Origin of the sequence: Blautia obeum ATCC 29174 (genome assembly GCF_025147765.1) — a bacterium.
Taxonomy (GTDB): domain Bacteria; phylum Bacillota; class Clostridia; order Lachnospirales; family Lachnospiraceae; genus Blautia_A; species Blautia_A obeum.
In genome coordinates this window covers 2512672-2628014 of sequence record NZ_CP102265.1, presented here as the reverse complement: position 1 = coordinate 2628014, position 115343 = coordinate 2512672, and the positions used below count along the sequence as shown (strand labels likewise).

Here is a 115343-nt window from a genome sequence, read left to right as displayed (position 1 = left end):
GTGACCGTGTAGAAGATGGAACCGGAAACCTTTATGTACTGGTCAACTACACCGCATTGTTCAGTACCAGAAATATTCTGAAGAAACTGGAGGGAGAACACAAATGAAACTTACAATAGGTCATTTATATCCGGATCTTCTGAATCTGTATGGCGACAGAGGAAATATCCAATGTTTAATGAAACGTTGTCAATGGCGTGGTATTGAGGCGGAAACTATTGCCTATGAAATCGATGATACAATCGATTTTTCCAAGCTGGATATCGTACTTCTCGGAGGCGGATCTGACCGGGAACAAATGTTGGTCTGTGAAAAACTGAAGACTATTCAAAAAGACTTTAAGGCATATGTTGAGGATAATGGTGTCGTGATCGCAATCTGCGGTGGATACCAGCTTTTGGGAAAATATTACAAGACCGAGCAGGGAATGATCACAGGACTTGACCTGGTTGATATGTATACGGAACAGGAAGAAGGACGTCTTATCAGTAATATTGTACTGCAAAGTGATCTTTTTGATATGCCGGTCGTAGGATTTGAGAATCATGGCGGCAGGACCTGTATCAATAACAACAAACCATTGGGTAAGGTACTTTATGGTTCAGGAAATGATGGCAAATCCGGATATGAGGGTGTTGTTTACAAGAATGTGATCGGAACATATCTTCATGGTCCCCTCCTTCCGAAGAACCCGCAGCTTGCCGACTGGCTCATTGAGCATGCACTTAAGAAAAAATATGGCGAAGAGACCGTGCTGACACCATTGGATGACAGTCAGGAAAAGGAAGCCAATGATTATATCGTGCATCGCTTTGTGCACGAAAATAAATAAAAGTAAAGCAGGTACCTGAAGTAACAAAAGCATAAATAACTGATCAGGAAACAGAGAATGAGGGAATGAATATGGCAAAATCACGTAATCAGAAAGGGAAGATCCTGGTGATTGAACATCTTCTCCAGGGAACAGGAGAAAGCCGGATAGTGACGATGCAGGAAATCCTTGATAAACTTCTGGAATATGGAATCACTGCAGAGAGAAAGAGTATCTATGATGATATAGAAGCCCTTCGAGAATTTGGACTGGATGTTCAGTACAAAAGAGGCAGACCAGGTGGATATTATCTGGCCGGGGGACAGGAAATTGCTGCGGCACCGGAGTCAGTTCACACAAAAGAGGAAGCAGGGATTTCAAAAAATGCAGAGACAGAAAAAAAATCAGAACCAGTGATCATTTACAAAGAGAATACACTTGATAAAGAAGAAATTCAGAACACAGAGAAGGCAATGAAACTGCAGTGTGATGCTTCCAGAGAAAAAGAGATCCGGGAGTACTTTGGCAGTTATGGAGAGTACAAATTAAAAGAATCCGGCTATTTACATGTAACGGTGCCGCATATTGCAGGACCAAAATTTTACGGATGGCTGGCAATGATGGGAAAAGATGTTCATATTCTGAAACCAAAGAAAACGGCAGCATCTTACCGTGATTATCTGAAAACTCTTGCAAAAGAGTATAAGGGTGTATAGAAAGGAAAACAGCATGAAAAAAAAAGCAGTATGTATGTTACTGGGAGTGCTTCTGACGGGAACATTGCTTACCGGATGTGGTAAAAACAAGGCAACAGAGGCTGCCAGCGAAAGCGCACAGACCGAAAAGGAAGGAACCGGAGAGAGAACAGCTGATTCTGCAGAGGATGACCAGAAGAAGACTGATGAAACAGCGGATACGAAAACAGATAAAAAAGCAGAGAAGGGTACAGACGCTGAGGAAACAGGAGAGGATGCTTCTGAAACAGAAGAAAACAGAGAAAAGATTGCAGTACTTCTTCCAGATGAACAGAACTGGACGAGAGATGCAAAAGAACTGGAAGTACAGTTTGAAGAAGACGGATATGATCCGATTCTTCTTTATGCAGATAATGACAGCTCCAAACAGGTGTCTCAGATCCAGCAGATGGCAGCCGAAGAGGTATCTGCCATGGTGATCGCCCCGGTAGATCCTTATGGTCTGGCAGATGTACTTGCAGATGTAAAGGATGCAGAGATAGAGATACCGGTGATTTCCTATGATGATCTGATCATGAATACGGATGGAATAAAATATTATGTTACATTTGGCGGTCGTCAGGTGGGCCAGATGATAGCAAAACAGATTATAGACAGTGAGGAACTTGACAAAGTACAGGAGGCGAAAGAATCAAAAACAATAGAATTCTTTATGGGATCTCTGGATGATACACAGGCATTGTTCCTCTATAATGGAGTAATGGAAACATTGCAACCGTATATCGATGATGGAACACTGATATGTAAATCCGGCAAAACCTCTTTCGATGATACAGGAATTCTTCGTTGGAGTTCTGAGATCGCCAAAACGAGAATGACAGATATTCTTACAGAATATTATCCAGATGGTGCAGTTCCGGATATTATCTGCACCGGATTTGATGATGCTGCGATGGGAACGGAAGAAGCTCTGGAAGAAGCTGGATTTGTTCCGGGAACCGAAAACTGGCCGTTGATCAGTGGTGCCGGATGCAATGAGGAAGGTGTTCGCAGAATTGCAGAGGGAAAACAGACGTTCAGCATTTTTATGGATCGAAGAGAGCTTGCCGATCAGTGTGAAGAGATGGTAAACATTTATCTGCATGGGGAAGATGATCCGGAAGTCAATGATTATGAACAGTATGATAATGGAATTAAGATCATAGCCAGCTATCTTTGTGAGCCACAGCTGATCGATGGTGAGAATTATGAAATCCTGATTGATAATGGATACTATACAGAAGATGAAGTGAAACCGTTGGCAACGCCGACACCGACAGAAGAACCGGTAACGCCGACACCCACAGATGCAGCAGGACCAACAGAGACAGTAACACCGTCTCCGACAGAAACTGCAGAATCAACAGAGACTGTGACACCAACCCCGGAGCAGAAAGATGAAAAAAAGGCAACACCAACTCCGAAACCAAAGGTGACATTAAAAAAATCTGAAAAAAGTAAAAACTGAAATCATAACCAGTAAAATTACATAAAAAAAACTCCGAAGCAAAATTCGGAGTTTTTTATGTCTGGGGATTATTCACGGAAAGTCAAAGAATCATCAGTCATGGAATCCACAATTGCAAGAGATTCCAGTCTTACACCCATATCACGGATCTTCTGACCACCATTCTGAAAGCCTTTTTCGATAACGATTCCGGCACCTTCAAGGGTTGCACCGGATTTTTTGACGATATCGATCAGACCGAGCAGTGCACATCCGTTTGCAAGGAAATCATCAATCAGAAGTACATGATCTTCCGGTCCAAGGAATTTCTTGGATAAGATAACATCATAGACTTTTTTGTGAGTGAAGGATTCAACCTTTGAACAGTACATTTCTCCATCAAGGTTCAGGCTCTGCGCTTTTTTTGCAAAAACGACAGGAACATCAAAATACTGTGCGGCAATGCAGGCAATTCCAATGCCGGAAGCTTCAATTGTGAGAATTTTTGTAATCGGGCAATCGGCAAAACGTCTCTTAAATTCTTTGCCAATTTCATTGATGAGAGTAATATCCATCTGATGATTTAAAAAACTGTCAACCTTTAAAATATTACCCGGTTTTACGATTCCATCTTTCAGTATACGCTCCTTTAAAAGCTGCATGATTTCTCTCCTTTGATCTGTAAACGTTTTTTCTAAAATTATATCTATGATACTCTATTCTTCGAAGAAGTTCAATTCTTTTCGACAAAAATTTATGTAAAGTTACAAAAATATTGGAGGCGAAAATGTCCTTTATACTGGACAATTTTGGTCGGACATTGCAAAAGAGAAAAGAGTCTGCTACAATGATATTAATTTCAGAAAATTATAAAACAGGAGGAAGTAAGATGAGCGGACAGCGATATATGGTCAATGCTATGGGAGAGCAGTGCCCGATTCCTGTAGTAAAGACAAAAAAAGTTCTGGACAGCATTCAGGGAGATGCCGAGATCGAAGTATTGGTCGATAATGAAACAGCGGTACAGAATCTCACCAGAATGGGTAAAAATACAGGTGCAGAAGTGTTCTCCGAGAAAAAAAGTGACAAAGAATTTCATGTGTTCATTCGTGTGAAGGACCGTCAGCCGGTGACAGACACAAAGGCCGAAGAAGTATCCTGCATTCCGGATGTGAAAGGAGATTTCGTGGTCGCAGTGGATACAGCGACAATGGGAAGAGGAAATGATGAACTGGGCAAAGTTCTGATGAAAGGATTCCTTTTTGCAGTGACACAGCTGGATGAACTTCCAAAGACCATGCTTTTTTATAATGGAGGCGCAACACTGACAACAGAAGGTTCTGATTCACTGGAGGATCTGAAGAGTCTGGAAGCACAGGGAGTGACGATCAAGACCTGTGGAACCTGCCTTAATTACTATGGCCTGACAGAGAAACTCTGCGTGGGAGAAGTTACCAATATGTATGATATTGTAGAGACAATGGCAAAAGCTTCCAAAGTTATAAAACCATGATTCAGAAGATACCAAGGTATTTGCTGACATTTCACAGCACAAGCGGGGCAATAGCTGTAGAGAGATTTTGCAAAAAACATAAGATTCCGGGAAGACTGATCCCTGTGCCGAGAGAAATTTCTGCAAGCTGTGGCTTATCCTGGGCGGTAGAGGCAGAGCAGGAGAAATGTCTGACTCAGGTTGAACTTGAATTTGAAGATGAGATCGAAGGCAAATGGCTGCTGGATATTTAGATCAGCAACAATGGATAACCGTGATGCGTTTGGAGAGAGTATGAAAGAGTATGAAGTAATTTGGGAGATTTTTAACAAATGTCCCAGAAACCAGATGAGGGATGTATTTGTAGAAGAAGTGGAAATTGAGGATCCTGAGGAATATATAAAAAAGAAATTCCAGGGAAAAGAGGTTTCTTATGACAAAACAGTTCTTAACGATGGAACGATCATCTTTGACATTGTTACGTCGCAGATAAAACAGAGATGTTCCTTTACAGAAATTTAGAAAGTGTGGTATAATACAAGTTCAGGACTGCAGATACTATATTGCAATCATGCAGTCTGTAAATCCGTATCGAGATGAAACCTGAGAGGAGCAGACATGAGTGAAACAAAAGAAACCCATGTACACGTACTGGAAGATGGGACGATCCTGGAACATTCCCATGGAGAACATGGACATCATCACAGCCATGCGCAGACGAAAGCAGTTTTGAACCGTCTGTCGAGAGCCATTGGACACCTGGAATCAATAAAACGTATGGTAGAAGACGGCAGAGACTGTTCAGAGGTACTGATTCAGCTTTCAGCAGTGAAATCTGCTATTAATAATACAGGTAAGATCATTCTTCAGGATCATATTGAGCACTGTATCGTAGATGCGGTAGAGCATGGCGATAAGGATGCGATCAAAGAACTGGAACGTGCAATCGACAGATTTATGAAATAAGAATACAGGTTATACAGTCTGGACAGACAAGGCGTGTATGACCGGAAATCAAAGGAGTATATAGAAATGGCAGAATGCAGTAACAGCGGTTCCTGCGGCAAATCAAGCTGCGAGGGATGCGCAAGCAAAGAAAAGAGTAATCCGCAGAATTTTATGGCAGAACAGAATGTTTTTTCAGATGTAAAACATGTGATCGGCGTTGTCAGCGGTAAGGGCGGCGTAGGAAAATCCTTTGTTACAGGTTCCCTTGCAAATGCAATGGCAGCCAAAGGATACAAAGTTGGTATTCTGGATGCTGACATCACCGGACCTTCCATTCCAAAGATGTACGGCCTCACAGGCGCTGCCCAGGCAGATGACAACGGCATCTATCCGATGGAGACAGCAAACGGAATCAAGGTTATGTCCATCAACCTTCTTCTTCCAACGGAAGATACTCCGGTTATCTGGAGAGGACCGGTTCTTGCAAACATGGTAAAACAGTTCTGGACAGATGTTGTCTGGGACAAGATCGACTATCTCTTTGTAGATATGCCTCCGGGAACAGGTGATGTGCCGCTTACTGTATTCCAGTCCCTTCCGGTTGACGGAATCGTGATCGTAAGCTCCCCGCAGGATTTGGTGAAGATGATTGTAAAGAAAGCTTATAATATGGCTGAAATGATGAAGATCCCGGTACTTGGAATCGTAGAAAACTACAGTTATGTGAAATGTCCAGACTGCGGCAAGGAACTCAAGATCTTTGGTGAAAGTCATATTGAGGAAATTGCAGCAGAACTGAATGTACCGGTCGTAGGCAAGATGCCGATCGATATGGAGTATGCATCCAAAGCAGACAGCGGAGCATTTGATCAGATCGATAACGAATACATCACAAAAGCAGTAGAAGTAATGCCAGAATAAAACCGCAGACAAGAAAATCCCGACAGTTATGGAATCATAAATTTCCTGATTGTCGGGACTTTTTACGTTATGAGAACATATCCAGAAATCGTTCAGCAGCCTGGGAAAGTGGAAGACTGTCATGCTGAACGAGGACAAGCTGTCTGGGGGGGAGTGGATCTGCAAGAGGAATGGGTTTCAGTGAATCGTCGGGGTTTAGCATATAATCCGGAATACAGGCAATGCCAAGACCAATGCGGGCAAGATCCATCAACAGATCATTGCTGTTCAGTTCGACTTCCGGCAGCAGATTCAGCCCATGTGTTGCAAACATCTGATGCAGGTATTCACTGGTGGTACTTTTGGAAGAAAGCATCAGAATAGGTTGTTTTAATAGTGTTTTGAGTTCACATGGTATCTCTTCGGGAGAAAAACAGTCGGGATTTCCGACAAAAATATCCCGAAAATCACGAAGGACTTTTACATTCATATGATTGCCAAGACGGGAATTCGGAGAGTTGCAGACGATCAGGTCAACCTGTCCTTTTTCCAGCAGTTCTGCACAGCCGATCGAAGTACTGTTGGTGACTTTGATCCGGACATCCGGGAATTCCTGATGGAATTTTTGGAGGTAATGAATTAGATAATAGCGGCAGATCGTATCACTGGCACCGATGCGGAGCTGGCCTTTGAGCATATTGTCGCCGGAAAGAAGGGATTCTCCCTCATCCAGCATCTGTATTGCGGGTTTTACATGTTGCAACAGAAGTTCTCCTTCCGGGGTAAGGAGGACTTTTTTTGTGCTGCGGATAAAAAGTGTGTGATTCAGCTTTTTTTCCAGTGTTTTGATGGACTGGCTGACTGCAGACTGTGAGATAAAAAGTTCACGGGATGCTTCAGAGAAACTGAGAGTAGTAGCAACATAATAAAAAACTTTATATAATTCAAGATTGATATCCATAAGATCCGACTTCCTTTTCAAAGAGAGTTGCAAATATAAATTAGTATAACTTATAAAAGATATAAGATATATTAATTTTACTAATGATGATTCTTATGATACTATAAACTCAGTAATTCGACAAGTACATAATAACATAATGCACAAAGGAAAGGAGTTTCTAATGAGCAACGTAAGACGCGTTTATGTAGAAAAGAAACCAGCCTACGCCGTACAGGCAAAAGAATTAAAGCATGAGATCAGCAGCTATCTCGGAATTAAATCCGCAACAAATGTAAGAGTGCTGATCCGTTATGATGTAGAAAATATTTCAGATGAAGTTTTTGAAAAAGCATGCAGAACTGTATTTGCAGAGCCACCGGTAGATGATCTGTATCTTGAGAAATTTGAAGCTGCAGAAGGTGCAAAGATTTTTTCTGTAGAATATCTTCCGGGACAGTTTGACCAGAGAGCAGATTCCGCTGTACAGTGTGTACAGTTTCTCGATGGAGATTCACAGCCGATCATCCGTTCTGCAACAACTTATGTAATAGAAGGAAATGTAACAGACGAAGAATTTGATGCGATCAAACATCACTGCATCAACCCGGTAGACTCCCGTGAGACAGGACTTGAAAAACCGGAAACACTGGTTACCGTATTCCCGGAACCAGAGGATGTCAAAATTTTTGACGGCTTTAAAGATATGCCGGAAGCAGATCTCAAAGCACTGTATGATTCACTGAATCTTGCGATGACCTTCAAGGATTTCCAGCACATCCAGAACTACTTCAAAAACGAAGAAAAACGTGATCCTTCCATGACAGAGATCCGAGTACTTGATACCTACTGGTCTGATCACTGCCGTCATACCACATTCTCCACAGAACTTACAGACGTGAAGTTCGATGAAGGTGACTACAAAGAACCAATCGTAAAAACATACGAAAAATACCTTGCTGACAGAGAAGTTCTCTACAAAGGCCGTGATGATAAATTTGTCTGCCTGATGGATCTTGCTCTGATGGCAATGAAAAAACTCAAATCCGAAGGAAAACTGGCTGATCAGGAAGAATCCGATGAGATCAATGCCTGCAGTATTGTTGTACCGGTAGATGTAGATGGCAAAGAGGAAGAGTGGCTTATCAACTTTAAGAATGAGACACACAACCATCCGACAGAGATCGAGCCATTTGGTGGTGCTGCTACCTGCCTTGGCGGTGCAATCCGCGACCCGCTTTCCGGACGTACTTATGTATATCAGGCAATGCGTGTGACAGGTGCTGCTGATCCGACTGTATCTGTAAAAGAAACGCTCAAAGGTAAACTTCCGCAGAAGAAACTGGTCAGAAGTGCTGCTCATGGATACAGCTCATATGGTAACCAGATCGGTCTGGCTACCGGCTATGTCAAAGAAATCTATCATCCGGACTACGTTGCGAAACGTATGGAGATTGGTGCCGTTATGGGTGCAGCTCCGAGACGTGCCGTTATCCGTGAAAACTCCGATCCGGGAGATATCATCATCCTTCTGGGAGGACGTACCGGCCGTGACGGTATCGGTGGTGCAACAGGTTCCTCCAAGGTACACACAGAGGCTTCCATCGAAGTCTGCGGTGCAGAAGTACAGAAAGGTAACGCACCTACAGAGCGTAAGATCCAGCGTATGTTCAGACGTGAAGAAGTCAGCTACATCATCAAAAAATGTAACGACTTTGGTGCAGGCGGTGTATCCGTTGCCATCGGTGAGCTTGCAGATGGACTTCGCGTAGATCTTGACAAAGTTCCGAAAAAATATGCCGGCCTTGACGGAACAGAGATCGCAATCTCTGAATCCCAGGAGCGTATGGCAGTTGTTGTAGATCCAAAAGATGTTGACAAATTCCTTGGCTTTGCAAACGAAGAAAACCTCGAAGCAATCCCGGTTGCAGTCGTTACCGAAGAGCCACGCCTTGTTCTTACATGGAGAGGCAAAGAGATCGTTAACATTTCCCGTGCATTCCTTGATACCAACGGTGCACATCAGGAAACAACTGTAGAGGTTGAGATCCCGAACAAAGACGGAAACCTTTTCGAAGAAAGACCAGACGTTGTCGATGTTAAGGCAAAATGGCTGGAGACACTTGCTGACCTCAACGTATGCTCCCAGAAAGGCCTCGTTGAAATGTTCGACGGTTCTATCGGTGCAGGCAGCGTATTTATGCCATACGGTGGTCAGTATCAGCTTACAGAAACACAGAGCATGGTTGCAAAAGTTCCGGTACAGAACGGAAAAACTGATACAGTTACCATGATGAGTTACGGCTTTGATCCATATCTTTCTTCCTGGAGTCCATATCACGGAGCTGCTTACGCAGTAACAGAATCTGTAGCAAGAATCGTAGCTACAGGTGGTGATTACAAGAAGATCCGCTTCACATTCCAGGAATACTTCCGTCGTATGACCGAAGATCCAAAGAGATGGAGCCAGCCATTCTCCGCACTCCTTGGTGCCTATGCAGCACAGATGGGATTCGGACTTCCGTCCATCGGTGGTAAAGACAGTATGTCCGGTACCTTCAATGAGATCGACGTACCTCCGACACTTGTTTCCTTTGCAGTAGACGTAGCCAAGATCCAGGACGTGATCACACCTGAACTCAAAAAAGCAGGAAACAAACTTGTATGGCTCCGCGCACCGCGTGATCAGTACGATTTGCCGGATTACGCAGGAATCATGGATCAGTACGAAAAACTCCACAATGATATCCAGGCTGGAAAAGTTGTTTCCGCTTACGCACTGGATCGTCATGGTATTGCAGCAGCTGTTTCCAAGATGGCCTTCGGTAATGCACTCGGTGTGAAAATCGAACACAACCTGGATCCAAGAGACTTCTTCGCACCAGGATTTGGTGATATCATCATGGAAGTTCCGGCAGACAAAGTCGGACAGCTTTCCATCACATACACACTGATCGGTGAAGTTACAGATGACGGTAAATTCTCTTACGGAAATACTGTTATTACTGAAAAAGAAGCTGAAGAAGCATGGAAGGGAACTCTGGAAAGAGTATTCAAGACAACTTCCGGCGAAGACAACGAAAAACAGGCAAAAGATGACCTGTACCATGCAGAAAACATTTATGTATGCAAACACAAAGTTGCAAAACCGCGTGTATTTATCCCGGTATTCCCTGGAACAAACTGCGAATACGACAGCACACGTGCTTTTGAACGCGCTGGTGCAGAGGTTGACGTTAAAGTATTCAAGAACCTGACAGCAGAAGATATCCATGATTCCGTGGAACTTTTCACAAAAGCAATCGACCAGGCTCAGATCATTATGTTCCCAGGTGGATTCTCCGCTGGTGATGAACCAGATGGCTCTGCGAAATTCTTTGCAACTGCATTCCAGAACGCAAAGATCAAAGAAGCAGTTATGAAGCTTGTCAACGAGAGAGACGGTCTTGCACTTGGTATTTGTAATGGATTCCAGGCTCTGATCAAACTCGGTCTGGTACCATACGGTGAGATCTGCGGACAGAAAGCAGATTCCCCGACACTGACCTTCAACACCATCGGACGTCATATCTCTAAGATGGTTTACACCAAGGTTGTAAGCAACAAGTCTCCATGGCTCCAGAAAGCACAGCTTGGCGGAGTATACTGTAACCCTGCATCCCACGGTGAAGGACGTTTTGTTGCCAACGATGAATGGCTTGCAAAACTCTTCGCAAACGGACAGGTTGCAACTCAGTATGTAACTCCAACCGGTGAACTCAGTGCAGACGAAGAATGGAACGTAAATGGTTCCTACATGAACATCGAAGGTATCACAAGTCCGGACGGACGTATCCTTGGTAAGATGGCTCACAGCGAACGCCGTGGCGACGGAGTGGCTGTAAACATCTACGGCGAGCAGGATATCAAGATCTTCGAATCTGGTGTAGAGTACTTTAAATAAACAGGTTTAAACGGATACACCAAATTGGTCTGACCAAAATGAAAAATAGGCATTGACAAACCGAAATCATGTGGATATAATGGGTAACAGAATAAAGAAACACGTTGAAGAGAAGAGTAAACTGTGGAAGGCTCCAGAGAGAAATACATTTGCTGAGAGTATTTCAGCGGGAAGCAGTTGAAGACCATCTCCGAGTGGCCCTAATCCGGTCCGGTGATTCCGTTACCATCTTATAAGAGTGGCTGAGCTGCCATATGGCAGATGTAGCAAGCAGGGTGGAACCGCGAGTAGATTATTCGTCCCTTACAATACGAGATGTATTGTAAGGGACTTTTGTGTATAGAAAAGAAAAACTTACTCGTCCCTGTGGAAAACTTTAAAATTTTATTCAAAAAAGGAGTTCAAAATTATGATCATCACATTGAAAGACGGATCCAAAAAAGAGTATTCCGAAGCAAAATCAGTTATCGACATCGCTTATGATATCAGCGAAGGACTGGCACGTGCAGCATGCGCAGGCGAAGTAAACGGAGAAGTTGTAGACCTTCGTACTGTTCTTGACAGCGACTGCGAACTGAACATTCTCACAGCAAAAGACGAAAAAGGACTTGCTGTTCTTCGTCACACAGCTTCCCATGTACTTGCACAGGCAGTACAGACCTTATATCCGGAAGCTAAAGTTGCTATCGGACCTTCTATTGATACAGGATTTTATTATGACTTCGCTCACGAACCATTCTCCCGTGAGGATCTCGATGAAATCGAGAAAGAAATGAAAAAGATCATCAAAAAAGGTGCAAAGATCGAGCGCTTCACAAAATCAAGAGAAGACGCGATCGCATTCTTCAAAGAGAAAAATGAACCATACAAAGTTGAGCTGATCGAAGACCTTCCGGAAGGCGAAGAAATCTCCTTCTATTCACAGGGTGACTGGACGGACCTCTGCGCAGGACCACACCTTATGAGCGTAAAAGGCGTAAAAGCATTCAAACTTCTTTCTTCTTCCAGTGCTTACTGGAGAGGAAGCGAAAAGAACGCAATGCTGACACGTATCTACGGAACAGCATATGCTACAAAAGATGAACTCAAAGAACATCTGGAGCAGATGGAAGAAGCAAAGAAACGTGACCACAATAAACTTGGCCGTGAGATGAAAATTTTTACAACTGTAGATGTAATCGGACAGGGACTTCCGCTGATCATGCCAAACGGTGTTATCATGATGCAGGAACTGCAGAGATGGATCGAAGATGAGGAGACAAAACGTGGCTACGTAAGAACAAAAACTCCTCTGATGGCCAAGAGCGATCTTTACAAGATTTCCGGTCACTGGGATCATTACAAAGACGGAATGTTCGTACTTGGTGATGAAGAGACAGACAAAGAAGTATTTGCACTTCGTCCGATGACATGTCCATTCCAGTACTATGTATACAAAGCAGAACAGCACAGCTACCGTGATCTGCCGCTTCGTTACGGCGAAACATCCACACTGTTCCGTAATGAGGACTCCGGTGAGATGCATGGTCTGACACGAGTTCGTCAGTTTACAATCTCTGAGGGACATCTGATCGTAAGACCAGACCAGATGGTCAAAGAATTCAAAGACTGTATCGCACTTGCTCAGTATTGCCTGCAGGTTCTTGGCGTTGAGGAAGATGTAACCTATCATCTGTCCAAATGGGATCCGAATAATAGAGAAAAATACATCGGTGAGCCGGAAGTATGGAATGAGACAGAAGAAGATATCCGTCAGATGCTCGAAGAACTGAACATCCCATTCACAGAGGATGTCGGAGAAGCAGCATTCTACGGACCGAAGGTTGACATCAATGCTAAGAACGTATATGGCAAAGAAGATACAATGATCACAATCCAGTGGGATGCACTTCTTGCTGAACAGTTCGATATGTACTATATCGACGAAAATGGCGACAAGAAACGTCCATGCATCATCCATCGTACATCCATGGGATGCTATGAAAGAACACTTGCATGGCTGATCGAAAAATACGCAGGAATGTTCCCGACATGGCTGTGTCCGGAGCAGGTTCGTGTGATCCCGATCTCCGAAAAATTCAATGCTTATGCTGACAAAGTAGAAGCACAGATGAAAGAAGCAGGCATCCGCTGCTCCGTTGACAGACGTTCCGAAAAGATGGGCTACAAGATCCGTGAAGCACGTCTGGAAAGAGTACCGTACATGCTTGTAGTTGGTGCAAAAGAAGAGGAAGAGGGCAAGGTTTCCGTAAGAAGCCGTTACCTTGGTGATGAAGGAATGAAAGACCTCGGAGAATTCATTGCAGCAATCAAAGAAGAAATCAAAAATAAAACAATCCGCAAGATCGAAGTAGAGGAAGAGAAAAAATAATCGGTCTGTGTAAGATCCTATCAGAGGGAGGCGAAATGCCTTCCTCTTTTTGTGTCGATAAGTTCCTGGGATACGACACGCTGTTTTGACAAAATCTGCGCCCTCTGTCACCTATAATGAGTTCACTTACCAAAGTGAAGGATCTATAGGCGGCAGGGGGCTTTTTGTATGCATCAGGAAGTGTACATAGATATTGTGTTTGCTGCGAATCTTCTGATGGATTATATTCTTCTGAGACTTACAGGAATTGTTCTGAGGAGAAAGAACAGCAGACGAAGATGTCTGGCGGCGGCAGCGGTCGGAGCTCTTTTTGCGTGTCTGAATCTTTATGTACGACCAGGAAAAACAGGGGTACTGACCATAGTTCTTCGAGTAGTCTGTGCTGTGTTCATGATATGGATCGCATATGAGATCCAGGATGTGAAGCACATGACCGGAGCCGCACTGTTTTTCTTTGGAATGACATTTCTGACCGGTGGTTTCTGGATGGCGGTATCAGAAAACAGAAGAGTGACGGCTGTGTTTTTTTTATCGTGTGCGGCTGTGACTTATGGAGGGTTAAGTCTGATGATCTGCCTGATGGAACAAATAAAAGAATCCAGAGAACATATCTATCCGGTTGCCCTGAAATATCACGGACAGCTGCAGGAGACGTATGGTCTGTATGATACAGGAAACCGTCTGTGTGATACAGTGACTGGAGCACCGGTTTCGGTGGCAGATCCGGAAATACTTCGAAGTCTTCTGAGTGAGGAGCTGACAGACAGGCTGCTGCATCTTAAAGAAAGACCGGAGGAGATTGAAAGTACAGAGATCGCTGACCTGAAACCACACTATCTGTCCTTCCAGACCGTAGGACGGGAAGTGCAGCTGATTCTGGCAGTGACATTGGAGGATCTTTGTATTCAGATTCCGGGAGAGCGGATCCATGTATCCGAACCGGTGTTTGCATTGTCTTCAGAACCTTTTGCTTTGGGAAAGGAATACAAAGTGATATTGAATTCCAGATTATTGCATTAGGAGGGGCAGGATATGAGCAGATCGGCAGCAGGAGTGGATTATCGTCCGTTTCAGGTTTTTCAGAAATTAGTTCTTTCAAGATCGAGAGAGCTTTATTATATTGGAGGAAGTGATGTGCTTCCGGCACCACTGGAGCCAAAAAGAGAAGCATATGTGATCAGCAGACTCAAAACAGATCAGGAGCAGGAAGCCAGATCCCTGCTGATTGAGCATAATCTCAGACTCGTCGTTTATATTGCAAGAAAATTCGATAACACAGGAGTTGGAGTGGAAGACCTGATCTCGATCGGGACGATCGGTCTGATCAAGGCTATCAATACATTCAACCCGGTAAAGAATATCAAACTGGCGACATATGCATCACGTTGTATTGAAAATGAGATTCTGATGTATCTGCGGCGAAACAGTAAGACGAGAATGGAAGTATCTATTGATGAACCATTGAATGTGGACTGGGATGGCAATGAACTGCTTCTTTCGGATATTCTTGGAACTGATGATGATGTGATATCCAGGAAACTGGAGGATGAAGTGGAAATCACACTTCTGGGAAAAGCAATCAACAAACTGTCACCAAGAGAACAGACGATCATACGGCTGCGTTTTGGACTGAACAATGCCGACGGAAAAGAGAAGACGCAGAAAGAAGTCGCAGATCTTCTTGGAATCTCTCAGTCCTATATTTCCAGACTGGAGAAACGGATTATGAAACGTCTGAAAAAAGAAATCGTAAAGTATGAGTAAGGTAGTAAGAAGCCATACCGCTGCATATACATAGAAGGAATATGCAGCGAGGTGTGCATGCATGAAAAAATTCAGAAAATACAGAATGGAAATGGTCATGGCCTGTCTGCTGCTGGTAAGTTTTTACCTGCTGTCCAGACAGGCTGCTGTTGTTTCAGTACAGATGAATTTTCCGAAACTGATTCTTATAGATCCCGGACATGGGGGTTGTAGATAACGCAAGTAATGAAAACAACGAAAATACAAGGAGAAAGGCAACTGTTGTACCTATTAAAATAGAATATGTGTGAGAGGACAAGCCTTTCAATAATGTAGACGTTCAGAAATGAGCGTCTATTTTTATACCCAAAATGAAAGGAGCATTAGATTTATGAAAAAGACATGGAAACGATTGTGTACGGGCTTCTTAGCTCTTGCAACTGTCGTTACTGCTTTACCGACTACACCCGTTCATGCAGAAAGCAAGCAATACTGGACAGAAAGTGCCGAGCGTGTCGGTATCATTGAAAAAGTAATGAATGACGGTTCTATCGGTTCGACATTCAATGAGGGCTATATGAAAGTCGAGGGCGAAACTGCCTATTGTATTGACATCAATACAGATTTTAAGAATGGCTACAAGACCAGAGCTGACGCAAGCTCACGCATGAGTGCCGACCAGATTTCAGATGTGGCGTTATCCTTAGAGTATGTCAAACAGTATGGCGAAGCTCACAAGGAATTGAACTACAAACAAGTCTATCTGTTGGAACAATGTGTAGTCTGGCAGAGATTGAGCGTACATCTTGGCTGGCAATGTGATAACGTGCGAGCTTCTTATAATGAAATTCCAAAGGCTACGCAGGACGAAGTTTTCTCTGGTGCAAAAGCCTTTGTCAAAGAGAATAAAGGACGCTATGAATGTGGCGGTTATATCTACTCTGGCGAGGGGCAGGAATTAGGGCAATTCTGGGCGAAACTGAATGTTGGAAATGCGAAACTGCAAAAGACTTCCAGTAATACCAGCATTACAGACGGTAACGGGAATTACTCTGTTGCTGGTGCAACATACGGTGTCTTTTCTGATAAGGACTGCACGAAACAGCTTGCCACCCTTACGACTGATGAAAACGGAAATACAGATGTTGCAGAGGTAACGGCTGGCACAGTCTATATCAAGGAATTATCCGCACCAGCAGGATATAAAGTGGATAAAACAATCTATTCATTGACAATCAAAGCTGGCGAAACAGCAACCTTGAAAGTATCAGATACACCAAAAGTAACAGACACTTTGATTGAGCTTTTCAAAATAGATATGGAAACACAGAAAGACAATCCGCAGGGGAACGCTTCTTTAGCAGGTGCGGAATTTACATGGAAGTATTATGCTGGCTTCTATAATAAAGACAATCTCCCTGCCGAAGCTAATCGTACATGGGTTACAAAGACAATCGCTGAAACAGACAGCGACGGGACAACTCACTACATCACAAAATTAGCGGACGCATACAAGGTGTCTGGCGACAGCTTCTATATGCAGGAGGGCAAAGCCGTTCTTCCACTTGGGACACTAACCGTTGAGGAAACAAAAGCTCCAAACGGCTACTTGTTAGACGGTGCATATATGCAGGCTGGCGATAAGTCCGAACAGATAAAAGGCTTATATGTAACACAGATTACCGAGGACGGCGACCTTGCCGTACTATCTGGAAGTAACCAGTTTTCCGTATCTGACAAGGTTATCCGTGGCGGTGTGAAAATTCAGAAACGAGATTTAGAAACGGGCAATACAAAGCCACAAGGAAGTGCTACCTTGAAAGATACTGCTTTTGACATCATTTCCTTAAATGATAATGCGGTATTGGTTGAGGGCAAGTTATACAAGAAAAATGAAGTGGTAAAGACAATTCGTACCGATATTGAGGGTGTCGCTTCTACTTCTTCCGACCTTTTACCTTACGGAAATTTCCGTATCGTTGAAAGTGAAGCTCCCGACGGTTACTTAACTGACGGTGCAAAACCGATTGATTTTACAATCACAGAAAATGGAAAAATCGTGGACTTAACCGACGAAGCCCATTCTATCTACAATCAGATTAAGCGTGGGGATATTGAGGGTGTAAAAATCGGTGCAGGCACACACAAGCGTCTTGCTGATATTCCCTTTAGGATCACAAGCAAGACAACGGGCGAAAATCATGTAGTGGTAACTGATGATAACGGGCAATTCTCCACTTCTGCTGACTGGGCTTCTCATAAGCACAATACCAACGCAGGAAAGACCAGCGAGGACGGTGTGTGGTTTGGAACTTCTGAACCAGACGACAGCAAGGGTGCATTACCTTATGATACCTATATCATTGAAGAATTACGCTCTGATAGTAACAAAGGCTTTGAACTTATCCCACCTTTTGAAATCGTGGTATCAAGAAATAATCTTGTGATTGATTTAGGAACGCTGACTGATGAATACGAAAAAAAAATCTCTATTTATACCACAGCGGCCAGTAAGGACGGCAAAAAGACTATCCTTGCAGGAAAAGAGGTAACAATCGTTGATACTGTCAAATTAGACGGACTTACAAAAGGCACAAAGTATCAGCTCAAAGGCTGGCAGATGTTAAAAGAAGAAAATGCCGAGCTTATCATTGACGGAAAACGTGTGGAAAATGACTATACTTTTGTCGCTGATGATAAAGAAATGAAAGTAGAAATTTCTTATACATTCAATGCGTCTGCTTTAGGTGGCAAAAACCTTGTTACTTTTGAAGAATTGTATGATTTCAGCAATCCAGACGAACCCGTGAAAGTTGCAGAACACAAGGACATTGAGGACGACGGGCAAACCGTACTTATCACAGAGCGTATCATCAAAATTCATACGACTGCTACCGACAAGGACGGCAACAAAGAGATTGAAGCTGGAAAAGAGGTAACAATCATTGATACCGTAACTTTAGAGGGCTTAGAAGTCGGTACACAGTACAAACTTGTGGGCTGGCAGATGTTGAAAGAAGAAAACGCCGAGCTTCTTATCAATGGAAAACGTGTGGAAAGTGATTATACCTTTACTGCTGACAGCGAAACTATGAAAGTGGAAGTTGCTTTTACCTTTGACGCTACTTCCCTTGACGGCAAACAGCTTGTAACTTTTGAAGAATTGTACGATTTAAGCAATCCAGACGAGCCGAAGAAAGTTACCGAGCATAAGGACATTGAGGACAAGGGACAGACGATTACCTTTAAGGAAAAACCAGAAGTCCCAGAAGAACCCGAAACACCACAGACACCAGAAAAGCCTAGCAGACCGAGCGACAGTCCCAAAACGGGCGATAACACAAACCTTTACGGACTGCTTGCACTTCTTATGACTTCTGGTGCTGGACTGGCAGGTATCTTCTTCTACAAACGCCGTAAAATGAAGAAATCATAAGGCGGTAACGGTATGAGGAAAGAAAAATCATGCTCTCCGCCGAAGCTGTCAAACGGCAGACTTTTGCTTATTCTGGCTTGTCTGCTTACGACCTGCAAGAACACGGATAGTCAAGGGTGCGAAGCATTGATTTTACCCTTTACTATCTGTGGGATTGCTGGTACTTCCCAAACTGCCAGAATAAGAAATCACAATCAATTTATCAAAAATAGAAAGAAACGAGGTAAAACAATATGGAAATGAAATATGTCGTGCCAGATATGGCACAGTCTTTTGGAACTCTTGAATTTGCAGGCGAAAGCGACCATGTTTTTGACAGAGATAAAGATAACCGTAGAGTTTTCGCAAGAAGAAGCTACAACCTTTATTCAGATGTGCAGAGAGGGGAAAATGTTGTCGTGGAAATTCCCGTGCAGGCTGGCGAAAAGAAGTTCAAGTATGAGCAGAAAGTAAAACTTGTCAATCCGAAGTTATATGGCAGAGGTTACGCAATCGGGGATATGGGACATACCGATTATGTGTTGCTTGCTGATGATATTGTAGCAGTTGAAGAAAAGTAAAGGAGTGAAGAATTTATGAGATTATCAAACGGGTTTGTTATTGACAAAGAGAAAACATTTGGAGAATTAAAATTTACAGCGGTGCGTGATGTGTTCTTGCAGAATGAGGACGGGACACCGAGTACCCAGCTTAAAAAGCGTATCTATGATTTGAAGTGCAGTCTGCATGGTGGAATTATCCCCGTGTCTGTACCGCCAGAAGTACCGTTAAGGGAATTTCCGTACAATGCAGTTGTGGAGCTTGTCAATCCAGTAGCCGATACGGTATCACGAAAGACTTATACGGGTGCAGATGTGGACTGGTATGTAAAGGCAGAGAATATTGTGTTGAAAAATAAAGGCAATCAGAACGCAGGCAGTCCACAGAACCATACACCGCAGGGACAGCCGAAAAAATAGGCTTACTGAATAGATTTTCATTGTAGCGGATATATGGAACTGTTATAATATGGGTATGAAGAAACGGACAAATAATAAGGTGTAAAGGAGACCAGCTATGAAAGATAAAAACATTTTAATTTGTGTGGGAATAATTATTTATATTGCTATGTCTGGAATTGATAGATTTGTTTATCATATACCTAATATTATTTATATACCAGTTGCAATTCTTGGTATTGCTTTAATTTTAATTGGCTTTTTCAAAGATAAATTTAAACAAGAAAATTTCGATTTATAGAACTGAAAATTAAAGATTTAGAAAAGGTGGTAAATATGATAGGGCTAATACTAGGTAATATAATGGTGGTTTTAGGGGTATTCAGTATTATCAAAGGTAAATTGCCCCTTATCAAAAGATATAATGGGGTAAAAAACATAAAGCTACATTCAAGAATTGAGGGAACAGCTATATTATTAGTAGGAATTATGCTGATTTTTCAATGTTTTATATCACTAGGAAATGTTGAAATAGTTATCATTATTTTATCAATTTGTATTTTTTCGTTGATACTAGAAATTGCATTAAAAGTAATATAAAATTCCCATTTGCAAAACTTCATATCCATACACACAAAGCAGTTAGTCTTAGGATTGACTGCTTTTTTTGTACCCAGAAAGGAGTGATTGATTTATGCGTAAGATTTGGAATAAAGGACACCGTATCAGAGCCAGCGACAAGCACCTTGTCTACCACTTTTCCATAGGGATGCTTCTGGTGGTATTCGTGGCGGTTCTTTTGCTACTCAATATCAAACAGCTTATGCGTACTGATTGGGAGCATTTCAGCTTGTTAGAAAACGGCTTGACGCTCTCCCCTTACAACTTCATAACCATATTGATAGCGACGGGTGTTTGTGCATTGGTCGCTTTTCTATATTACCGCTTCTGTTACGACAGTTTCAAGAAGCTCCTGCACCGTCAAAAGCTGGCAAGAATGGTACTGGAAAATAAGTGGTATGAAGCCGATACCGTACAAGACAGCGGTTTTTTTACTGACCGGCAAAGCAGATCAAGGGAAAAAATCGTCTGGTTTCCAAAGATTTATTATCAAATGGAAAAGGGACTTCTTCATATCCGCTGTGAAATTACGCTGGGGAAATATCAAGACCAGCTTTTACGGTTAGAGGATAAATTGGAAAGTGGCTTGTATTGTGAACTGACCGACAAGACCCTGCACGACGGCTATATCGAATATACCCTGCTTTATGATATGATAGCGAACCGTATTACCATTGATGAAGTACGGGCAGAAAACGGCAGTCTTAGGCTGATGAAAAATCTTGTCTGGGAATATGACGCACTCCCTCACGCTCTTATCGCTGGTGGGACGGGTGGCGGTAAAACTTATTTTCTGCTGACGCTCATTGAAGCCCTACTGCATACCAACGCTGTCCTTTACGTCTTAGACCCGAAAAATGCGGACTTAGCAGACTTGGGGACAGTTATGGGAAATGTGTATCACACCAAAGAAGAAATGATTGATTGCGTCAATGCCTTTTATGAGGGCATGGTACAGCGAAGCGAGGAAATGAAGCGACACCCGAACTATAAGACGGGCGAAAACTACGCCTATTTGGGACTGCCACCCTGCTTTCTTATCTTTGATGAATATGTGGCATTTTTTGAAATGCTGGGGACAAAAGAAAGCGTGAGCCTACTTAGCCAGTTAAAGAAAATCGTCATGTTAGGACGACAAGCAGGTTATTTCCTTATCGTTGCCTGTCAGCGTCCAGACGCAAAATATTTCTCGGACGGTATCAGAGATAACTTCAATTTCCGTGTGGGATTGGGGCGTATCAGCGAATTAGGTTACGGTATGCTGTTCGGTTCAGATGTGAAAAAGCAGTTTTTTCAGAAGCGTATCAAGGGGCGTGGCTATTGTGATGTGGGAACAAGTGTTATAAGTGAATTTTACACGCCTTTAGTCCCGAAAGGACATGATTTTCTACAAGAAATCGGCAGGCTGGAAGAAAAAAGGACTGCAAGCAACGAAAGCTGACAGTCCTACTTCAATTTCAATATGTCGTTTGGGGAACATTCCAGAAAATCACAGAGCTTTGCAAGGATTGTAAGGTCAATTCTGGAAACTTTGTTCTTGCAATAGTTATTAAGCTGTGTCCGCTGTAATTTACACGCTTCACAGACTTTGTTTTTGCTGATATTCTTCTCTTTCAAAAGATTTTCTAAATCAATATATACCTGCATACGCTGTACCTCGTCTTTTCTTTGAATTATAAGATACAACTGTATTGATAAATAAGATGTATTACCGTAGACTGTATTATAATACACCCTACAAGAAAGGACAGTAACAGTATGTGCAAAAAGAGAAAAATAATAACAATCACGGTACTTTTTGTGCTGGGAGTGGCGGTTTCCTATCTGCAATGGGGACGTGAGATTGATGTAGTAGGAAGTATGGGGACTTCATCAGAAAATTTCCATGAAGAACACGTTACCTTTACGCTCAACCGTCTTATCATTACAGATAAAGAAAAGTGTGCAGAGGAAATCATCAAAAAATGCAGGGAGAATGATTTTGCTTCTACTCTGTTCAGCTATGATGTGGCAAAGCCCAACGCTTTATATGGTACGGTGTACCGTTCCCGTTTTTCCATGAAAGGACAAAAGCCTTTGTTTCATTTCCGATATACACAGACAGCGGACACGCTCGGTTCATACAACATTGTTGATGATCCAGAAGCGTTCACGCTGGTAATCGAATAACGCAAGGCAGGACGGGACGGCGACGTGCGAAGCGAAAGGCGACGGCACGGACTAGCCGTTGCTGGTGTGGCGTAAGCCACGCCAGCAGGTAAAACCCCTCGGTATCTAACAGAGGGGTACGTTTGCAAATAGACAATAGACAAAAAACATAGGAAACATAAGGCTTCTGGCATGGTTTCCTAACAAAAATCGACTGTGAAGTCGCCTTAAAAAACTTCACACTTTACAGATTGGGGGTATGGTTCTGAATGAAGAACAATGGATAAAAGAATTACGGGAGAAACGGATTGCTTACGGTATCTCACAAGGCAGGCTGGCGGTGGCTTCTGGTATCACAAGAGAATATCTCAACAAGATAGAAAGCGGAAAAATGAAGCCGTCAAAGGAACTTCTGGAAACTCTGCATAAAGAACTGGCAAGGTTCAATCCAGAAGCACCGCTTACCATGCTGTTTGATTATGTAAAAATTCGTTTTCCCACGCTGGATATACAGCACATCATCAAAGATATATTAAAACTGAATATCAATTATATGCTCCATGAAGATTACGGACATTACAGTTATACGGAGCATTACTCTTTAGGGGACATCTTTATCTATACGTCGGCTGACGAAGAAAAAGGTGTCCTTTTAGAGTTAAAGGGGCGTGGTTGCAGACAGTTTGAAAGTTACCTGCTGGCACAGCAAAGAAGCTGGTATGACTTTCTTATGGACGCACTTATAGACGGTGGCGTGATGAAGCGTATCGACCTTGCTATCAACGACCATACGGGCATTTTGGATATTCCAGAGCTTGCGGAAAAATGCAGGAAACGGGAATATATCGGAAAGTCCAGAAGCTATAAGTTTTACCAGTCGGGCGAGCTTATCAAACACAGAGAGGACGACAGAGAATATATGGGACGCACCCTTTATCTTGGTTCGCTGAAATCTGATGTGTATTTCTGTATCTATGAAAAGGACTATGAGCAGTACGTCAAGTTAGGGACACCTCTGGAAGAAGCCGACATTATCAACCGTTTTGAGATACGGCTTCGCAATGAACGTGCCTATTATGCAGTACGAGATTTGCTGACCTATTATGACGCAGAACAGACCGCCTTTTCTATCATCAACCAGTATGTGCGGTTTGTTGATGAAGAACCAGACAAGCGAAAAAATGACTGGAAACTCAATGACCGCTGGGCTTGGTTTATCGGCGATAATCGGCAAAGTTTGAAACTGACGACAAAGCCAGAGCCGTACACCTTAGACCGCACATTGCGGTGGGTACAAAGGCAGGTAGCACCGACCTTGAAAATGCTGAAAAAGATTGATAAGGGAAACGGTACAGACTACATGGAAACAATCGAACAGCAGGCAAAGCTCACAGAAAAGCATGAAATGATAATCAAACAGCAGACGACCCCTGCAAAAGATTTGGTGGAAAGTTAGGAGTGATAAAAAATGTGGGTATTATTAAAAGACTTCCTGCTGGTATCTATGGGAATGGGTATCGGCGTAGTCTTGATGTGTATGTTAAGTGTCGGCAAAGAAGCCGACTATAAAATACAACAATTAAATGAAAGTGAGGACAATTAAATGAATTTCGGACAAAATTTATATCAATGGTTTTTATCAAACGCACAGAGCTTAGTGCTTATGGCGATTGTGGTTATCGGTATCTACTTAGGGTTCAAGCGTGAGTTTTCCAAACTTATCGGCTTCTTAGTAGTTGCCTTGATTGCTGTCGGCTTAGTATTCAATGCTGGCGGTGTGAAAGATGTACTGTTAGAGCTGTTCAATAAGATTATCGGTGCATAAAATTTTATTGTAGTGCTGATATAGGAATGGTATAATTTTCAAGAAAGGTAATCAATCAAATAATGATTATCTAAAATGACAAAGATAAAAACGCAAAGCATTTTATTATGCGAGAGCTGGTAGGTAGCCCAGCCGTCCTATGTTTATAGGGTAAGTAACCTGCCCCTCCGGGTTGTCCGTTCTTTGTTTGGAAATAAACAAGGAGGGATTGATATGAAGACAATAAAATGTAAATTGACTGTGTATTTTGCAGAACCTTTTTGGGTTGGAGTTTTTGAAAGAATTTGTGATGGAAAACTTTCCGTAGCAAAGGTAACATTTGGTGCAGAGCCAAAAGATTACGATATTCAAGAATTTGTGTTGAAACATTATTATGATTTACAATTTAGTCCAGCAGTTGAAACGATTGTAAAAAAGGATAAGAAAAATCCTAAAAGAGTTCTTAGAGATGTAAAGAAACAATTACAGAACAATGGAATTGGGACAAAATCGCAACAAGCTCTAAAATTACAACATGAATTAAAAAAAGAAGAATATAAATCTAATTCCAAACATAAAAAGCAAATGGACGCAGAACAAAAGTTTAAGTTGAAGCAACAAAAGAAAAAAGCAAAACACAGAGGACATTAAATGATGTTGCTATATCATAAACTAAAAATTTTATAAGTTCATATCTACACACAAAGCAGTTAGTCTTAGGATTGACTGCTTTTTTCTTACCTAAATTTCAGATTGGAGTGATGAAATGAACGATATTTTTAAGGATATGCAGGTAAAAGTCGGCTGTGAATACATTTCAGACCTGCCCTCTTACAAACGTAAAGTATGGCATGAAATGAAACGACTGAACCCTACTGACTATGAAGAAAGACAGTTAGAAGATTTTTCAAAGTATGTGTTTGGTATGTCGTACCAGACCATAAAAGATGTGATGAAACAACAGAAAGGACGTGAGGAACAATGCAGGAAACAAGGGTGCTGGTGGAAACGAGAGGAACAACTGGCGAAGAAACAACATCATACTGGTTCGACTTGCCGATAGATGTTGCCGAGCTTGAAGAAAAGTTAGGTATCGGTGCAGAAAGTGGGGATTACCGCATTATCGAAAAGGTGTTGCCTTATGCTGATGAAGTTCACGAACATACAAGCGTGTACCAGCTCAACGAATTAGATTTTATGTACCGCCAGCTTTCAAGTGATATGCAGGAAGAATATGTATCACTGCTTACGGTGTTTGAGAATTTAGAAGCACTTTATATTTGCAGGAACGTGATTACCGTTTATCCCGACTGCAAAAGCATGATAGATGTTGCAAGGCAAAAGCTGATGAATGACCCGACGTTCAAACATTTATCCGAGGACTGTCAAGAATACTACTTTGACTTTGAAGCCTATGCTTCTCACTTGCAGGAACACGGGAAATTTTTAGTAACAGAACACGGTATTTTTGAACTGCCAGAGTAGGAAATGAGGTGGTGCTTATGATTGATGATATGGCGGTTTACATTGCTAATCTTGGCAAATACAATGAGGGCTATTTAGTTGGTGCTTGGTTCACGTTCCCCATTGACGAGGAAGATGTAAAAGAAAAAATCGGCTTAAATGAACAGTATGAAGAGTACGCTATCCATGATACCGACAACTTCCCCATTGCGATTGGCGAGTATGTTTCCATTGAAGAACTCAATGAGATGTATGAAATGATAGAGGAACTTCCCGACTATATCGTAGAATGTCTGGACGAATTTATCAGCCACTACGGGACGCTGGAAGAAGTCGTGGAACATAAGGACGATATTTATTATTATCCCGACTGTGAAACCATGACAGACGTTGCCTACTACTACATAGACGAATTGCAGGCACTTGGGGATATTCCACCCAGCTTACAGAACTACATTGACTATGAAGCCTACGGGCGAGATTTGGATATGGGCGGTTGCTTCATTGAAACAAGCCGAGGTATGTGCGAGATACCATATTAACGCTGGAAGATCAGCGACAAGCATTGTTGCTACTGACAGCGTATTTCTCTTTTAAGGGACAGTCTGAAACATGGCTGTCCTTTTCTATTTTGAAAGGAGCTGAAAGAACTTGAAAAAGATTAAAAGCTACACGGGTATCTGGAACGTGGAAAAAGTCTTGTATGCAATCAATGACTTTAACTTGCCCTTTCCCGTTACCTTTACACAGATTACATGGTTTGTGATTACAGAATTTATCATCATTCTGTTTGGGGATATTCCCCCACTTTCCATGATTGAGGGAGCATTTCTCAAATACTTTGGTATTCCCGTTGCTCTCACTTGGTTCATGTCGCAGAAAACCTTTGACGGAAAGAAGCCGTACAGCTTTTTGAAATCACAGATAACCTATGCCCTGCGACCTAAAATCACTTATGCAGGAAAAGCCGTAAAACTGCATAAACAGATACTCAATGAAACAATCACGGCAGTAAGGAGTGTGAACTATGTTCCCGATAAAATATATTGACAATAACCTTGTCTGGAACAAGGACAATGAGGTGTTCGCTTACTATGAGCTGATACCGTACAACTATTCTTTCTTATCCGCAGAGCAGAAATTTATCGTGCACGACAGCTTTCGACAGCTAATCGCACAGTCCCGTGAGGGTAAAATTCATGCGTTGCAGATTGCCACAGAAAGCTCAATCCGAAGTCAGCAGGAGCAGTCAAAGAAGCTGGTAACTGGAAAATTAAAGGAAGTTGCTTACCAGAAAATAGACGAACAGACCGAAGCGTTAGTATCTATGATTGGGGACAATCAAGTGGACTACCGATTTTTTCTTGGCTTTAAGCTCATGGTTACGGAAGAAAAACTCAATCTGAAGAATATTAAAAAATCGGCATGGCTGACGTTCACAGAACTTCTCCATGAAGTGAACCACACGCTGATGAATGATTTTGTTTCCATGCCGAATGATGAAATCAACCGTTACATGAAAATGGAAAAGTTACTGGAAAATAAAATCTCAAGGCGTTTTAAAGTGCGTCGCTTGGAAATCAATGATTTTGGGTATCTCATGGAACATCTTTACGGCAGGGACGGTATCGCCTATGAAGATTATGAGTACCAGCTACCAAAGAAAAAATTGAACAAAGAAACGCTGATAAAATACTACGACCTTATCCGTCCGACAAGGTGTGTGATTGAGGAAAGCCAGCGGTATTTACGATTGGAACATGAGGACAAGGAAAGTTATGTGTCCTACTTTACTGTCAATGCGATTGTAGGCGAGCTTGATTTTCCGTCGTCTGAAATCTTCTATTTCCAGCAACAGCAATTCACATTCCCTGTTGATACTTCTATGAATGTAGAAATCGTGGAAAATCGAAAAGCATTAACAACCGTCCGCAATAAGAAAAAGGAATTGAAAGACCTTGACAATCACGCTTATCAAGCAGGAAGTGAAACCAGCTCAAATGTGGTGGACGCATTAGACAGCGTGGACGAGCTGGAAACGGACTTAGACCAGAGCAAAGAAAGTATGTATAAGTTAAGCTACGTCATACGGGTGTCTGCACCCGATCTTGACGAGCTGAAACGCCGTTGTGATGAAGTCAAGGACTTTTACGACGACCTCAATGTAAAGCTGGTGCGTCCTGCTGGGGATATGCTGGGGCTTCATTCTGAATTTTTACCTGCCAGCAAGCGATATATCAATGATTATGTGCAGTATGTAAAATCAGACTTCTTGGCAGGGCTTGGCTTTGGAGCGACACAGCAGTTAGGGGAAACTACGGGTATCTATATGGGCTATTCCGTTGATACGGGAAGAAATGTGTACCTGCAACCGTCTTTAGCTTCGCAGGGTGTAAAAGGCACAGTAACAAACGCCCTTGCTTCTGCTTTTGTCGGTTCGCTTGGCGGTGGAAAGTCATTCTGCAACAATCTTCTGGTATATTATGCGGTGCTGTTTGGCGGTCAAGCAGTCATTTTAGACCCCAAAGCTGAGAGGGGCAACTGGAAAGAAACGCTCCCAGAAATCGCCCATGAAATCAATATCGTAAATCTTACCAGCGACAAGGACAATGCAGGACTTCTTGACCCGTTCGTGATTATGAAGAATGTAAAAGACGCTGAAAGTCTGGCAATCGACATCTTGACATTTTTAACGGGTATTTCCTCTAGGGACGGCGAAAAATTCCCTGTACTTCGTAAGGCGGTACGCTCCGTTACCCAGAGCGACAGTCGGGGCTTGCTCCATGTGATAGACGAGCTACGCCGTGAAGATACACCCATATCAAGAAATATCGCAGACCATATCGACAGCTTCACGGACTACGACTTTGCACATCTGCTGTTTTCAGACGGTACGGTGGAAAATGCAATCAGCCTTGATAACCAGCTCAATATCATTCAAGTAGCGGACTTAGTATTACCAGATAAGGACACGACCTTTGAGGAATACACGACCATTGAATTATTGTCGGTATCTATGCTGATTGTGATTAGTACCTTTGCCCTTGATTTTATCCATTCGGACAGAAGCATTTTTAAGATTGTTGATTTGGACGAAGCGTGGGCGTTCTTAAATGTGGCACAAGGCGAAACTTTATCAAATAAGCTGGTTCGTGCTGGACGAGCTATGCAGGCAGGCGTTTATTTCGTTACCCAGTCTGCCTATGATGTGTCAAAGGAAAGTCTGAAAAACAACATCGGCTTGAAATTTGCCTTTCGTAGCACCGACATCAACGAGATAAAACAGACCTTAGAATTTTTTGGTATCGACAAGGACGACGAGAACAACCAGAAACGCTTGCGTGATTTGGAGAACGGACAATGCTTATTGCAGGACTTATACGGACGTGTCGGTGTGGTGCAGATACACCCAGTCTTTGAAGAACTGCTACACGCCTTTGATACCAGACCGCCCGTGCAGAGAAATGAGGTGGAGTGATGAAAGAAAGGATAAAAGGTGCGTTCACAAAAAAGAAGATTTTCCACTTTCTCAAAATGGCTCTGTTCGTGGTGGCACTCTCCCTTATCCTGCTTTCACTTCTGGGGACGGTGGCTCATGCGACGGGGCTTGTGGACGATACCATAAACGCAGAAAATCTTTACTCAAAATATCCCCTTTCCAACTACCAGCTTGATTTTTATGTGGATAATAGCTGGTCGTGGCTTCCGTGGAACTGGCTGGACGGTATCGGAAAATCGGTGCAGTACGGGCTTTACTGTATTACCAACTTTGTCTGGACGATAAGCCTTTATTTAAGCAATGCCACGGGCTATGTGGTGCAGGAAGCCTATAAACTTGATTTTATTAACGATATGGCAGACAGTATCGGAAAGAGCATACAGACCCTTGCAGGTGTTACCGAGAATGGCTTCGGGAGTACGGGATTTTATGTAGGTTCTCTATTACTGATAATTTTAATCATTGGTATTTATGTTGCCTATACGGGACTGATAAAAAGAGAAACCAGCAAAGCGGTTCAAGCGGTTATCAATTTTCTTGTGGTGTTCGTGCTGTCCGCTTCATTTATTGCTTACGCTCCCGACTACATCAAGAAGATAAATGAATTTTCATCAGACATCAGTACCGCTTCACTTGACTTGGGAACAAAAATCATGCTCCCCAACTCTGACAGCGAGGGCAAGGACAGCGTGGACTTGATACGGGATAGCTTATTTTCTATTCAAGTGGAACAGCCGTGGTTACTCTTACAATTCGGGAACAGCAACGCAGAAGAAATCGGGGCAGACCGTGTGGTCGCTCTTGTATCAGCAAGTCCAGAGGACGAAGACGGGAAAACACGAGAAGAAGTCGTGAAAACAGAAATTGAGGACAACGACAACAACAATCTGACGATACCGCAGGTCGTGAACCGTTTAGGCATGGTGTTCTTCCTATTCATTTTTAATATAGGTATCACAATCTTTGTATTCCTACTGACAGGGATAATGATGTTAAGCCAGATACTTTTTATTATCTTCGCTATGTTCCTGCCTATTAGTTTCTTGCTCTCTATGATACCGAGCTATGAAAGCATGGCAAAGCAGGCAATCGTAAGGGTATTTAATACCATAATGACACGGGCAGGAATTACACTCATTGTAACGGTGGCGTTCAGTATTTCCAGTATGTTTTATAACATCTCCAAAGATTACCCGTTTTTTATGGTGGCGTTCTTACAGATAGTGTGTTTTGCAGGTATCTTTATCAAGTTAGGCGACTTAATGAATATGTTCTCTTTGAACGCTGGCGACAGTCAAAACATGGGACGCAGGATATTCCGCAGACCGTATCTGTTTATGCGACATAGAGCTAGGCGTATGGAACACCGTATTGCAAGGGCGGTAAGTGCTGGCGGTATTTCGGGCGGTGTCGCTGGTGCGGTGGCTGGAAGTGCCGTTGCTGGCAAGAGGGCTGAAAGAAAAAATACAGCTTCTAAAGAAAATCGGGGGAATACCACTTCTAGCATGGGACAACGTGCAGGCTCAAAGGTGGGGGCTGTCTTAGATACGAAAAATAAAGTGAAAGACAAGGCAAATGCTGTCAAAGAAAACATCAAGGATATACCGACACAGACCGCTTATGCGGTGTATTCCGCAAAGGAAAAGGCAAAGTCCAGCGTATCCGACTTCAAGCGTGGCATGGTGCAGGAACAGCAGTCCAGACAGACGGGACGCTTGGAAAAGCAGGAACAACATAGACAAAATATCGCTGACAAGCGTATGGAGCTTCAAAAGGCACAAGAAGCAAGGCAGGTACAGCGAAAGGCTGACGGATCAGCGACAATGGGAGCTACCCGTCCCCATGAGCGACCAGCCACAGCTTCAACCATTCCAAAGCCGAGTGCGGAAAAAATGCAGGAAGTCAAACGCCCTGCCACAGCGACCACTTCAAAAGCAAGTGAACCAGTCAAGACAAATGTTATCAAAGAGCGTCCGTTATCTTCGGGTGGTTCTGATAGGAAAGCGACCCAGCTTACACAGACAGTACATAGGCAGAATGTAGAAAAAGTGGTATCGCAGGAAACACGCCAGAATTACACCAAAGACCGCAGGACAAAGGTTCAGCAGACCCAGAGCGTCCAGAAGAACCAGCAGACCATAGAGAAAACTCGTAACCTTGTAACGAAGAAAGGACAGAAGAAAAAATGAAACTGAAACATATCGCTCTTATCGGCAGTCTGTTTCCTATCCTCTTCTCTCTGGTGCTTTTCTTTGGTGTCTTGATTAGTGCGGACAGCGACGACGAGAACAGCAACTTTTCTTCTGGCATTACGGGTATGAACTTATCCGCAGAAGTCTTGAAACATCAGCCTATGGTAGAAAAGTACGCCAGAGAATACGGTATTTCCGAGTATGTTAATGTGTTACTGGCTATCATTCAAGTAGAAAGTGGCGGTACGGCAGAAGATGTTATGCAGAGTTCGGAAAGTCTGGGACTACCACCCAACTCTTTAGATACGGAAAGCTCAATCAAGCAGGGGTGTAAGTATTTTGCGTCCCTGCTTTCTTCCTGCAAAAATCAAGGTATCGACGATTTGAATGTAGCGATACAGTCTTATAACTATGGCGGTGGCTATGTGGGATATGTGGCAGGAAAAGGGAAAAAACACACCTTTAACTTTGCAGAGAGCTTCGCCCGTGAGAAATCGGGTGGAAAGAAAGTAACCTACACCAACCCGATAGCTGTTGCGAAGAATGGGGGCTGGCGATATGGCTATGGAAATATGTTCTATGTGGAATTAGTCAATCAATATCTGACCGTAGCACACTTTGATAATGCGACGGCACAAGCGATAATGAATGAAGCGTTGAAATATCAAGGCTGGAAGTATGTGTATGGTGGCAGTAACCCGAACACTTCCTTTGATTGTAGCGGACTTGTGCAATGGTGTTATGGAAAAGCTGGTATCTCCTTACCGAGAACGGCACAAGCACAGTATGACGCTATCCAACATCTTCCACTCTCGCAGGCAAAGGCTGGGGACTTGGTATTTTTCCATTCTACCTATAACTCTGGTTCGTATGTAACCCACGTCGGCATTTATGTAGGAAATAACCAGATGTACCATGCAGGCGACCCGATAGGATATGCAGACCTAAGTAGTAGTTACTGGCAACAACATTTAATCGGTGCAGGACGAGTAAAACAATAGAAAGGACTTGAAAAATATGTTTAAGAAGAATAAGAAACAGACAGAAAATATCAAAGAAAAAAAGGTGCGTACTGTCAAGGTAGGCACACATAAGAAAACCGTGATTGCGTTGTGGGTGGTGCTTATCGCAAGCGTGAGCTTTGGGGTGTATAAGAATTTTACTGCTATCGACCAGCACACGACCCATGAAAAAGAAATCATTGAGCTTCGCTTGCAGGACACCAACGGGATAGAAAATTTTGTGAAGAACTTCGCAAAGTCCTATTACTCATGGAATAACAATAAAGAAGCGATTGAAGCAAGGACGCAGGCAATCAGCGGTTATCTGACAAAGGAATTGCAGGACTTGAATATAGATACCATTAGAACCGACATACCGACCAGCTCCACAGTTACAGATGTGATTGTATGGCATATCGAGCAATCGGGAACGGACACTTTTTCTGCTACCTACGAAGTAGATCAGCAGATAAAAGAGGGAGAACAGACAAACAATGTGAAAGCAACCTATACCGTAAAAGTTCATGTAGACGCTGACGGGGATATGGTAATCGTTCAGAACCCTACCCTTGCACCAGCAGTTAAAAAATCAGACTATGAGCCTAAGACACCAGAAGCAGACGCAAGTGTAGACGCTGATACTGTCAATGACGCTACCGCATTTCTGGAAACATTCTTTAAGCTCTATCCAACAGCCACAGAAAAAGAGCTTGCCTACTATGTAGCTGGAAATGTGATTGAGCCTATCGGCAGGGACTACCTTTATTCTGAACTGGTAAACACTATCTTTACAAAGGACGGGGAGAATGTGAAAGTCAAGGTTGCCGTGAAATTCCTTGATAATCAGACAAAGGCAACGCAGGTATCGCAGTACGAGCTTGTGCTACATAAGGATAGTAACTGGAAGATTATAAAATAATAGCTCTATTATACCCCCCTCCTCAATATGTGTCATGCTAGCTTGACATTTGAAGCCAATATGATATAATGACAATGTAAGGCTAACTTGACACTGAAAAGGAGGGGTGATTTTGAAAAACCGTGTAAAAGAGTTGCGTGAAAAGGAGGGACTAACGCAAAAGAAATTAGGCGAAAAAGTAAATGTTTCAAGACAAGCAATCAACGCTATTGAAACGGGAAAATATGACCCATCACTTTGGTTGGCTTATGATATTGCACAACTATTTAATATGAGCATTGAAGAAGTATTCAATTTTAAGGAGAGTGAGAGAAAATGAAATCATTAAAAAATCCTATGACTAATGCGATTTATATAGCTTCAATTACTGCTATTTACGCTATGATATTTATAGTTTCGTCTGAATTTGTATCAAAGTATGCTTATTGGCTTTCTGATAGTCGGTGGTCTTTGTTCATTCAAAACAAAAACATGAAATTTATAGGACTTGGGATGATTGGCATAGCAATTATCATTGACATATTCTCTGCTTTAAGAAGAAAGAAATATGATGAGTATCAAATAATTGCATTAGAAAAAATCATGCTATTTAATGGACTTTTTATAACGATTATCTTTCCATTTTCTTTATTTATACTTATTTTTGCACCGATATATTTTGTGGAAACGATTTTTGCTTTTATTCTATTTCAATGGTTGTGTATGGTAATTACAGAAGTGCTTTATTTATTTAAGAATTATAAAATTTAAGTGGAAGGAGTTGTTACTATGTGGTTTGTTTGGGTTATGTGGGGAATAGTTACCATTTCTATTATTGCAACAATTATTTTGATGACAGGAAAGGGAAGTAAATTTGTTACTGGTTTTAATACTAAAAGTACAGAAGAAAGAGCACAATATGACTCAAAAAAAGTGAGTAAACAAGCAGGAATTTTTATGATTTTAATAGATGTAGGATTGATTGCACTTGTTTCGTATATTCAGTTTAGAGCCGTTCCAGCTATTCAAAATAACACAATTTCAAATTATGGAACAGAAATAACTATTGTTTCATTAGGAATTTGTGCTTATACAATTCTTGTTGCAATGATAGCGGTTATTCGTGGCTTTAAGTATAGTAAGAAATAATGAGGTTAGAATGATAACCTCAAGTTCCTATGTAATTATTAAAGAAATTTACTACAAATAATTTGTTTGAGGTATTGGTATGATAAGACTTAAAAAACGAGATATAAAAAAGGCATTAAAAGCTGGTGCAAAAGCTGGCGGTGTATCATTAGCTGATGTTCGAGCTGATATTGAAGCAACGATTGATGAAGCAATGAACAGTACCGACCCTGATGTGCAGGCAAATTTCAAAAAGTATTTTGGAAATAAACGCCCTACGCCAGAAAAATATATTTATAAGATTACGAAAAAGACAGTAAAATAAGTGCTTTAAAGGGGGCTTGTATTATGGAACGCTTTAAGTACAATCTTATACGGTCATACACTACCTAACTGCATTTTATCAACAACTGAATATTTTATAGCTATAATAGCTCGTATAAAACTATATGTTTTGTGCGGGCTTTTTTCATACCCGAAAAAATTAAATTTTTTTCAAAATAGGTCATTAAATCACACCTTTCATTCCCTATATGGTGCGGAAAGAGGGATAAACACTTTTCAAATCATAGAGGAAAGGGGGTGAGATTGATGAAACCGTCTGACTTCCAGAAAACAGTTCAATGTCGCTTTGAAAGTTGTTTGAAGAAAGTTGTCCGTCATGTTGTAAAGGACTACCAGCAAGGATTGAAACGACGAAAAGATAAAGAAATTCCATTCTGTGAACTTCCAGAAATTTTCGTTGAAAATTTTGCTGTGTGGGACGACTACGAAACAGATTATACAATCTTTTCAGTATGTGGCATTGATATTCGTGTCCTTGATGATGGGCTGGCAGAAGCCTTGAAGAAACTTCCAGAAAGAAAGAGAAATACTCTGTTGATGTATTACTTCTTGGAAATGACAGAAAGTGAAATTGCCAACTTGCAAAAGATTACGCAAAGCGGTGTATTTAAAAACCGACATCATGCTTTAGAAACTATGAAAAAAATACTAAAGGAGAAGCAGTAAAATGAAGCAAACATTTAAGAAGCCGTCCTACTATTTGCTTTCGCAGGCAATGGACGGGGACGAAAAAGCGATTGAAAAAATACTGGCATTTTATGACCCGTACATATCAAAGTGCTGTCTGCGTCCACTCTATGATGAATACGGCAATGTTTATATTGTTGTAGATATGGAGTTAAAGGGACTTATCAGAGAAGCACTTATTAAAATGATTTTAGGGTTTGATATTGCCTTAGAAATCGAAGAAGAATAACAAGCAGTAACCGCAGAGCATGATTTGTTCAATCCCCTCTTTCCTGCTCTGCCCCTGCTTTTACATGAAAGCAACACGCTTTCGCCACAGCTCTTTGACAACTGAATAAAGCAGACAGATACGTTTGTGAGATAGCGAGCCACGGGGACTGTACGCCACGACCTTTTCAAAAGAAAGCGAGCGACCCACGCAGTGATCCGAGAGCGACTGTTGGAAAAGTCGTTTTGCCACGACCTATCCTCACAGAATAATGATACGTCCGCATGGTGCGGTTCTGCCCACAAGAATGGGAATAGTTGAGATACTAACGGAGCTTTCCAAAGCCGTCTGTCTGCTTCTGTAACATTGTGAAAAATACGCATATTGGATAAGCCTATATGCGTATGTTGAGAATAGATAGCTGACTAAGGGGGCTGATAACTTGGCTAAAAAAGAACCTGCACAATATATCGTAGAACGGGAATTTTTAGGTAAATTTTCCGTAGAGGAATTGCTTGTCCGTATCGTGAAATCTCATGTAAAAAAAGGACTATCAAGAGGGTAAAACCCTTGAAAACAATGGAAAGAAGCCGTACTTTATGGTATAATATTATCATAGGTACGGCAGTTGAATAGGTGGAAAAATGATTTATCAAAAAGGTTCAAACTTATTTAACGTGGCTATTTATATCAGATTATCACGAGAGGACGGAGATAAGGAAGAAAGCGATAGTGTAGGAAATCAGAGAAAACTTTTAACAGAATATGTGAACAAGCATGATGACTTTATCCTATATGATGTTTATATTGATGACGGTTTTACGGGAACGAATTTTAATAGACCAGACTTTCATAGAATGATTGCTGACATTGAAGATAACAAGGTAAATTGTGTTGTTGTAAAAGACCTTTCCCGTTTCGGACGAGATTACATTGATACGGGGCGATATTTGGAAAGAATATTTCCAGAGCTTAATGTTCGTTTTATTTCTGTAACAGATAATATTGATAGTATGAAGCAGGCATACGATATGTTACTTCCTATTAAAAATATATTCAACGAACAGTATGCCAGAGATATTTCTAATAAAATTCAAGCGACTGTAAAATCAAAGCAGAAAGCAGGGGAATTTATCGGAGCTTTTACAAGTTATGGTTATAAGAAATCTCCTGCAAATAAAAATAAACTTGTGATTGATGAATATGCGTCCGAAGTTGTAAAAAGAGTATTTACTATGTATGCACAAGGAATAGGAAAACAAAGCATTGCCAAAATACTAAATGCAGAGGGTATTCTTTGTCCGTCGGAATATAAAAAGCTCAACGGCGAAAATTACAAAAATTGCAACCGTTTAGAGAAAACTTCTTATTGGACGTATTCCACGATTAAAGTGATGTTACAAAATGAGCTTTATATTGGAAATATGGTACAAGGAAAGAAACATCAACGTATGAGAAGCAAACAGCGTCCAGTTGAAAAAGAAAACTGGATAAGGGTTGAAAATACACATGAACCGATTATAGACCGTCAACTGTGGGATAAGGTACAAAAACTGCTGACGAAAAAACATAGGGATATTGATTTAGAAACAAATAAAAATATCTTTGCAGGTTTTATCAAGTGTGGCGATTGTGGTCGGGCAATGATGAAAAATTTCTGGCGACGTGCTGACGGAAGTAAGTCCTATTCATTCTATTGTGGAACTTACAAAAGAAGTGGAAAAGATTATTGCACTCCGCACACGCTCCCGTTTCAAGTATTGAATGATATTGTGCTGGGAGATTTAAAGCAGATTATCCGCAATGTAGAGAACTTGCAGGAACTTGTAAAATCACAATCTTTCACAGCAACAAAAATCAGAAAATCAACAGACATAGAACTGACAAAGTTAAAAGCAGAGCTTGAAAGAGTGAAGAAGTTGAAAAAGTCAATTTATGAAGATTACAAAGACGAACTGATTTCTAAAGAAGAATTTCTTTCTTATCGAGAGGACTATCAACAAAAAGAAACACTTTACTCCAAACAGATTGAAACGCTGGAAGAAAAGAAAAAGGAAAGTGTAACAGAAGATGTTTTTGAAACACCGTGGTTAAGGCGGTTGTTGGAACTGAAAGACATTGAAGAATTAGACAGAGATATTATTGTGGAAATGATAGACCAGATAACAGTTTATGAAAACCGCAAACTTAAAATCTCATACAACTTCGGAAATGAACTGGAACATTTATTTTCAAGCGTTTACTGTGAGGACTTGGAGAAAAAGGCTATCTAATCTCAATACATTTCTAACTCCCCATATATACTGGGGAATACATATCACAATTTGCGTAAACTACAACCAGCACATGGGGAGGATGATCCTGGGATGATCGGTGCAGATGGACTGGAAGAGAAAGGAATCAATCTGGCGATATCACTTCTGCTGAAAAGTGAGCTTGAAACAAGGGGCTATTCTGTGGCAATGACAAGAGAAACAGATAAAGGACTTTATGATGCATCAGCAAATAATAAAAAAGCACAGGATATGCAGCGTCGCATAGCAATGATCGGCGAAAAGTCACCGGTGCTGTCGGTAAGTATTCACCAGAACAGCTATCAGCAGGATGCATCTGTGCATGGACCGCAGGTTTTTTATTATGAAAGTTCTGTAGAAGGAAAGAAGCTTGCAGAGGCAGTACAAAGCAGCCTGAATGAAAAGCTGGAAATAGACCGACCAAGAGAAATCAAGGGAAATACCAGTTATTATCTGCTCAAAAGAAGTCCCGGAACGCTTGTGATCGTAGAATGTGGTTTCCTGACCAATCCCGAAGAGGCCAGAAAATTGCAGACAGAATTGTATCAGCAAAGAGTAGCGGCTGCAGTGGCAGATGGAATTGATACATATCTGCATGTGGATAACCGGAAAAGTTACAGCTAAAAAGTGTAAATATTGTGAAAATCAGGAAGTTTGTTTGCTATATGAAAGTTCCTTTGTTATACTAAATCCGTATGAGCAGAGAAAAACGATTTTACAGGCTCTGGCAGGTATAAAGTGTAATATATTCTGTACGAGATTTAATGACGAGGTGGATAATGTTTGGTATCATATATATAGTACTGAGCCTGCTGGCTGGTAAAGAACTGGCAGAAATTCTTCTGTTTACAGGAAAAAACGCTCAGGAAGCAGGCAGCAGGCACGGACAGCACAAAGCTTTCTGCAATCAGATATGGGTTCTGGCGGCAGCCGCTTTTGGAATGGGAACACTGGTATTTGGATGGACAACGTACATGATCTCCTGGGCGGCCAGCGAAGCAGGTGCTAAGAAACCACTGATCTATGGAAATACAGCTGTTCTGATCATAACGGCAGTTGTTCTGGTTTTGCTTTATTGGAAACGATATCGAAAAACAGGAACTGTATGGACCGTGGCAGACAGGAAGCTGATCAGTGACAGCAGGGCATTTCGAAAAGAGTGTATTTTATTTGGATCCCTGTTGGTATTTCTGACGTGGATCATGTTTTATGTTTTTTATATAAGAAATGGCGAACTGTACAGTGGGTTTTCCGTATACGGGGATTATGCACCACATACAGCGATGATGCGCTCTTTCTCAAAGGGCAATAACTTCCCGACAGAGTACCCGCATTTCGGAGGACAGGATGTCAAATATCATTTTATGTTTCAGTTTCTTGTCGGAAATCTGGAATTTCTCGGGATCAGACTGGATTTTGCATATAATATAGAAAGTGTTCTGGCGCTGCTGGGATTTCTGATGCTGCTTTACAGCATTGCAAAACGACTGACAGCAAGCCTGGCAGCCGGAATTCTGACATTGGTACTTTTTTTCTTCCGCAGTTCACTTTCATTTTTTCATTTTGTGACAGAACATCTGCAGGCAAAAGACCTGTGGGCAACGCTGAGGGACAATACAACATTTATCGGATATACAACCAATGAAAACTGGGGATTATGGAATTTTAATGTATATCTGAATCAGAGGCATCTGGCATTTGGACTTCTGATCGTTTCTCTTGTCATCTGGTTATTTATGGACTGGCTGGATATCGGCTGTGCCGAGGAAGAAAAAGGCATTGTCTGGCTTCGTAACCGATTTTTTACAAAAAAGGCGTGGAAATGTATCTGCCCGGAAAATGCACTGATGGCAGGGATGTTCCTGGGATTGACATCGTTCTGGAATGGAGCAGCGGTGATCGGTGGCCTGCTGATCCTGCTGGGCTTTGCTGTTTTTTCAGACGGGAAGCTGGATTATCTGATCCTTGCAGCCACATCCGTGATCTTTTCGGTGCTTCAGACCAGGATCTTTATCTGGGGGGAAGCAGTAAGCCCTTCTCTTTACTGGGGATTTCTTTCCGATGATAAAACCCTGTGGGGAGTACTGTGGTACCTGATCCAGATGAGTGGGATTTTCTTTGTCGGCACAGTTGTGCTGGTGTTCTTGTTGAAAAAACGACAGCAGAGAGCGGCTCTTATAAGTTTCCTGTTTCCGGCTGCATTTGCATTTTTTGTATCGCTCACTCCAGATATTGCAGTGAATCATAAATATATTATGATCTCCTATGCATTTATCGCAATTTTCTGGGCATGGGCGCTTATGCAACTGTTTCAGAAAAAGATACTTCACAGAATCGTAGCGGTACTACTTGCTGTTTGTCTGACCATTACCGGTATTTATGATTTTGTTGTGATCATACGAAATAATGGCCCAGGGCACAGAGTCAGCGTGAATATGAGCAGTGATCTGACAGACTGGCTGGAAGAACATCTGACGCATGAAGATCTGATCCTGACTCCGGAATACAGCATCAATGAGGTAACGATGTCGGGAGTCATGATGTATATGGGATGGCCATATTATGCGTGGTCGGCGGGATATGATACTTATTATCGCGCAGCACAGGCAAAGACTATTTACAGTACAATAAACAAAGAAGAACTGAAGAAACTTGTAAAGCAGGAAAAAATCACCTACATTCTGTATGAAGAAGGAATGGAATACGAACAGCAGTACTGCAGAGAAGAAACAATTGCCAGTGTATACAAGCTGGTATATGAAACAGAGGACGGGAGAATAAGAATTTATGAAACCTGATAAAATAAAAAAATTAATCATGATGATCATACCAGCAGCAGTATTAGTTGCATTGTCGGCATATCTGCTGCAGGGCGATGTATGGACTTTTTGGACCTGGTATCTTCTGGCACTGGTGCTGGGAGTGGCAGTTATGCCATTGACAGGAAGACTGTTTCGACGTTTTGATGATAAGGGATGGATTTTTTCAAAAGTAACCGCAATCGCGATCACCGGTTTTCTGACATGGTTTCTGGTAACTGTGAAGATATTGAAATTTACAGCAGTTACCTGCGTGGCGGTGACTGTTATCTGCACTGTTCTTTCTATATTATTATACCGAAAAGAACAGAAAGACGGATTCGAGTGTATTCCTTTTGCACATCTTAATCTGGTATATGCGGAAGAGCTTCTTTTCTTTGCATTCTTTCTTATGTGGACATATTTTGCAGGATTCCATCCGGCAGCTTATGGAACAGAGAAATTTATGGATTATGGTTTCATGGAAGCAATGATGCGAAGCAAAACACTTCCGGCAACAGATCTCTGGTATTCTGAGGGCAAGATCAATTACTATTATGGCGGACAGTATTTTGCAGTATTTCTGACAAAGCTGTCAGGCACGAAAGTAGAACTGACCTACAACCTGATGCGTACTTTTGTGGCAGGGCTTGCCTTTATTATGCCATTCTCACTCGTGCATCAGATGGTGAAAGACCGACTGGACAGAAACATCAGCGGATGGAAGAAAAAGTTGCCGTCTGTAACAGGATTTCTGGCCGGAATCGCAGTTTCCGTGGCCGGAAATATGCACTATGTTGTTTATGCATGCGTGATTCCATGGATCCAGAAATTGAAAGGAGAGGAAGTCAGCAGTTACTGGTTCCCAGATGCGACCAGATATATCGGATTCAACCCGGATGTAGCTGACAAAACGATTCATGAATTTCCATGTTATTCCTTCGTACTTGGAGATCTGCATGCACATGTTGTGGATATCATGTTTGTTCTTTTGATCCTTGCATTGCTTTATGCCTGGATGAAAAAGGTAAGAACAACAAAGATCACACTCGAGAATACAGAGAAAAAAGAATTCTGGCGCAGACAGCTTCTGATGCCACAGCTCCTGGCAGCTGCAGCCCTTCTGGGAATGTTCCACTGGACAAACTACTGGGATTTTGTCATTTATTATACAGTGACCTGTGGAGTGATCCTGATCATGAATATTATCGGACAGGAAGGAAAGGTAAAATGGATCCTTGCCGTGACAGCGGCACAGGCAGCGGAGATCTTGATACTGGCAACACTGATCATCCTTCCGTTTACGATGCAATTTGACAGCAGTAATATGGTACAGGGAATCGCACTTGCCCAGCATCATTCCCTTCCGCATCAGCTTCTGGTGCTCTGGGGCCTGCCGACGATACTGACTGTATTGTTTATCATTTCTCTGCTTGTTGAGAAATTAAAAGTGGCAGAAAACAGATCTCTGTATCAGCTTTTGAAATCAGTTACACTTCCGGATCTTTTTGCTGTGGTCATGGGACTCTGTGCGATCGGTCTGGTACTGATTCCGGAACTCGTCTATGTACGTGATATTTATGAAAACGGAAATGCCCGTGCCAATACGATGTTTAAGCTGACCTATCAGGCATATATTATGTTTGGGATGACTATGATCTACGCAATCTTCCGTCTGCTGATCATAGGAAAGAATAAGATACTCAAAGCCCTGGCAGTGATCGGACTGATTCTCTTTGTATGGACCTGTGGTTATTTCGGAAACAGTGTACATGCCTGGTTCGGTGAAGTATGGAAACCGTCTGAATATAAAGGACTGAATGCAACTGCCTTTCTTGAGACCGATTTCTCGGAAGATGTCGGCGGAATCAAGTGGCTCAAAGAAAATGTCAAAGATGTAGAAGTGGTGCTTGAAGCAAACGGTGACAGTTATTCCGAATATGAACGTGTATCTGCCATGACCGGTCTCCCGACAATCATGGGATGGTATGTGCATGAGTGGCTGTGGCGAGGAGACCTTGCTGACATTAATGCCAAGATCGCAGATGTCGAGAACATTTATACTTCGACAGATGAAGCACATGTGAAGTCTCTGTTGGAAGAGTATAATGTATCGTATATTTTTGTGGGATCGTGTGAGCGAAAGAAGTACGGTGCCCAGTTGAATAACGATATGCTGAAGAGTATGGGAGAAGTCGTTTATCAGGATGATGAGTGGCAGACCTATATCGTAAAAGTGAAATAAATGAGATGAAAAAAATATCGCAGAGTAGCATACTCTGCGAAAGAAAGACCTGTGGCACGCATTAGATGCATGTTTGCAGGTCTTTTGACGTTCTATTTGACGGCTATTAATTTGTTCATTTTGTTCATGTTCTGCTTCTTAAGATTAAAAGACGGATGTACATATCGGTTCAGGGTAATGTTGATATTTGAATGTCCGAGGATTTCACTGAGTGTTTTAACATCAAATCCCAGCTCTACACATCTGGTGGCGAACGTATGACGTAAGGTATGAAAATTTGTTTGGGGAATTTTACACTGCTGAAGAATTTTTTTGAAGTGATATTGATAATTACGTGGCTCTATATATCTTTCATAAGAACCTGTCAGCAGATAACCCTGCATGGGAAGTTTGCTGGATTTGATAAGCTGGATCAACTGTCGTGGAAGTGGAATTGTTCGGATAGAGGATTGCGTTTTGGGTTCTGCTATAATGATCATTGTCTTTTTTCCGTTATGTTCTTTTTGAATCCGCTGCATAGTTTTGTGTATATAGATATATCCTTCTGTCAGTGAAATGTCCTCCCAGGTTAATGCGCAGGCTTCACCGAGCCGGATTCCGGTATACATACAGATAAGAAGTCCGAGATTTCGATAAGTGAGGTTCAGGCAGAGATAAGTTGAAAGGATTTTCTGATTTCTTCCGCTCAAAACAACCAGTTTCTTTGGAACTGCTCTGTATTCAAAACGAAGAACCGGAAGTATGTTCATATATTTTTTTGTAGTTGCATAAAACAAAATTGCTTTCATTACCGAAAGAATATCAAGCGTTGTTTTCGGTGCAAGTGCAGTTCCTTTTGCAGTTTTCGTCATGAGCAGAGCATTATAAAAAGCTTCCATTTGCTCAAGTGTAATATTATGTATGTCCTGTTCTCTGAAAAATGGAAGCAGATGAATATTAATGATATTGTTGTATTTAGAAATGGAGGTTTCTTTCAATATACGCTTTTTATAAAGCAGCCATTCACCGGCTACATCTGCAAATGTATGAATACTGAAATTTCCTGTACTTTTTTCTGGTAAAGATAGGCATTCTTTTTTTACCAGTTCTAATTTGCTTTTCGTATCGGTATATGTTCTGGCATAGACATATCCGTATTTGATTTTTCCGCTTTCATCTCTTGTCTTGCAGTAACGACCTTCCCAACGCCCATCTTTTCTCTTGTAGATATTTTCTCCTTTTCGTGACATATGTGATTTCTCCTTTCATTCGACCATTATTTTGACGGCTAATAATATTGTCGCAGAAAATCACAAAAAAATAAGAAACAACAATTATAAAATATTGATAAACTTACTTTATTTCCATTGAAGAACTAAATGTTCTATGATAATATATAGAAAAGCATATTTACTATTCTGTATGATTTGTTTTTTTATATTCAATAAACAGAGAGCATCTGTCCTTTCAAAAAAATCATGCTTTATTATCCACAAGACAAACAGGAATTTCCGGCGGGGCGGAGATTTCCTGAATCACAAAAAAGGAGGATTCGTGGAAGAGGACAGAAAAGATGTACTTCAATGGCACCCGGCGTTTTATGCGGATTTGCAGATTGAATTTCAGGAGGAAACTTATAAACTGATGTTCCAAAATGAATATCCTCTCGGTACGAAACCCATGCTGGTAGATATCCTTGTCATTAAGAAAAAAAAAGGCGAAAAGATTCACAAAAATATAGGCAGGATTTTCCGTACATATAATCTCATAGAGTACAAAAGCCCAAGCGATTATCTTTCTGTAGACGATTTTTATAAAGTCTATGGATATGCCTGCTTTTATAAAGCAGACACTGGAAGGGAAAATGAGATACCAGCAGAAGAAATCACGATAACGTTTGTTGCCAAGAACTATCCACGAAAGATGATCCGACATCTGCTTGATGTCAGAAAATATACAATAGAGAAAATAGAACCAGGAATTTATTATGTATATGGTGATGTATTTGCTATACAGATTATTGTAACAGGACAACTTTCTCCAGAACATAATCTCTGGTTATATAGCCTTACAGACACATTAACAGATTCAAGAATTACAAAAGAACTATTGAACGAATATCGCGGAAAAGAAAATAATAATCTCTATTCCGCCGCCATGCAGGTAATTGTTGCAGCTAATGAACAACAGTTTAAGGAGGACAAGAATATGTGTGATGCATTGATGAAAATTATAAATGAAAAAGTTGATGAAAAAGCTGAAGCACTGGCAAATGAAAGAGCCGAAGTACTGGCAAATGAAAGAGCCGAAGTACTGGCAAAGCAAAAAACTGAAAAGCTGATAAAAAGAGCTGTACGTGAAGGCAGATTAGAGGGCAGATTAGAGGGCAAATTAGAGGGTAAATTAGAAGGAAAACTAGATTCTGTCAAAAATCTTATAGAAAGCCTGAAAATAACAGCCGATCAGGCAATGGATCTGCTCAAAATTCCTTCTAGCGAAAGAAGTATATATAGAGATGCTGTAAATAAATAAAAGGCCAGAATTCCCTTATATTTTGAATTGATAATTTACATTTCATGATATAAGGGAATTTTTTGACGGCTAATATCATGTCTTTACGTCTTTACATAACATTTTTTATGTGCTAGAATGTATGCGATTAAAAAAATGTCGCAGAGTATGCTACTCTGCGAAAAAATTGAGGTGTTCCCGTGGAGAAACCACAGTATTACTCCATCACAGTTAAAAAGATGAACATCCTGACCAGACATTCCGACTGGTTAGTAAAAACACAGGAACTGTATAACCAGATACTGGAATTTTATTACAACCTATACCTTGACACTTTTCAGGATGGAAGACCAGGTTCCATGGAAGCACTCCGCACACTGGAAAAGCTGACAATCCCAGGCAGAGACCGACAGCCCGTGCAGTACCCACTGCCATGGCAAAAGGTTCCCCTGTATTTCAGGCGAGCTGCGATCAACAGCGCAATTGCCGTAGCCAGCAGTTACCTTTCCAGAGAAAAACAGAAGATCCGTTCCACTTCTTTCACAGAATCCGTTACCTGTTATAAAGGCATGTATCGTGATTTTGAAGGAAATGCGATCACACTGAAAATCTGGACTGGAGAAAAATGGCTCTGGCATCGCATCAAGCTCCGTGGCAATACCATACCGGAAGAAGGACAGATGATGTCACCTTCCATTGTCCTGAAAAAGACAGGCCCTGAGCTGCACATCCCGTGGAAGACTTTTGTAAAAGACGGCAGAACTGCCAAAGAACGAATGGCAGCAGGTGAAAAAATCTGTGCCGTAACGTTTACCAATCAGGATGCACTCACAGTCTGCTGCGTGCTGAATTCTGACGGCGCAAAAGAAAAAGTCTTTTTTGTAAGAGGAGGAGCTGAGTATGCCCACCGATGCAGGCAGGTTACTGACAAGATCAAAAAATCCGAAGCATCAGGAAGCAGTGGCAGCAGCGCAATCCCCAATTCACGCTACTGGATGAAATTAAAAAATCTCAATGATTTTTATTCTCATAGCATAAGTAGACAAGTTATAAATTACACAATAAAGCAAGGCGCAAAGATGATCGTTCTTCCAGAATATGAGAAAGAATACAGTAGAATCCTGATGTCAAAAGCCGGAAACTTCTCACCGATACATCTAAGCACCGCCATTCGTGAAAAGATAAAGTACAAAGCCTGGCAGGAGGGACTCGTTGTAGTGGAACTACAGCAGCATAACATCAGTTCCACATGTGCAGCCTGTGGAGCCTCCTTACATAAAAAAGGACAGAACTTTGTCTGCAAGAATGGGCATCAGGGAAATTACTACCTGAATGCATCCTGGAATCTCGGATTAAAATGCATCCGCGGATTTCAGCCAAAAGAGCCGAGAACAAGCGATTAAAACGCTGTTTTCATAGATACAGGAAACTGTAAACAGGATTTTATCTACAGGATAAAGTCTTTGGGTGGAGCACCGCCCACCGGAGTCCACCGTGGAGCCCGGAAAGACAGTGATCATCCGATCACGAACGTGCTCGAAGTTATTGAACAAATAAATTGTGGTTGTAAACATGGTTTTTAGTAAATAACAGGGAATGAAGATGAAGAAGAAAAATAGAAACTAAAAATGAATAAGTGTATTCAGCCTGCTGAACTCGAGGAGTGAAGCGGGCTATTAGTGTATTCATAAATTAGTGAAGGAGTTTTATGGTTCAAGGATTAGATCATATTGCATTAATTGTTTCGTCAGAAGATAGTCTTAGATTCTATGAAAAGTTAGGATTCAGAGAAACCGAAAGATTTGAAAGAAGTTATGACATAGTTGTATTTATGACTTGTGGAAACATAACTCTTGAAATTTTTGTGGATCCGAATCATCCAGAAAGAGTGAATAGTCCAGAGGCTAAAGGCTTACGTCATGTGGCAGTCACTGTAGATAAGATAGAAGATTTGAATATGGAAATCGAAGAAATCAGAACTGACTGGTTTGGCAGAAGATTTACTTTTGTAAAGGATCCAGATGGTTTACCAATAGAAATTAAAGAATGTGGGAGTACTTTGAAATGAAAAAAGGTAACTGGAAAAAGATAATGAGCATTCTTGCAGCAACGATGGGAACAACTTTTGTAATAACATCTCTTGTTGCAAAAAAAGAAATAGGTAAAAGTCAATATAAAGATGAGTCAAATCAGATGAATCCTTTAGAAGGCAAAAAAGTCGTTTTTATTGAAAACGATGATGAAATAGAAAATGCAGATGGTGTTAGAGGTCATTTGGAAGCGATTGGAGATTCTGATTATAAAGTTGGTTTCTATGAGAAATATATTAAACGAGGATTTGATATTGTCCTTTCATTTGGTGGTCTTGTTGTGCTTAGTCCTATTCTGGGCGCTATTGCATTAGCAATAAAGATTGATGATCCAGGTCCGGTTCTTTTTACCCAGAAGAGAATGGGACAGAATAAAAGATATTTTAAGTTGCATAAATTTAGATCAATGAAAATGTGTACGCCACATGATGTGCCTACACATCAGTTAGAAAATCCAGAACAGTATATTACTCGTGTAGGTAAATTCCTTCGCAGTCATTCATTGGATGAACTGCCTCAGATTTGGGATATTTTTATTGGAGATAGCGGTATAATAGGAACAACCAAGAAAAACCTTGATTTTACAGGGGTTTCGCTGGCTTAGTCGAATCTGGTTATGATAATTTTTCTGCATGGTTGTGTCGGTTAAGCAAGGGGAACGGAATAAATGAATGGTTTCTTGGATGCTTATTTTGACCCACACTATAAGCTGAAAAATTATGATAAGGAGGTTTGACCTAGCCTGCGAATGATCTTTAAATAGAACATTCACAGGCTAGTTGTCGTGTTAAGGACTCCAAAATTGTTGGGGGGGTAATGGACTATATGAAAAGGAAAGATTGTAAGAATGAATATGAGAAACAAGTAAGAACAATGATCTTCATTGAACGATGAAAATTTAAGTTTTTAACAAAAAAAGAAAATGCAGGAAAAGTAAGATTAAAACCTGCGGATGGAGAAATACAAATGAAATATAAGAAGCGTAATGTTCGATGGATGTTGGTTGTATACGATTTGCTTGTGTATGAATTATCAGCGGTGTTACTTTTAGGACTTTATGGTGGAAATGATAAACTTTCCATTTCAGGCATGATGCAGCAGATGGTTCTTGCACTGTTATGTGTATTTTCAATTAGATTGATTGGAAATGTATATGGACAGATTTGGAGATATGGCGGTATCCAGTGTTATATTCGATTGCTATATACAGATGCAATAGCATTTTTTGTCTATTTGATCTTAGAACTGATTCTTCCAGTTGAAAAAATTACATTTGCGAGAATGCTGTGTTTGAGCAGTATAAATCTCTTAGGCGCATTGGCATTAAGGATGATGTACAGATATGCATATAAATGTAGTAATAAGGAAACTAATCAGGGAAGATTTTTAGCTTCCTTATTATATATATATTCGGCAGAGTAAAGAAAGGAAATGATAAAGAAGTCCAGAAAATCAAAATAGCAATAATTGGAGCTGGACGTGTAGGAGTAAGCTTTGCGGAAGATCTTCTGAATAGTGATGAAGCGGCATACATTCCGAGATGTTTTATTGATATTAATGAAAATAAAGTAGGTCGTGAAATTCAAGGATTACCGGTATGGTCAGAAGATGAAGCAACATTTAGAAAATTGAATGAGTACGAAGTACAGGAAATTGTATTTGCCATACCGTCAATGGACGCAGAAAAGAAGAAAACATTATATGAATACTATAAAAATGCTGGATATAAATTAAAAGTTTATGATTATCCGACTGTTTATGCGGCAGGAGGAAAGCGACATTTAAGAGAATTTGATATTGAGGAATTACTGTTCAGAAAGCCATTGGTGGTATCTGATGAGCATACAAATGAATATTACAAAGGAAAAGTTGTTTTGATTACTGGTGGTGGCGGTTCCATTGGATCGGAGCTGTGTCGTCAGTTGGCAAAGATGCAACCGAAACAGATTGTTATTTTGGATATTTATGAAAATGGTGCATACGATGTTCAGCAGGAATTAAAAATTGCATATGGAAATACTTTAAATCTTCAGATTGAAATTTGTTCTATTACACACAAGAAAGCACTGGAACATGTATTTGCTAAGTATCATCCACAGATTGTAATTAATGCAGCAGCACATAAGCATGTGCCTTTAATGGAACATAACTGTATCGAAGCCATCTATAACAATGTATTTGGAACACAGAATCTGGTAGAACTTTGTGAAAAATATGAAGCCGAACGTTTCATGATGGTATCAACGGACAAAGCGGTTAATCCTACGAATGTTATGGGTGCTACCAAGAGAATGTGCGAAATGATTGTACAGAGTGCAAGTACGCATGGAAAAGTGAAGTACAGTGCGACACGTTTTGGAAATGTATTAGGTAGTGCGGGGTCAGTTATTCCGTTATTTAAACGTCAGATAGCTAATGGAGGACCGGTTACAGTTACAGATAAGCGAATTATCCGATATTTTATGACTATCCCAGAAGCATCACAGCTTGTACTTCAAAGTGGAGCTATGGCAAATAATGGAGAGCTTTTTGTATTGGATATGGGACAGCCTGTAAAAATAATGGATTTGGCAGAGAATATGATTCGATTGTCTGGTGTACAGGGAATTGAAATTGTGGAAACAGGATTAAGACCGGGAGAAAAGTTATATGAAGAATTGTTGGTTAAAACAGAAGAATTAGATAAAACAAGTAACAGCATGATATTTATTGAGCGTGATTCAGCATTAAGTCCGGAAGAAATTAATACTCGTCTGAATATGCTTAGAGAAGTTTGTGAAACAGGAGATGACTCACAGGCAAGAGAAGTATTAAGAAAAGCTGTACCAACATTTAAAAAGCCGGAAGAAGTTAATCGAGCTGCTGAATTTGTTGTACATCAAAAAAAGAGTGAGCCTGAAAGGGAAGAAGCAGTAGCTATATAAAATATAACAAGATTGTATTTTTATAAAAATACGGGAAGGACGCATATGCATTACGAAACAAAATCAATATTAGACAAAATCAAAGGTTCTATTATTTTGGCAACAGAAGAGGGCGAACAGGAATATGTAAATATTGATGCAATTCCAGAGAATCTATTGGATGCTGAAATGATTGTTAGTGCTATTGAGGCAAGGGATAGCAAAATTGTTCTTTATTTAAAAAAGAATGAAATAGTCAAAAATGATCTGAATTCAGATTGGGTAAAAGAAGAGGTAGGAAGAACGGGTGTTGAGCCAGGCTTTTTCTAAAATAATCAGTCAGATAAAAGGAGGAAACGATATTATGAGGATTCCATTTTCACCGCCAGATATAACAGAAAAAGAAATTGAACAGGTTTCAGAAGCATTAAGATCCGGATGGATTACAACTGGGCCTAAGACAAAAGAATTAGAGCGAGAGGTTGCAGATTTATGTGGAGTAAATCGTGCTGTTTGTCTTAATTCACAGACAGCATGTGCAGAAATGACCTTGCGTTTATTAGGAATCAAAGAGGGCGATGAAGTCATTACATGTGCGTATACATATACTGCAAGTGCGTCTGTAGTATGCCATGTAGGGGCAAAACTTATTTTAATTGATACTCAGAGAGATTGTCTTGAAATGGATTATGAGCAGTTGGAAAATGCGATTACTGAAAAAACAAAAGTAATTATTCCAGTAGATCTCGGTGGAGTGCCATGTGATTATGATAGGATTTTATCTATTGTAGAACGTAAGAAAGACTTATTCCATCCGGCAAATAAAATACAGAAAAGCATCGGCAGAGTGATTGTTATGGCAGATGCAGCACATGCTTTTGGTGCAACCTGGAAAGAGAAACCAGTTGGTAGCATTGCAGATTTTTCTAATTTCAGCTTCCATGCAGTTAAGAATTTTACAACTGCAGAAGGGGGTGCTGCTGTTTGGAAAGATATTGATGGAATTGATAACGAAGAAATTTATCATCAGTACCAGTTGTTATCACTTCATGGTCAGTCAAAAGATGCACTTGCGAAAACGCAGCTTGGGGCATGGGAGTATGACATCATTGGACCTTGGTTTAAATGTAATATGACGGATGTTGTAGCTGGAATCGGACTGGCACAGATGAAGAGATATAAAGGCTTGCTTGAACGTCGAAAAGAAATCATAGGAAAATATGATGCAGCATTTAAGCCAATCGGAATAGAGGTATTAAATCACTATACGGAAAACCACCAGTCATCTGGGCATTTGTATATAACAAGAGTTCCGGGAATTACGTTGGAGCAGAGGCATGAGATTATCGTGAAGATGGCAGAAGCAGGTGTTGCCTGCAATGTGCATTATAAGCCGTTGCCAATGATGACTGCATACAAAAATATGGGATTTGATATTAAAGATTATCCTAATGCATATAAAAGATTTGAAAATGAGATTACTTTACCGCTTCATACAAAACTTACAGATGAAGAAGTGGATTATGTGATCAAGCAGTTTAGTAGAATCGTGAAAGAATATATTTAAATGTGATAGAAGAAATAGGAGATACAGATGTTACGAGAATGGGAGAAATTACCAAAATTTATGCAGACGGAGGAAGTTCGTCCATATTATGACAGTTTAAAAAAGAAAAAAATTAGTTTGGCTTTAAAAAGAGGATTTGATGTATTTGCTGCATCTGTTATGCTCGTAACATTTTCTCCTGTATTAATTGCTATCTCAATTATGATTGTAAGAGATTCTAATGGAGGAGTGTTTTATCGTCAGGAGCGTGTTACACAATACGGAAGAAAATTCAAGATATTTAAATTCCGAACAATGGTTGCTAATGCAGATAAAATCGGCACCCAAGTTACCGTATCCAATGACAGTAGAGTTACGAGGGTAGGCGAAAAACTTCGTAAATATCGTTTGGATGAATTGCCGCAGTTAATAAATATTATTTTAGGCGATATGACGCTTGTAGGAACCAGACCGGAAAGTACGCATTATGTAAAGAAGTATACACCGGAAATGTATGCTACGTTGTTATTACCGGCGGGAGTTACATCTGAGGCAAGTATAAAATATAAAGATGAAGCAGAGTTATTGGATAAAGCTGATGATGTGGACAAAGTATATGTAGAAAAGGTTCTTCCGGAGAAGATGAAATACAATCTTGAAAGTATTAGGAAATTTAGTTTTATACATGATATAGGAACAATGATAAAAACAGTTTTTGCAGTGATTAGGTAGGGAGTGTATATGGAAAAAGGATTAGTATCAGTTATTACGCCAACATACAATTGTGCGAAGTTTATAGGGGAAACAATTGAATCTGTTCAGGCACAAACTTATCAGCAATGGGAAATGATCATTGTTGATGATTGCTCGACAGACAATACAAAAGAAATTGTCGATAAATATATAAAAGAAGATAGTAGAATAAAATATTTTTGCTTAGAAAATAACTCTGGAGCTGCCGTTGCAAGAACAAAAGCAATGGAGTTGGCAAATGGGGAATATATGGCTTTTTTGGATTCGGATGATATTTGGCCAGAAGAAAAATTGAAAAAGCAATTAGCATTTATGAAAAAGCATGATGTCGCATTTTCTTGTACAGCGTATGAACAAATTGATGAAAATGGGAAAGTGTTAAATAAAATTATAAAGACAGTACCAAAGGCTGATTATAATCGAGTGCTTTTAGATTGCCCGGTAGGAAATTCTACGGTTATGTACAACGTAGAAAAGATGGGGAAATTTGAAGTCCCTAATATTAGAAAACGAAACGATGATGCTTTGTGGCTTCAAATGTTAAAAAAAGAAAAATATATTTATGGTATGAGATCGGTACTTATGAAATACCGCATAAGACAAAATTCTATTTCAAGTAATAAATTTAAGGTAATTAAATATCATTGGATTTTATATAGAGATATAGAACATCTAAGCATAGCCAGAAGTGTTTTTCATATAGCATATTGGTGTGTGATTAAATTGCTAAAAATTAAGTAAGGAAATAAATATGAAAATATCAGTATTAGTTCCTACGTTAGGAACAAGAGAAAAGGAAATTAGACGATTATTAGAAACACTGGAAAAACAGTCATATAAAGACTTTGAAATTATATTTGTAACGCAGGATAATCATGAAATTGTAAAAGATATAATTTATAAATATAGTAATTTGGATATAAAGCAAATTGAAATGAGTGTAAAAGGATTATCACGAGCTAGAAATAGAGGATTAGAGCAGGCATCAGGCGAGATAGTAGTATTATCTGATGATGATTGTTGGTATCCTGCAAATGCATTTGAAATTGTTGTAAATGCATTTAAAAAAAGACAATGTGCTAAAATTGTATTATCACAGATTTTTGATCCGGAAAAAAATATTCCATATAAAAATTATACTTCCGACGAAGAGTATGTAAGAAACAAATTACAGCTCATGTCAAAATCGTCTATTGAAGTTGCATTTAAGAAAGATTTAGTGATGAATAAAAAATTTGATGAACGTTTAGGTTTGGGAAGCGAATTTGTATGTGGAGAAGAAGTGGATTTCCTTTTAAGTAATTATGAAAAAAATGCAATCTTTTATATACCAGAGGTAACGGTTTATCATAAAAAGAAAGAAAATGGTAGTAGCAACAAACAAATTATTGCTAAAGGGGCAATTTATGGAAAGAATTTTAATATATTTATTTGTGTATTAGTTTTACTTAGAGATTTGATGTTAAAAAAAGAAAATAATTTTAAATACTTTTTTGAGGGATATAATGAATATTTTAAAAGAACAAATTAAACTGTCAGTAGCTTATCCTGGATGGCGTTCGGCAATAAAAAAATTAAAATCAAATAAAAATAAAAAGATTTTTTTGTTTGGAACACCTATGCATGGTAATTTGGGGGATCATGCAATCGCAATCCAAGAACAATATTTTTTTGAAGATTTTTTCCCGGATTATGAATATTTTGAAATATTGATGCCTATGTATCATACACAAAAAAAAATAATAAAAAATACAGTAACACCTGAAGATTTAGTTGTAATTTCGGGTGGTGGATGGATGGGAAATTTATGGATACATAATGAATGTGTTATACGTGAGATTGTGCAGAACTACCCAAATAATAAGATTATTATTCTTCCACAAACAATATATTATACTTCAGACGAACTGGGAGAGAAGGAATACAGAATAACAAATGAAATATTAAAAAAACATAGTAATTTACATATATTTGTAAGAGAAAGGAAGTCTTACAATTTTATAAAACAAAAATTTGAATTTACAGGAAACTCAGATGTATATTTAGTGCCAGATATGGTTTTGTATGGGAAAAATATAATAACAAAGGGAAAATGTACTGGACATGAGAAAGTGATAAATGTATGCATTCGAGAGGATTGCGAATCTGAGCAAGAAAATATTGATGATTTTTATGAAAAAATAAAACAAAACTATAATATTAGAAAGGTTAGTACTGTTATAAAATCGCCAGTTGTTTTAAGAAAGCGAATAGGCGAGTTGCAAAAGTCGTGGGAAACTTTTGCAAATGCGGAAATTACTATAACAGACCGTTTACATGCAATGCTGTTTTCTGTATTAAATGGGACTCCATGCATTGTTTTAAATAATAAAACTGGTAAAGTTTTTGGAGTGGCAGATTGGCTTGATGATACAAATATGATTGTAAGAGCTAATTCGCTAAGTGAAGTGCTTGAAAAATTAAAGAGAACAACTATATGGGAACATAAAAAATATGATAGAGAAAAATTGCTAAACTATTTTGAAAAAATGGCAGAGGTAATACGAAAGGATTAAATATGGAAATTAAAAGATTGTTAGTTATCAATGTACCAATTAAGAATTGTAATCTTAAATGTGAATATTGTTATATTTCAGCATTGAAAGAAAATGAAAAAGGAGCAGCTAAATTTTTATATACTCCAGAGCATGTTGGCAAATGTCTTTCAAAAGAGAGGTTAGGAGGCCCTTGTATTATAAATCTAACGGGAGGAGGAGAAACTCTTATTCCGAAAGAAATGCCGCAATATATTTACCAATTATTATTACAAGGACATTTTTTAGAGGTTGTAACAAATGGAACATTGACAAGTCGATTTGATGAAATTGCTGAGTTCCCAAGAAATTTGTTAGAGCATTTGGAGTTCAAATTCTCTTTCCACTATGCAGAGTTAAAGAAAAAAGGATGGATAGATAGATACTTTTCAAATGTGAAAAAGATGTGGGAAAAGGGATGTTCGTTTACTGTTGAGTTAATGCCTTATGATGGATTGATTGATGATATTGATGAAATTATAAATCTTTGTAAATCAGAACTAGGAGCAGCATGTCAAATTACAGTAGGACGAAATGATTTGACTGAGAAAAAAGATCTTTTGACATCTATGTCAAGAAAAGAGTATGAGTCTGTTTGGAGAAAATTTGATTCTACAATGTTTGATTTCAAATTGGATATTTTTCAGAAAAAAATAGATGATTTTTGTTATGCGGGAGCTTGGACTTTGTACGTTGATTTGGGAACTGGGGCTGCTAAGCCATGTTATGGACAGCTTAGTAATCAAAATATATTTAAAAATCCTGAACAACCAATAATCTTTAATCCAGTGGGAAAACATTGCAGACAGCCATATTGTTATAATGGTCATGCATTTTTAACCTTGGGAGTAGTTCCAGAATTAGAAACACCAACATACGCTGATATTCGTAACAGAGTATGTGAAGATGGTAGAGAATGGTTATCGAAAGAAGTTAAAGATGCATTTTCACAAAAATTAGCTGATAACAATGAAGTATGGGATGAAAAGAAAAAGAATAGTTATGAAAGAAAGTATCCGTTTATATTTTTCAAAACGGCATTATATGACTGGAAAGAAATATATAATAAAGTTATAAGAAAACGCAAGAAATAAGGTGCGATATGAGTAATGGACAAAGAAATATAAAACAGAAAAGTACAATACTTGCAATTATATTGGTGATATATATTTATGTTCCATACTTTGCGAATATTTTAGAAAACACTTTTAAAATTTCATCGTTATATGAATATATAATTTATATGATGCTTGCGATAATAGCAATAGGAACGACAATGAGCATGAATAAACGTGTGCTTACATTTTTGTTTGTTTTTTGTTCTGCGATAATCATTAATTATATAGTAGTGCCTTATCGGTATTATGTATTTATAGAAGGTATACAAGCGTTGGTTGGCATAGCAGTTCCATGTTTGTGTGTTTCAAATAATATATTTGATTTAAGAATACTTGTTGAAAAATGGTGGAAATTTTCTAAATTAAATTTACCGTTGGTATTAGTTGCAGTTGTCTTACTTAAACAAGGGCTAGTGCATTATTCAATATTTACAAGTATATGTGTACCAAATGTATTTATTGGTTCTTACATGGTACTTCAGGGAATTGAAAAAAGAAAATGGTTATATATTAATGTTGCCATTAATATTCTTGTGACTGCTGTTTTGGGTGGACGTATGTCTGCAGTAATATCAGCGTGCATGATTTTATTTGCATATGTATATTCAGGTAAAATAAAGTTATGGAAGAAACTAATAATTATTGTAGGACTGGTAGTATCGGCATATATTTTGCTAAACAATTTAATAGATATTTTATATTGGGTAAGCCAAAAACTAGCACAATATGGAATGCAATCTCGAAGTGTTACTTTGTTGATAAATCAAATAAAAAGCAATGAGATATACTTGACCAACAGAGATTATATTTATACGGCATGTGTAGAGTATATAAGAGGTAGAGTCGGTTTGCCAGGAGGATTTGGAATTCCGCTATATATTACTTCGGGTGAATATTATTATGCACATAATGTCGTTTTGCAATTCTTGACATTTTTCGGAATATGGGGAACTATCATTATTCTTGGAATTACATTGATTCGTGCAAGAACGATAAAGTATATTGCACCTTTAAAGTGTAAAAAATTTATGTATTTTATGTTGCTATGTTATATAGGCATCGGAATGACAGGATCGAGTATATGGATTCATTATTTATCAACTATTTTTATTGCTATTTTCTTTTTTGGAAATAGTAAGATTTATCAGTCAATAGAAGTGAGTTAGATATGAAACTTTTTCTTAAAAAAATCATAAAAAAATATAGAGATATGTCAGTAGAAATGAAAGCTGCGTCTTGGTATGCAGTGGGAAATATAATACAAAAAATTGCGCCTTGGTTGGTAATGATTATACTGACGCATTACTTAGCTACTGAGGAATATGGAATATATAGTATATTTATGTCCTGGCTAGAAATATTTGAGATTATTATAACATTGAGAATATACAGCAATGGTTATGTTGCAGGATTGGTAAGGGACGATGAAAACAGGACAATATATACAGCAACTATGCAATCATTGAGTATTGTATTGATTGTGATTTGGACATTAATGTATTTAATGTTTCACAAGGGTATTAATTATATTACTGGAATAAGTACTCCGTTAAGTATACTGATGATATGTTCTTTTATAGGAACTATCAGTTTCGGATTGTGGTCATCAAGACAAAGAGTTGATAACCAATATAAGAAAATGTTATTTGCAATAATTGTATATGGTCTTATCGGACCTATCGTTGGTGCATTAACTGTTTTTCTTAATTTAGATAATCCTATATTTTATGTTATAGCTACAAGGACAGTAATCCAGTTAGGGGTTGCAATTCCGTTTTTTATATCAAATTATAAAGGTACATCCACACTATGGAAAAAAGACTATGCAATAGATGCATTGAAATATAATTTGCCATTGATGCCATATTACTTATCGATGATATTATTAAATCATTCGGATCGTTTAATGATACAAAAAATTGATGGTTATGAAGATGCTGCTTTATATAGTGTATCATATAGTGCAGCTATGGTCATCTTTGTTATAAGTGGTGCGTTGAATTTATCTTTACAGGCATGGCTGTTTAAGGAATTAAAGTTAAAGGATTCGTCGAAAGATAAAAGTAAATTGATAACAGTCGGGACAATTATAGTTGCTTTTTGCGCTATTGCGGAAATTGTGATGGCTCCAGAAATAATTTTGATTTTAGGAGGGAAAAAATATTTAAAGGCAATATGGGTTATGCCACCATTAGCAATTAGTGTTATTGTTATGTATATATATCAACAATATGTAAATATCTTGTTCTACTATAAAAAGACGAAATTTATTTTGTTTGCGTCAGTATTTGCAGCAGTGTGTAATATAATTTTAAATGCTATTTTTATTCCGATTTTTGGATATGTTGCTGGTGGATATACGTCATTAGTAAGCTATTTAATAGTCATGATTTTATATTTTGTATTAGCAAGAAAAGAATGTATTGATAATGAGATACAAATGAAAAATTATTTTAATACAAAATTGCAAATGACAATACTTATAGGTACGAGTATTGTGGCATTGTCTATGGTTGCTGTATATAAAAATGCAGTTGCTAGATATTTGTTGGCTTTAATGATGTTTGTATTGTTGGTTGCAACAAGGAAAAAATGGATACCAGAACTGAGAAAAGGAAAGAAAGTATGAAGAAGAAAAAACGATTAATTTTTATGTTATTTTTTCTCATAATATTTTTTACAGTAGGATATATAATTTTACCACGCATTAGAGTAAAAATTGAACAAGAGAAATGTGACAAAATATATGCAAATAAAATATTAAAGTTGCCGGACAAAGAAAAAGCTAATGTAGGATTTACGTGTACAGGGCTTTATTGGGATAAAGAAGAAGAGTGTTTTTTTATAGGGAATGCAGGTAAATATAAGCCTAATGATAAAACTTTCCAGGCTTCTATCGAAATAGTTGAAAAGGATTTTTCGGCTATTAAAGGAGATATACCTTGTTATTTAAAATTTGAGAATATGAGAGATATACAAGGAGTTACTAAGTCAACAGATGGAACTATCTGGTTATGTTCTTATGGAGAAAACAAAGTTCGCCATATAGACGAAAAAGGAAATGAATTAGGAAATTTTGATATAAAAGAACCATCTGGCATTGCAAATGATAGTAAGAGTAACACGCTTTGGACTTTGACGAATAATTATTTATATAATTGTTCATATGATGGCGTAGTACAAAAATCAATTAAAATACATATAAAAGGACAAGATCAATTGTTTTTAGACGAAAAAAATGATTTGATATATTTTTCAGCAGGTGCAGACTATCATGGAGATAGCTATATTTATACAGTTGACTTAAAAACAAGTAAAGTTAAACCATTATATGTATTGAAAGATTCATATGCAATTGAAGGGATTACGATTGTTGATGATGTATTGTATGTGCTAAATGATGGTTATTATCATGACGCTGAAACGCCAATCAATCAAGTTAATATGTATTTTTTAAATAAGATGCAAACCAAAGAAAATTATCAGTAAATGGGGGAAATATAATGAAAATAGCAGTAGCAGGAACAGGATATGTAGGACTTTCTATTGCCACATTATTATCTCAAAATCATGAGGTAATGGCAGTAGATATTGTTCCGGAAAAGGTAGAGAAGATTAATAAAAGGATTAGCCCGATTCAGGATGAGTATATTGAAAAATATTTAAAGGAAAAAGAGTTAAATCTGACGGCTACATTAGATGCTGAATCTGCATATAAAGATGCGGATTTTGTAGTTATTGCTGCACCTACAAACTATGACAGCAAGAAAAATTTCTTTGATACGTCAGCAGTAGAAGCTGTGATTAAACTGGTTATTGAATATAATCCAGATGCAATTATGGTAATTAAGTCTACAATTCCGGTAGGGTATACTGCAAGCATTAGAGAGAAATTTCACTGTGATAATATTATCTTCAGTCCGGAATTTTTACGAGAGTCAAAAGCATTATATGATAATCTGTACCCATCCAGAATTATTGTGGGAACAGATGTTGAAAATGCTAGACTTGTAAAAGCTGCGAATACGTTTGCTGGATTGTTACAGGAGGGTGCAATTAAAGAAAATATTGATACCTTGATAATGGGATTTACAGAAGCAGAAGCAGTGAAATTATTTGCTAATACATATTTGGCTCTCAGAGTTTCATATTTTAATGAGCTTGATACTTATGCAGAAATGAAAGGATTGAACACACAACAGATTATTAATGGTGTGTGCCTTGATCCTAGAATCGGCTCTCATTATAACAATCCGTCATTTGGATATGGTGGATATTGCTTACCGAAAGACACAAAACAGCTTCTGGCAAATTATGCAGATGTTCCTCAGAATATGATGTCTGCAATCGTTGAGTCTAATAGAACAAGGAAAGATTTCATAGCAGATCGTGTTTTACAGAAAGCAGGATATTACGCTTATGGAGATGAGAATACATACGATGCCTCTATGGAAAAAGAGGTTGTAATTGGTGTATATCGCCTTACTATGAAATCAAATTCAGATAATTTCCGCCAGTCCTCTATACAGGGAGTTATGAAGAGAATCAAAGCTAAAGGGGCATCTGTGATTATTTATGAACCAACATTGGAAGATGGAAGCACTTTCTTTGGAAGCAAGGTTGTGAATGATCTGGACAAATTTAAAGAACAGAGCCAGGCAATTATCGCAAATAGATATGATAGTTGTTTGGATGATGTACAGGATAAAGTATATACAAGGGATATTTTTAAAAGAGATTAAAAATGTAATAAGGGGAGAATATTAATAAAGATATTCTCAAATAAAGGAGAATACAGTTTTTATGTGTGGAATAGTTGGTTTTACTGGAACACAGCAGGCAGCACCTATTTTATTAAGCGGTCTGTCTAAATTAGAGTACCGAGGATATGACTCAGCAGGAATCGCTGTTCGTGATGGTGATAAGCTGGCGGAGGTTGTAAAGGCAAAGGGACGTCTTGGAAATCTGGCTGAAAAAACGGATGAGGGTAGAGCTCTGCGTGGTACCTGTGGAATTGGGCATACACGCTGGGCAACGCATGGTGAGCCAAGTCAGATCAATGCACATCCGCATGTTTCAGGTAATTGTACGCGTTCTGGTTCTGGTGAGGTAGAATCCGAAGTGGTTGGAGTACATAATGGAATCATTGAGAATTATGCGGAGCTGAAAGATAAGCTGTTAAAGCATGGCTATACTTTTTATAGTGAGACAGATACGGAAGTTGTGATTAAGCTGGTGGATTATTATTACAGAAAGTATAATCTTGGTCCGGTGGATGCAATCGCAAAGACAATGGTGCGTGTCCGTGGTTCTTATGCGCTGGAGCTGATGTTCAGGGATTATCCGGGTGAGATCTGGGTGGCTCGAAAAGACAGTCCAATGATCATTGGTATTGCAGACGGTGAGACTTATGTGGCTTCGGATGTGCCGGCAATCCTCAAATACACCAGACAGGTTTATTATATTGGAAATCTGGAGTTTGCCAGACTGACACCAGGCGAGGCGCATTTCTACAATCTTAATGGTGAAGAGATCGAGAAACAGACGACTCAGATCAAATGGGATGCGGAAGCTGCCGAAAAGGCAGGCTTTGAGCATTTTATGATGAAAGAGATCCATGAGCAGCCTAAGGCTATTCAGGATACTCTGAATTCTGTTATTAAAGATGGAGCCATTGACTTTTCAGGGCTGGAATTAACGAAGGAAGAAATCCTGAGTTTTGAGCAGATCTATATTGTGGCCTGTGGATCAGCATGGCATGTAGGTATGGCTGCACAATATGTCCTGGAGGATATGGCGCGGATTCCGGTGAGAGTGGAACTGGCGTCGGAATTCCGTTACAGACCGATGGCATTGAATAAGAACGCGCTTGTTATTGTGATCAGCCAGTCCGGCGAGACGGCAGATACGCTGGCAGCGCTTCGTCTTGCGAAGGAAAAGGGTCTGACAACCCTTGCAATCGTCAATGTGGTCGGAAGTAGTATTGCACGTGAAGCAGACAAGGTGTTCTACACGCTTGCAGGTCCGGAGATTTCTGTTGCAACAACAAAAGCCTACAGTGCACAGCTTGCTGCAATGTACTGTATTGCGGTGGAGTTTGCTTTGGTAAGAGGCAAGATCACAGAAGAGCAGTATGCATATTATATTTCAGAGCTGCTCACGATCGCTCCGAAGATCAATAAGATACTGGAAGACAAAGAGAGACTGCAGTGGTTTGCGGCTAAATATGCCGGTGCGCATGATGTGTTCTTTGTCGGAAGGGGAATTGATTATGCGGTTTCCCTGGAGGGCAGTCTTAAATTAAAGGAGATCTCCTATATCCATTCAGAGGCATATGCTGCGGGAGAACTGAAGCATGGAACGATCAGTCTGATCGAGCCGGGAACATTGGTGATCGGTGTGCTGACACAGAGTAAGCTGTATGAGAAGACAATGAGCAATATGGTTGAGTGCCGTAGCCGTGGAGCATATCTGCTGGGCCTGACAACTTATGGAAAATATGAGATTGAAGAGACCGTGGATTTTGCCGTGTATGTGCCGCGAATCGATGAGTACTTTGCCGGAAGCCTGGCAGTGGTTCCGCTGCAACTGCTCGGATATTACGTGAGCGTGGCAAAAGGACTGGATGTAGATAAGCCGCGAAATCTCGCCAAGAGCGTGACAGTGGAATAAACAAACAAAAAATGCCTCAAGTTCACATATTAGTGTTTCATCTGGGAGAAAAAATAGTTATTCTGCGCTGGGGTATCAACTTGCTATTTGGGATGTTAGATGTTAAAATCAAAGCACAACAGGCATGACTCATCATGCCGCCAAAGAAAGGAGCGTGCTGCATAATGGGAATGTTTGTTAATCCAGACAATTCTGCGTTCCAGGTTGCTTTGAATTCCGAAATATATATAGATAAAAGTGGTCTCATTAATTATACAAATAAGGTGTTAAATACGCTGCAAGGCTATATTTGCAATAGTCGTCCAAGAAGATTTGGGAAGTCTGTTACAGCCAATATGCTGACAGCTTATTACAGCAGAGGTTGCGATTCAGAAGGATTGTTTGCTGATCTTGAAATTAGCAAGAGCGCAGATTTCAAGAAGTATCTAAACCAGTTTGATGTAATTCATCTTGATATTCAATGGTGCATGGAACCAGCGGGGGGAGCAGATCAGGTAGTTCCGTATATTTCTGAGAAAACGATCGCAGAGCTTAAGGAGTACTATCCAGATGCTCTTTCAGAAGATGCTAAATCCCTGCCAGAAGCTTTATCACAGATCAACGCTTTGACAGGGAAAAAGTTTATTGTCATTATTGATGAATGGGATGTTCTTATTCGTGATAAAGCCACTAATACAAAGGCGCAGGAAGACTATATCAACTTCCTTAGAGGAATGTTCAAAGGAACAGAACCAACAAAGTATATCCAGCTTGCATATCTGACTGGCATCCTTCCAATCAAAAAGGAAAAAACGCAGTCTGCACTGAATAATTTTGACGAATTTACAATGCTGAGTGCAAGCAGACTTGCTCCATATATTGGCTTTACTGAAAATGAGGTACAGAAACTGGCGAAGGAGTATCAGCAAGATTTTGATGAGGTGAAGCGGTGGTATGACGGCTATCTCCTGAATGAATATCAAGTTTATAATCCCAGAGCAGTTGTCAGTGTGATGCTCCGAGGAGAATTCAAAAGTTATTGGTCAGAAACTGCTTCTTATGATGCAATCGTGCCACTGATTAATATGGATTTTGATGGACTTAAAACAGCCATCATCGAGATGCTGTCGGGTGCAGAAGTCAAGGTGAACACAGCGACATTCAAGAATGATACACTTAATATAAAAAGCAGGGACGATGTGTTGACTTATATGATTCATCTGGGTTATTTTGGGTACAATCAAAAATTGAAGACTGCTTTTGTTCCCAATGAAGAGATTCGCCAGGAACTCACTGCTGCAGTTGAAAGTAGAGGATGGAATGAGATGCTGGCCTTCCAGCAAGATTCAGAACATCTGCTTGATGCAACACTGGACATGGATGGAATGGCAGTCGCTGCACAAATTGGAAAAATCCATAATGAGTATGTGTCGGTAATCCAGTATCATAATGAAAATTTGCTGAGCAGTGTATTGACGTTTGCATACTTGAGTGCAATGCAGTATTATTTTAAGCCGATTCGGGAATTGCCAACAGGTCGAGGATTTGCTGATTTTGTATTCATACCTAAGCCAGAATATAGCGCATCTTATCCGGCAATGGTTGTTGAATTGAAGTGGAATAAGGATTCTGCAACCGCTTTGCAGCAAATAAAAGATAAGCAGTATCCTGAGTCAATCCTGAATTATACGGGTGACATTTTGCTTGTGGGTATCAACTATGATAAGGGTACCAAAGAACACCAATGTATGATTGAGAAATACGAGAAGGACTGACTTTTATTATTAATTGTGAATATTCACATGGATGTAGATAAGCCACGAAATCTCGCCAAGAGCGTGACGGTGGAATAAACAATTGCTTTACGGAAAAATGGTTTCATGATATCATTAATTTTACATATTAGTGGTTTCATGGAACCTTTTTCTATTAGGCTTTGGGGAGGTGCTAGCATGACAGATCGTAAGAAGCTGCCAATCGGAATAGACATTTTTGAAAAACTGGATCGATCGGAATTCTACTATATTGATAAGACCGGGATGATTGAAGAACTGCTACAGAATCGAAGTGAAGTAAATCTGTTTACTCGCCCAAGGCGTTTCGGCAAATCCCTGAATATGAGCATGTTGAAGACCTTCTTTGAAATAGGAAGTAATCCTGCCCTGTTTGATGGTCTGAAGATTTCTGAGAACAAAGAAATCTGTACAAAGTATATGGGGCAGTTTCCGGTGATTTCTATCAGTCTGAAAAGTGTGGAGGGATTATCCTTTCAGGCGGCCTGTGGTGCACTGAAGACAGTTATAGGAACAGAGGCGTTGAGGTTTTCGTTTTTGGAAGAAAGCTCTGCTTTATCTGATGCGGATAAGAAACTCTACAGACAGCTTATCGAAATTGGAACATCGGAAAATGGTCTGTTTGTTATGACTACGGAAGCGCTTGTTTCGAGCCTTAAGATTTTATCATCATTGTTGGGCAGGCATTATGGCAGGCAGGTTATTCTTTTGATCGATGAATATGATGTGCCTTTGGACAAAGCTTTTCAGTATGGATATTATGATGAGATGGTGTCTTTGATCAGAAGTATCTTCGGCAATGCATTGAAGACAAATCCGGATCTTTATTTCGCTGTTTTGACAGGGTGCCTGAGAATTTCTAAAGAAAGTATTTTTACAGGCTTAAATAATTTGAAGGTTCTGACCCTCACAGATGTCAGGTTCGATGAATATTTTGGCTTCACAGATGCAGAAGTAAGAGACATGCTTGCGTATTATGATCTGTCTGGACGATATGAAGAAGTTAAAGAGTGGTATGATGGCTACCGGTTTGGAAATGTAGAAGTATATTGTCCGTGGGATGTGATCAATTACTGTGATCTGTTAAAAGCAGATTCCGAGGCGCATCCACAGGATTACTGGTCAAATACGAGCGGAAATGCCATGGTGCGCAGGTTTATTGACAAAGCGGATACGCGAACAAGAAATGAGATCGAGAAGCTGATTTCCGGTGAAGAAATCGTGAAAGAAATTCGACAGGAACTGACATACAGTGAGCTGGACAGCAGTATTGAGAATCTATGGAGTGTGCTTTTTACGACTGGTTATCTGACGCAGAGAGGACAGGTTGGCACAGATACATTTAAACTGGCTATTCCGAATCTGGAAATCCGCAGGCTGTTTATCAAACAGATTCGGGAGTGGTTTAGAGAAACTTCCCAAAGTGACGGAGAGACTCTGAATGAGTTTTGTAATGCTTTTCCAAGGCAGAATCCTAAGAAGATTGAAGAACTGTTTGGTGATTATCTCTGGAATACGATCAGTATCCGAGATACAGCTCCCGCAAAAAAAGAGAATTTTTATCATGGAATTCTTCTGGGGCTTCTTGGTTATAAGTCTAATTGGCTGATCAAATCCAATGCGGAGTCCGGAATTGGATACAGTGACATTCTGGTGGAGGTGCCGGATAACCGTACCGGAATAGTGATTGAGCTGAAATATGCCGAGAACGGAAATATGGATGCCGCCTGCGAGGAAGCACTGAAGCAGATCGAGGACAGGGATTACACTGCCAGACTCCGGGACGATGGCATGCGTAATATTATTAAATATGGAATTGCCTGTTACAAAAAGAATTGCAAGGTGGTATTGGGATAATCATTTGAAGACATCACAGTCGGACAGGAGGAATTTTCATGAGTAGATTAAACAATCTTTGCAGCATGATGATTGAGTTTTACAGAGATGACCCGGCGAGAATCCAGCACTTTATAAAGGTGCACAGCTTTGCTAAGCTGATCGGGGAGGAAGAGCATCTGGATGAGAAGCTGCTCTATATTCTGGAAGCGGCAGCTTATGTACATGATATTGGAATCCGCCCGGCGGAGGCTAAATTTGGCAGATGTGACGGCAAACTGCAGGAGCAGGAAGGTCCGGCAGAGGCAGAGAAAATGCTGAAGAACCTTGGGTTTGATCAGGATGTGATCGACAGGGTATCCTATCTTGTTGGACACCATCATACATACACGGGTATTGAAGGAATGGATTATCAGATTCTTGTGGAGACTGATTTTCTGGTGAATTATTTTGAAGATCACCTGGAGACAGAATCAATCAAAAAGAGTGTGAAGAAAATCTTTAAAACCGAGACTGGAATCCGGATTGCAACGGAAATGTTCTTCCCGGAAGAATTCCAGATGTCAGATACCTGGGCGCAGGATGGTCTCCAGGAACTGGATGATTTTATTGAATCTCAGGGAATTTATATTCGTCAGTGAACAGTGACATTGTAGTTGGAACTCTCCGGTATCCGGGGAGTTTTCCTATTGTATAATTCAGGGAATTATTCTATAATATATTAGCATTAGTGGGAGATTGTACTCAATAGAATTCAAGGAGAGGACTTATTATTATGAGAGCTGAAGTTGTGGCTATGACGGGTGAGAACCTGGATATGGATGCCATAAAAAAGGCAGGAGATATTTTGAAGGCGGGTGGACTGGTCGCGTTTCCTACCGAGACTGTATATGGACTTGGCGGAAATGCACTGGATCCGCAGGCTTCCATGAAAATATACGCAGCGAAAGGAAGACCGTCAGATAATCCGCTGATCGTACACATCGCAGAGCTGGAGCAGTTAGAGAAGATTACGACAGAGATACCTGAGGGAGCAAAGATCCTTGCTGAGAAATACTGGCCGGGGCCGCTTACCATGATCCTCCCGAAAGCGGATATCGTGCCGCGAGAGACTACCGGTGGTCTGGACAGTGTTGCGGTTCGTTTTCCGAGTGACAGGATCGCACAGGAACTGATAAAGGCCGGTGGTGGTTTTGTGGCAGCACCGAGTGCCAATACGTCAGGCAGACCAAGTCCGACGATGGCAGAACATGTGGAAGAAGATCTTGGCGATGCCATTGATATGATCATTGATGGTGGACAGGTGGGAATCGGGTTGGAATCCACAATCGTTGACTTCACGGAGAAGGTTCCAGTCGTTCTGCGTCCGGGCTATATTTCACTGGAAATGCTTCAGGAGACACTCGGAGATGTACGGATGGATAAGGGACTTCTGATCACAGACAGCAGTGTACATCCGAAAGCACCGGGAATGAAATATCGTCATTATGCGCCTAAAGCAGATCTTTCTATTATAGAAGGAAATGAAGAGGACGTTGTTGCATGCATCAATCACCTGACGGACGAAGCAGTTGCAAAAGGCCTTAAGGTCGGTGTCATTGCAACAGATGAAACGAAGGCGCGTTATGCGCATGCGGATGTTCTTAGCATCGGCAGCAGAGAAGAAGAGGAAACGATCGCTCATCATCTGTACGAGGTTTTACGAGACTTCGATGATGACAGAGTGGATGTTATTTATTCAGAAGCGTTTTACACGCCAAAGATGGGGCAGGCTATTATGAACCGTCTTCTAAAGGCGGCAGGACATAAAATCATAAATGCACAGGAGGAAAATAAATGATAGCATTAGGATGTGACCATGGCGGTTATGAACTGAAACAGGAGATTATTAAATATTTAGAGGAAAACAATATCGAATATAAAGATTTCGGATGTGACAGTACAGATTCTACGGATTATCCGATCTATGCCAAAAGAGTAGCCATTGCGATTCAGAATGGTGACTGTGAAAAAGGTATTCTGATCTGTGGAACAGGCATCGGTATTTCTATCACAGCAAATAAATTCAAAGGTATTCGTGCAGCTCTTTGTTCCGACTGCTTCAGTGCAGAGGCAACAAGACTTCATAACAATGCCAATATTCTTGCAATGGGCGGCAGAGTAGTCGGACCTGGACTGGCAGTCAAGATCGTGGATACATTCCTGAATACACCGTTCTCAGAGGAAGAACGTCATATCCGCAGAATCAAACAGATCGAAGAGGATACAGATATCACAGACGCTTATCCGGAAATCTAAAAACAGGGGAGGTTCTTACGGTGGCTGTACATATCAAAAAACGTGAGGATTATATTTCCTGGGACGAGTATTTTATGGGAGTGGCAATGCTCTCCGGAATGCGTTCCAAGGATCCGAATTCACAGGTGGGTGCCTGTATTGTCAGCAATGATAACAAGATTCTTTCCATGGGTTATAATGGATTTCCAAAGGGCTGCTCAGATGATGAATTTCCGTGGGCACGTGAAGGAGATCCGCTTGACACCAAGTATCTGTATGTGACTCACAGTGAGCTGAATGCAATCCTGAATTACCGGGGTGGAAGTCTGGAAGGTGCAAAGCTCTATGTTTCGCTTTTTCCGTGCAATGAATGTGCCAAGGCAATCATTCAGGCGGGGATCAAAACGGTTGTATATGACTGTGACAAATACGAACACACACCGTCTGTCATTGCATCCAAAAGGATGCTGGATGCAGCGGGGGTAAGATATTACAAATATAATCGGACAGGAAGGGAAATCAAACTTTCTGTGTAAAAATGGTGAAAAAATGATTCCAGGGCGTTTACTTTGGGGTTGACACTCGGATTATTTTTATTTAAAATAAGATAAGTTCGGATGAATTAAGAGTTATCCGGCTTATTTTAATAAGTTTATGAGCGATGAAGAGAATAGTACATGAGGAGCAATCTCAGAGAGGGATCCATATGGTGTGAGGATTCTGTGCGTGAATCATGGAACCGGCCTCTGAGCTCCATGTGATTGAAGCATGGCGTGTTTCCTGCGTTAAAGGATCTAGAGAGAACGATTCCATATGGGATTGTTAATTAGGGTGGTACCGCCGAAGTCCTTCGGTCCCTTTACCGGGATCAGGAGGGCTTTTTTATTTTCTTTTGGCCCGGCGCAAGATCATTTCAAAAACAGATCATATTAAAAAAGGAGAAAAGAACGATGGCAAAGAAATTAGTTGAAGCGATCACTTCCATGGAAGACGATTTTGCACAGTGGTATACAGACGTTGTCAAAAAAGCGGAACTGTGCGGCTACACAAGTGTAAAAGGATGCATGGCAATCAAACCGGCAGGTTATGCGATCTGGGAAAATATCCAGCATGAACTGGACCGCAGATTCAAAGAAACAGGTGTACAGAATGTGTACATGCCGATGTTTATTCCGGAATCTCTTCTGCAGAAAGAAAAAGATCACGTAGAAGGATTTGCACCGGAAGTAGCGTGGGTAACACATGGTGGACTGAATGAACTGCAGGAGCGTCTCTGCGTTCGTCCGACTTCTGAGACTCTGTTCTGCGATTTTTATCAGAAAGACATCCAGTCCCACAGAGATCTGCCGAAGGTCTATAATCAGTGGTGTTCTGTAGTACGTTGGGAAAAGACAACCCGTCCGTTCCTTCGTTCCAGAGAATTTCTGTGGCAGGAGGGACATACTGCTCACGCAACAGCAGAAGAAGCAGAAGAAAGAACGATCCAGATGCTGAATCTGTATGCTGATTTCTGTGAAGAAGTTCTGGCAATTCCGGTAATCAAAGGTCAGAAAACAGACAAAGAAAAATTTGCAGGTGCAGTAGCAACTTACACAATTGAATCTCTGATGCACGATGGAAAAGCACTTCAGTCCGGTACCAGCCATAACTTTGGTGACGGATTTGCAAAAGCATTCGGCATCCAGTACACAGACAAAGATAACACACTGAAATATGTGCATCAGACATCCTGGGGTATGACAACACGTATGATCGGTGCGATCATCATGGTTCATGGTGATAACAGCGGACTTGTTCTGCCTCCGAGAATTGCTCCGACACAGGCTGTTATCATTCCGATTCAGCAGCGTAAAGAGGGTGTTCTGGAAAAGGCAGATGAACTGTTTGCAGCACTCAAGGCAGCTGGCATCCGTGTTAAAGTTGATGACACAGACAGAAGCCCGGGATTCAAATTTGCTGAGCAGGAAATGAGAGGAATTCCGGTTCGTATCGAATGTGGCCCGAAAGATATCGAGAACGGACAGGCTGTTATCTGTCGTCGTGATACAAGAGAAAAATATGTGGTTTCTTTCGAAGAGCTTGCAGCCAAAGTACAGGAAGTTCTGGATACCATGCAGAAAGATATGCTGGAGCGCGCACGTGCACATCGTGATGCACACACATATGTTGCAACGAATTATGAAGAATTCAAAGATACCATCAACAACAAACCTGGCTTTGTAAAAGCTATGTGGTGCGGAAACCGTGAATGCGAAGACAAGATCAAAGAAGATGTTCAGGCAACATCCAGATGTATGCCGTTTGAACAGGAACACTTGAGCGATGTCTGCGTATGCTGCGGAAAACCGGCTAAGAAGATGGTTTACTGGGGAAGAGCATACTAATATGAAATTAACGATTCCTTCCAATGCGGAAAAAATACTGCACATTTTAGAGGAAAACGGTTATGAGGCTTATGTTGTCGGTGGATGCGTCAGAGATTCTATTCTGGGACGCAACCCCAACGACTGGGATATCACCACATCTGCTTCTCCGCAGCAGGTGAAGGAACTGTTCCAGCGCACGGTGGATACCGGATTGCAGCATGGAACAGTGACCGTATTAATGGATAAAGAAGGCTATGAAGTAACGACGTATCGTGTGGATGGAGATTACGAAGATGGACGCCATCCAAAGCAGGTCATGTTTACTTCGAGTCTGGAAGAAGATCTGAAACGAAGAGATTTTACGATCAATGCAATGGCATATCATCCGGAAAGAGGTCTTGTAGATCTTTTTCATGGAATGGAAGATATGGAGCATAAAATCGTACGCTGTGTCGGTGATCCGATGGAGCGTTTTCATGAAGATGCACTTCGGATTCTGCGTGCAGTGCGCTTTTCCGCACAGTTGGGATTTACAATTGAAGAAAAAACGAAGGCTGGTATTCAGGCACTGGCACCGAATCTGAAATGTGTCAGTGCAGAGCGAATCCAGACAGAGCTGGTGAAGCTTCTGGTGTCACCACATCCGGATTATCTCCGAGTGGCTTATGAAACCGGAATTACCAGAGAATTTCTACCGGAGTTTGATGCATGTATGGAGACTGAACAGAATACGCCGCATCATTGTTATACAGTAGGAGAACATATTCTTCACGGTCTGCTTCTGGTGCGGCCGGACAAAGTCCTTCGGCTGACGATGCTACTTCATGATATTGCGAAGCCAGTGATGCGAAAGACCGATGAAAATGGGCGTGATCATTTCAAGATGCATGCACCGGAAGGTGAAAAAATGGCAAAAAGCATTCTTCGCCGGCTGAAATTTGACAACGATACGATCAGTAAAGTCTCCAGACTGATCAAATATCATGACGACCGCCCGATGCCGGAAATGCGTTCGGTAAGACGTGCGGTGAACCGGATCGGAGAAGATCTGTTTCCGATGTATCTCGAAGTACAGGAGGCGGATATGCTTGCCCAGAGTGAGTATCGCCGAGAGGAAAAATCTGCCCGACTGAAAGGGGTGGCAGAGTGTTATCATAAGGTGGTAGAGGAGAAACAATGCGTTTCGTTAAAGACACTTGCCGTGACAGGAAGAGATTTGATCCAGGCCGGATATAAGCCAGGACCGGAACTCGGAGAGGTGTTGAAGGAGATGCTGGAACATGTGCTCGAAGAACCTTCCGATAATACAAAAGAGAAGTTAATGGAATTTATAAATAAAGAAAAATATTAAAAATTTAGACAGTACATTTGTATGTCGAAATTCCTGCAAGGAAAGAGAATATTAATTAATGGACCATACATTTTCTGGATTCCCCCTACATAAGATAGAAGGTACAAAATCAAGAGGGGGATTTTTATTTGTATGATTATGGACTCAGCACACTGGAGCAGTATGGCCTCACCGCCGAATCTACAGCCCGGACACGTGGCGGACTTCTGTGCCATACAGAAAAAGGACTTGTCATCGTAAAAGAATTCAAAGGAACAGAAAAAAAACTACAGAAACAACAGGAATTGCTTCTGCAGATCCAGAGTCAGGGCGGCAAGGTGGACTGCTATATTCCAAATCAGGAAGAAAACCTGGTCAGCCGCGACCGTGACGGCATTCCATATACAATGCAGCACTGGTATGAGGGCAGAGAATGCGATACACGTTCCAAAGAAGACATTTTCAAAAGTATTCGCACCATGGCAGAACTGCATCAGCGCATGCATATACCGACTGTAGAATATTATATAGAACCGTCATTGGAAAATGGATATCTGCGGCATAATCAGGAATTAAAAAAAATCCGCAGTTTTATCAGAAAACGGGGAGCATCCAGTCCTTTTGAAAAAATATATCTGGCAACAGTAGAAGATTTCCTGAGAGACGGAGAAGAGGCGTATGCGGCATTAAGAGAGTCCGGTTATCAGGAGCTGCGCCAGAAAGCAGAAACGGAGGGTGAAGTCTGCCACGGAGAATATAACCAGCATAATGTTTTGATCTTAAAAAGTGGAACTGCAGTTACAAACTTTGAACATTGGGGATTTGATACGCAGATGGCTGATCTGTATCGCTTTATGAGAAAAATTCTCGAGAAATATAACTGGGATGTCCGCTTTGGAAAAGAAATGCTGAAAGCATATCATGAGATAAAACCCGTGAGCAAAGAAGAATGGAAAAATCTTAAGATTCGATTCAGTTATCCTGAAAAATACTGGAAACTTGCAAATTATTATTATACGCATCGCAAAACCTGGATTTCTGTGAAAAATACAGAAAAACTACAAAATCTGATACGACAGCGGGAGGCGTGGAAACGATATTGTGCTTCCTTTTTCTTCTGAAGAGGTGTATAATATAGAACTATCAAAGACAGTAGTGAAACTGTCGGAAATACATTGTACAGGGAGGTATTTTAGTATGGATTACAAAGAGGTTTATGAGCAGTGGATTGCAAACCCATACTTCGACGAAGCAACAAAAGAGGAATTGAAAAGTATTGCAGAGGATGAAAATGAGATAAAAGAACGTTTTTATATGGATCTGGAGTTTGGTACAGCTGGTCTTCGTGGAATCATTGGAGCCGGAACCAATCGTATGAACATCTATGTTGTTAGAAGAGCAACACAGGGGCTTGCAAATTATATCGCAAAAGTAGACAAGAAATCCCAGGGTGTTGCAATCGCATATGATTCCCGCCATATGTCACCGGAATTTGCACAGGAAGCAGCTCTTTGTCTTGCAGCAAACGGAATTAAAGCGTATATCTTTGAGACATTAAGACCTACACCGGAGCTTTCTTTCGCGGTACGTCATCTGGGATGTGTTGCCGGTATCAATGTAACTGCAAGCCATAACCCACCGGAATACAATGGATACAAAGTATACTGGGAGGACGGTGCACAGATCACACCGCCACATGACAGCGGAATCATGGGAGAAGTTAAGGCAATTTCCGATTGGAATACTGTTAAGACTATGGACAAGGCTGAAGCCGAAAAAGCAGGCCTTTTCGAGGTGATCGGCAAAGAAGTGGACGATGCATACATGGCAGAACTGAAGAAACAGGTTATTCATATGGATGCTATTCAGGCAGAAGGAAAGAATCTGAAGATCGTGTACACACCACTTCATGGAACTGGTAACATTCCTGCAAGAAGAATCCTCAAAGAACTTGGATTTGAGAACGTTTATGTTGTCAAAGAACAGGAACTTCCGGATGGAGATTTCCCAACAGTAAGTTATCCGAATCCGGAAGCAGCAGAAGCTTTTGAACTTGGTCTGAAACTTGCAAAAGAAGTAGACGCAGATCTTGTTCTTGCGACAGATCCGGATGCAGACCGTCTTGGCGTTCGTGTCAAAGACAAAAACGGAGAATATCATGACCTGACAGGAAACATGTCCGGATGCCTTCTTGCAAACTATGAGATCAGCCAGCGCAAAGCCGTAAACGGAAGCCTTCCGGAGGACGGTGCACTGATCAAGACAATTGTTACAACCAATCTTGCAGATGCAATCGCCAAGGGTTATGGTGTAAAATTGATCGAGGTCCTTACAGGATTTAAGTTTATCGGACAGCAGATCCTTGGATTTGAAAAGAGCGGAAAAGGATCTTATCTCTTTGGATTTGAAGAGAGCTATGGCTGCCTGATCGGTACATATGCACGAGATAAGGATGCAATCGTTGCAACAATGGCACTTTGCGAAGCGGCAGCATATTATAAGACGCAGGGTAAGACTCTGTGGGATGCAATGATCGAGATGTATGAACAGTTTGGATATTACAAAGACGATATCAAAGCTGTAACTATGAAAGGTATTGAAGGCCTGCAGAAGATTCAGGATATCATGAATTCACTTCGCCAGAATCCGCCGGCAGAATTTGCAGGACACAAAGTGGTTGCTGTAAGAGATTACAAAGCAGACACGATCAAAAATCTGGAAACAGGCGAAGTTACACCGACAGGACTTCCGAATTCCAATGTCCTTTATTATGAACTGACAAATGATGCCTGGGTATGTGTTCGTCCGTCTGGTACAGAACCAAAAGTTAAGTTCTACTACGGAGTAAAAGGTACATCTCTGGCAGATGCGGATGAAAAATCAGCAGTCATGGGCAAAGCTGTTCTGGATATGGTTGACTCCATGATGTAAACTTGCATATGCGGGAATTTGATGATTTTATGGAAATTGTCAGGAAAATACGCCGAAATTGTCCGTGGGACAGTGTGCAGACGCATGAAAGCCTGAAAAAATATCTGCTGGAAGAAAGCAATGAGGTACTGGAAGGAATTGACCGTCTTTCAAAAGAAAATGACAGCACAAATCTTTGTGAGGAACTGGGAGATGTGCTGTTTCAGGTGGCTCTTCACAGTGTGATCGCGGAAGAAGAGGGACTTTTTACTGTTGAGGATGTGATCCGAGACGTTTCATCCAAAATGAAATTCCGGCATCCGAAGATCTTTTCACCGGAGGATAAACAGCTGGCTGGACTTTCGTGGGAAGAGTTGAAACAATTGGAAAAAGCGACAGAAGAAGAGCCTGAAAAAGCCGAAAAGCCTTGACAATTTGACATAAAAGGTTTATATATAGTAAATAGCGTGCATATGCCAAGGAAGCATTACGCAATAAATAAGAATGAGGTTATTTAGAGGAGGAACACCATGAATAAAACAGAATTAGTAGCAGCAATGGCGAAAGAAACAAACCTTTCCAAAAAAGATGTAGAGGCTGTATTAAAATCTTTCACTGATGTTGTAGCATCCGAATTAAAAAAAGGTGGAAAAATCCAGTTAGTTGGTTTTGGTACATTTGAAGTAAGTGAAAGAGCAGCAAGAGAAGGAAGAAATCCTCAGACTGGTGAAACAATGAAGATCGCAGCTTCTAAAGCTCCGAAATTCAAAGCTGGTAAAGCTCTGAAAGATATGGTAAACGAATAAGTAAATCGTGCTTTTAGGGGGGACAGATATGTTCCCCCTTTTGTTTTTCTGGAGGTATATATGAGACTTGATAAATATTTAAAAATCTCACGTCTGATCAAGAGAAGAACGGTTGCGAACGAGGCATGTGATGCCGGACGAGTGCTGGTCAATGACCGCCCGGCCAAGGCGTCAGCACAGGTAAAAGCCGGTGATACGATTGAAATCCAGTTTGGAAGCAAAAACGTAAAGGTTGAGGTGCTGGATATCAAAGAAACGGTTCGTAAAGAAGACGCAGAGAATCTTTTTCGCTATCTTTGATCGTTTTTGTGTCTATTGGACAGGGCTCTCACATAGATTAACAGTAAATGCAGGATGGGAGCTGTGGGGTTGGAAGAAAAAAAGACAGGCAAGGTGCACGGTCTGACGATAAAAGAGCGTAAATATGGAAAACTGACAGGTGTTCAGGATATTCATTCGTTTAATGAAAATGAGATATTGCTTCAGACTGAGGCCGGGAAAGTGCAGATCAAAGGAGAGCAGCTTCATGTAAAAAGCCTTGACCTCGAAAAGGGAGAGGCTGAGATTGAAGGAAAAGTAAACAGTGTTTCTTATCTGACAAAGAATGCGCAGAAAAAAGAAGAACCTTTGCTGAAAAGGATGTTCCGGTAAGATGAGCAGTTATATCAGATTGGAAATACTGCTTTTTTTTCGCGCTTTCGAAACAGGAGTAGGGATGCTTGTTGTTTACAGGCTGACCGATATGCTGAAAAGACGTTTGTTCTGCGACAGAATGTGGAACAGTACAGTGGATATTTTGTACTGGTTATTGGCTGGTTTGCTGCTTTTTACCGCTTTATATCAGTGCAATTATGGCAGAATCCGCTTTTTTATGCTGGCAGGTGTTGCTTTTGGTGGAATTTTTGCAAATTTTGTGTTAAATAGGTTGCTATTTCTGGTAAAAAGATGTAAAATTTCTTCATATAGACATACGAAAAGACGTTTATGGTGTAATAGAAGGGGCAGACGCTTTGAAAAAGTCAAAAAAGAAAAAAAATAAAAAAAGAATAGCGAATAACTACCTTGGAATGGCAGCAATTGCTATTGTTGTTCTGCTTCTGTTGGGTGGACTGACTTATCAGAGTCAGACACTTAAGGCGAGGATTGCTGTATACGATGCAAAGGCATCAGCGCTGGAAGATTCTATTGCAGGTGAGCAGGAACGTACACAGGAAATAGATGAACAGAAAGAGTACATGCAGACGGATGAATATATAGCCGAAGTTGCCAGAGATAAGCTTGGTCTGGTCAAAGGAAATGAGATTGTATTTGAAGAAGAGAAATAAAGGAGATTTTGCAGAAAAGTTTTCTGGAACAATCTCCTTTATTTGACAGATATTTTAAAAGAACCCTCTTATAATATTTTTCTAGTGAAAGTATTGTAATACTTACCGGGAAGTATCAGGGGAGGGGGATATATGCAGGAATGGATAATTGCCATGCTCGTGATCAGCGTACTGCTGATATTGCGGGACATGGCAAAAACTATTTTGACGGGGAGAATGTCGAAAAAAGAAGAAATATTTCCGATTGGAGAAGATCATCCTCAGAAAGAAAAAGTGGAACGCTATGCGGCAGCTTTTCAGAAACTTGCGGATACATTTTATGGAATGCCGTACAAAAAGGAATACCTGAGTAGTGGGCAGATTGAGCGTATTCTGACGGATGCGAATGATCGTCTGTGCAGTAACTGCTATCATCGGGAAATCTGCTGGGGAAGTCAGGCAGAAACAATGTGTCAGGGGGGAGAAGCACTGGTACGTGCTCTCGAAAAAGATGATAAAGGAGAACTTGAGAAACTTCGTATGCAATGGGGGAGCGTATGCGGAAAATCATTGCAATATCTGGAAGAAGTACGCGAACAGTTTCGACAGGAAAAACAGAATCTTATATGGATGAATCGTATGATCGAAAGTCGGCTGGCAGTGGCTCAGCAGCTGACAGAGACAGCGGCCATTATGGAGACGGTAGCAAATGATCTGTATGATATTTCGGCAGCAGAACCGGAATTTCAGGAAGAACTGAAAAAGAATCTGCGAAGAAAACATGTGATTTTGAAAGCTGCGTGGGTGATGGACAAAGTTGAAGGGCGCAGACAGATTTTTCTTACTCTGCGTGCCAGGAGCGGACAGTGTGTTTCTGTAACAGAGGTCGCACAGATGCTCTCAGAGTTATGCGAAAGTAATATGACGTCTGTGCAGGGAAGCCGGTGTATTGTAAATGGGGAATTTCATACGATTCATTTTGTAGAAGACGTCAGTTATCAGATGTTATACGGAGTATCCAGACTTACAAGAGAAAATGAAAAAGTATCAGGGGATAATTATATCTGCAGACAGGAAGACGGTGGAAGATTTGTGATGTGTCTGTCTGATGGAATGGGATCGGGTATGGACGCATGCAGAGAAAGTGAGATAGTAGTGGAACTTCTGGAACAGTTTCTGGATTCCGGCTTTTCTCAGGAGACTGCGGCACGTATGGTAAATTCTGCGCTTGTTCTGAAAGGCAGGGAAGGAATGTTCTCTACGGTAGATATCTGTGCAGTAGATCTCTATACGGGAATCTGTGAGTTCCTAAAAGCAGGTGCAGCTTCGACATTTATCAAACGTGACCATTGGGTGGAAGCTATTTCATCAGAAAGCCTTGCGGCGGGACTGGTACAGAGGATTGATTTTGACACGGCATCCAGAAAATTGTATCATGGAGATTATCTGATCATGATGACCGATGGTGTGATGGACGCGCTGCCTGTTGAATGTGAGGAAGAGACGATGAAAGAGATCATTATGGATATTCAGGATGAAACACCCAGAGAGATCAGCCGGGGGATTTTGGAACGGGCACTCGGGTACAGCGATTATCATGCGAGGGATGATATGACGGTCCTTGTAGCGAATGTGGTAAGAAAATAAAAACACAGGAGAAAAGAAGATGTATAAAGATACATTGCAGAAAGTAAAAAGATTTATGACTGAAACAGGAATGCTGCAAAATTGTTCAGAGATCATCCTTGGTGTTTCTGGCGGTCCGGATTCGATGACAATGCTTCATATATTGAATGGACTCAGAGATGAATTTGGCTATCGTCTCCGTGTAGTACATGTAAATCACGGAATCCGTGGAAAAGAAGCTCTGCGGGACCAGCAGATGGTGGAGAAAATATGCAGTGAATGGAAAATTCCGTGTGCAGTATATAATTATGATGTTCCTGCTCTGGCTCTTAGTTGGAAGATGGGAACCGAAGAAGCCGGCCGCAAAGTGCGTCGAATCGCTTTTGAAAAAGAGAAAGAAAATGCAGTGGCGATACCGGAACAGGTACGTGTGGCGCTTGCACATAACCAAAATGATATGGCGGAAACTATGCTGCATCACCTGGCCAGGGGAACCGGGATCAGGGGCCTCTGCTCGCTGAAGCCACTGAACGGAGAAATTATCCGGCCTCTTTTGTGTTTAGAACGGAGTGAAATCGTCAATTATGTAGAGGAGAACAGCATTCAGACAGTTCTGGACAGCAGCAATATGGAAGATGATTATACGAGAAACCGTATACGACGTCACATTCTGCCACTCATTGAGCAGGAAGTAAATCCAAGGGCAGTTACACATATGGCAGAAGCGTCAGAAATATTCGGACAGGCAGAAGCCTATTTTACGAAGCTGGCAGGAGAAATGGCAGCAGGATACAGGAAAGCAAAAGACAGATATGTCCTGGATCATGAGTTTTTCAAAAAAGAAACAATTATCCAGACATATGTGATCAGGGAGATATTAGAAGTAACAGGCGGACATCAGAGTGACCTTACCTCTGGTCATATAAAACAGATCAGAGATCTGTATGGTATGCAGACTGGACGAAAAGCAGATCTTCCATATGAACTGGAGGCATCCAGAGTTTATGAAGGAGTACAGATCCGAAAGAAAAATATGATTGCAGAATCAGATAGTGAGACAGAAGAACTGAAAATCCAAAATCTTGTTGTTCCGGGAGAAACGAAATGGAAGCAGGGATGCTTTACTGCAAAAATTTATTCATATAATGGTGAGAAGATTTTGGAAAAAAAGTATACGAAATGGTTTGATTGTGATAAAATAAATTGCGAACTGACTGTCCGCACACGCAGAAGCGGTGATTATATGGCAGTCAGTCAGAGCGGCGGGCATAAGAAGCTGACACGTTGTATGATCGATGATAAAATTCCGGGTGAACTGAGAGGGAAACTCCCACTGGTTGTCGATGGAAATGAAGTTTTGTGGATCGTAGGCGGAAGAATCAATGAGCGTTACAAAATCACTTCCGAAACAGGAAGGGTATTGGAGATCACATACCAAGGAGGAAACGTACAATGAGTGAAAAAATCAAAGTTTTACTGAGTGAAGAAGAAGTGGATGCAAGAATTAAGCAGATTGCAGCCCAGATCAGCAGGGATTATGCAGGAAGGGAAATACATCTTATCTGTGTTCTGAAGGGTGGCGTATTCTTTACCTGTGAACTGGCAAAGAGAATTACTGTTCCGGTATCCCTTGATTTTATGTCAGTATCCAGCTATGGTGATGATACAAAATCCAGTGGTGTTGTAAAAATCGTAAAAGATCTGGATCAGCCGCTGATCGGCAAAGATGTTCTGATCGTGGAGGATATCATTGACTCAGGAAGAACTCTCAGCTACCTGATCGAAATCCTGAAGGGAAGAAATCCAAACAGCATCCGTCTGTGCACACTGCTGGACAAACCGGAACGCAGGGTAAAAGACGTAAAAGTAGACTACTGCTGTTTTAATATTCCGGATGAATTTGTAGTAGGATATGGTCTGGATTACGCACAGAAATACAGAAATCTTCCGTTTATCGGGGTGGTTGAATTAGAAAACCAGGATTGAAAGGAGACAGCAGCAGGTGAATAAACAGTCAGGCAGAATTGGCCTGTATCTTGTATTGATCGTGATGTTGGTTGCCGGATACTTTTATCTGAACAATCAGGTAGCATCACAGAGCAGTTACTCAATGGAAAGTATGAAACAGGCAGCAGAGGATGGTAAGCTTTCTTCTGCAAAAATCTACCAGAACAGGGAAGTGCCTACCGGTTCCGTTGTTGCGGATATCGAAGGTGAAGGGAAGAAAAAAGTATATGTAACAGATGTTAAAGACGCACAGAAGCTTCTGGAAGGCTACGGCATTCATCCGGAAGTGGCAGATGTTCCGCAGGAAAGTGTATTTATGACAACATTTTTTCCGGTACTTCTCACAGGTGGGCTGGTGATTTTCCTGTTTCTTATGATGAACCGTCAGATGTCAGGAGGCGGAGGTAATGCCAAGATGATGAATTTTGGAAAGAGCCGTGCCCGAATGATGCTGCCGGATGACAAAAAAGTTACATTTCAGAATGTGGCAGGTCTTCAGGAAGAAAAAGAAGATCTGGTCGAGGTTGTTGATTTTTTGAAAGCTCCACAGAAATATACAAATGTTGGAGCAAGGATTCCGAAAGGAGTGATCCTTGTAGGACCTCCTGGAACAGGTAAGACACTTCTTGCAAAAGCAGTTGCCGGAGAAGCGGGAGTTCCGTTTTTCTCTATTTCAGGATCTGATTTTGTAGAGATGTTTGTCGGTGTCGGCGCATCCCGTGTACGTGACCTGTTTGAAGAGGGCAAGAAGCATGCACCATGTATCATCTTTATTGATGAGATTGATGCAGTTGCCAGACAACGTGGTACTGGAATGGGTGGTGGACATGATGAAAGAGAGCAGACTCTGAACCAGCTTCTAGTAGAGATGGATGGTTTCGGTGTAAATGAAGGAATTATCGTTATGGCGGCTACCAACCGTGTGGATATCCTTGATCCGGCGATTCTTCGTCCTGGCCGTTTTGACCGTAAGGTTGCAGTAGGCCGCCCGGATATCAAAGGAAGGGAAGAAATCCTCAGAGTTCATGCAAAAGACAAACCGCTTGGAGAAGATGTGGATCTTGCACAGATCGCGCAGACAACTGCCGGTTTTACAGGGGCAGATCTTGAAAACCTTCTGAATGAGGCTGCGATCATGGCTGCCAGATCAGGACGCAGTTATATTACACAGCTGGATATCAAGCATGCATTTATCAAAGTTGGTATCGGGGCAGAGAAACGAAGCAAAGTTATTTCTGAGAAAGAGAAGAAGATCACAGCATATCATGAGGCCGGACATGCGATCTTATTCCATGTACTTCCGGATATGGATCCAGTATATACGATTTCCATTATTCCTACCGGAATGGGAGCCGCAGGATATACCATGCCTCTTCCTGAAAATGATGACATGTTTAATACCAAAGGCAAGATGTTGCAGGATATTACGACACTTCTGGGTGGACGTGTTGCTGAAGAAATCATCTTTGGGGATATTACAACAGGTGCATCAAATGATATTAAGCGTGCAACCAGTACAGCACGTGCAATGGTCATGCAGTATGGTATGTCTGACAAGCTTGGGCTGATCACTTACGGGGATGATGGAGATGAAGTCTTTATCGGACGTGATCTGGCACATACCAGAAGCTACAGTGAAGAAGTTGCAAAAGAGATTGACAAAGAGGTTCATGATATTATTGACCGCTGCCATGCAGATGCAAGAAAGATTATTTCTCAGCATATGGATGTCCTTCATAAGTGTGCAGCACTTCTTTTAGAGAAGGAAAAGATTCAGCGCGATGAGTTTGAGGCACTTTTTACAGCGAAAAATGAAATGCCTCAAGAATAAGATATACAAAGTGCATAAAAACAAATACTAAATTTTGTGAAGTTTGTGCACACTTTTGGAGGGAGTCATGGTACTATAATAACCGTAAAAACCCCCCAATACATTATATAGTTTTTGCTACACCCCATAAGAAGAAATACCTTCTCCAAAAAAGACAGCTTATCCCGCTGTCTTTTTTACTGTCTAAAAAAACCGCAGCATCAGGCGAGAAAATCGTCTTTTGTTGCGTTTTTTTGTTACTCACCAAGCTTTGGACATCGCTTTCTGGCGCCGGTAAGTGACCGCAAATCGCAAAAAGGAGAAATGCAGATACATTTCCGGGGTTAAAATGTGACTGCAAATCAAGAAAAGGAGAAAATAGGATACACTTCTGGTGGTGAAAAGTGACCGCAGATTGCAAAAAAGTAAAATGCAGATACACTCATGAATCCTAAAGTGACCGCAAATCGCCAAAAAGAGAAAAAAAGATACACTCCCGGGTTTCCAAAGTGACTGCAAATCGGAAAAAGGAGAAAAAAAGATAACTCCCAGTTTTCTAAAGTGACTGTAAATCAAGAAAAGGAGAAAATAGGATACACTTCTGGTGGTGAAAAGTGACTGCAAATCGCGAAAAGGAGAAAATCAGATACAATCCTAGACTCCAGAACTTCTTTACGTCAAAATGGATTCATGTTATCATTAATCCAATATGTGAGTTTACCTAGGGGAGAAATATGATGTTAAAAAAAACGAAAAAAAGCAAAGAATCTGTACAGGGATTCACGCTCGTAGAATTGATTATTATTGTAGCAATTCTAGGTGTGTTGGTGGCGATTTTAGCGCCTGCCTATACCAAGTATATTGAGAAAAGCCGGGAGGCAACAGATCTGGCAAATGCCAAATCTGCATATAATGAATTAATGATGAATGTGGCTGAAAAGGAAGAAGATCCAGAGCCTATTAGTTTCAAGTTAAAACAAAAACATCCCGGCTGGCAGAGTCCACTTCCAATTACAGTCGGGAGTGCTTCCTTTGATGGCACAAATACAGATAACTGGGTTGGAACACCGGGCCGAAACGGAACCTGTGTAGTTTCCTATGATAAAAATAAAGGTGTGATTTTTACCTGGAGTGGTGGAATTGATGTGGCAGTGAGACCAACATATAATGGAAAGTTGGATGAAACTTTAACTACCCTTAAAAAGGGATATAAGCGGATTGGTGATGCCAACATGAATAATAATAAGGCCTTCTTCTCTAATCAGACATTCTATATTAATGGAGAACGGTATACTACCCGTGTCTATTATGCGGATTCATCCGCTTTCAAAGATGCATTAATAGGTTATACACCGAAGCCTGCCTCCTACGATCAAAGTCCTTTCCGTAAAGTGGAGAACGATTATGATCATTTTACACACCAGGGCTTTGCATACTACACCTACGGCAAAGATGGCTCCATCAATATGTTTACCTATGTAAACGAAAATAAGGTCTATCAGACAACTGACGAAGGTAAGACCTGGCAGGACATTACGCCAAATGAAAAATGAAGAATAATAGTAACTATTCAGAAGGTAGTATCCCGCAAGGGGATGAAAAGTTACGAATAATAAATTGTAACAGAGAGGTATCGCGAAGTTTATGTTTACGATTAAGACAGTCAAAGGTGATATAACCAAAATTACAGATGTACAGGCAATTGTAAATGCTGCTAATAATTCTCTTCTTGGTGGTGGCGGTGTTGATGGTGCAATCCATCATGCTGCAGGTCCGGAACTTCTTGCAGAATGCAGGACGCTTCATGGTTGCGAAACAGGAGAGGCAAAGATAACCAGGGCATATAATCTGCCATGCGATTACGTGATTCACACGGTTGGACCGATATGGAATGGCGGAAAAAATAATGAAGATAAGCTTCTTACAGATTGTTATTATAATTCGTTAAAGCTTGCGATGGAGAATGATATTAGAACAATCGCATTTCCATCTATATCTACGGGAGTTTATCATTTTCCGGTAGAGAGAGCTGCTAAGATTGCGGTAAAAACAGTTTGTAGATTTCTGCAGGAGAATCCTGATAGGTTTGATCTTGTTGAGTGGGTGCTATTTAACGACCAGGCCGCATCCGCATATGAAACTGAGGTATCCTTAATATAAAAGTAGACTACAACAAAGAAAATGAGAAATGTAGATGACATTTCCACCACAAAAATAGACTACAAACCAAGAAACCTGGAAATGCAGATTACATTTCCAGTGCAATATAAATAATACAGACAAGGAAGATTGACAATGAAGCAGGAAAACGAAGATATTGCAAGAAAAATGCAGTATATTCTGAATATGAGACCAGTGTTTAACAAGGAGGCTCTTTTCAGTGACGGAACAAGGTATTACAGAAATCCTACTGAGCCAAAGAGTGGCGAAAAGGTAATAATCAGCTTCAGAACCCAGAAGAATAATGTGGATGCGGTATATCTCGTATCCGGAGATCAGAAATATAAAATGAAAGTATACAAAACCACAAAAGGTTTTGATTATTATGGAACAAAGATTGTGATGCCGGAAGAGATTTTTCGGTATCATTTTGAAATTCAGTATGGATGGGCTACATGCTATTACACGGAACAGGGAGTCTGTTCTGAGCTGCAGGAATGGGCACAGTTTGAAATCTATCCGAATTATCATACACCTGACTGGGCAAAGGGTGCGGTGATGTATCAGATTTTTGTGGATCGATTCCGCAATGGAGATCCGTCCAACGATGTGGAAAGCGACGAATATGCATATATTGGTGAACACAGTGAAAAAGTGACAGATTGGTCCAAGACTCCGGCAGTTATGGGAGTCAGGGAATTCTATGGAGGAGACCTGCAGGGCATTATTGACAAACTGGATTATTTTGAAGAGTTGGGCGTTGAAGTGCTGTATCTTAATCCAATCTTCGTATCACCAAGTAACCACAAATACGACTGTCAGGATTACGATTATGTGGATCCACATTACGGAAAGATCGTTGAAGACTGTGATGGACTGCTGGCTCCTGGTGACAGGGATAATTCACATGCGTCAAAATACATTCGCAGGGTGACAGATAAGCGCAATCTGGAGGCAAGTAATCAGATGTTTGCACAGCTTGTGGAAGAACTGCATAAACGTGGCATGAAGATTATTCTGGATGGAGTATTCAACCATTGTGGATCTTTTAATAAGTGGATGGACAGAGAAAGAATATATGAAGGACAGGAAGGTTATGCACCGGGAGCTTATATATCTGCAGACAGTCCGTATCGCTATTTCTTTGATTTTCATGATCAGAATCGCTGGCCTTATAATCCGACTTATGATGGATGGTGGACGCATGATACACTTCCGAAACTGAATTATGAAGGTTCAGGAGAATTGTATGATTATGTCCTGAAAGTGGCACAGAAGTGGGTGTCTGCACCATATAATGTGGATGGCTGGAGACTGGATGTGGCAGCAGATCTGGGACACAGCAATGAGTTTAATCACCAGTTCTGGAAAGATTTCCGTAAAGCGGTCAAGGAAGCGAATCCGGAAGCACTGATTCTTGCAGAACATTATGGAAGTCCGGAAGGATGGCTGCAGGGAGATGAGTGGGATTCTGTCATGAACTATGATGCGTTCATGGAGCCTGTGACATGGTTCCTGACCGGAATGGAAAAACACAGTGATGAATATAGAGAGGATCTTTATGGAAACAGTGATGCGTTTATCGGAGCAATGAAGACGCATATGCGCTCTTTGCATATGTCATCTCTTCACACTGCGATGAATGAATTGTCAAATCATGATCATTCCAGATTCCTTACCAGAACAAATCACAGGGTTGGACGTGTTTCCTATGCCGGAGCACAGGCGGCGTCTGAAAATATCAATACGGCGATCATGCGTGAAGCGATTGCCATACAGATGACATGGCCGGGAGCTCCTACATTGTATTATGGGGATGAGGCAGGTGTCTGCGGATTTACAGATCCGGATAACCGGAGAACTTACCCGTGGGGGCATGAAGATATGGAACTTCTGAATTTCTACAAGGTCATGATCGCGGTTCATAAGAAATACAAAATGCTCAGAAGCGGTTCTCTGAAATTCCTATGGAATGATTATCAGGGCCTCTGTTATGCGAGATTCTCTCATACGGAGCAGATGATCATCGTACTGAACAACCGGGATGAAGGCAGAGATGTTATGATTGAAGTCTGGCCGGCAGGAATCAGCAGACTGGAAGAAACAGTATTTACAAGGCTGGTGCAATCTTCTCAGGAAGGGTATACAGACCACCAGAAACAGATTCTGTGCCAGGCTGGATCGCTGAATCTGTATCTGCCACCGTGCAGTGTGACAGTACTGCATCATAAAGACCAGATGTAAGATTAGAGAGTTGGTATGCTATATGAAAGCTGCAGCGCAAAATTCACTTGACAGGTCAGAATGGGTATGTTACGATATCAATACTTTCACGTGGTAGAGTGGCTACGTACTAAAAGAAAAATAATATGTCAAGGGAGATAGAGAGATGAAGAAAAAAGCAGTTGCAGTAGTTATGACAGCAGTAATGGCACTGGGAATGGTATCTGCAGTAAGTGTGCAGGCAGGAATAGAAGATAAGACTCTGATCGTTGGATTTGATGCGGAATATCCGCCATATGGATATATGGATGAGAATGGTGAATACACAGGATTTGACCTGGAACTGGCACAGGCTGTGTGTGACCTGGAAGGCTGGGAGCTGGAGAAAAAACCAATCAACTGGGATTCCAAGGATATGGAACTGAATTCCGGATCTATCGACTGTATCTGGAATGGATTTACTATGAACGGAAGAGAAGATGATTATACTTTCTCAGAGCCGTATGTAGATAACAGTCAGGTAATCGTTGTTGCAGATGATTCCGGAATTGAGAAGCTTACAGATCTTGCCGGTAAGACCGTTGGTGTGCAGGCAGCTTCCGCAGCACTGGATCTTCTTCAGAGTGAGGAAGAAGGCGGACAGAAAGAACTGGCGGATACTTTTGGAGCACTGAATGAATTTGCAGATTACAATACTGCATTCACAGAACTGCAGGCAGGGGCACTGGATGCACTGGCAATCGATGTCGGAGTTGCTAAATATCAGCTGAATTCCAGAGGAGAGGGATTCAAGATCCTTGATGAGACACTGAATACAGAACAGTATGCAATCGGATTTAAAAAGGGTAATACAGAACTCTGTGATATTGTGAATGCAGACCTTCAGAAACTTGCAGATGATGGAACGGTTGCAGAACTTGCTGAGAAGTATGAAATCGCAGATATGGTAACACTGAAAGCTTCTGATGATGCATCGGCAGAGGATTCCAAAGATGCAACAGATGATGCAGAAACAGATAAAACAGAAGAAAAATAAGCAATACATAAAATACGAATACAGAATGGGATGCTTCCCGGTTTTCCGGGTGGCATCCCTCTTGTAGGTTTATGGAGGAGAGTACATGAGTTTTCAGGTAATGTTACAACAGCTTACCACAGGGTTTGGGCAGACGCTGCTGATCTTTTTTCTGACACTGTTATTTTCCCTGCCACTTGGCATGGTTGTATATTTTGGACGTGTGAGCAGGTTCAAGCCATTAAGCTGGATCGTTAAGGCGTATATTTCTATTATGCGAGGAACACCACTGATGCTGCAGCTGCTGCTGTGGTATTTTGGACCGTTCTATCTGTGGGGAATGAATATCGGCAATTATAAATTTACCGCGATCATTCTGGGATGTTCTCTGAATTATGCCGCATATTTTGCAGAAATCTATCGTTCCGGAATTGAGTCGATTCCGGTGGGACAGTATGAGGCAGCACAGCTTCTGGGATACAATAAAAGCCAGACATTTTTCAAAATCGTATTACCGCAGGTTGTAAAGATCGTGCTTCCTTCTGTGACAAATGAAGTCATTACACTTGTCAAAGATACCTCCCTTGTTTATTCGGTATCTTATATTGAGATGTTTGCGCTGGCAAAACAGATCGCAGCTGCGCAGACAACAGTTGTTCCGTTTGTGATCGCCGGGGTATTCTACTATATCTTTAACTTTGTAGTTGCCTGGGTTATGGAATGGTTTGAAAAGAAACTGAATTACTATCGTTAGGAGGAAATGCTTTGAGTACAAGTCTTCTGGAAATGAATCATATCAAAAAAGAGTTCGACGGTCTTCAGGTACTGAAAGATGTGTCGATTCATGTAAATGAAGGAGAGGTCGTTTCAATTATCGGTTCCTCAGGCTCCGGTAAATCCACGCTTCTTCGCTGTGCGACACTGCTGACATTGATTGATGACGGTGAAGTAAGTTATATGGGAAATAAAACGGTCTGGACCGAAAATGGTAAAGTCTGTCTGCCGAATAAAACAAAACTGAAAGAGATTCAGTCCTGCTTTGGCCTGGTTTTTCAGAACTTTAATCTGTTTCCGCATTATACGGTCATGAAAAATATTACCGATGCACCAATCCATGTGCAGAAGAGAAATAAAGATGAGGTTTACAGAGAAGCGAGAGATCTTCTGGCAAAGATGGGATTGTCTGATAAAGAAGATGCTTATCCGTATCAGTTGTCAGGCGGACAGTGCCAGCGAGTTGCGATAGCAAGAGCCCTTGCACTGAATCCAAAAATCCTGTTCTTTGATGAGCCGACTTCCGCACTTGATCCGGAACTTACCGGAGAAGTTTTGAGAGTAATCCGTTCACTGGCGGATATCCATATCACGATGGTGATCGTGACACATGAAATGAACTTTGCTCGGGATATTTCAGACAGAGTTATTTTTATGGATAAAGGTGTAATTGCTGTAGAAGGCACTCCACAGGAAGTATTTTCTTCAAGTAATGCACGAATCAAAGGATTCCTTGGTAAATTTCATCAGGGAGAGGAATAAAGGGATTGCTTTTAATGATGCGATGTTATATAATTTCTGCGTAATGATAGGAAATCCGAGCAACCGCAGTTACCCCTGCGGTTAATCGAGTGAGATGATAGGAGTAAATACATGAGTACAGACAGATACGTAAGTCCCCTTTCAGAGCGTTATGCCAGCAAGGAAATGCAGTACATTTTTTCTCCGGATATGAAATTTCGCACCTGGAGAAGATTGTGGATCGCTCTGGCTGAAACAGAAAAAGAACTTGGCCTGAATATCACTCAGGAGCAGATTGATGAACTGAAAGCTCACAAGGATGATATCAACTATGATGTGGCAAAAGAAAGAGAACGTCAGGTACGCCATGACGTTATGTCTCACGTGTATGCATATGGCGTACAGTGCCCGAAAGCAAAAGGAATCATCCATCTGGGTGCAACATCTTGTTATGTAGGTGACAACACAGATATCATTGTGATGGCTGAGGCTTTGAAGCTGGTTCAGAAAAAACTGGTGAACGTAATTGCAGAACTGTCAAAATTTGCAGATAAATACAAAGAACAGCCAACTCTTGCATTTACACATTTCCAGCCGGCACAGCCGACAACAGTTGGTAAACGTGCAACTCTCTGGACACAGGAATTCCTGATGGATCTGGAAGATCTGGAATATGTAATGGGCACATTGAAACTTCTGGGTTCCAAGGGAACTACCGGAACACAGGCAAGTTTCCTGGAACTGTTTGAAGGGGATCAGGAGACAATCGACAAGATTGATCCGATGATCGCAGAAAAGATGGGATTCAAGAACTGCTATCCGGTATCCGGACAGACCTATTCCCGTAAAGTAGATACAAGAGTCCTGAATATTCTTGCAGGTATTGCGGCAAGCGCACATAAGATGTCCAATGATATCCGCCTTCTGCAGCATCTGAAAGAAGTAGAAGAACCATTTGAAAAATCACAGATTGGTTCCTCTGCAATGGCTTATAAGAGAAACCCAATGAGAAGCGAACGTATTGCATCTCTTTCCAGATATGTGATGGTTGATGCACTGAATCCGGCAATCACCTCTGCGACACAGTGGTTTGAGAGAACCCTGGATGACTCCGCAAACAAACGACTCAGTATTCCGGAGGGATTCCTGGCAATCGATGGTATCCTGGATCTGTGCCTGAATGTTGTTGACGGACTGGTTGTTTATCCGAAAGTAATCGAGAAACATATGATGGCAGAGCTTCCGTTTATGGCGACAGAAAACATCATGATGGATGCTGTAAAAGCAGGTGGAGACCGTCAGGAACTTCATGAGCGTATCCGTGAACTTTCTATGGAAGCTGGACGTACTGTCAAGGTAGAAGGAAAGGATAACGACCTTCTGGAGAGAATCGCAGCAGATCCTGCATTTAATCTGACAATTGACGAGCTTCGTAAATCCATGGAACCATCCAGATATGTCGGAAGAGCCAAAGAACAGACGGTTACATTTATTGAGAAGACTGTACAGCCGGTTCTGGATGCACACAAAGACATGTTGGGTATGACAGCAGAGATAAACGTATGATAGATCAAATAAAGCACGAGGAGGAAAAAGTGTTATGATCAAAGCAGTAGTTGGAGCAAACTGGGGAGATGAAGGTAAAGGTAAAATTACTGATATGCTCGCACAGGAAGCTGATATTATCGTAAGATTTCAGGGAGGAGCCAATGCAGGACATACGATCGTCAACGATTATGGAAAATTTGCACTGCATACACTTCCGTCTGGCGTATTTTATAACCATACAACAAGCGTTATTGGAAACGGTGTTGCACTGAATATTCCGGTATTTTTTAAAGAATACAATGAAGTTGTTTCAAGAGGCGTTCCGGCACCGAAGATTATGATCTCTGACCGAGCTCAGATTGTTATGCCATATCACATTCTGTTTGATCAGTACGAAGAGGAACGTCTGGGTGGTAAATCCTTCGGATCTACCAAATCCGGTATTGCACCGTTCTATTCAGATAAATATGCAAAAATCGGTTTCCAGGTAAATGAGCTGTTCCATGATGATTCTCTGAGAGAAAAAGTAGAGCGTGTTGTTGAGACAAAGAATATTCTTCTTGAGCATCTGTATCACAAACCGCTTCTTGATCCAAATGAAATCTTTGATGAACTGATGAAATATAAAGAAATGGTTGCTCCTTACGTTGGAGATGTATCTCTTTTCCTGTGGAATGCATTAAAAGAAGGCAAAGAGATCCTGCTTGAGGGACAGCTTGGTTCTCTGAAAGATCCGGATCATGGAATTTATCCGATGGTTACATCTTCTTCCACCCTTGCAGCTTATGGTGCTATTGGTGCTGGTGTACCGCCATATGAAATCAAAAAAGTCATTACTGTATGCAAAGCTTACTCCAGCGCAGTAGGTGCAGGTGCTTTTGTTTCCGAGATCTTCGGAGAAGAAGCTGATGAACTTAGAAGAAGAGGCGGAGACGGTGGAGAATATGGCGCAACAACAGGACGTCCGAGACGTATGGGCTGGTTTGACTGTGTTGCTTCCAAATATGGCTGCCGTATGCAGGGAACTACAGATGTTGCCTTTACTGTACTTGATGTACTTGGCTATCTGGATGAGATTCCGGTATGCACAGGATATGAGATCGATGGCAAGGTTACAACAGAATTCCCGACAACAGGTCTTCTTGAAAAAGCAAAACCGGTTCTTGAAGTACTTCCGGGATGGAAAACAGATATCCGTGGAATCAAGAAATATGAAGATCTTCCGGAGAACTGCCGCAAATATATAGAATTCGTAGAAAAACAGATCGGCTTCCCGATCACAATGATCTCCAATGGACCTGGAAGAAACGATATCATTTACAGAAACAAATAATCAATTATAAGATCATAACGCGCCGGAGCTATCTCCGGCGCATTTCTTAATCATTTTCTGAATAAAGAGGTAAGTATGAAAAACTGGAAAAAATATGCTGCGATCATAGGAGTGATCGCATTACTGGCGATCTTCTGCCTTCCAATGTACTTTGCGTTGAAGGGAGATTTTTCGCAGAAGGCGTTTATAGCATCGTTATTTACTGTGCTGTTTGTGGCGGTTATGTGCTATGTGATTTTGATGCTGTTTAAATACCTGAGTAAAAAGAAAGAAGAGAAGCCAGAGACTGGCGGGATAAAAAATATCATTTTTGATGTTGGACAGGTGCTGGTGGATTATGACTGGGAAACATATCTGGACAGCTTTGGATTTGAACCGGCCAAAAGGGAACGAATCGCAAAGGCAACTTTTCAAAGCCCTGTCTGGGATGAACGTGACAGAGGCTTATATGAAGAGGATGTTTATCTGAAACAGTTTCAGGAGCTGGATCCAGAGGATGCCGAGGATATTGAGAAGGTGATAAGAGGTACCGGCGGCACGATTCACAAGAGACCATATGCGGATACCTGGGTAAAATATCTGAAAAGTAAGGGATATCATGTATATATCCTGTCTAATTACAGCAGTTATATGCTGGATCACACGAAAAAGGAACTGACATTCCGCAGAGAAATGGATGGAGAGGTTTTTTCCTGTTATGCTAAGCAGCTGAAACCAGATGCGGAAATTTATCAGATAATTCTGAATAAATATCAGTTGAAACCGGAGGAATGTGTGTTCATCGATGATCGTTCGGAAAACTGCAGGGGAGCACAGGAACAGGGAATTCATACCATTTGTTTTAAAGATTTTAAACAGGTAACAGCAGATCTTGAAAAACTTGGTGTGAAATAAAACGAGAAAAGTCCCAGAACCGCGTATCTGTGTCAGTTCTGAGACCTTTTAAGGGGAGGATATAAGTTTTTCCTGAAATTATCTTTTGCAGTATGTTTCCTGAAGAATCCTTCAGGGAACATTTACAGTATGACCGGTTTATTTTTTATATATACACATTTTTCACAAAAATTATAAGAATAGGATTTGTGTTTTGGGAAAAAAGATGATATAATGGAGCACAGGCAAAATTTTTGAAAAGAGGATGAAACAATGAGTGATAAAACAATCTTAGAGCAGTGGCGCGAAATTGCTTACAATCAGCAGGCAGACCGCAATCAGCTTCAGAGATTCTGGGCAAACTATTTTAATATTGAAAAGGGAATCTACGAACAGCTTCTTTCCAATCCGGATGAAGTTGTAAGTGGTACAGTCAAGGAACTGGCAGAAAAATACGGACAGGATGTCCTGACTATGGTTGGTTTCCTGGATGGTATCAATGACAGTCTTAAGATCCCGAACCCGATTGAGACTATGGATGAGAATACAAAAGTCACACTTGCATTTGACAAAGAACTTCTTTACAAGAATATGGTTGATGCAAAGGCAGACTGGCTGTATCAGCTTCCACAGTGGGATGAAATCTTCTCAGAAGAAAAACGTAAAGAACTCTACAAAGAGCAGAAAAAATCCGGTACAGTTGTAAAACCGCATAAAATCGGCCGTAACGATCCTTGTCCGTGCGGAAGCGGTAAGAAATACAAATACTGCTGCGGTAAATAATGAAAGCCAGAGAGAATCTGGATTATATCATTGTACTTGGCGCGCATGTAGATGGTACAAGAATGACATTAGCCCTTCTGGAAAGAACCAGAAGGGCTTTGCTCTATCTTGAAGAAAACCCCGGGACAAGGGCTGTGCTTTCCGGAGGAATGGGAGACGGGGAACGAATCAGTGAAGCGGAGGCCATGTACAGATATCTGACAGAACATGGGATTGATGGAGGACGTCTGATCCGAGAAGAACGTTCGACCAATACCAAAGAAAATCTGGATTACAGTCTGGAGCTGATCGGCAGTACGGAGCCGGCAATTGGGGTAGTGACTAATAATTTTCATGTGTTTCGAGGTGTAATGATTGGCAGAAAGTGTGGCTGTCGGGAAATTTATCCGGTTCCGTCCAGATATCGTTCCTGGAGACTTCTTCTGTATATTCCCAGAGAGATCCTGGCAATTATCAAAGATAAAATTGTCGGAAATTTATAAACAAAATAAAATATAAAAAAAATAAAAAAAGTGTTGACACTTTGAGTGGGACATAGTATACTAACGAAGTCGGTTGCAAGAGCGGCTTACATAGAGTCGGTCAAAGTGACAGACACAAAATGGGATCTTAGCTCAGCTGGGAGAGCATCTGCCTTACAAGCAGAGGGTCATAGGTTCGAGCCCTATAGGTCCCATTCAATATGGCGAGATAGCTCAGTTGGCTAGAGCACACGGTTCATACCCGTGGTGTCGAGGGTTCGAATCCCCCTCTCGCTATTTTGTATCATTTATATTGTATATGGCGAGATAGCTCAGTTGGCTAGAGCACACGGTTCATACCCGTGGTGTCGAGGGTTCGAATCCCCCTCTCGCTATTTTATCCTCTGTTTTACAGAGGATTTTTTTTTGTTTGTTGTCAAATCTGCCATAAAAAATTTTGGCGTGAGCAACAGAAAAATTTGCATCTAGGAATTTGCAATAATTTGTTGTATGATATAGATTGCGTAATAAAACAAAAGAAAGGGGACATCAGACCGTGGCAAAGAAAATGCTCTTTGTGTTTAATCCAAAAGCGGGAAAAGGCAGGATTAAGATGCATTTACTGGATATTGTTGATATATTCAGCAGTCATGATTATGAGGTCATTATCCGCGCAACACAGGCACCGAAAGATGCATATGAAAAAGCAAAAGAATATGCGGACTCTGTTGATCTGATCGTGTGCAGCGGAGGAGACGGTACATTGGATGAGGTAGTTACCGGAATCACAGAGAAAAACAGTAATGTACCGATTGGATATATTCCGGCAGGAAGTACCAATGATTTTGCAAACAGTCTCTTTATGCCCAAAAGCATGGTGAAGGCTGCTCAGATGATCATGGAAGAAAATCTGTATCACTGTGATATAGGAAGATTTAACAGCCAGACGTTTGCATATGTGGCTGCTTTTGGTCTGTTTACAGATGTATCCTATGAAACAGACCAGGATCTGAAAAATGTTCTTGGACATGTGGCATACCTTCTGGAAGGGGTAAAACGACTGTTCGATATCAAATCCTACCATATGAAAGTAACCTCTGAAGAGATTCAGGTAGAAGATGATTTTATCGTAGGAATGATTACAAATTCCAGATCTGTTGGAGGATTTAAAAATCTTACTGGCAAAAATGTAGATATGAATGATGGGCTTTTTGAGGTGACACTGATCAGACATCCGAAGAATCCTCTTCAGCTGCAGGAAATCATGACTGCACTGGTGATGGCTGAGGACAACACGGACATGATTTATTCATTCAAGTCAAAGAAGCTTATGATAGAGACAGAAGAGGAAGTGCCGTGGACACTGGACGGAGAGTTTGGTGGTGATCACACTTATGTGGAGATTGAAAACAGGCATAAAGCACTGAACCTTTATTTAAAAAGTACCAAAACCAAAGAATGATCATAAGATCAAAACTGAGAAACATACAGCAAAGCATAAACTAAAGGAGATAGAAGATGTCAGACTACGTGAATGTAACCGAACTTTTCGGATGTGATGTATTCAATGACGCTGTCATGGAAGAAAGACTTCCGAAAAAAGTATACAAAGAGCTGAAAAAGACGATAGAAGAGGGAAAGGAACTTTCTCTGGAAGTAGCAGATGTCGTTGCTCATGAGATGAAAGAATGGGCAATCGAGAAAGGTGCCACACATTACAGCCACTGGTTTCAGCCTTTGACAGGAGTAACTGCAGAAAAGCATGATGCTTTTATCACAGCTCCAAAGGAAAACGGCAAAGTACTGATGAGTTTTTCGGGTAAAGAACTGATCAAGGGAGAGTCAGATGCGTCTTCTTTCCCGTCAGGTGGACTTCGAGCAACATTTGAAGCAAGAGGTTATACTGCATGGGATTGTACTTCACCGGCATTTGTACGTCATGATGCAGCTGGCGGAACTCTGTGTATCCCGACCGCATTCTGTTCTTATACAGGAGAAGCACTTGACCAGAAGACACCGCTTCTTCGTTCTATGGAAGCAATCAATACACAGTCTTTACGTCTTCTTCGCCTTTTTGGCAATACAACTTCAAAGAAGGTAACACCATCTGTTGGTGCTGAACAGGAATATTTTCTTGTAGATAAAGAAAAATGGCTGCAGAGAAAAGATCTTACATATACAGGAAGAACTTTGTTTGGTGCGATGCCGCCGAAAGGTCAGGAGATGGATGATCATTATCTTGGAACTATCCGTCAGAGAATTTCCGCATATATGAAAGAAGTAAATGAAGAGTGCTGGAAACTTGGAGTAACAGCCAAGACACAGCATAATGAAGTTGCTCCGGCACAGCATGAACTTGCGCCGATCTATGCACCGGTCAATATTGCTGCAGATCATAACCAGATCATGATGCGTATTCTTAAAAAAGTAGCAAGCCGCCATGGCATGCGCTGTCTGCTTCATGAGAAACCGTTTGCGGGTGTAAATGGTTCCGGTAAGCACAATAACTGGTCACTGACTACTGATGACGGAATCAATCTGCTGGATCCAGGAAAGACTCCACATGAGAATATACAGTTTCTTCTTGTGCTGACATGTATTCTTAAAGCTGTCGATACACATGCAGATCTTCTGCGTGAATCTGCAGCAGATGTTGGAAATGATCAGAGACTTGGCGGAAACGAAGCTCCGCCGGCTGTTATTTCCGTATTCCTTGGAGAACAGCTCGGAGATGTGCTTGATCAGCTGATCAGCACTGGAACGGCTACGCACAGTAAGAAAGGCAGCCTTCTGGAGACAGGTGTTAAGACTCTTCCTGATTTCATGAAAGATGCGACAGACCGTAACCGTACTTCACCGTTTGCGTTTACCGGAAACAAATTTGAATTCCGTATGGTAGGATCCAGAGATTCTATTTCTGAATGTAACGTTGTACTCAATACGATTGCAGCAGAAGCGTTCAAAGAAGCATGTGATCGTCTGGAAGCTGCCGAAGATTTTGATATGGCAGTACATGATCTGATCAAAGAATATGCAATTGATCATCAGAGAATCGTGTTCAACGGCAACGGTTATGCACCGGAATGGGCAGAAGAAGCAAAACGTCGTGGACTGCCGAATCTGCCGTCTATGGTAGATGCGATTCCGGCGCTGACTACACCAAAGGCAGTGAAGCTGTTTGAGGAGTTCCATGTCTTTACAAAGACTGAACTGGAATCCCGTGCAGAGATTCAATATGAAATCTATGCAAAAGCGGTTAATATCGAAGCGAAGACTATGATCGATATTGCAACGAAACAGATTATCCCGGCAGTGATCAAATATACGACTGTTCTGGCAGGTTCCATCAATGCAGTGAAAGCTGCAGGCCCGATCGATGTGAGTGTACAGATGGATCTTCTTGAGAAATGTACGGCACTTCTGAAGGATACGAACAGTGCAATGAACAGACTGTCCAAGGTCGTGGCAAAGGTTCCGGAGATTCCGGAAGGCAGAGAACGTGCAGTGTACTGCAAAGATGAAGTATGCAAGGCTATGACAGAACTTCGTACACCGGTGGATGAACTGGAAATGCTGGTGGACAAAGAAATGTGGCCGATGCCGTCTTATGGCGATCTGATTTTTGAAGTGTGATCTTCGAAGGAGAAATTTAAGTGAATGAATTGAAATTTCTGGAGGAGCAGGGTGTCTCCTCCTCTTTAATAAATAAAATTGTAAAGTTTCGGGAAGTATATCCCGTTTCTGATGAGGTGAAAAACAGAATTATCAAACCTGCAATTCCATTTTATGGAAAAGATATTCTGGAGATGGCCATCGCGGGGATCCTGCAGGAACAGAATCTGCTTCTGACCGGACCAAAAGCAACCGGCAAAAATATTTTGGCAGAAAATCTGGCATATATTTTTAACCGGCCTTCTTATAATATTTCTTTTCATGTCAATACAAACAGTGGAGACCTGATCGGTACGGATACTTTTGAGGACAATGAAGTAAAGCTTCGAAAGGGAAGCATTTACCGGTGTGCAGAATATGGCGGATTTGGAATCCTTGATGAGATCAATATGGCCAAAAATGATGCAGTCTCTGTTCTTCATGCAACGCTGGACTATCGGCGTTCCATTGATGTTCCGGGATATGACAAGATCGATCTTCATCCTGCAGCAAGATTTATCGGTACGATGAATTATGGGTATGCAGGAACAAAAGAATTAAATGAAGCACTTGTATCCAGGTTTTTGGTTATCGACATGCCGGCACAGACGGAAGAAACGCTGGGATTTATTTTTCATCAGATGTTCCCGAATGCCAGAGAAAGCGCGATAGAGCAGTTTGTTGGATTGTTTCTGGACTTGCAGCTGAAGGCACTGAACAGTGAAATTTCAACAAAAGCATTGGATCTTCGAGGACTCCTTGCGGCAATGAAAATCGTGGATGTGGGACTTTCCCCGGCAAAAGCTGTCCGAATGGGAGTAGTTAACAAAACGTTTGATGTATTCGAAAAAGAAATCGTAGAAGATGTGGTAAGTACCAGAATTCCATCGGAATGGACCAGAGAAGATGTATATGAATAATACAGAACCAGTTGAAATTGATGAATATCGCCTGGAACTGGAGAATAGGATCCGTAATCTGTTGTGGACAGTAAGCGGAGATTACCAACTGGATATGAAGCCTGACGTATCGCTTTTTCTCAGATCAAAGGCAATTGCACTGTATGATGGAATCAAGCAGGGCGCTCTTGCCAGATATTATGATAAGGATATGCTCGGGCTTTATCTTGTTAAAAAAATATTTCTTCAGGCAGGAGAGAATGAGCTGACGTTTGTGGCACAGCTCTGTATTGAAGAGGCTATAGGAGACAAGATCTGTGAAGAACGGCCGGGTATCCGTGATATGCAGAGACAGTGTATGGAGGATATTCTGGAACAGGAATTTGATATACTGCCGAATCTTAGAGATATTCCGGGAAGATTGAAAGTTGCAGTGCTTCGCAGAAGACTGAACAACGGAGAATGGCATGTGGAGAAAAAATTACAGCCATTTATGGAGTTGATAGAGAGAGCTGGTAACAGTACAGATACACTGGAACTGATCCGTGTGATCGATGAACTGTATAATCGATTAATGGATCCGGATTTTGAAAGTATGCATGGGACACTGGAACAGGTGCTTGCAGTGACGATGGAAGATCTTACGGAATATTCCTGGGAGGATTTTCTTTCAGAGGAAATGTATGAAGAGGTACTGGAAAGTTATGCAGAGCAGTTGACAAATTCTGTTTCCGGCCTTGAAAATTCTGCAGTTACAGAAGAAATGGAAGAAAAACGTCAAAAGAAGCGTTCGGTCAAAGTAGTTACTCCGGAGATGTTGGAGAAAGCTTACACATATGTGGAATTGAATTATGGAAAGTCTTATTTAAGTGAAGCAGAAGAGAAGAAGATCAATTATCAGATGTGCCGGGGAATTCACAGTGACTGCAGTCTGTACTTTACGGAGGGAATTCTCAAAAATCCGGTAAAAAGCAATTATCAGTACGAGTATGCAAAACGATTGCGCAACAAAAATATCTGGCTTTATCATGACAAACACAGGATCGTGAAACATAATATTACTGTCCTGACAGAAACACTCCGGAAATCTCTGGTACTCAGAAGTGAGACACAGACTGTTCTTTCGGATCGTGGAATGATCGTACCTTCCAGATTGTGGCGGATTGGCCGGACTAATGATGCAAAACTGTTTCAACAGGAACTGAAAGGAGAAATATCGGATTTTGTTGTGGATGTTCTGATCGATGCGAGCGGATCACAGATGAAGCGGCAGGGTGATGTGGCACTGCAGGCTTATATTATCAGCGAGGCACTGAGTAATGTTGATATTCCGCATCGGGTGATGAGCTTTTGTACCTTCTGGGATTATACGATCATGCATCGGTTTCGCAGATACGATGATCCGCGGTCAGAAAATGATAACATCTTTAATTATGTTACGTCTTCGAACAATCGTGACGGATTGGCCATAAGGACTGCCGGATATGATCTCCTTCAAAGAGAAGAAGAAAAGAAGATTATGATCATTTTGAGTGATGGACGTCCATATGATGTGATCATAAACCGACCGAATGCAAAAAATCCGGAGCCTTATCAGGGAAAGGCTGCAATCGCGGATACAGCAACAGAAGTGCGGCGTCTGCGTAATCTTGATGTCAGTGTTCTGGGGGTATTCGCAGGAGAGGAAAAAGATCTCGCAACGGAAAAAAAGATATTTGGTAAGGATTTTGCTTACATCCGTGATATTGCGAACTTTTCGAAAATTGTCGGCAGATATCTGACAAAACAGCTGGAAATTGATGGATAATAGACAAAAATGTGCAACATTTCCAAAAAGTGTTAAATAAAACGAACGAAAATATAAAAAATTCATAAAATCGCCCTTGATAATCAACATGAAGTCGGTTATAATGGTATGAGGTTAATAGACCAAAAAAAATAAGGGAGAGGAAATCAATGAACGAAAACAAAGAGTTCAAACCGTATATTCCTGCTGAAAAAGTAACCGCAGAAATGACGGTAACATCTGTGATCATGGGTGTCATCCTTGCTATCGTATTCGGTGCAGCTAACGCATACCTCGGACTTCGTGTCGGTATGACTGTTTCCGCATCCATTCCGGCAGCAGTTATTTCTATGGGTGTTATCCGTGTCATCATGAAGAAAAACTCCATTCTGGAGAGCAACCTGGTGCAGACGATCGGTTCTGCCGGTGAGTCACTTGCAGCAGGTGCTATTTTTACAATGCCTGCTCTTTTTTTATGGGCAGAAGAAGGTCTCTGTGATAAACCGAGTCTGGTTGAGATCACTCTGATCGCACTTTGCGGTGGTGTCCTTGGTGTACTTTTCATGGTACCGCTTCGTAACGCTCTTATTGTTAAAGAGCATGCGACACTTCTTTATCCGGAAGGAACTGCATGTGCAGACGTACTTCTTGCAGGTGAAGAGGGCGGCGCAAACGCTTCTACTGTATTTTCCGGTATGGGACTTGCAGCAGTCTTCAAATTTGTTGTTGACGGTCTGAAGGTTATCCCGGCAGACGTTTCTGCAGCATTTACATCCCTTAAGGGTGAGATTGGTATGGAAGTATATCCGGCACTTCTTGGTGTTGGTTATATCGTAGGACCACGTGTAGCATCTTTCATGTTCGTAGGTTCCATTGTCGGATGGCTCGTGATCATTCCGATGATTTGTCTGTTCGGACCAGACACATGGCTGTATCCGGCTGATCCGGGTGTGACTATTTCACAGCTGTATGCGGCTGGCGGTGCGGCAGCAATCTGGAGCAAATATGTTAAATATATCGGAGCAGGTGCCATCGCTACAGGTGGTATCATTTCCCTGATCAAATCCATGCCACTGATCATCAGCACATTCCGTGATTCCATGAAGAGCATGAAGGGCGGATCCGTAAAAGGAACTGCAAGAACAGACAGAGATCTTCCGATGAATTTCATTCTGATCGGTATCGTTGCAATGGTAGTTATTATCTGGGCAGTACCGGCTATTCCGGTTAATCCGCTTGGAGCACTCCTTATCGTAATCTTCGGATTCTTCTTTGCAACTGTATCTTCCCGTATGGTAGGTATGATCGGTAGCTCTAACAACCCGGTTTCTGGTATGGCAATCGCTACACTTCTGATCTCTACAATTGTGATCAAGAGCAGCGGACAGACTGGAATCGATGGTATGAAAGCAGCAATCGCAATTGGTTCTGTTATCTGTATCATTGCAGCAATCGCCGGTGATACTTCTCAGGACCTTAAGACAGGATACCTTCTTGGTGCAACTCCTAAGACACAGCAGATCGGTGAGCTGATCGGTGTTGTTGCTTCCGGTCTTGCAATCGGTGGTGTTCTGTATCTTCTGGATGCAGCATGGGGATATGGTGGAGCAGAAGTTCCGGCTCCTCAGGCAGGTCTGATGAAGATGATCGTTGAAGGTATCATGGGTGGAAATCTTCCGTGGGCACTTGTATTCATCGGTGTATTCCTTGCAATTGGTATGGAAATCTTAAGAATTCCGGTAATGCCATTTGCAATCGGTCTTTACCTTCCAATTTATCTGAATGCAACCATCATGATCGGTGGTGTTGTTCGTATGTTTATGGATGGCAGAAAGAACGTTGATGAAAAAACAAAGAACGATCAGGTTACAGATGGTACACTGTATTGTGCAGGTATGATCGCCGGAGAAGGTCTGGTAGGTATCGCACTTGCTATCCTTGCAGTTGCTGGTATCAGCCTGGATGTATCCGGAGTTGTTAACTTTGGCAACATCGGTGGTGTTGTTCTCATGATTATCATGATCCTGACACTGCTGAAATTCTCCTTATGGAAAAAGAAAAAAGCCTGATGAAAAAACAGAGTAAAAAAAGCAAAAAACAAAATATAGAGATTAATTATCTGGATTTAATTCCAGTCAGATCAGAAGAGCTTCACTGGCACAAGGATATCAAGGGACGCGTGATTCTGGATGTGGAAAATACAGGATGGTTCAACAAGATTGCACAGACTGTATTCAACAAACCGCAGTACACCAAGGTGCATCTGGATGCTCAGGGTACTTTTATCTGGCCTCTGATCGATGGAAAACGTACGGTGACCGATATCGCGGCGCTGGTAAAAGAAGAATTTGGTGAAGCGGCAGAACCGCTTTATCCAAGAATTATCAAATATTTCCAGATTGTTGAGAGCTATCATTTTATTAAATTTGCAAATATGCCTTCCAAATAGGGCAGACTAAGAACGGGAAGCAGCGAATCGCTGTATCCCGTTCTTTTAGGTTAAGGGATACTTTATTAAGATATAGAGATATAGCAACAGAGAAAGGAGTACTTATGAAAATTGCTGGAAAAAAACCCTGGTATCTGGAATATCTTCTTATTATTGTCGGAACCGGACTTATGGGAACCGCGATCACTTCCTGTTTTGATGCAGCAGGAATGGTAACCGGTGGCTTCTCTGGTATTGCAATTCTGGTAAAGGCCTGGACAAAAGGTTTGTATGGAAATGGAATTCCACTCTGGATAACAAACCTGATTCTGAATGTTCCATTGTTTCTTCTCGCTACTAAAATAAAAGGTTTTGCTTTTGTAAGGAAAGCACTGCTGGGAGATATTTCACTTACAATATGGCTTGCCATTCTTCCTGCCTGGAAACTGTCTGAAGATTTTCTCCTTGTCGCATTATATGGAGGTCTTCTGCAGGGAATTGGAATTGGATTTGTATTTCTCGGTGGTGGAACGACTGGCGGAACAGATATGCTGGCTGCAATTATCCAGAAATATCTGCGACATTATTCTATTGCACAGATCATGCAGTTTATAGATGGCGCGATAGTTGTTGTCGGCATGTATGTATTTGGAGTGGAACGTGCGCTTTATGCAATTATTGCGGTATTTCTTGTTACAAAAGTATCTGACGGAATCATTGAAGGCTTGAAATTTTCAAAGTCGGTATATATTATTACGGATAAACCAGATGAGGTTTCCAGAATGGTCATGGAAGACCTTGATCGTGGAATTACCGGCATTTCGGCAAGAGGAATGTACTCCGGCGAGGATAAGCTGATGCTTTTCTGTGTAGTGGGCAAAAAAGAACTGGTACATCTGAAAGAGAAAATTGATGAAATTGATGAGAATGCTTTTGTCATTGTTGGGGATGCACGAGAGGTACATGGGGAAGGTTTTATAGAAAAATAGGAATTTTATACAAAAAAATGCAAAAAAATTAAGTTTTGGTCTTTCATTTTTGGTAATTTTATATTAAAATAACAGATAACGAAGGAAAGCTATGGGGAAAAAGGAGAAATACGCATAAAAAGGCGGGAAGGGATGTAAGCAGATGATATCAAATCAGGTACTACAGAATACACTAGAGGGATTAAAAGAAATATCCAGGACAGAATTCTGCATTATTGACACAGAGGGGAAAGTCCTTGCAACAACTTTTGCAGATTTTTCAATTCAGCCGGGGGATATACAGGCATTTGTGGAATCCCAGGCAGACAGCCAGCTTGTGAAGGGATTCCAGTATTTTAAAGTCTGTGATGACTACCAGCTGGAATATATACTTGTGGCACATGGTGACGATGAAGACACTTATATGGTTGGCAAGCTTGCAGCATTTCAGATCCAGAATCTGATCGTTGCATATAAAGAAAGATTTGACAAAGACAGCTTTATCAAGAATCTCCTTCTTGATAACCTTCTTCTGGTAGATATTTATAATCGCGCGAAGAAACTGCATATTGATGCAGATGTTCGTCGTGTTGTTATGATTCTGGAATTGCAGCAGGAAAAGGATCACAGTTCCATGGAGAGTGTGAAAAGTTTCTTTGGCGGCAAGAGCAAAGACTTTATCACAGCGGTCGATGAAAAGAGTATCATCATTGTTAAGGAACTGGAAGATGGCGAAGGTTATGCAGAGATGGATAAGCTTGCCCATGCGATTTTGGATACCCTTGGGCTGAACCAGAATGAAGAGACTCATATTGCATATGGAACGATCGTAAATGAACTGAAAGAAGTTTCCCGTTCCTATAAAGAGGCAAGAATGGCGCTGGATGTTGGCAAGATCTTCTTTGGCGAAAAAGATGTTATTGCTTACAGTTCGCTTGGAATCGGACGTCTGATCTATCAGCTTCCAATTCCGCTGTGCAAAATGTTTATCAAAGAAATTTTTGAGAATAAATCGCCAGATGATTTTGACGAAGAAACACTGGTTACTATTGACAAATTCTTTGAGAACAGCCTGAATGTTTCAGAAACATCCAGACAGTTATATATCCACAGAAATACACTGGTCTATCGTCTGGATAAGTTACAGAAGAGTACCGGATTGGATCTTCGTGTATTTGAAGATGCGATTACATTCAAGATTGCACTGATGGTCGTACGTTATATGAAGTACATGGAAACGCTTGAATATTGATCGCACGTCGATATGAAAATTTTGTGAATTCAATAAAAATGCTTGCATTCCAGCATAATATATGTTACAACATTGTTACGAAATGTTAATAAACTATACCGCAGGATGCAATGAAATGCTGCCGGGATTCTGGCAGCATTTTTTATGGAGTCCAGAGAGACATATTTGTTTTAGGCAGTTGCAGCACTTTTGGACCGGATATAGATAGAGGAGGATATTATGGAAACGATGATCGATCTGATTGATGTGACAAAATCGTATGGTAAAGGCCTTCCGGCTGTGAACCATGCTAATTTGCACGTAGATAAAGGAGAATTTGTTTTTGTAGTAGGAAGCAGTGGGTCAGGAAAATCTACACTGATCAAACTTCTTATGAAAGAACTTGATAGTACAAGTGGACAGATGATAGTCAGCGGTGAGCGTCTGGAGAAGATGAAACATCGTCGAGTTGCGAAATACCGTCGTAAGCTTGGTGTAGTATTTCAGGACTTCCGTCTTCTGAAAGACCGCAATGTATACGAAAACGTTGCATTTGCACAGCGTGTTATCGGGAGACCAACGCGAGTGATCCGCAGACGTGTTCCGGAGGTTCTTCAGGAAGTGGGACTTGCTGAAAAATACAAATCCTTCCCGGATGAGCTTTCTGGTGGTGAGCAGCAGAGAGTGGCGCTTGCCAGGGCACTTGTAAATCGTCCGGATATCCTTCTGGCTGACGAGCCGACCGGAAACCTGGATCCGAAGACTTCTGAAGAAATCATGAAGCTTCTGGAACAGATCAATGAGCGTGGTACGACTGTGCTTGTGGTAACACATAACAAAGAAATCGTTAATCAGATGAAGAAACGAGTGGTTACCATGCATGACGGTGTGATCATCAGTGATGAGAAAGAAGGAGGATATCATGAGGCCTAGTACAATCTGGTATACCCTCAAACAGGGTATCAAAAATATAAAAAGAAACTGGATGTTTTCCATTGCATCTATTCTGACCATGGCAGCCTGTATCTTTCTGGTAGGTGTATTTTATTCACTGGTAACAAATGTAGATAATATTGCACAGAAAGTAGAGCAGGAAGTTCCAGTCACTGTTTTTTTTGATGAGGGAACGACTGAAGAACAGATGCAGGAAGTCGGCAATCTGATCCAGGCACGTCCGGAAGTGGAACGAGTTGAGTTTGAATCAGCAGAGCAGGCATGGGAGAACTTTAAGGATAAATATTTCCAGGGATCTGATGCGGCAGAAGGATTTAAGGATGACAATCCGCTTGTCAATTCTTCAAACTATCATGTATATCTGAATCAGATCGAGAAACAGACAGAGTTAGTAAACTATATTCAGGGGTTGGAGCATGTGCGAGATGTTGAGCAGTCTGAACAGGCAGCAAATACGCTGGGAAGCTTTAACAAGCTGGTTTCCTATGCATCGATCGTGATCATTGCGCTCCTTCTGATCATTTCTATTTTCCTGATCAGTAATACCATTTCTGTTGGTATTTCTGTTCGTAAAGAAGAAATTGGAATTATGAAATACATTGGAGCAACGGATGCATTTGTCCGTGCACCGTTCCTTCTTGAAGGTATGGTCCTTGGAGTGATCGGTGCAGCGATTCCACTGGTAGCACTGTATTTCCTGTACAATAGTGTTGTTGAGTACATCCTGAATAAATTCAGTGTGCTTACAGGTGTGGTTGCTTTTATTCCGGTATGGCAGATTTATCAGATACTTCTTCCGATTGGACTTGCTCTTGGAATTGGCATTGGTTTCATTGGAAGTATGATGACAACAAGAAAACATCTGAGAGTGTAATTGTGAAAGTGCAAGGTGTGAAATAACCATCAGGGATCATATAAGTAAATAAAAGAAAAGCGGCATGGGACTTTAAGTTCTGTGCCGCTTATGTTATATTTAAATACCAGGGTTAAAGGCACGAAAATTAACAATACAACAGGAAAGGCAGTCGTAATGAAGCATAAAGAATACGTGACAGGAGTTGTGACAGGAGTTTTGGCTGCTGCACTTGCAGCAGGTGGGTTAAATTATGTACATCAGAATCAAAGTGGGAGTGTTCTGGCGGACTCAGCGCACGTAGAAAAAGTAGAATATCTGGAGAAACTGATCGATCAGGAATATCTGGGGGATGTTGATCAAGATAAACTGGCAGAGGGAATTTATGCAGGACTGATTTATGGCCTGGGAGATGTGTATTCCAGATATTATACAGCGGAGGAATATGCGCAGGAGACCGCAACAACAGATGGCTCTTATGTAGGAATAGGGGTATCTATCCAGAAAAATAAAAACGGTGGCGTACAGATTGCAGAGTGCTACGAGGGCGGTTCAGGTAAGAAAGCCGGACTGATCGTAGGAGATGTGATCACTGCGATTGACGATACCGATGTTACGGATATGGAACTCTCTGAGGTAGTCAGCCTGATCAAAGAAAATAAAGACAAAAACATTGTTCTGACCGTCCAGAGGGAAGATGAGGAGACACCTCTTCAGATCACTGTAGAAGTAACAGATGTGGAACTTCCAGCCGTATTCAGTGAAATGCTGGATGATGAGACCGGATATATCCAGATCACGCAGTTCACAGGCGTTGCACCACAGCAGTATAAAGATGCTTTTGTGGATCTAAAACAGAAAGGAATGCAGAAACTGGTAGTAGATCTTCGTGATAATCCAGGTGGACTTCTGACGTCAGTATGTGAGATATTGCGGGATATTCTTCCAGAAGGACTGATTGTTTATACTGAGGATAAGGATGGAAATCGGGAAGAAGAGACTTGTGATGGCAAAAATGAACTCCATATGCCATTGGCTGTTCTTGTCAATGAGAGCAGTGCCAGTGCTTCGGAAATTTTTGCCGGTGCGGTCCAGGATTATGGGATCGGAAAGATTGTCGGAACAACAACTTATGGAAAAGGCGTTGTGCAGGAGCTGAGACAGCTTCGTGATGGAAGCGCAGTGAAACTTACTGTTTCAAACTATTATACACCAAAAGGAAATTCTATTAATAAAGTAGGAATCAAGCCGGATATCGAGGTCAAACTTGCATCAGAACTGTTGAATAAGACGGAAATCAGTCATGAGGAGGATAACCAGCTGCAGGAGGCTTTAAAAACGCTGCAATAGATCAGTACGTAAGATAAAATTAACAAATTTAAAAAAAATGTAAAAAATACTTGCTTTTTATTCAATTATTTCTTAAAATATATAAAGGCTATTTTGTATAAGGAAGGGAATGATTTCATGAATAACACAGACAAGTACAAAAGAGACTTTGCCAGAGTCCTGACACTTCTTATGCTACTGGCTGCATTATTTGTAACAGACATTCCGGTAAGTGCAGATACGACAGACAGTGCCACTGTTTCAAGCATCAGTGCAGTTACCGAGAAGGCAGAGATAAAAGCTTCCAGCAATACAGCACTTAAGATCAGCTGGGAGAAATGCCCGCTTGCACAGGGATATGTGATCTACAGAAGAGAATCTACAAGAAAAGCATTCAGAAGAATAAAGAAAGTCAGCGCCAGCAGGACAAGCTATATTGATAAAAGACTGACCTCAAGCAAACCGTATCAGTATGCAGTGCGTGCGATACGTAAGGAAAATGGGAGATATGTATACAGCAGATATCTTATGGTAACAGGTGCTACACGTCCTGCAACCGTGAAGACAACGATCAAGGCAGCTTCCAGTTCAACGATGAAAGTGACATGGAAGAAGAGCTCGAGAGCAGATGGTTACCGTATTTACAGAAGACCTGCTGCCGGAAAATGGGTTCTGGTTGCTGATGTGGCCAAAAATCTGACTTCATATACAGATACAGGCTTGAATGCAAGTACGAAATATGTGTATACAGTACGCCCATATAAAAAAGGCGGTAATGTAAAATATATGTCAGCCGTGAAGCTGAGTAATAAAGCATCAACGCCAGCGGCACCCAAGGTTACGCCGTCAGGCGACATATCAAACAGTAGTGTTATATCAAATACCAGGTTTACTGCAGCACAGAAGGATGTCATGAAAAAAATCCTCTATGCGGTGGAAACAGGTGGACAGGTTTATGGAAATCAGAAATATGGTGATTTCACAGAGGCTTTTACAAACAGCAGTACAGAGTACGCGATCACAATTGGTGCAGGTCAGTGGTATGGTACAGAAGCACAGCGTCTTCTGAAACTGATTCATGCAACGATGGGAGCGGACGAGTGGAATAAGATCGATACAGGAAATCATTATGTATGGACAGCTGTATGTAATGAAGACTGGACAAAATATCGAATTCCCAAAAGCTCCTGGAGAGCAAGAGTTATTGTAAAACTGCTTCAGACAGATGCTGGAATCAAATGTCAGGACCAGCTGATGTATCAGCAGATCGACGGATATGAAGCAGAAGTACGGAAACTTGGTGTATCGGATCCACAGGCTGTAGGGATGTTTATCAACATCCGTCATCAAGGTGGATACGGAGCTGTTACGCGAGTCCTTGGAAAAACTGCAAAGCCGGTTAATCTGATCAATGTGTACAGAGCACTTGCCACAGATTCCGGTGGACAGGTAGGTACATATAAGACAAGGCAGGCAAAAGTATATCAGTGGCTGCTGACATACATGAAATAATAAGAGTACATCAGGGGCTGATCTCGCATGAGAGATCAGTCCTTTCTTTTTGTGAAAATCCATTGCGTATGGCAAGTGTAAAATGGTATAATGATATAGATTTTTTTGTAGAATGCAGGGAGAAAAGAAATGATTTTAACTGAAGATAAGATCTATACCATGTCACTGGAGACGGAATCTGTCAATCGTGACAGCGGATTAACAAATAATACGATAGAATTGGAATTTACAAACAAAGAGTTATTACATGCAATTGTTACCTGTGGAATGCCGATCCAGAGACTGACAGCTGCATTTCCGGAGAAGAAACGTTTTGAATTCTTATACAAACTTTTTCTTGTAGAAACAGCTCTTGATGCAGAGGGAGACCGCCTGAAAAAATCAAAGAAGATCGCATATCTGGATTCTTCTGAAAAGAGTGTGATTTCCTACTATATGGGAATGTTTTTTACAAAGATGATCAGTCGCCGACTGTATGGATCTGAGTACCTGACAAATCTGAATCTGATTGAGACACCGGATCACAAAGAATTTATTGATTTTTTTGCCAGTGAATGGCGCCCAGAGATGATAGGCTACAGACCGGATGCTGATGCCTGGAATGTCTGGGAAGCAAAAGGTGGAAGCAACTACAGAGAGCAGGCTCTGAAGAAAGGTGCTGACCAGCTGAAGGCAATTGGCACTGTAAATGGGGTGCGCCCGGATCCGGCGGCAGTCTGCATGACCTATTATGATCATGGCTATCTCTGCGGAATATTGAGAGAACCGGAAGGCAATACAGAAGGGGAACAGTTGAAGTTCACTGAGGAGGATTTTTATAAGGCATATTATGAACCAATCTGTGAACTTTTTCTGGATAAAGGCAGCAACCTCAGATTACATGATCTCTATGCGGAAGTATCACTGGAAGTGCCATATTTTACAGAAAATTACAGAGAACCGGATGAAAGAAAGATATGTATTGGAATTTCCAGAAAATTATTGAACTGTCTGATGGAAGAAGATTATTCTGCGGTAGCTGAAATAAGAAAAAATGTGCAGGAAGAAATCTGTCCGGATGGTGCTTATATGGGTGCAGATGGTATTTTTATAAGATAAAGAAGAACAGATAAATAAGGATAGCGAAAGAGAGAGTATTCAGTGCTCTCTCTTTTTTCACAGACGGGAAGGCAGAGCATTTCGCAGTGGAAAAGATAATTTTTTTTAAATACAAAGGAATCAAATATTGTAATCGAGTCATTGATATGGCATAATAAATATGTATGAGGTTAAAAATAAGAAAAAACAAAGTTAAGAAAATGTAAAAAAATACTTTACAGAAGGAGCTGTTCCGAAAGAAATACTGAGCTGACGGGACGGCCACAGAGGAGAAAAAAATGGCAGTATTTTCAATGATCTTATCTTTGCTCTCAGGAGTAGCATTATTTCTGTTTGGAATGTCTTTGATGGGAGATGGCCTGAAACTTGTAGCAGGTAATAAGCTTGAGGCATTTCTGTACCGTATGACCAATACTCCGCTGAAGGGAGTTGCACTTGGCACTTGTGTTACCAGTGTTATCCAGTCTTCTTCAGCAACTACCGTTATGGTCATCGGTTTTGTTAACTCCGGTATGATGAAACTGAAACAGGCAATCGGTATCATCATGGGAGCAAACATCGGAACCAGCATTACAGGATGGATCCTGTGTCTGTCCTACATTCAGGGTTCCGGTGGTATTGCAAGTATTCTTTCTACTGCAACCATTTCAGCAGTAGTCGCAGTCATTGGTATTATTCTTCGTATGTTCTGCAAAAGATCCGTACATAAGAATATCGGAAACATTATGCTTGGTTTCGCAATTCTGATGACGGGTATGCAGACCATGAGTGGTGCTGTTGCACCGTTGAGAGAAAGCCCGGTCTTTATTGACATGCTGACGATGTTTTCCAATCCGATCGCAGGTATTCTGGTAGGTATTGCTTTCACGGCCGTATTGCAGAGTGCATCTGCGACAGTCGGTGTACTGCAGGCACTTTCCGTAACAGGAATCTTGACATTTGCCAGTGCATTCCCGATCGTCCTTGGTATCGGTGTTGGAGCAGCCTGTCCAGTTCTGATCTCTGCAATCGGAGCTAATAAGAATGGTAAGAGAACTGCACTCATCTATCTGATGAATGACTTATTCGGCCTGATTTTGTGGTCTATCATCTTCTATACCGCAAATGCTATCGTGCATTTCGGATTTATGGATATGATCATGACTCCGGTAACGATCGCAGCACTGAATACCGTGTTCCGTGTAGCTACAGTTGTTGTTCTGTTTCCATTTATTCCGAAGCTTGAAAAACTGGTGTGCATGCTTGTGAAAAACAGTGCAGAGGAATTGGAGGATGAGGCAGACTTCGATCTTCTGGAAGAACGTCTGATCAATTACCCGGCACTTGCAATTGCTCAGTGTCACCGTGCGATGAACGGCATGTCCAAAAAACTTCGCAAGAATGTCAACAGAGCCATGAATCTTCTGAATGATTATCAGCAGGATAAGTACGATAAGGTTCAACGTAAAGAAGATCTGATCGACAAGTATGAGAGCCGTCTGGGAGAATATCTGATTCAGCTTACCAAACGTGAGATGAATACAGCACAAACAACACAGGTTTCTCTGTATCTGCATACGATCAATGACTTTGAGAGAATTGGTGACCATGCTTCTTATATTGCACATATGGCAAATGAAATGCATGATAATCATACACAGTTTTCTCAGGCAGCCTGGGATGAACTGAATATCGTTATGGAGGCAGTTCGAGAGGAGATCAATGTCACCTGTAATGCATTTATGAAAGATGACAAGGAAGCAGCTCAGAGAGTTGCGCCTTTAGGGGCTGTGATCACAAACCTTTGTGATGAGTTAAAAATGCACCATGTAGAACGTCTCAGTAAGGGAGAATGCGGACTTGAGGAAGGAACCGTTTTTAACGATATCCTGAACAGCTTTGGCCGTATTGCAGCGCACAGCGCAAGCGCAATGACCGCACTCTTAAAGAGCGGTGATACAGATGCGGATCCGCATATCCATGATTCCAAGATCTATCCGACAGACAGCTGGGAGTATTACACATATTTCAATGAGTACAGACAGAAGTATGATGTGATTGCTAATGCTGAACATGTTTTAAGCATGGAACCGGAAGAGGTAGAATAATAAAAATAACAGAGTAAACAGAAATTACAGAGCAGGATTTAAAATGCTCTGTAATTTTTTGCATAGATATAAATTTATGGATATGCTATACTGAGTGAAAAAACTTTTGTAGTTAGTTTATAAAAGCTGACATTGGCTTCGACAGGAAAAAGGCGTCGTGACGATTTGCAAAGAAGGCGAGATATCCAAATTCGTAGAGAAAGTCTCCAGCGTCAGTTTCTCAGCAAAACGTGCGATTGAAAACGGTCAGAAAGTTCTATATGTGACAGAACGTTGTGTTTTCCGCCTTACTCCGAAAGGTCTGAAATTAATCGAAGTGTATCCGGGTGTGGATATGAAGAAAGATATTATAGACAGGCTGCCATTTGAGGTAGAAGTCTGAGATAATGAAAAAGTACAGAACAAACATTTGTATGAATGTGATATATATGAAAATAGCGGGAGGTAAAGTAAATGACGAAACTTGAAAATTTTGTAAGAATGATGACAGGACATTTTGATAATAAGGATCAATTTGATAAGATGCAGGAAGAAGGAAAAACATATCCATATGCTGAACATATAAATACAATCTGTAATGACAAAATAAATAATCTTCCTGAAGATTTCAAAGACATATTTGTTGTTGAAGAGAGTTACTATGAAATTAATGGGAAACGTCATGCATCCCCGCATCTTTTCCTTATCACGGAAATAGAACAGGGAATTTTACTTTCTTCTTATGAAATTCCAAAAGGAGAAGATAAAAATACATTTTCATATGATTCTATGAAGAAGGTTGATTACGCTAAACTAAAAAAATCTGAAAAATTTACTCCGGCACTTTATCATGAAAAGGACGGAATCTGGGAGGGAGGCAGTACAAGCCAGTTTTCTCCGGTAATGACCTTTAAACTTTGGGAAAAGTTTTCCGATGATTTCCTGGAAGTATCTGAAAGCATGGAAGTTAATGGGAAGAGAACTTTTGGATATGATGAACCAATAATTTATAAGCGTGTATAATCAAATAGCGGTATATTGATATGACTTTCAGTTTGTTTGGCTCATAACAATTTAGATGAACTTTTTTGATATAAAAACCAGGAGGTGTTTTTGTGCAGGCTTCACAACAAATCTTCAGACTTCATTCCGAATACAAACCCACAGGAGATCAGCCCCAGGCAATTGAAAAACTGGTGGTATTTTGTGGTATGTGGGTGGTTGAACATCCGGATGTTGTGGAAGCGATAGTGGTGAGAGCATAGGTGAAAAGCGGGTGGATGAAGAGGGTTTGTGACTTTTCATCGCCTGCTTTTTGATTATAGATGTTGAATGTGACAGGAAGGATGGACTGGGAGAGATAGAAGAAAAAAGAATTAGAAGTTTTTATTTATTGTAATATTTCATGTAGCGGCATTAGTAAAATAGTGTCG

At 40.9% G+C, this 115343-nt stretch carries 113 protein-coding genes, 3 tRNA genes, 2 pseudogenes and 2 other annotated features (1 of these 120 running past the window's edge); of the genes and pseudogenes, 114 read left to right on the top strand and 4 right to left on the bottom strand.

Annotated elements, in window-relative coordinates; all coding sequences use genetic code 11:
- The 4 genes from NQ503_RS12725 to NQ503_RS12710 all read left to right on the top strand — a co-directional run.
- Positions 1-107, top strand: the 3' end of a protein-coding gene (locus NQ503_RS12725; RefSeq protein ID WP_005428572.1) for a MurT ligase domain-containing protein. Its footprint begins 1231 nt before the window's first position; the window shows 107 of its 1338 coding nt (coding positions 1232-1338); its start codon lies off the left edge, out of view; its stop codon occupies positions 105-107.
- Positions 104-832 (top strand): type 1 glutamine amidotransferase, encoded by a 729-nt coding sequence (locus tag NQ503_RS12720; RefSeq protein WP_005428574.1) that lies wholly within the window; start codon positions 104-106, stop codon positions 830-832. Before NQ503_RS12725 ends, NQ503_RS12720 begins: the two co-directional genes overlap by 4 nt.
- Before the next feature lie 71 nt (positions 833-903).
- Positions 904-1527: a WCX domain-containing protein gene (locus NQ503_RS12715; RefSeq protein ID WP_117627863.1), complete on the top strand. Its 624-nt coding sequence runs from the start codon at positions 904-906 to the stop codon at positions 1525-1527.
- Between the two features lie 13 nt (positions 1528-1540).
- The gene (locus NQ503_RS12710) at positions 1541-3013 is read left to right on the top strand and encodes a substrate-binding domain-containing protein (protein WP_005428585.1); all 1473 of its coding nucleotides are present in this window, start codon (positions 1541-1543) and stop codon (positions 3011-3013) included.
- A 68-nt stretch (positions 3014-3081) separates the two neighbouring features.
- Here the strand turns inward: NQ503_RS12710 and NQ503_RS12705 are convergent, their stop codons facing one another.
- Positions 3082-3654: a xanthine phosphoribosyltransferase gene (locus NQ503_RS12705; protein ID WP_005428586.1), complete on the bottom strand. Its 573-nt coding sequence runs from the start codon at positions 3652-3654 to the stop codon at positions 3082-3084.
- A gap of 227 nt (positions 3655-3881) precedes the next feature.
- Here NQ503_RS12705 and yedF point away from each other — a divergent pair, with 227 nt between their 5' ends.
- The 5 genes from yedF (at position 3882) to NQ503_RS12680 (ending at position 6353) form a co-directional block, all read left to right on the top strand.
- Positions 3882-4505, top strand: a complete 624-nt coding sequence (gene yedF, locus NQ503_RS12700; protein WP_081017226.1) for a sulfurtransferase-like selenium metabolism protein YedF — start codon at positions 3882-3884, stop codon at positions 4503-4505.
- 20 nt (positions 4506-4525) lie between these two features.
- Positions 4526-4738 (top strand): putative Se/S carrier protein, encoded by a 213-nt coding sequence (locus NQ503_RS12695; RefSeq protein WP_237976551.1) that lies wholly within the window; start codon positions 4526-4528, stop codon positions 4736-4738.
- Positions 4739-4778: 40 nt separating this feature from the next.
- On the top strand, positions 4779-5006 hold the full coding sequence (locus tag NQ503_RS12690) for a hypothetical protein (protein WP_022388241.1): 228 nt from the start codon (positions 4779-4781) through the stop codon (positions 5004-5006).
- A gap of 96 nt (positions 5007-5102) precedes the next feature.
- Positions 5103-5450, top strand: coding sequence for a metal-sensing transcriptional repressor (locus NQ503_RS12685; protein WP_005428590.1), 348 nt, complete (start codon positions 5103-5105; stop codon positions 5448-5450).
- Between the two features lie 66 nt (positions 5451-5516).
- A complete protein-coding gene (locus NQ503_RS12680; protein WP_022388242.1) occupies positions 5517-6353 on the top strand; it encodes an Mrp/NBP35 family ATP-binding protein in 837 nt (278 codons plus the stop codon).
- 67 nt (positions 6354-6420) lie between these two features.
- On the opposite strand, the gene NQ503_RS12675 is transcribed toward NQ503_RS12680, so the two are convergent.
- Positions 6421-7293, bottom strand: coding sequence for a LysR family transcriptional regulator (locus tag NQ503_RS12675; RefSeq protein WP_055056353.1), 873 nt, complete (start codon positions 7291-7293; stop codon positions 6421-6423).
- Between the two features lie 163 nt (positions 7294-7456).
- Between NQ503_RS12675 and NQ503_RS12670 the strand changes: the two genes are divergently transcribed.
- The 11 genes from NQ503_RS12670 (at position 7457) to NQ503_RS12620 (ending at position 21765) form a co-directional block, all read left to right on the top strand.
- The gene (locus NQ503_RS12670) at positions 7457-11215 is read left to right on the top strand and encodes a phosphoribosylformylglycinamidine synthase (protein ID WP_044926374.1); all 3759 of its coding nucleotides are present in this window, start codon (positions 7457-7459) and stop codon (positions 11213-11215) included.
- Between the two features lie 95 nt (positions 11216-11310).
- Positions 11311-11522, top strand: a binding site (T-box leader).
- Between the two features lie 102 nt (positions 11523-11624).
- Positions 11625-13586 carry a threonine--tRNA ligase gene (gene thrS / locus NQ503_RS12665; protein ID WP_055065989.1) on the top strand — a complete coding sequence of 654 codons (1962 nt, stop codon included), beginning with the start codon at positions 11625-11627 and terminating at the stop codon, positions 13584-13586.
- A 168-nt stretch (positions 13587-13754) separates the two neighbouring features.
- Positions 13755-14606, top strand: a complete 852-nt coding sequence (locus NQ503_RS12660; RefSeq protein ID WP_005428598.1) for a sigma-E processing peptidase SpoIIGA — start codon at positions 13755-13757, stop codon at positions 14604-14606.
- 12 nt (positions 14607-14618) lie between these two features.
- Positions 14619-15350, top strand: a complete 732-nt coding sequence (gene sigE / locus NQ503_RS12655) for an RNA polymerase sporulation sigma factor SigE (RefSeq protein ID WP_005428600.1) — start codon at positions 14619-14621, stop codon at positions 15348-15350.
- Between the two features lie 61 nt (positions 15351-15411).
- A complete protein-coding gene (locus tag NQ503_RS12650) occupies positions 15412-15567 on the top strand; it encodes a hypothetical protein (protein ID WP_005428602.1) in 156 nt (51 codons plus the stop codon).
- Positions 15568-15720: 153 nt separating this feature from the next.
- Positions 15721-18765: an SrtB-anchored collagen-binding adhesin gene (locus NQ503_RS12645; protein ID WP_005428603.1), complete on the top strand. Its 3045-nt coding sequence runs from the start codon at positions 15721-15723 to the stop codon at positions 18763-18765.
- Between the two features lie 233 nt (positions 18766-18998).
- The gene (locus NQ503_RS12640) at positions 18999-19325 is read left to right on the top strand and encodes a YdcP family protein (protein WP_005428604.1); all 327 of its coding nucleotides are present in this window, start codon (positions 18999-19001) and stop codon (positions 19323-19325) included.
- A 15-nt stretch (positions 19326-19340) separates the two neighbouring features.
- Complete coding sequence (locus NQ503_RS12635) at positions 19341-19724, top strand: YdcP family protein (protein ID WP_005428605.1); 384 nt, start codon at positions 19341-19343, stop codon at positions 19722-19724.
- A 97-nt stretch (positions 19725-19821) separates the two neighbouring features.
- A complete protein-coding gene (locus NQ503_RS12630; protein WP_005428606.1) occupies positions 19822-20004 on the top strand; it encodes a hypothetical protein in 183 nt (60 codons plus the stop codon).
- Positions 20005-20039: 35 nt separating this feature from the next.
- Positions 20040-20303 carry a hypothetical protein gene (locus tag NQ503_RS12625; protein WP_005428607.1) on the top strand — a complete coding sequence of 88 codons (264 nt, stop codon included), beginning with the start codon at positions 20040-20042 and terminating at the stop codon, positions 20301-20303.
- A 94-nt stretch (positions 20304-20397) separates the two neighbouring features.
- Complete coding sequence (locus NQ503_RS12620) at positions 20398-21765, top strand: FtsK/SpoIIIE domain-containing protein (protein WP_005428608.1); 1368 nt, start codon at positions 20398-20400, stop codon at positions 21763-21765.
- 5 nt (positions 21766-21770) lie between these two features.
- Here NQ503_RS12620 and NQ503_RS12615 read toward each other — a convergent pair whose 3' ends face one another.
- Positions 21771-21971, bottom strand: coding sequence for a helix-turn-helix domain-containing protein (locus tag NQ503_RS12615; RefSeq protein ID WP_004612745.1), 201 nt, complete (start codon positions 21969-21971; stop codon positions 21771-21773).
- 111 nt (positions 21972-22082) lie between these two features.
- On the opposite strand from NQ503_RS12615, the gene NQ503_RS12610 reads away from it, so the two are divergent.
- The 24 genes and pseudogenes from NQ503_RS12610 (at position 22083) to NQ503_RS12495 (ending at position 43035) form a co-directional block, all read left to right on the top strand.
- Positions 22083-22493 carry a hypothetical protein gene (locus tag NQ503_RS12610; protein ID WP_005428610.1) on the top strand — a complete coding sequence of 137 codons (411 nt, stop codon included), beginning with the start codon at positions 22083-22085 and terminating at the stop codon, positions 22491-22493.
- Between the two features lie 238 nt (positions 22494-22731).
- On the top strand, positions 22732-23928 hold the full coding sequence (gene mobT / locus NQ503_RS12605; RefSeq protein ID WP_005428611.1) for a MobT family relaxase: 1197 nt from the start codon (positions 22732-22734) through the stop codon (positions 23926-23928).
- Between the two features lie 33 nt (positions 23929-23961).
- Positions 23962-24075 (top strand): annotated as a pseudogene (locus tag NQ503_RS12600) (DUF3789 domain-containing protein); the annotation flags it as partial.
- Positions 24076-24297 carry a hypothetical protein gene (locus tag NQ503_RS12595; protein ID WP_002323342.1) on the top strand — a complete coding sequence of 74 codons (222 nt, stop codon included), beginning with the start codon at positions 24076-24078 and terminating at the stop codon, positions 24295-24297.
- A gap of 213 nt (positions 24298-24510) precedes the next feature.
- The gene (locus tag NQ503_RS12590) at positions 24511-24927 is read left to right on the top strand and encodes a YjdF family protein (RefSeq protein WP_005428613.1); all 417 of its coding nucleotides are present in this window, start codon (positions 24511-24513) and stop codon (positions 24925-24927) included.
- 115 nt (positions 24928-25042) lie between these two features.
- Entirely contained in the window at positions 25043-25339 is a 297-nt protein-coding gene (locus tag NQ503_RS12585; RefSeq protein ID WP_005428614.1) for a hypothetical protein, read from the top strand.
- A complete protein-coding gene (locus NQ503_RS12580; protein ID WP_005428615.1) occupies positions 25258-25761 on the top strand; it encodes an antirestriction protein ArdA in 504 nt (167 codons plus the stop codon). The genes NQ503_RS12585 and NQ503_RS12580 overlap by 82 nt, the downstream gene beginning before the upstream one ends.
- A 17-nt stretch (positions 25762-25778) precedes the next feature.
- Positions 25779-26282 carry an antirestriction protein ArdA gene (locus tag NQ503_RS12575; RefSeq protein ID WP_002323345.1) on the top strand — a complete coding sequence of 168 codons (504 nt, stop codon included), beginning with the start codon at positions 25779-25781 and terminating at the stop codon, positions 26280-26282.
- 109 nt (positions 26283-26391) lie between these two features.
- The gene (locus NQ503_RS12570) at positions 26392-26790 is read left to right on the top strand and encodes a conjugal transfer protein (protein ID WP_003061368.1); all 399 of its coding nucleotides are present in this window, start codon (positions 26392-26394) and stop codon (positions 26788-26790) included.
- Positions 26768-29218, top strand: coding sequence for a conjugal transfer ATPase TcpF (gene tcpF / locus NQ503_RS12565; RefSeq protein ID WP_005428617.1), 2451 nt, complete (start codon positions 26768-26770; stop codon positions 29216-29218). Before NQ503_RS12570 ends, tcpF begins: the two co-directional genes overlap by 23 nt.
- Positions 29218-31428, top strand: coding sequence for a CD3337/EF1877 family mobilome membrane protein (locus tag NQ503_RS12560; RefSeq protein ID WP_005428618.1), 2211 nt, complete (start codon positions 29218-29220; stop codon positions 31426-31428). The genes tcpF and NQ503_RS12560 overlap by 1 nt, the downstream gene beginning before the upstream one ends.
- Positions 31425-32432, top strand: a complete 1008-nt coding sequence (locus tag NQ503_RS12555) for a C40 family peptidase (RefSeq protein ID WP_005428619.1) — start codon at positions 31425-31427, stop codon at positions 32430-32432. The genes NQ503_RS12560 and NQ503_RS12555 overlap by 4 nt, the downstream gene beginning before the upstream one ends.
- Before the next feature lie 16 nt (positions 32433-32448).
- Positions 32449-33351 carry a conjugal transfer protein gene (locus NQ503_RS12550; RefSeq protein WP_005428621.1) on the top strand — a complete coding sequence of 301 codons (903 nt, stop codon included), beginning with the start codon at positions 32449-32451 and terminating at the stop codon, positions 33349-33351.
- Between the two features lie 106 nt (positions 33352-33457).
- On the top strand, positions 33458-33670 hold the full coding sequence (locus NQ503_RS12545) for a helix-turn-helix transcriptional regulator (protein ID WP_005428622.1): 213 nt from the start codon (positions 33458-33460) through the stop codon (positions 33668-33670).
- Positions 33667-34101 carry a hypothetical protein gene (locus NQ503_RS12540; RefSeq protein ID WP_005428623.1) on the top strand — a complete coding sequence of 145 codons (435 nt, stop codon included), beginning with the start codon at positions 33667-33669 and terminating at the stop codon, positions 34099-34101. Before NQ503_RS12545 ends, NQ503_RS12540 begins: the two co-directional genes overlap by 4 nt.
- 18 nt (positions 34102-34119) lie before the next feature.
- Positions 34120-34479 (top strand): DUF3784 domain-containing protein, encoded by a 360-nt coding sequence (locus NQ503_RS12535; RefSeq protein WP_005428624.1) that lies wholly within the window; start codon positions 34120-34122, stop codon positions 34477-34479.
- A 79-nt stretch (positions 34480-34558) separates the two neighbouring features.
- Positions 34559-34783 carry a hypothetical protein gene (locus tag NQ503_RS12530; RefSeq protein ID WP_005428625.1) on the top strand — a complete coding sequence of 75 codons (225 nt, stop codon included), beginning with the start codon at positions 34559-34561 and terminating at the stop codon, positions 34781-34783.
- Between the two features lie 266 nt (positions 34784-35049).
- A complete protein-coding gene (locus tag NQ503_RS12525) occupies positions 35050-35469 on the top strand; it encodes an RNA polymerase sigma factor (RefSeq protein WP_005428626.1) in 420 nt (139 codons plus the stop codon).
- Position 35470: 1 nt separating this feature from the next.
- Entirely contained in the window at positions 35471-35719 is a 249-nt protein-coding gene (locus tag NQ503_RS12520; RefSeq protein WP_004613734.1) for a helix-turn-helix domain-containing protein, read from the top strand.
- Positions 35720-36140: 421 nt separating this feature from the next.
- Positions 36141-36263, top strand: a complete 123-nt coding sequence (locus tag NQ503_RS12515) for a hypothetical protein (RefSeq protein WP_002323371.1) — start codon at positions 36141-36143, stop codon at positions 36261-36263.
- Between the two features lie 79 nt (positions 36264-36342).
- Complete coding sequence (locus NQ503_RS12510; RefSeq protein WP_005428627.1) at positions 36343-37971, top strand: recombinase family protein; 1629 nt, start codon at positions 36343-36345, stop codon at positions 37969-37971.
- 51 nt (positions 37972-38022) lie between these two features.
- Positions 38023-38616, top strand: coding sequence for an N-acetylmuramoyl-L-alanine amidase (locus NQ503_RS12505; protein WP_259892591.1), 594 nt, complete (start codon positions 38023-38025; stop codon positions 38614-38616).
- A gap of 155 nt (positions 38617-38771) precedes the next feature.
- Positions 38772-40790 (top strand): hypothetical protein, encoded by a 2019-nt coding sequence (locus NQ503_RS12500; RefSeq protein WP_044926380.1) that lies wholly within the window; start codon positions 38772-38774, stop codon positions 40788-40790.
- A complete protein-coding gene (locus NQ503_RS12495) occupies positions 40780-43035 on the top strand; it encodes a DUF2298 domain-containing protein (protein WP_005428630.1) in 2256 nt (751 codons plus the stop codon). The genes NQ503_RS12500 and NQ503_RS12495 overlap by 11 nt, the downstream gene beginning before the upstream one ends.
- A 92-nt stretch (positions 43036-43127) precedes the next feature.
- On the opposite strand, the gene NQ503_RS12490 is transcribed toward NQ503_RS12495, so the two are convergent.
- A complete protein-coding gene (locus NQ503_RS12490) occupies positions 43128-44264 on the bottom strand; it encodes a tyrosine-type recombinase/integrase (protein WP_005428631.1) in 1137 nt (378 codons plus the stop codon).
- 304 nt (positions 44265-44568) lie between these two features.
- Between NQ503_RS12490 and NQ503_RS12485 the strand changes: the two genes are divergently transcribed.
- The 70 genes and pseudogenes from NQ503_RS12485 to NQ503_RS12140 all read left to right on the top strand — a co-directional run bounded on the left by NQ503_RS12485 (position 44569) and on the right by NQ503_RS12140 (position 115175).
- A complete protein-coding gene (locus tag NQ503_RS12485) occupies positions 44569-45546 on the top strand; it encodes a hypothetical protein (RefSeq protein WP_044926382.1) in 978 nt (325 codons plus the stop codon).
- Between the two features lie 179 nt (positions 45547-45725).
- Entirely contained in the window at positions 45726-46928 is a 1203-nt protein-coding gene (locus NQ503_RS12480) for a zinc ribbon domain-containing protein (RefSeq protein ID WP_049940461.1), read from the top strand.
- 305 nt (positions 46929-47233) lie between these two features.
- Complete coding sequence (locus NQ503_RS12475; RefSeq protein WP_005428634.1) at positions 47234-47593, top strand: VOC family protein; 360 nt, start codon at positions 47234-47236, stop codon at positions 47591-47593.
- The gene (locus NQ503_RS12470) at positions 47590-48219 is read left to right on the top strand and encodes a sugar transferase (RefSeq protein WP_049940462.1); all 630 of its coding nucleotides are present in this window, start codon (positions 47590-47592) and stop codon (positions 48217-48219) included. Before NQ503_RS12475 ends, NQ503_RS12470 begins: the two co-directional genes overlap by 4 nt.
- A 362-nt stretch (positions 48220-48581) precedes the next feature.
- A complete protein-coding gene (locus tag NQ503_RS12465; protein WP_005428636.1) occupies positions 48582-49037 on the top strand; it encodes a hypothetical protein in 456 nt (151 codons plus the stop codon).
- Positions 48998-49243: pseudogene (locus NQ503_RS17775) on the top strand (nucleoside-diphosphate sugar epimerase/dehydratase); the annotation flags it as partial. The gene NQ503_RS12465 and the pseudogene NQ503_RS17775, both read left to right, overlap by 40 nt.
- Positions 49244-50539: a UDP-N-acetylglucosamine 4,6-dehydratase family protein gene (locus NQ503_RS12455; RefSeq protein WP_242650209.1), complete on the top strand. Its 1296-nt coding sequence runs from the start codon at positions 49244-49246 to the stop codon at positions 50537-50539. It begins immediately after the preceding pseudogene.
- Positions 50540-50584: 45 nt separating this feature from the next.
- Positions 50585-50848 carry a hypothetical protein gene (locus NQ503_RS12450; protein ID WP_005428641.1) on the top strand — a complete coding sequence of 88 codons (264 nt, stop codon included), beginning with the start codon at positions 50585-50587 and terminating at the stop codon, positions 50846-50848.
- A gap of 34 nt (positions 50849-50882) precedes the next feature.
- A complete protein-coding gene (locus NQ503_RS12445) occupies positions 50883-52085 on the top strand; it encodes a DegT/DnrJ/EryC1/StrS family aminotransferase (protein WP_005428642.1) in 1203 nt (400 codons plus the stop codon).
- A gap of 27 nt (positions 52086-52112) precedes the next feature.
- Entirely contained in the window at positions 52113-52796 is a 684-nt protein-coding gene (locus NQ503_RS12440; RefSeq protein ID WP_005428643.1) for a sugar transferase, read from the top strand.
- A 9-nt stretch (positions 52797-52805) separates the two neighbouring features.
- Positions 52806-53558 (top strand): glycosyltransferase family 2 protein, encoded by a 753-nt coding sequence (locus tag NQ503_RS12435; RefSeq protein ID WP_005428644.1) that lies wholly within the window; start codon positions 52806-52808, stop codon positions 53556-53558.
- 10 nt (positions 53559-53568) lie between these two features.
- Positions 53569-54348, top strand: coding sequence for a glycosyltransferase family 2 protein (locus NQ503_RS12430; RefSeq protein WP_005428645.1), 780 nt, complete (start codon positions 53569-53571; stop codon positions 54346-54348).
- Positions 54323-55372: a polysaccharide pyruvyl transferase family protein gene (locus NQ503_RS12425; RefSeq protein ID WP_005428646.1), complete on the top strand. Its 1050-nt coding sequence runs from the start codon at positions 54323-54325 to the stop codon at positions 55370-55372. Before NQ503_RS12430 ends, NQ503_RS12425 begins: the two co-directional genes overlap by 26 nt.
- A 2-nt stretch (positions 55373-55374) precedes the next feature.
- Complete coding sequence (locus NQ503_RS12420; RefSeq protein WP_005428647.1) at positions 55375-56484, top strand: radical SAM family protein; 1110 nt, start codon at positions 55375-55377, stop codon at positions 56482-56484.
- 8 nt (positions 56485-56492) lie between these two features.
- A complete protein-coding gene (locus NQ503_RS12415; RefSeq protein WP_005428648.1) occupies positions 56493-57674 on the top strand; it encodes a hypothetical protein in 1182 nt (393 codons plus the stop codon).
- Positions 57675-57676: 2 nt separating this feature from the next.
- Positions 57677-59137: a lipopolysaccharide biosynthesis protein gene (locus tag NQ503_RS12410; protein WP_005428649.1), complete on the top strand. Its 1461-nt coding sequence runs from the start codon at positions 57677-57679 to the stop codon at positions 59135-59137.
- Positions 59134-59997 carry an esterase-like activity of phytase family protein gene (locus NQ503_RS12405; protein WP_044926385.1) on the top strand — a complete coding sequence of 288 codons (864 nt, stop codon included), beginning with the start codon at positions 59134-59136 and terminating at the stop codon, positions 59995-59997. The genes NQ503_RS12410 and NQ503_RS12405 overlap by 4 nt, the downstream gene beginning before the upstream one ends.
- A 14-nt stretch (positions 59998-60011) precedes the next feature.
- Entirely contained in the window at positions 60012-61250 is a 1239-nt protein-coding gene (locus tag NQ503_RS12400) for a nucleotide sugar dehydrogenase (RefSeq protein WP_005428651.1), read from the top strand.
- 61 nt (positions 61251-61311) lie between these two features.
- Positions 61312-63180, top strand: a complete 1869-nt coding sequence (glmS, locus tag NQ503_RS12395; RefSeq protein ID WP_005428653.1) for a glutamine--fructose-6-phosphate transaminase (isomerizing) — start codon at positions 61312-61314, stop codon at positions 63178-63180.
- A gap of 164 nt (positions 63181-63344) precedes the next feature.
- Complete coding sequence (locus NQ503_RS12390; RefSeq protein WP_044926387.1) at positions 63345-64934, top strand: AAA family ATPase; 1590 nt, start codon at positions 63345-63347, stop codon at positions 64932-64934.
- Between the two features lie 177 nt (positions 64935-65111).
- Positions 65112-66809, top strand: a complete 1698-nt coding sequence (locus NQ503_RS12385) for an AAA family ATPase (RefSeq protein WP_044926389.1) — start codon at positions 65112-65114, stop codon at positions 66807-66809.
- A 38-nt stretch (positions 66810-66847) separates the two neighbouring features.
- Positions 66848-67429 carry an HD domain-containing protein gene (locus NQ503_RS12380; RefSeq protein WP_044926391.1) on the top strand — a complete coding sequence of 194 codons (582 nt, stop codon included), beginning with the start codon at positions 66848-66850 and terminating at the stop codon, positions 67427-67429.
- A gap of 134 nt (positions 67430-67563) precedes the next feature.
- A complete protein-coding gene (locus NQ503_RS12375; RefSeq protein ID WP_005428662.1) occupies positions 67564-68628 on the top strand; it encodes an L-threonylcarbamoyladenylate synthase in 1065 nt (354 codons plus the stop codon).
- Entirely contained in the window at positions 68625-69086 is a 462-nt protein-coding gene (rpiB, locus tag NQ503_RS12370; RefSeq protein ID WP_005428664.1) for a ribose 5-phosphate isomerase B, read from the top strand. The genes NQ503_RS12375 and rpiB overlap by 4 nt, the downstream gene beginning before the upstream one ends.
- 20 nt (positions 69087-69106) lie before the next feature.
- Positions 69107-69601: a deoxycytidylate deaminase gene (locus NQ503_RS12365; RefSeq protein ID WP_022388580.1), complete on the top strand. Its 495-nt coding sequence runs from the start codon at positions 69107-69109 to the stop codon at positions 69599-69601.
- 116 nt (positions 69602-69717) lie between these two features.
- Positions 69718-69927: a binding site (T-box leader), on the top strand.
- 88 nt (positions 69928-70015) lie between these two features.
- Positions 70016-71449: a proline--tRNA ligase gene (gene proS / locus NQ503_RS12360; protein ID WP_005428668.1), complete on the top strand. Its 1434-nt coding sequence runs from the start codon at positions 70016-70018 to the stop codon at positions 71447-71449.
- A 1-nt stretch (position 71450) separates the two neighbouring features.
- Positions 71451-72782 carry a CCA tRNA nucleotidyltransferase gene (locus NQ503_RS12355; RefSeq protein WP_005428670.1) on the top strand — a complete coding sequence of 444 codons (1332 nt, stop codon included), beginning with the start codon at positions 71451-71453 and terminating at the stop codon, positions 72780-72782.
- 128 nt (positions 72783-72910) lie between these two features.
- A complete protein-coding gene (locus NQ503_RS12350) occupies positions 72911-73882 on the top strand; it encodes a CotS family spore coat protein (RefSeq protein WP_044926394.1) in 972 nt (323 codons plus the stop codon).
- 76 nt (positions 73883-73958) lie between these two features.
- Positions 73959-75692, top strand: coding sequence for a phospho-sugar mutase (locus NQ503_RS12345; protein ID WP_005428677.1), 1734 nt, complete (start codon positions 73959-73961; stop codon positions 75690-75692).
- A gap of 8 nt (positions 75693-75700) precedes the next feature.
- Positions 75701-76102: a MazG nucleotide pyrophosphohydrolase domain-containing protein gene (locus NQ503_RS17640; protein ID WP_005428679.1), complete on the top strand. Its 402-nt coding sequence runs from the start codon at positions 75701-75703 to the stop codon at positions 76100-76102.
- 99 nt (positions 76103-76201) lie between these two features.
- The gene (locus tag NQ503_RS12335; protein ID WP_005428681.1) at positions 76202-76477 is read left to right on the top strand and encodes an HU family DNA-binding protein; all 276 of its coding nucleotides are present in this window, start codon (positions 76202-76204) and stop codon (positions 76475-76477) included.
- A 60-nt stretch (positions 76478-76537) separates the two neighbouring features.
- Entirely contained in the window at positions 76538-76777 is a 240-nt protein-coding gene (locus tag NQ503_RS12330) for an RNA-binding S4 domain-containing protein (RefSeq protein WP_005428682.1), read from the top strand.
- 63 nt (positions 76778-76840) lie between these two features.
- Positions 76841-77128: a sporulation protein YabP gene (gene yabP / locus NQ503_RS12325; RefSeq protein ID WP_319638619.1), complete on the top strand. Its 288-nt coding sequence runs from the start codon at positions 76841-76843 to the stop codon at positions 77126-77128.
- Between the two features lie 19 nt (positions 77129-77147).
- A complete protein-coding gene (gene yabQ, locus NQ503_RS12320) occupies positions 77148-77516 on the top strand; it encodes a spore cortex biosynthesis protein YabQ (RefSeq protein WP_161283404.1) in 369 nt (122 codons plus the stop codon).
- Positions 77488-77802, top strand: a complete 315-nt coding sequence (locus NQ503_RS12315; RefSeq protein WP_022388587.1) for an FtsB family cell division protein — start codon at positions 77488-77490, stop codon at positions 77800-77802. The genes yabQ and NQ503_RS12315 overlap by 29 nt, the downstream gene beginning before the upstream one ends.
- A gap of 132 nt (positions 77803-77934) precedes the next feature.
- Complete coding sequence (locus NQ503_RS12310; protein WP_005428686.1) at positions 77935-79428, top strand: SpoIIE family protein phosphatase; 1494 nt, start codon at positions 77935-77937, stop codon at positions 79426-79428.
- 19 nt (positions 79429-79447) lie between these two features.
- Positions 79448-80863: a tRNA lysidine(34) synthetase TilS gene (gene tilS, locus NQ503_RS12305; RefSeq protein WP_005428687.1), complete on the top strand. Its 1416-nt coding sequence runs from the start codon at positions 79448-79450 to the stop codon at positions 80861-80863.
- On the top strand, positions 80860-81393 hold the full coding sequence (gene hpt / locus NQ503_RS12300; RefSeq protein WP_005428688.1) for a hypoxanthine phosphoribosyltransferase: 534 nt from the start codon (positions 80860-80862) through the stop codon (positions 81391-81393). The genes tilS and hpt overlap by 4 nt, the downstream gene beginning before the upstream one ends.
- Before the next feature lie 64 nt (positions 81394-81457).
- Positions 81458-83245: an ATP-dependent zinc metalloprotease FtsH gene (gene ftsH / locus NQ503_RS12295; RefSeq protein WP_005428689.1), complete on the top strand. Its 1788-nt coding sequence runs from the start codon at positions 81458-81460 to the stop codon at positions 83243-83245.
- A gap of 713 nt (positions 83246-83958) precedes the next feature.
- Positions 83959-84777, top strand: coding sequence for a type IV pilin protein (locus tag NQ503_RS12290; RefSeq protein ID WP_005428690.1), 819 nt, complete (start codon positions 83959-83961; stop codon positions 84775-84777).
- A 91-nt stretch (positions 84778-84868) separates the two neighbouring features.
- On the top strand, positions 84869-85384 hold the full coding sequence (locus NQ503_RS12285) for an O-acetyl-ADP-ribose deacetylase (protein WP_005428691.1): 516 nt from the start codon (positions 84869-84871) through the stop codon (positions 85382-85384).
- 135 nt (positions 85385-85519) lie between these two features.
- The gene (locus NQ503_RS12280; protein ID WP_005428692.1) at positions 85520-87628 is read left to right on the top strand and encodes a glycoside hydrolase family 13 protein; all 2109 of its coding nucleotides are present in this window, start codon (positions 85520-85522) and stop codon (positions 87626-87628) included.
- A gap of 145 nt (positions 87629-87773) precedes the next feature.
- Complete coding sequence (locus NQ503_RS12275) at positions 87774-88643, top strand: amino acid ABC transporter substrate-binding protein (RefSeq protein WP_005428693.1); 870 nt, start codon at positions 87774-87776, stop codon at positions 88641-88643.
- Positions 88644-88728: 85 nt separating this feature from the next.
- The gene (locus NQ503_RS12270; protein WP_005428694.1) at positions 88729-89376 is read left to right on the top strand and encodes an amino acid ABC transporter permease; all 648 of its coding nucleotides are present in this window, start codon (positions 88729-88731) and stop codon (positions 89374-89376) included.
- A gap of 32 nt (positions 89377-89408) precedes the next feature.
- Positions 89409-90158: an amino acid ABC transporter ATP-binding protein gene (locus tag NQ503_RS12265; protein WP_005428695.1), complete on the top strand. Its 750-nt coding sequence runs from the start codon at positions 89409-89411 to the stop codon at positions 90156-90158.
- 111 nt (positions 90159-90269) lie between these two features.
- Positions 90270-91703 (top strand): adenylosuccinate lyase, encoded by a 1434-nt coding sequence (gene purB / locus NQ503_RS12260; RefSeq protein ID WP_005428696.1) that lies wholly within the window; start codon positions 90270-90272, stop codon positions 91701-91703.
- Positions 91704-91737: 34 nt separating this feature from the next.
- Entirely contained in the window at positions 91738-93018 is a 1281-nt protein-coding gene (locus NQ503_RS12255; protein ID WP_005428697.1) for an adenylosuccinate synthase, read from the top strand.
- Between the two features lie 75 nt (positions 93019-93093).
- Positions 93094-93912: an HAD family hydrolase gene (locus NQ503_RS12250; RefSeq protein WP_005428698.1), complete on the top strand. Its 819-nt coding sequence runs from the start codon at positions 93094-93096 to the stop codon at positions 93910-93912.
- Positions 93913-94164: 252 nt separating this feature from the next.
- Positions 94165-94674 (top strand): SEC-C metal-binding domain-containing protein, encoded by a 510-nt coding sequence (locus NQ503_RS12245; RefSeq protein ID WP_005428700.1) that lies wholly within the window; start codon positions 94165-94167, stop codon positions 94672-94674.
- A complete protein-coding gene (locus NQ503_RS12240) occupies positions 94674-95156 on the top strand; it encodes a YdcF family protein (protein WP_005428702.1) in 483 nt (160 codons plus the stop codon). The genes NQ503_RS12245 and NQ503_RS12240 overlap by 1 nt, the downstream gene beginning before the upstream one ends.
- 121 nt (positions 95157-95277) lie before the next feature.
- Positions 95278-95350, top strand: a tRNA-Val gene (locus NQ503_RS12235).
- An 8-nt stretch (positions 95351-95358) separates the two neighbouring features.
- A tRNA-Met gene (locus tag NQ503_RS12230) sits at positions 95359-95432 on the top strand.
- Between the two features lie 24 nt (positions 95433-95456).
- A tRNA-Met gene (locus NQ503_RS12225) sits at positions 95457-95530 on the top strand.
- A gap of 161 nt (positions 95531-95691) precedes the next feature.
- On the top strand, positions 95692-96597 hold the full coding sequence (locus NQ503_RS12220) for a diacylglycerol/lipid kinase family protein (RefSeq protein ID WP_044925642.1): 906 nt from the start codon (positions 95692-95694) through the stop codon (positions 96595-96597).
- Positions 96598-96653: 56 nt separating this feature from the next.
- Positions 96654-98768 carry a glutamine synthetase III family protein gene (locus tag NQ503_RS12215; RefSeq protein ID WP_005424721.1) on the top strand — a complete coding sequence of 705 codons (2115 nt, stop codon included), beginning with the start codon at positions 96654-96656 and terminating at the stop codon, positions 98766-98768.
- A 20-nt stretch (positions 98769-98788) separates the two neighbouring features.
- Positions 98789-99706, top strand: a complete 918-nt coding sequence (locus NQ503_RS12210) for an AAA family ATPase (RefSeq protein WP_044925644.1) — start codon at positions 98789-98791, stop codon at positions 99704-99706.
- The gene (locus tag NQ503_RS12205) at positions 99693-101492 is read left to right on the top strand and encodes a cobaltochelatase CobT-related protein (protein WP_005424725.1); all 1800 of its coding nucleotides are present in this window, start codon (positions 99693-99695) and stop codon (positions 101490-101492) included. Before NQ503_RS12210 ends, NQ503_RS12205 begins: the two co-directional genes overlap by 14 nt.
- 149 nt (positions 101493-101641) lie before the next feature.
- Positions 101642-103540, top strand: coding sequence for an OPT family oligopeptide transporter (locus tag NQ503_RS12200; protein WP_005424727.1), 1899 nt, complete (start codon positions 101642-101644; stop codon positions 103538-103540).
- Positions 103519-103920, top strand: coding sequence for a PqqD family protein (locus NQ503_RS12195; RefSeq protein ID WP_005424728.1), 402 nt, complete (start codon positions 103519-103521; stop codon positions 103918-103920). The genes NQ503_RS12200 and NQ503_RS12195 overlap by 22 nt, the downstream gene beginning before the upstream one ends.
- Positions 103921-104024: 104 nt before the next feature.
- Positions 104025-104888: a YitT family protein gene (locus NQ503_RS12190; protein WP_005424729.1), complete on the top strand. Its 864-nt coding sequence runs from the start codon at positions 104025-104027 to the stop codon at positions 104886-104888.
- A gap of 142 nt (positions 104889-105030) precedes the next feature.
- Entirely contained in the window at positions 105031-106119 is a 1089-nt protein-coding gene (locus NQ503_RS12185; RefSeq protein WP_005424730.1) for a PucR family transcriptional regulator, read from the top strand.
- A gap of 228 nt (positions 106120-106347) precedes the next feature.
- Positions 106348-107031 (top strand): cell division ATP-binding protein FtsE, encoded by a 684-nt coding sequence (ftsE, locus tag NQ503_RS12180; protein WP_044925660.1) that lies wholly within the window; start codon positions 106348-106350, stop codon positions 107029-107031.
- Positions 107021-107926, top strand: coding sequence for a permease-like cell division protein FtsX (gene ftsX, locus NQ503_RS12175; protein ID WP_117592769.1), 906 nt, complete (start codon positions 107021-107023; stop codon positions 107924-107926). The genes ftsE and ftsX overlap by 11 nt, the downstream gene beginning before the upstream one ends.
- 156 nt (positions 107927-108082) lie before the next feature.
- The gene (locus tag NQ503_RS12170) at positions 108083-109255 is read left to right on the top strand and encodes a S41 family peptidase (RefSeq protein ID WP_044925647.1); all 1173 of its coding nucleotides are present in this window, start codon (positions 108083-108085) and stop codon (positions 109253-109255) included.
- A 117-nt stretch (positions 109256-109372) separates the two neighbouring features.
- The gene (locus NQ503_RS12165; RefSeq protein WP_005424737.1) at positions 109373-110746 is read left to right on the top strand and encodes a fibronectin type III domain-containing protein; all 1374 of its coding nucleotides are present in this window, start codon (positions 109373-109375) and stop codon (positions 110744-110746) included.
- Between the two features lie 129 nt (positions 110747-110875).
- Positions 110876-111844, top strand: coding sequence for a hypothetical protein (locus NQ503_RS12160; protein ID WP_005424739.1), 969 nt, complete (start codon positions 110876-110878; stop codon positions 111842-111844).
- Between the two features lie 278 nt (positions 111845-112122).
- Positions 112123-113931, top strand: a complete 1809-nt coding sequence (locus NQ503_RS12155; protein WP_005424740.1) for a Na/Pi cotransporter family protein — start codon at positions 112123-112125, stop codon at positions 113929-113931.
- A 157-nt stretch (positions 113932-114088) separates the two neighbouring features.
- A complete protein-coding gene (locus tag NQ503_RS12150; RefSeq protein ID WP_005424741.1) occupies positions 114089-114313 on the top strand; it encodes a hypothetical protein in 225 nt (74 codons plus the stop codon).
- Between the two features lie 71 nt (positions 114314-114384).
- Positions 114385-114933, top strand: coding sequence for a hypothetical protein (locus NQ503_RS12145; protein WP_005424742.1), 549 nt, complete (start codon positions 114385-114387; stop codon positions 114931-114933).
- A gap of 92 nt (positions 114934-115025) precedes the next feature.
- Positions 115026-115175 (top strand): hypothetical protein, encoded by a 150-nt coding sequence (locus NQ503_RS12140; protein ID WP_005424744.1) that lies wholly within the window; start codon positions 115026-115028, stop codon positions 115173-115175.
- Positions 115176-115343: the final 168 nt, after the last annotated feature.

Excerpts from the sequence above, each read along its gene's own strand:
- mobT (WP_005428611.1), top strand. The coding sequence starts at position 22,732 with ATGGTTCTGAATGAAGAACAATGGATAAAAGAATTACGGGAGAAACGG.
- NQ503_RS12410 (WP_005428649.1), top strand. The coding sequence starts at position 57,677 with ATGAAACTTTTTCTTAAAAAAATCATAAAAAAATATAGAGATATGTCA.
- NQ503_RS12400 (WP_005428651.1), top strand. The coding sequence starts at position 60,012 with ATGAAAATAGCAGTAGCAGGAACAGGATATGTAGGACTTTCTATTGCC.
- NQ503_RS12165 (WP_005424737.1), top strand. The coding sequence starts at position 109,373 with ATGAATAACACAGACAAGTACAAAAGAGACTTTGCCAGAGTCCTGACA.
- NQ503_RS12555 (WP_005428619.1), top strand. The coding sequence starts at position 31,425 with ATGAAACTGAAACATATCGCTCTTATCGGCAGTCTGTTTCCTATCCTC.
- NQ503_RS12595 (WP_002323342.1), top strand. The coding sequence starts at position 24,076 with ATGAATTTCGGACAAAATTTATATCAATGGTTTTTATCAAACGCACAG.
- NQ503_RS12405 (WP_044926385.1), top strand. The coding sequence starts at position 59,134 with ATGAAGAAGAAAAAACGATTAATTTTTATGTTATTTTTTCTCATAATA.
- NQ503_RS12310 (WP_005428686.1), top strand. The coding sequence starts at position 77,935 with ATGCAGGAATGGATAATTGCCATGCTCGTGATCAGCGTACTGCTGATA.
- NQ503_RS12475 (WP_005428634.1), top strand. The coding sequence starts at position 47,234 with ATGGTTCAAGGATTAGATCATATTGCATTAATTGTTTCGTCAGAAGAT.
- NQ503_RS12630 (WP_005428606.1), top strand. The coding sequence starts at position 19,822 with ATGAAAGATAAAAACATTTTAATTTGTGTGGGAATAATTATTTATATT.
- NQ503_RS12645 (WP_005428603.1), top strand. The coding sequence starts at position 15,721 with ATGAAAAAGACATGGAAACGATTGTGTACGGGCTTCTTAGCTCTTGCA.
- NQ503_RS12490 (WP_005428631.1), bottom strand. The coding sequence starts at position 44,264 with ATGTCACGAAAAGGAGAAAATATCTACAAGAGAAAAGATGGGCGTTGG.
- ftsE (WP_044925660.1), top strand. The coding sequence starts at position 106,348 with ATGATCGATCTGATTGATGTGACAAAATCGTATGGTAAAGGCCTTCCG.
- NQ503_RS12495 (WP_005428630.1), top strand. The coding sequence starts at position 40,780 with ATGAAACCTGATAAAATAAAAAAATTAATCATGATGATCATACCAGCA.
- NQ503_RS12430 (WP_005428645.1), top strand. The coding sequence starts at position 53,569 with ATGAAAATATCAGTATTAGTTCCTACGTTAGGAACAAGAGAAAAGGAA.
- NQ503_RS12690 (WP_022388241.1), top strand. The coding sequence starts at position 4,779 with ATGAAAGAGTATGAAGTAATTTGGGAGATTTTTAACAAATGTCCCAGA.
- NQ503_RS12265 (WP_005428695.1), top strand. The coding sequence starts at position 89,409 with ATGAATCATATCAAAAAAGAGTTCGACGGTCTTCAGGTACTGAAAGAT.
- NQ503_RS12680 (WP_022388242.1), top strand. The coding sequence starts at position 5,517 with ATGGCAGAATGCAGTAACAGCGGTTCCTGCGGCAAATCAAGCTGCGAG.
- NQ503_RS12510 (WP_005428627.1), top strand. The coding sequence starts at position 36,343 with ATGATTTATCAAAAAGGTTCAAACTTATTTAACGTGGCTATTTATATC.
- NQ503_RS12685 (WP_005428590.1), top strand. The coding sequence starts at position 5,103 with ATGAGTGAAACAAAAGAAACCCATGTACACGTACTGGAAGATGGGACG.
- NQ503_RS12550 (WP_005428621.1), top strand. The coding sequence starts at position 32,449 with ATGTTTAAGAAGAATAAGAAACAGACAGAAAATATCAAAGAAAAAAAG.
- NQ503_RS12435 (WP_005428644.1), top strand. The coding sequence starts at position 52,806 with ATGGAAAAAGGATTAGTATCAGTTATTACGCCAACATACAATTGTGCG.
- sigE (WP_005428600.1), top strand. The coding sequence starts at position 14,619 with ATGAGCAGATCGGCAGCAGGAGTGGATTATCGTCCGTTTCAGGTTTTT.
- NQ503_RS17640 (WP_005428679.1), top strand. The coding sequence starts at position 75,701 with ATGCGGGAATTTGATGATTTTATGGAAATTGTCAGGAAAATACGCCGA.
- NQ503_RS12670 (WP_044926374.1), top strand. The coding sequence starts at position 7,457 with ATGAGCAACGTAAGACGCGTTTATGTAGAAAAGAAACCAGCCTACGCC.
- NQ503_RS12205 (WP_005424725.1), top strand. The coding sequence starts at position 99,693 with ATGTATATGAATAATACAGAACCAGTTGAAATTGATGAATATCGCCTG.
- ftsH (WP_005428689.1), top strand. The coding sequence starts at position 81,458 with ATGTTGGTTGCCGGATACTTTTATCTGAACAATCAGGTAGCATCACAG.
- proS (WP_005428668.1), top strand. The coding sequence starts at position 70,016 with ATGGCAAAGAAATTAGTTGAAGCGATCACTTCCATGGAAGACGATTTT.
- NQ503_RS12615 (WP_004612745.1), bottom strand. The coding sequence starts at position 21,971 with ATGCAGGTATATATTGATTTAGAAAATCTTTTGAAAGAGAAGAATATC.
- NQ503_RS12720 (WP_005428574.1), top strand. The coding sequence starts at position 104 with ATGAAACTTACAATAGGTCATTTATATCCGGATCTTCTGAATCTGTAT.
- NQ503_RS12580 (WP_005428615.1), top strand. The coding sequence starts at position 25,258 with ATGCAGGAAACAAGGGTGCTGGTGGAAACGAGAGGAACAACTGGCGAA.
- NQ503_RS12280 (WP_005428692.1), top strand. The coding sequence starts at position 85,520 with ATGAAGCAGGAAAACGAAGATATTGCAAGAAAAATGCAGTATATTCTG.
- thrS (WP_055065989.1), top strand. The coding sequence starts at position 11,625 with ATGATCATCACATTGAAAGACGGATCCAAAAAAGAGTATTCCGAAGCA.
- NQ503_RS12380 (WP_044926391.1), top strand. The coding sequence starts at position 66,848 with ATGAGTAGATTAAACAATCTTTGCAGCATGATGATTGAGTTTTACAGA.
- NQ503_RS12255 (WP_005428697.1), top strand. The coding sequence starts at position 91,738 with ATGATCAAAGCAGTAGTTGGAGCAAACTGGGGAGATGAAGGTAAAGGT.
- NQ503_RS12215 (WP_005424721.1), top strand. The coding sequence starts at position 96,654 with ATGTCAGACTACGTGAATGTAACCGAACTTTTCGGATGTGATGTATTC.
- NQ503_RS12155 (WP_005424740.1), top strand. The coding sequence starts at position 112,123 with ATGGCAGTATTTTCAATGATCTTATCTTTGCTCTCAGGAGTAGCATTA.
- NQ503_RS12290 (WP_005428690.1), top strand. The coding sequence starts at position 83,959 with ATGATGTTAAAAAAAACGAAAAAAAGCAAAGAATCTGTACAGGGATTC.
- NQ503_RS12635 (WP_005428605.1), top strand. The coding sequence starts at position 19,341 with ATGAGATTATCAAACGGGTTTGTTATTGACAAAGAGAAAACATTTGGA.
- NQ503_RS12375 (WP_005428662.1), top strand. The coding sequence starts at position 67,564 with ATGAGAGCTGAAGTTGTGGCTATGACGGGTGAGAACCTGGATATGGAT.
- NQ503_RS12390 (WP_044926387.1), top strand. The coding sequence starts at position 63,345 with ATGGGAATGTTTGTTAATCCAGACAATTCTGCGTTCCAGGTTGCTTTG.
- NQ503_RS12620 (WP_005428608.1), top strand. The coding sequence starts at position 20,398 with ATGCGTAAGATTTGGAATAAAGGACACCGTATCAGAGCCAGCGACAAG.
- NQ503_RS12145 (WP_005424742.1), top strand. The coding sequence starts at position 114,385 with ATGACGAAACTTGAAAATTTTGTAAGAATGATGACAGGACATTTTGAT.
- NQ503_RS12245 (WP_005428700.1), top strand. The coding sequence starts at position 94,165 with ATGAGTGATAAAACAATCTTAGAGCAGTGGCGCGAAATTGCTTACAAT.
- NQ503_RS12275 (WP_005428693.1), top strand. The coding sequence starts at position 87,774 with ATGAAGAAAAAAGCAGTTGCAGTAGTTATGACAGCAGTAATGGCACTG.
- NQ503_RS12285 (WP_005428691.1), top strand. The coding sequence starts at position 84,869 with ATGTTTACGATTAAGACAGTCAAAGGTGATATAACCAAAATTACAGAT.
- NQ503_RS12625 (WP_005428607.1), top strand. The coding sequence starts at position 20,040 with ATGATAGGGCTAATACTAGGTAATATAATGGTGGTTTTAGGGGTATTC.
- NQ503_RS12575 (WP_002323345.1), top strand. The coding sequence starts at position 25,779 with ATGATTGATGATATGGCGGTTTACATTGCTAATCTTGGCAAATACAAT.
- purB (WP_005428696.1), top strand. The coding sequence starts at position 90,270 with ATGAGTACAGACAGATACGTAAGTCCCCTTTCAGAGCGTTATGCCAGC.
- NQ503_RS12445 (WP_005428642.1), top strand. The coding sequence starts at position 50,883 with ATGAGGATTCCATTTTCACCGCCAGATATAACAGAAAAAGAAATTGAA.
- NQ503_RS12330 (WP_005428682.1), top strand. The coding sequence starts at position 76,538 with ATGAGACTTGATAAATATTTAAAAATCTCACGTCTGATCAAGAGAAGA.
- NQ503_RS12345 (WP_005428677.1), top strand. The coding sequence starts at position 73,959 with ATGGATTACAAAGAGGTTTATGAGCAGTGGATTGCAAACCCATACTTC.
- NQ503_RS12710 (WP_005428585.1), top strand. The coding sequence starts at position 1,541 with ATGAAAAAAAAAGCAGTATGTATGTTACTGGGAGTGCTTCTGACGGGA.
- NQ503_RS12590 (WP_005428613.1), top strand. The coding sequence starts at position 24,511 with ATGAAGACAATAAAATGTAAATTGACTGTGTATTTTGCAGAACCTTTT.
- NQ503_RS12650 (WP_005428602.1), top strand. The coding sequence starts at position 15,412 with ATGAAAAAATTCAGAAAATACAGAATGGAAATGGTCATGGCCTGTCTG.
- NQ503_RS12440 (WP_005428643.1), top strand. The coding sequence starts at position 52,113 with ATGTTACGAGAATGGGAGAAATTACCAAAATTTATGCAGACGGAGGAA.
- NQ503_RS12535 (WP_005428624.1), top strand. The coding sequence starts at position 34,120 with ATGTGGTTTGTTTGGGTTATGTGGGGAATAGTTACCATTTCTATTATT.
- NQ503_RS12715 (WP_117627863.1), top strand. The coding sequence starts at position 904 with ATGGCAAAATCACGTAATCAGAAAGGGAAGATCCTGGTGATTGAACAT.
- NQ503_RS12640 (WP_005428604.1), top strand. The coding sequence starts at position 18,999 with ATGGAAATGAAATATGTCGTGCCAGATATGGCACAGTCTTTTGGAACT.
- NQ503_RS12200 (WP_005424727.1), top strand. The coding sequence starts at position 101,642 with ATGAACGAAAACAAAGAGTTCAAACCGTATATTCCTGCTGAAAAAGTA.
- NQ503_RS12500 (WP_044926380.1), top strand. The coding sequence starts at position 38,772 with ATGTTTGGTATCATATATATAGTACTGAGCCTGCTGGCTGGTAAAGAA.
- NQ503_RS12240 (WP_005428702.1), top strand. The coding sequence starts at position 94,674 with ATGAAAGCCAGAGAGAATCTGGATTATATCATTGTACTTGGCGCGCAT.
- NQ503_RS12250 (WP_005428698.1), top strand. The coding sequence starts at position 93,094 with ATGAAAAACTGGAAAAAATATGCTGCGATCATAGGAGTGATCGCATTA.
- NQ503_RS12420 (WP_005428647.1), top strand. The coding sequence starts at position 55,375 with ATGGAAATTAAAAGATTGTTAGTTATCAATGTACCAATTAAGAATTGT.
- NQ503_RS12525 (WP_005428626.1), top strand. The coding sequence starts at position 35,050 with ATGAAACCGTCTGACTTCCAGAAAACAGTTCAATGTCGCTTTGAAAGT.
- NQ503_RS12385 (WP_044926389.1), top strand. The coding sequence starts at position 65,112 with ATGACAGATCGTAAGAAGCTGCCAATCGGAATAGACATTTTTGAAAAA.
- NQ503_RS12610 (WP_005428610.1), top strand. The coding sequence starts at position 22,083 with ATGTGCAAAAAGAGAAAAATAATAACAATCACGGTACTTTTTGTGCTG.
- NQ503_RS12560 (WP_005428618.1), top strand. The coding sequence starts at position 29,218 with ATGAAAGAAAGGATAAAAGGTGCGTTCACAAAAAAGAAGATTTTCCAC.
- NQ503_RS12530 (WP_005428625.1), top strand. The coding sequence starts at position 34,559 with ATGATAAGACTTAAAAAACGAGATATAAAAAAGGCATTAAAAGCTGGT.
- ftsX (WP_117592769.1), top strand. The coding sequence starts at position 107,021 with ATGAGGCCTAGTACAATCTGGTATACCCTCAAACAGGGTATCAAAAAT.
- glmS (WP_005428653.1), top strand. The coding sequence starts at position 61,312 with ATGTGTGGAATAGTTGGTTTTACTGGAACACAGCAGGCAGCACCTATT.
- tcpF (WP_005428617.1), top strand. The coding sequence starts at position 26,768 with ATGTTCCCGATAAAATATATTGACAATAACCTTGTCTGGAACAAGGAC.
- NQ503_RS12450 (WP_005428641.1), top strand. The coding sequence starts at position 50,585 with ATGCATTACGAAACAAAATCAATATTAGACAAAATCAAAGGTTCTATT.
- NQ503_RS12170 (WP_044925647.1), top strand. The coding sequence starts at position 108,083 with ATGAAGCATAAAGAATACGTGACAGGAGTTGTGACAGGAGTTTTGGCT.
- rpiB (WP_005428664.1), top strand. The coding sequence starts at position 68,625 with ATGATAGCATTAGGATGTGACCATGGCGGTTATGAACTGAAACAGGAG.
- NQ503_RS12465 (WP_005428636.1), top strand. The coding sequence starts at position 48,582 with ATGAAATATAAGAAGCGTAATGTTCGATGGATGTTGGTTGTATACGAT.
- NQ503_RS12335 (WP_005428681.1), top strand. The coding sequence starts at position 76,202 with ATGAATAAAACAGAATTAGTAGCAGCAATGGCGAAAGAAACAAACCTT.
- NQ503_RS12185 (WP_005424730.1), top strand. The coding sequence starts at position 105,031 with ATGATATCAAATCAGGTACTACAGAATACACTAGAGGGATTAAAAGAA.
- NQ503_RS12705 (WP_005428586.1), bottom strand. The coding sequence starts at position 3,654 with ATGCAGCTTTTAAAGGAGCGTATACTGAAAGATGGAATCGTAAAACCG.
- NQ503_RS12195 (WP_005424728.1), top strand. The coding sequence starts at position 103,519 with ATGGAAAAAGAAAAAAGCCTGATGAAAAAACAGAGTAAAAAAAGCAAA.
- tilS (WP_005428687.1), top strand. The coding sequence starts at position 79,448 with ATGTATAAAGATACATTGCAGAAAGTAAAAAGATTTATGACTGAAACA.
- hpt (WP_005428688.1), top strand. The coding sequence starts at position 80,860 with ATGAGTGAAAAAATCAAAGTTTTACTGAGTGAAGAAGAAGTGGATGCA.
- NQ503_RS12190 (WP_005424729.1), top strand. The coding sequence starts at position 104,025 with ATGAAAATTGCTGGAAAAAAACCCTGGTATCTGGAATATCTTCTTATT.
- NQ503_RS12660 (WP_005428598.1), top strand. The coding sequence starts at position 13,755 with ATGCATCAGGAAGTGTACATAGATATTGTGTTTGCTGCGAATCTTCTG.
- NQ503_RS12415 (WP_005428648.1), top strand. The coding sequence starts at position 56,493 with ATGAGTAATGGACAAAGAAATATAAAACAGAAAAGTACAATACTTGCA.
- NQ503_RS12470 (WP_049940462.1), top strand. The coding sequence starts at position 47,590 with ATGAAAAAAGGTAACTGGAAAAAGATAATGAGCATTCTTGCAGCAACG.
- NQ503_RS12585 (WP_005428614.1), top strand. The coding sequence starts at position 25,043 with ATGAACGATATTTTTAAGGATATGCAGGTAAAAGTCGGCTGTGAATAC.
- yedF (WP_081017226.1), top strand. The coding sequence starts at position 3,882 with ATGAGCGGACAGCGATATATGGTCAATGCTATGGGAGAGCAGTGCCCG.
- NQ503_RS12540 (WP_005428623.1), top strand. The coding sequence starts at position 33,667 with ATGAAATCATTAAAAAATCCTATGACTAATGCGATTTATATAGCTTCA.
- NQ503_RS12270 (WP_005428694.1), top strand. The coding sequence starts at position 88,729 with ATGAGTTTTCAGGTAATGTTACAACAGCTTACCACAGGGTTTGGGCAG.
- NQ503_RS12355 (WP_005428670.1), top strand. The coding sequence starts at position 71,451 with ATGAAATTAACGATTCCTTCCAATGCGGAAAAAATACTGCACATTTTA.
- NQ503_RS12675 (WP_055056353.1), bottom strand. The coding sequence starts at position 7,293 with ATGGATATCAATCTTGAATTATATAAAGTTTTTTATTATGTTGCTACT.
- NQ503_RS12520 (WP_004613734.1), top strand. The coding sequence starts at position 35,471 with ATGAAGCAAACATTTAAGAAGCCGTCCTACTATTTGCTTTCGCAGGCA.
- NQ503_RS12160 (WP_005424739.1), top strand. The coding sequence starts at position 110,876 with ATGATTTTAACTGAAGATAAGATCTATACCATGTCACTGGAGACGGAA.
- NQ503_RS12425 (WP_005428646.1), top strand. The coding sequence starts at position 54,323 with ATGAATATTTTAAAAGAACAAATTAAACTGTCAGTAGCTTATCCTGGA.